Source organism: Streptomyces neyagawaensis (genome assembly GCF_023516595.1).
Lineage (GTDB): Bacteria > Actinomycetota > Actinomycetes > Streptomycetales > Streptomycetaceae > Streptomyces > Streptomyces neyagawaensis.
On the sequence record NZ_JAMGBG010000048.1, the window covers coordinates 1 to 114,960 of the forward strand.

Consider the following 114,960-nt stretch of genomic DNA (forward strand, 5'->3'; position numbering starts at 1 on the left):
GGCGGCCGGCGCCGGTGGGAAGGCCGTCCCAGTGCGTTTCATCCACGATGCGGGCGCCTCGGCCAACGGCCCGCGGGTGGACGGCCAGCAAGGTCTGGCCACTTGTGTCGGGGACGGTCGAGTGCACGCTGACCTGCGACATCGTGGCCCGGATCTCGACCAGCTGACGGGGTCGGACCTTGCGGGCGGGAACGGAGTAGAGCTTCGCGTCGAAGGCGACCAGGCAGTCCTTGCCGATGTGCCGCAGATGCCGCTGAGTGACCACATACAGGGTCGCCGGCAGCAGACGCAGGGCCATGTGGTCGCGCACTGCCCGGTGTCCGATGACTTCGCCGTGGGTGCCGTGGACCTTCGCCCGCCGCAGTGGGACCCAGGCGGCGAAGGCGGCGTTCAGCTCCTCGATGGAGGAGAAGGCCCGGCCGGCCAGCACATGGTCGCGGACGATGTTCACCTGCCGCTCGACCCGGCCCTTGCCCTGCGGCCGGTAGGCGGCCAGCACGTCGATGTCGAAGTCGTAGTGTCCGGCGAAGGCGACTGCCTCCGGGTGCAGCGGGACTGCCTCGCCGGGGGCGACGTGCCGGCGCACGACCGTCTTGGTGCGATCGCAGACGATGCTCATCGGCACCCCGCCGAAGTGCGCGAACGCGGCCCGGTGGCAGTCGAAGAACGTGGCCAGGTCCTGGCTGGTGGTGAAGCAGCAGAACGGATCGCGCGAGTACGACAGCGTCATGTGGAAGGAGTAGACCTTCGGGATGCCGACATGGGCGAGGCTCTTGCCCTCGTCTCCCCAGTCGACCTGGGCCTGAGCACCCGGGACGACCTCGAACCGTGCAGGCCCGCCAGCTCACCCGGGCTGATGCCCAGTTCATCCGCGATCCGGGGCCGCGCTTCCTGCAGATAGAGCTTCACCCGCTGGTAGTTGATGGTGACTCCGTACTCCTGGGCCAGACGCTCGTGGATCACCTTTCCCTTGAGCAGGATCTCGGACTAAGCATCGCGTCGATCAGCGGCGCGACCTCGTCCACCACTCGTCGGGGCCGCTGATCTGCTGCCTCCCTCCTCGGCGGCGCGAGCGAGGCCGGGTCCTTGAGTGCTCGGCTACATGGAACTCGACCGGCACGGCGCCGAACTCCTCTTCCAGGTCTTGACCGAACGGAGAAGAGAACAACAGCGTCGCCATCGCCTCGAACGAGTCCCTCGGCGGCTGGACCAAGACCTTCACCGACCCCCGCCTCTGCACGGCCATCGTCGACCGCCTCACCTTCAACGGCACCATCATCGAAACCGGCACCGACTCCTACCGCCTCGCGACCACTCGAGCCCGAGCGGAAGAGCCCACCAAAGCCGGGTGAACCTCCCCAGGAGGCAGTTGCACGATGACGTCAGGACACCAGTACTGTCTGACATGACCTATGTGATCACTGCCGCTCATCCTGACGACGCCGCAACGTTGGGGCCCTTGCACCTGCGGAACTGGCTGCAGAACTACCCAAACACAGAAGCAGGGATCGACGAGTCCTGGATCCGTGAGCACCGCGGGTCGTCCGCCACGGCGGAAGGCATCACGCAGTGGCGGGAGTTCATCGAGGTGGCAAACCAGCACCCTGCCCCACACTTCTGCCGTGTCGTCCGGTCCGAGACGGAGATCGTCGGCTATCTCTGCGGCCACTGGGACGAATCGGAATCGGTCACCCTCGGACCGATGTATCTGCTGGACCACGCCCAGGGGCACGGCCTCGGTGGCCGAATGATGACCGAGTTCCTCACCTGGGCAGGGCCTGCACGCATCCACTTGGGGGTTGCCGACTACAACGAACGTGCGATCCGGTTCTACCAGCGCCACGGCTTTGCGATCACAGGCGAGTGCTACCTCTGGCGAGGGAGACTCCCAACCCTGCCCATGACCCGCGAGGCCCCATCAGACGCCGACCGCAGCTGAGCACAGACAGCGAGACGCGCCCGGTCACGGCACCGCCATCATTTCTCGTGAACACCTCGAGCGGGATTGGTCAACAACTGCCGCCGAAACTCGTCAAGAAACGCTGTCCCTTGGGATGGACGAAGCCAACCAGTTCCCGCGCGGTGAGCGGGTATTCGAACGTCAGGTGCGTCGTGGTGACGGCGGCGGGGGCGAGAAACACGCGGGCGACGGCCGGGAGAGCGGCGCTCTCCCGCAGCTGGTCCGGGCTTTCGGGCTCCTTGGGAGGCCTGGACGATGCGGTGGAGCTGGTCGAGGGCGAGCTGCTGGCCTTCGGTGAGTCGCAGGGTGGTGCTGTCCTTCACCGGCACCGAATCCGATCTGTACCGCCGGCTCGGCCTTGTCACCCCTGGCCTGCTGCACGCCGGCGCGGGCGGCGTCCGTGCCGCACTGGTGCGGCAGGCCGGCTGCGGCAGTGAAGGCGGCGGCCGGGAAGCGAGTGGTGCCCATCGCGGCCAGCAGCCGCCGGCCACCCCTGGCGGCCTCCAGCACCTGGGCCTTGTTCTCCAGGTCGGTGACGTCGACGACCGCGCTGGAGCAGGCCCGCTCCGCGGGCCGCTTCACCTCTGCCCACGACAAGTGGTGGGCGGCGGCCAAGGCCGCCCACGGCGAGGCCGCGGGCACCAGCGCGCTGATCGAGGTCCCGCTGCTCGCCCGGCACATGGACCACGAACAGGTCGTCGCCGGCCTTGCCGCCGCTTACCGGGCCGACGCCCTGACCGCGGACGCCGTCGCCCTGGAGGCCCGCAAGCTCGCCGAAGCCGACGGCGAGACGGTCCCGGCCCTCTCCCCAGCACCGGGGCCGGGACCGGTGACCGGGGAGGAGGCGCAGGGGCCGACGGTGTCGGTGACCTTCCTTGCCGACTGGAAGCTGTCCCACCTTCCGCCCGATGACCGGCCGCTGCCCTCGGTGGCCCACTACGACCAGCTCCTGAAACGACCTGGCCGCACCGCCGGCGAGACAGAAGGATCATGAGTCCTCGCAAGCGCGGGCTGACTGAAGAAGCCGCCACCGCATCCATCGACCAGGCATGCCGCATGCTGCGGCTGCCCTCCATCCGCCAGCAATTCAAGGAACTGGCCGACGGAGCCGCCCGTGACCGGATGTCGTATCGGGCTTTCCTGGCGGAGCTGCTGATGGCCGAGTGCGACGACCGGGCACGGCGCCGGTCCGAACGCCGTATCAGCACGGCGGCCTTCCCCCGGGAGAGGAGCCTGCGGGCCTTCGACTTCTATGCCAACCCCAGCGTCGACCCGGCCACCGTCAACACGCTCGCGACCTGCGAGTGGGTCAAGAAGGGCGAGCCGCTCTGCCTGATCGGCGACTCCGGCACCGGCAAGTCCCACCTGTTGATCGCCCTGGGCACCGAAGCCGCCATGCAGGGCTTCCGAGTCCGCTACGTGCTGGCCACCAAGCCGGTCAACGAGTTGGTCGAGGCCGCGGACGAGAAGCAGCTGTCAAAGATGATCGCCCGCCACGGCCGCGTCGATCTTTTGCGCATCGATGAGCTGGGCTACATGGAGCTGGACCGCAGGGGCGCTGAGCTGCTGTTTCAGGTACTGACCGAGCGGGAGGAGAAGTACAGCGTCGCCATCGCCTCCAACGAGTCGTTTTCCGGGTGGACGAAGACCTTCACCGATCCGCGGCTGTGCGCGGCCATCGTCGACCGCCTCACCTTCCTTGCGGCCCGGACCAGAGCACATTCCGGCCCGTTGACCCGTCACGAGGCGTCGTGTCGCCTGATCAGCGCACCCAGCCGGGCCAGGACAGGCAGGACGTCCATATGACGGATGCGGTCGCACCGGTTGGCGCGGCCGGTCATCTGCACACTCCTGAAGAATGGCCCAGATCGGTGAACTCCGGGTGCGATTGGGGGAGACGGTGTACTGAGCCGCGTCCGTCTTCGATCTTCGGTGGTAGTTCTTCCGGCAGTGATTGAGCGGCTAATCGGGAGATCAGATGAGAATTCCATCTGCGGTGGTTGTGGGGGCTGTGTGTATGGTCGCGGTTGCTGGGGCGAGCCCGGCCGGGGCTGCGGACACCGTGGTGACATTCACGGTGCAGGGAGCGCAGCTGACGGTGGCTGCTCCGTCCAATGCGGTTTTGCCGTCGACGTCCATCGGTGGCAGGTCGACGGGGCAGCTGGGGACCGTGACGGTCAGCGATCAGCGTGGTGTGGTGCCCGCGCCGTGGACAGCGACGGTGGCTTCGTCGGACTTCACCACCGGAGGCGGCTCGTCCAACGAGACCATCGCTGCCGGCAATGCGAGCTACTGGTCAGGGCCTGCCGCTGCCACCAGCGGCAGCGGCGTCTTCACTCCCGGCCAGCCGGCCGCATCGGACGCGGTGACGTTGGCCACCCCCCCGCACGGCTTTCACGCACACCGGCGGCGGCGGTGCCAACTCGGCATCGTGGAATCCGACGCTGTCCGTCGACGTGCCGAGCACGGCCGCGGCCGGCCTGTACACCGGCACCATCACCCATTCAGTGGCCTGACCCTATGCGGCGACTGCTGAGCTGCCTGCTGGTAGCAGCATGCTGCGCCTTTGGTGCCGACACCGCTGTGGCCCTGCCGTCTCCTCCGGACCCCCGGGAGGGCAGGCCGGTCCGGCTGGGCATCAAGCTGCTGGAAGCCCCGGTCGACCGGCGGCAGGACCCGCGCGCATCCAGCTACATCATCGACCACCTCCCGCCCGGCGCGGTGATCCACCGCGACATCCAGGTCGTCAACGACAACCCACACCCGCTGCAGGTGACGCTGTACCCCGGAGCCGCCACCATCCGCGGTGGCACGTTCACCTTCACACCCGTCGGCAAACGCAACGAACTCGCCGGCTGGATCTCCCTCGCGCGCACCCGGCTCACTCTGGATCCCTGGCAGAAAGCCGCCGTCCCGGCCACCGTCCGCGTCCCGCGCACCGCAAGCGCCGGAGAACGCTATGCCGTCATCTGGGCCCAGCACCACTCCAAGCCCGGGCCCGGAGGAAACATCGGCATGGTCACCCGCGCCGGCGTACGCGTCTACCTCGACATCGGCCCCGGCGGAGAACTCCCCTCCTCCTTCCGCATCACCCGGCTCACCCCGGCCCGCACCCAAAAGGGCCAGCCGCAGCTGCGAGTACGGATCCACAACACCGGGGCCCGCGCGGTCGACATCAGCGGCAGTCTTCGCCTCCGTAACGGGCCGGACGGGCTGACCGCCGGTCCTTTCACCAACGACCGGGTGCTCACCCTGGCCCCGCGCCACAAGGGCATCCTGACATTCACGCTGGGCAAGAGCGTGCCGAAAGGACCTTGGAAAGCGGTCGTCACCCTGCAGTCCGGAATGCTGAAACAAACCGCCAGCGGCCGCATCAGGTTCCCGGACGCCGGCACCGGCTACCCCGTCCTCGCCGTGCTGACCTCCACCAAGTCCTCACCGCTGCTGTGGATCACCATCGCTCTCCTTGCCGCAGCACCACTGGCCTACGCCGTCCGCAGACGGCTGATCAGAAAGCGCTGAATGGAGGCCGAGTGCAGCTCGTGGCCCTCCTGAGCGCAGCCCTCCTCACCACTGCCGCCCACCCGGCCAACCCTGCAGCCGTTCCAGCACAACAAGCCGCCACGCTGACCATCACCGCCCCCACCACCGCCAACCTCGGTACCGCCGCCATCGGCGGCACCCGCACCACCCAGCTGGGCACCATCACCGTCAACGCCCAGCAGGCCCCCAGCTGGACCGCCACCGTCACCGCCACCCACCTGACCACCAACGGCGGCACCATCTCCAACGGCAACATCCGCTACTGGTCCGGCCTCGCCACGGCCACCTCCGGCGCGGGGACCTGTACCCCCGGCCAGCCCACGGCAGCCCAAGCCGTCCCACTCAACGCGACCCGCAGCGCCTTCACCAGAACCGGCGGCAACAACACGCACAGCTGCAGCTGGAACCCCACCCTGACCATCACCGTGCCCAGCACCGCTGTCGCCGGCACCTACCAAGCCACCATCACCCACTCGGTCGCCTGAATGGCATCGGCACTGGATCGAACCGCCTGCCCGCACCAGGCGGGCTCATGCGACCCCACGCCGCGACCACACAGTCCACGCGCGGGAGTGTTCCGTCATTCCACGACACTGCCGAGCTGATGACCAAGGTCGTGCAGAAGGTGAAGGAGCTGGAGTCAGGCACGTCCCCGCTGTCCTTCGCGCCGTTGACACAACCCGCTCCACTGCGCTGGAGCCTGGACGAGGTCAGTGTCGAAGCGGGCGCCAACGTCCCCCTCTTGGAACTACACGTTCTTCCCATGGATTTCGCGGGCTGCTCCGCCCGAGAACTCGAGGGGTTCGGCACATCGTTGACGGACCGGATCCGCCAGACCGGGACGGTCAGAAGCGACGTTGCCATGACGCCTTCCAGCTTTCAGACACACGCGACCGTCAGCATCCCCGTCAGCCGGCCCCGCACGTGGGATACCGCCCGGCCCGGGGAACTGGTGGAGGTACGCCTGCACAAGAGCTGCCAAGTCTCCCTGCGAGCCACGCTCCCCCGAGACTCCATGGGTTCCATTCTCGATCAAGAGGCGCTGCCCCAGCAGACAGCCTCCCTGCTCAGGTTCGTGCTCGCTCTCGGCACCCTCCGTCTGGACGGCTGGACCAACATCGCCCAAGGCCTCCGCCATCACAGCCGCCGCCCCGGCCGGCCCCTCGAAGCCCTGGGCATCTCCTGACACCGAGGTCGGGGACGAACAGACCGTCTCGCACCGATCTGCTCGTCCCGACCTCTCCTTGTCAGGCGGTGAAGCCGCCGTCCACGTAAAACGAGGCTCCGGTGATGTACCTGCTGTCCACGCTTGCCAGGTGGGCGACGGTGGCCGCGATCTCGGCCGCCTCCGCATAACGGCGCACAGCGGTGAAGCCAGCGATCGTCTCGGCGTTTGGGCCATCCGCCGGGTTGGCGTCTGTGTCGGTGGGGCCGGGGTGGACCACATTGACCGTGATGCCGCGCGGGCCGAGTTCTCGGGCCAGGCCCTTGGCCATGCCGACGAGGGCCGTCTTGCTCATCGAGTACAGCGCCAGGCCCGGGAAAGGCGTGCGTTCGGCGACATTGCTGCCGATGCTGATGATGCGGCCGCCGTCGCCCATGTGACGCGCCGCCGCCTGTGACGCCACGAACGGTGCCCGGACATTCACGGCCAGGGTGCGGTCGATGTCCGCCGGCCCCAGGTCATCGAGCGGGCCGACGAGAAAGACGCCGGCGTTGTTGACCAGGATGTCCAGCCTGCCGAATGTCGCGGCAGCCTCGTCCACCGCGGCGGTCAGTGCCTGCGGGACCGCGCTGTCGGCCTGGATGGCCAGACCTCGACGCCCTCGGGCCTTGACCTGCTCCACGACCTCGGCGGCGCGCTTGGAGCTGTTCTCATAGGTGACGACGATGTCGGCGCCTTCCTCCGCCAGCCGGAGCGCCGTGGCGGCGCCGATGCCCCGGCTTCCGCCCGTGATCAAGGCGACGTTTCCTTCGAGTCGGTTCATGCCGTCGAGCATCGCGGGCCCCACCAACGAAAGCTGGCGGGAATCCGACCTGGCGTTCGGCGACATCAGCAGCATCGCCTGACACAGGCTCGTCAGCCGGGCAGGACCGGCATCACGCCGCAACCGGACCGATCACGAGAACGACGGGACCCTGGGGCGGGGGCAGCCAGCCGGGGCGGTGCGTGAGGTCGTCGACTGTCCGCAGCCGGTAAAGCGGAGAGTGCCAACCAGCCGACCTGAGGAGCTCCTGGCGGGTCACCCAAACCTGCAGCAGACTCAAGAGCATGCGATCCCCCGTTGCATGAAGACCCGCGTGACGCGGCAGCCGCCCTTCGCATGCTTTGGCTGTAGTCTCGCCTTACAGCCAAAGCGTTCTCCACTTCTGCCGACGCCGGCGCGTCACTTCACGTGCACTTTCATTCCGAACAGTTTTTCCGCATTTCGGAACGAAATTTTCTCCTTGGCTTCGCGTGGCATATCGACTCCGCGGAACCAGTCGGTTTGAGCTTTCGTATTTGCAAACGGATAGTCGGTTGCAAACATCACTCGATCCACGCTTATGAACTTCAGCAGGAGATCGAGCAGTTCAGTCTGGGGGAATGCGCTGGTTGTGAACCAGAAATTGTCATGGAAGTACTGCTCGAACGGCTTGTCCAGGCTTTCCTCAGTCACTTCGCTCATCTTCTCCACGATGCGCTTGTAGAAGAACGGAAGGCCCTCCCCCATGTGGCCGATGATAATCTGGAGCTTGGGATGTGTGTCGAATACTCCTGAGGTGATCATTCGAAGGCACTGAGTAACGACTTCCTGGTGCCATCCGTATGCAGAGATGCTGAGAACCTGGTCCTGGAACTCCTTCTGATATTCCGGCCGCATATTGCTGTAGTAGATTTCGAAAACCTCGTCAGGCGGCAGGCCCGGATGGATGTATATCGGCACATCAAGGGCTTCGGCGCGCGCCAGCAGGGGCTCAAAATCGGGATGGTCGAGGAATTTCTTCCCGATGATTCCATTGGTCAAGCATCCCAGGAAGCCATCTTCCCGAACTGTGCGTTCCAGTTCGTCTGCCGAGGCCTCCGGATTCTGCAGAGGCAAGGTTGCAAATGCCTTGAACCGCCCCGGATAGGTGGCCATCGGTCCATCGACGAGCATCTTGTTGAGGCGATACGCAAAATCGATGCCCTTCTGACCCTTGACATTCTGCACACCTGGCGTATGTGCGGAGAGGATTTGAACGTTGATCCCCGCCTCATCCATTGCACCGATGCGGCGCGGGCCGAGCTCGGCAAGACCAGTATCCTCGAGGAACAGCCTGTCGTTCAGCACCATCAACTCACGGGTGGAAAAGGTCTCTTCCGTGCCGATGAAGGGCAGGTCCTGGTCCCGCAGTGAAATGTCCGACGTCTTGTCCGAAGTCTCGTCCTCGTTCGCTGCCGAGACAATGGCATGCGTGGACAAGCCGGCACCAATGCCAAGTGCCGTGGCGGCGGTCAGAAGGCCGCGGCGTCCCATGGGCTTCATGTCAGTCTCTCTTCCTTTGTTTGTGTGGTGCGGTATCCGTGCGGCATCCGCCTGCGAGATGCTTCAGATCGACCCTTCGTCGTTACCGGGCGCGCCCAGGTGTCCACCACGTCGCGTCCCCCTCGTCGACCTCGGCGCCGGCCACGCCGGTCCCGCCGAAACTCTGCCGGCCGAGACCAGGGGTCTTCGCGTCCTGCTCGCTCTCCGGTGCGAATTGGGCCCCGGTCAGGAACGCCGTCTTGGTCAGGCCCGGATCGATCATCTGGCACCGGTACCCGTCCGAGCCGCCGCCCTCGGCGGCGCGGGCGTACTCCGGCCATCCTCAGGTCGAGGAACCGCTCGCCGGCGCGCAGCGGCTGTGGTGGAGCTGACGACCCGCCCGCGTGCGCGCTGTGCGGGCCGACCGCGGCGGGCCCGCACTGTTGTCGGCGTGCTGCCCGCGGGCGGCGACAGGGAACGCCGTCGCCAGCGCCCTGGTGGCCGCCGCGAACCTCAACCGCCCGGGCGGCGCTTTCCCTGACGGCGCTGCGTCGACTGCCATCACCGGCCTCCTGCATACGGGTTGCATCGCTTATCCGGATGCCTACTTCCTACAGAGCGAACCTGAGACGAACGTTAGAACCCGCCTTAAACCGTCGCGGTGCAGAGGCCGGACGGATTCTCGACGGCCGACGCTGTCGCATATGGCTCTCGTCGCCCCGTGGATCCATGCTGTGTACCGGTGTGAGAATCCCTGAATGCGCTCGACCGATGACACGATGCCGGTCATTCTCTGGCCGGCGGCCAGCGATCTGCGTCCCTTTATCGAACAGTTGGCACCGTTCTACCGTGTCGCCTCGAAATCCGGGTCAGCTCAGTTCACGTCGGCACGATGGATGATCGGTGAGGCGCTCACGTCGCCCTGTTCCATGCCCACTACCCGCTGATCGCCTTCGTTGGAGAGCGGCTCTTCGTCTACCGGATCGAGTTCGTCGACCCGCCCTCCCGGGCCGCCGCCCTCGGCAGTTTCGGTTTCACTCTCTTGACTGCGGCGGACCTCCTGTCCTCGCTGGAGGATGAAGACACTTCGGCTCTGTCGAAGGCGGAGTGGCGCCAGATCAAGCACTGGCAGGCCGCGATTCTTGGCGCGGCGATCTTCAACTCGTGGGACTGACGGGTCACTCAACCAGCCTTGGCAGGCGCTCAAGGTCCGTTGGCGCAGAACAACACAACCCTTCCACTCGTCGGCACGTACACCAAGGCCCGGTGCTCCAACAAAGACGTCATGCCAAGTGCTGTTGCGGAGCCTGCCGTTCGCCTGCCAGGCGGGCGATACGTCCCCTCGTGATCGGGTGTCTGCACCGCCTGCGCCCCTGCCGCCGACAGGGCCTCCGCCCTGCGAACCGATGGCAACGGGCGCGGGCGCGACGGGCCGACCGGCACGCTCTGCCATGCCTCGGGTGGACCCGGTCCCACGCCTGGCCTCGGCCTTGCCGTGCTTCGGTGGTCGCCCGCCCCGGGGGTAGGCCAGGGCGTACTCCGTGATCGAGGGCTTCGGCAGCCGCATCACCCGGTCGCTGCGGATCCGCCCGACCTGCCCGGCAGGAGCCCTGAGGCGACCCCGCCCGCAGACGGCTGTGGGAGATGTTCTCCGACCTGACGTCCGGCAAGACCTGGGCGACGCCCACCGGTACGTCGTCGGCATGGACGTCCGGTAAGACCTGGGCGAAGACCACCGGTTCGACGGCGCCCTGTGCCCGGACACGGAGTTGACGCCGGCGCGGCCCAACCCGGACGTCGTCACCGCGGTGACCCGGTCGGCGGACCTGCTGCGTAAGGGTCGTGGGCTCCTGCTCGACCTCGTCGACCGCGCGGAGGCCCGCGACACCGCGGCCGCGTGGAGCACGCGGGTCAACGCCGTCACCGCCCGCACGGGCCGGGCGGACGTCGACGCGTTCCTCATCCGGCCCGACGGCCTCGTCGCCTGGGCCCTGCCCACCGGGCGGGACCTCGACGCCGTCACGCTGGTGCGTGCGCTGAACACATGGTTCGGCCAACCGGCCTGAGCACCGCATTAACAGTCGTCTCAGCTTCGCTCAGTAGGAAGTCGGCATCCGGATAAGCAATGCAACCCGTATGCAGGAGGCTAGTGATGGCAGTCAGCGCAGCACCGTCGAGGGAAGCGCCGGCCAGCCGGTTGGCAGGCCGGTGGGTGCCGTGGTTGGTGATTGGCTTGTGGCTGGTGCTGGCGGCGGGCATGGTGCCGCTGAGCGGAAAGTTGAGCTCGGTCACCACCGACAGCGCCGTGGACACCCTGCCGGCCAGTGCCGAGTCCACCAAGGTGGCGGTGCTGGACGACCGTCTCCCCGGTGGTGACAGCAACACCTTCGTCTTCGTGTACCACCGCGCCGGCGGCATGACCGACGCCGACCGCGCGACGGTCGAGCGCCATTACAACACCCTTGCCAAGCGGTACCCGCCGAAGACGACGGCGGCGGCCGGCGAGGACGACGAGGGCTCACCGCTGAGCCCCTCCACCGACCGCAAGGCGATGATGTTCACCCTCGAGGTGAGCACGGCCTACGGCGCACCGGAGGAGATCGTCGGCCCGTTGCGTGACGCCGCCAAGGACCGCCCCTCCGGCCTGGAACTGGACGTGACCGGCCCGGGCGCGATCGACGGCGACATGGATGCCGTCTTCGACGGCATCGACGTGCAGGTCCTCCTCACCACCATCGTCGTCGTCACGCTCCTGCTCATCCTCACCTACCGCAGCCCGGTGTTGTGGATCATCCCGTTGGTGGCCGTGGGAGCGGCCGCACTGACCGCGATGGGGACCGTCTACCTGCTCGTCAAGGGCTTCGGCATCGTGGTCAACGACCAGAACTCGGCGCTGCTGACGATCCTGGTGTTCGGCGTCGGCACGGACTACGCGCTGTTGCTCATCGCTCGATACCGGGAGGCACTGCACCACCAGGAGAACGTCCGGGTCGCGATGGTCCACGCGCTACGTGGCGCGGCGCCGGCCATCGTCGCGTCCGCGGCCACCGTGGTCGCCGGCCTGCTCTGCCTGCTCGTCGCGGACCTGAACAGCACCAGCGGGTTGGGCCCGATCGGTGCGGCCGGAATCCTGTGTGCGCTGGTGGCCATGCTGACGCTGTTCCCGGCGGTGCTCGTGGTGCTCGGCAGGCGGATCTTCTGGCCGGCCATCCCGCGGTTCAGCACGGCCGTGGAGGAGAAGCCGGGGCTGTGGGGACGGCTCGGCGCCGCCATCAGCCGCCGCCGGTGGGTGGCGACGCTCGGCTCGCTCGGAGTCCTCGGCGTGCTCGCCCTCGGGCTGGCGGGCAACACCGGCGCGCTGCGGGAGCAGGACCAGTTCCTGTCCGCGCCGGAGTCGGTCACCGGCTTCACCGTTCTGCGCCAGCACTTCCCGGAGCTCGGCGGCCAGCCGATGACGGTCTTCACGCGGCCGGCGCACCAGGAGCGGGTGCTCGACGCCGTCAAGGACACCCGCGGGGTGGCCCTGGCCGTCCCGGAGCAGACCAGCGGTGGCTGGGCCAACATCTCCGTGTTCCCGAAGGACGCGCCGGACACCGCCGCGGAGTACGACACGATTCTGCGGGTGCGCACGGCCGTGCACGCGGTGAGCGGGGCGGAGGCGATCGTCGGCGGGCCGAGTGCGGAGAACCTCGACACCGAGGTGACCACCGCGCGCGACGAGAAGCAGGTGATCCCGCTGGTGCTCGCCGTCGTCCTGATCGTCCTCGGGCTGCTGTTGCGCGCGATCCTGGCCCCGCTGGTCCTGATGGCCACCGTGATCGTCTCATTCGCCGCAGCCTTCGGCGGCAGCGTGTTCGTCTTCGACACGATCCTCGGGTTCAAGGGGGTCGACTATTCGGTGCCGCTGCTGGCGTTCCTGTTCCTGGTGGCGCTCGGCGTCGACTACAACATCTTCCTGGCCAGCCGGGCCCGGGAGGAGACCGTGCGTCTGGGCACCAGAGAGGGCCTGCTCAAAGCCCTCTCGGCCACCGGTGGCGTCATCACCTCGGCAGGGCTGGTCCTGGCGGCCACGTTCGCGGTCCTCGTCACACTTCCGCTGGTGATGCTGATCGAGGTCGGGTTCCTGGTGGCCTTCGGCGTGCTGCTCGACGCCCTGCTGGTGCGGTCGGTCCTGGTGCCCGCCCTCACCTTGCTGATCGGCCGGCGGATGTGGTGGCCGAGCCGGCTGTCCCGGCCGGCGGCGGAGCTGCCGGCCGGTCAACAGCCGCTCGCCGACGACGTGGAGCCCGTGCTGCAACGGTGAGGGCGGTGGCACGGACGAGATCCGGGACGGGCCTGAGGCCCGTCCCGGATTTTTCATGGGTCCGGCGGTCGCCGCCCTTTGGTCCTGCGCCGCGCGCCGGGGCTGGGGCCGGCGCGTCGCGGTGTCCTGGCCCGGCGGTGAGCCGCGCGGGGCCATGCCCGAGGGCCGCGGTCCCTTGTTCTGCGCGTGCCGCCGGGGCGGGTCAGCACGCCGCGGTGTCCTCCCCGGCGGTGAGCCGCGCGATCGGGGCTGGCGGGGCCGCGGCCGGAAGGTCGACCCGAAGCAGCGCGCCACCGCGTGCGGAGCGGGCGACGGTGGCCCGGCCGCCGTGGGCGTCGACGACCCGCTGCACGATCGACAGCCCCAGACCGGATCCCGGCAACGCCCGGGCGCTGTCGGCACGGTAGAACCGGTCGAACACCCGCGGTACGTCGGCGGGGTCGATGCCCGGCCCGGCGTCGTCGACCTCGAGCACCACCGACGCGTCCTCGGCACGCAGCCGCACCTGGACCGGCTGGTCCGCGGGGGACCACTTGCCGGCGTTGTCGATGAGGTTGAGCACCGCCCGCTCCAGCGCAGCGGGACGCCCGCTCACCCACACAGAGGTCACGTCGAGCGCGACCTCGATGTCGGGCACGCGGGAACGTGCCCGGGTCGCGGCGGCCGCCACCACGTCGGCGAGGTCGAGCACCTCGGTGCTCTCGTCGCTGACGTCACCGCGCGCCAGGTCGGTCAGTTCGGCGACAAGGGTGCTCAACTCGGCCACCTGGGCGCCGACATCGTTGAGCAGCCGGGTCCGGCTCTCCGCCGGCAGTGCGGTGTCCAGGGTGCCGCGCCGATCCAGCCGGATCAGCAGCTCGACGTTGAGGCGCAGGCTGGTGAGCGGGGTCTTGAGCTCGTGGGCGGCGTCCTCGGCGAGCAGTCGCTGGGCCCGCCGGGAGTCCCGGAGTGCGGCGAGCATGTCGTTGATCGACTGGATCAGCCGCCGGATCTCCCCACCGCCCTCATCCGGGATGTCGGCGTCGAGATCCCGGGTGTGCGCGACACGTACCGCGGCGGCGGTCAGCCGGTCGATCGGTGCCAGCCCGGTCCGTGCCACGGTCCGCCCGACAAGGGCGCCGCCGACCACGCAGAGCAGCCCGATCAGCAACATGCCGAACCCGAACCGGTTGATCGGGCCGTCGTCGGCGAACTGGGCCACCTGGACCGCGCCGTCGCCCGCCCTCAGCGTGTAGACGAGGTAGCCGTCCTCGTCGCTGTCGTCGGACTCCATCAGGTCGGCCGACGCGCCCCGCGCCACGCGCCCGGCGTGCTCGCTGACGGGGGGCAGCGCGGGTTGGCCGGCCGGCGTCCGGGTCGAGCCGTCGGGCAGGATGACCCGCACCAGCCGACCGGATCCGGGATACGGCGGTAGCGGGACCTGCCCCAGACCGGCGCGCTGCGCGGTCGTCGCCAGGACGCGGGAGTCGGCGCGCAGCTGATTCTCGGCGGTGTCCCGCAGCTCCCAGCCCAGCAGTTCGCTGGCCACCTGGAAGGCCACGAACACACTGACCGCGATGGCCGTCGCCGCGATCACCGTCAGCCTGGCCCGCAGGGACCGCCCGCGCCACCACCGGGTCAGCCGACGCGGTCCCCGGCCGGCGGGCCCGCTCACGGAGGGGTCTCCCGCAGCACGTAACCCAGGCCGCGCAGCGTGTAGATCAATCGCGGCTCACCCCCGGCCTCCAACTTGCGGCGCAGGTAGCTCACGTACACCTGGAGATTGTTGGCGGTGGCGCTCATGTCGAAGCCCCAGATCGCCTCGAACAGCGCGTCGCGGGTCAGGACCCGGGTCGCGTTGCCCACGAGCACCTGCAGGAGGGAGAACTCGGTCCGGGTCAGGCGCAGCGGCCGCCCGCCGCGCCACGCCTCGAACCTGTCGGGATCGAGCCGGACGTCGGCGAACGACAGGATCTGCGACTCCTCGTCGGTCGGCGTGCGCCGCCGTAGCAGGGCCCGCACCCGGGCCAGTAACTCCTCGGTGGCGAACGGCTTGGGCAGGTAGTCGTCGGCGCCCGCGTCCAGCCCCGTGACCCGGTCGGAGACCTGGTCACGGGCGGTCAGCATCAGCACCGGCAGATCCCGACCCGCGGCCCGCAACCGCCGACAGGTCTCCAACCCGCCGAGGCGGGGCATCATCACGTCGAGGATCAGCAGATCCAGCGTGTCGCCGTCGGCCCCAACGACCCCGTCGAGCACGGCGAAACCGTTGGCGACGGTGCTGGTGTCGTAACCCTCGACCTGGAGCACCCGCTCCAGCGACTCACGGATGGCCGCTTCATCATCCGCGATCATGATCCGCACGCCGGCCCGCCCCCTTCCAGTCGATGTTTTTGCCGCTCATTGTCCCCGATCAACCTGAGACCAGGATTAGAGCGTCGCTCGGGACCGCACCCTCACGGACACCTTGAGGAACGGAACCCACCGTCGACTCACGAGCACAACAGGTCCACATGACCGGCATCCGACCCGGCAACCAGACAAGCAGACCCCCCGCGCCGGTCACAGGCACCCGGCATCCCCAGGCGGCTCCCACACCCAACCCCCAAGGGCGGGCAGGAGTTGAGTCAACGGTCAACCAGCCGTGGACGCGAGGCATCACCCGTGGATTCCGCGTCTGTGTCGTCGGTGCCGACCGGGCCGCGGGGAAGCATCCGGTCCAGCCACTTCGGCAGCCACCAGTTGGTCCGGCCGAGGAGCGTCATGGTCGCCGGTACCAGCACCATGCGTACGACCGTGGCGTCGATGAAGATCGCGGTGGCCAGGCCGAGCCCGAACATTTTGGTGGAGGGGTCCTCGGCGACGGCGAAGGACAGGAAGACCGCCACCATGATGAGGGCGGCCGAGGTGATGATCCGGGCGGTGCCCGATACGCCCTCGACGATCGCCGTGCCGTTGTCGCCGGTGCGCAGGTACTCCTCGCGTACGCGGGAGAGGAGGAACACCTCGTAGTCCATCGACAGGCCGAACAGGATGGCGAAGAGGAACATCGGGATGAACGACACGATCGGAACCGTTGCTTCCAGCCCGATGAGTGCGCCTCCCCAGCCCCACTGGAAGACCGCGACCATGATGCCGTAGGCCGCGCCGATGCTCAGCAGATTCAGCAGTACCGCCTTGAGCGGTACGAGTATCGAGCGGAAGACCAGCGTCAGCAGCAGGAACGACATCGCCAGCACGACGGCGACGAAGACCGGCAGGCGCTCGCTGGTGCGTTGGCCCACATCGGACAGGCTCGCGGCGGCGCCGCCGACGTGGGCCCTCGCCGGGCCGTGCCCGATCGCCGTGGGCAGTACGTCGGTGCGCAGCCGGGCGATGGTGTCGGCCGTGGCCTTGTCCTGAGGGCTGGTGGTCGGGAACACCACGAGGGTCGCGATGCCGGTGGCCCGGTCGATGTGCGTCGGCGCGACGGATGCGATGCCCGGATCCGCCGCGACCGCCACGACGAGTCGGTCCAGCACTCCCGGATCACCGGCGGGGTCCGCGGCGATGACGAGAGGACCGTTGGTGCCCGGGCCGAACCCCTCGGCGACGAGGTCGTAGGCCCGGCGCTCGGTACGGCTGTGGGGCAGTGAGCCGTCGTCGGGCAGGCCGACGCGCAGGCCGAGCACGGGCAGCGTCGCGGTCAGCAGCAGCCCCGCCGCGCCGACCGCGTACGGCACCGGATGCCGGCTGACGTGCCCGATCCAGCGCCGCCACCCGGCGGCGTGGGCGGCGCCCGCCGCCGGGACCCGCCGCCGTACGAGTCGGCCCGGCTTCCTGGTCTGCAGAGCCCGGCCGATCCGGCCGGCCCGGGCCAGGCGCAGGCCCGCCGCGCCGAGGAAAGCCGGCAGCAGCGTCACCGACGCGACGACCATGATAAGGACGACGATCGACACGGCGAGCCCGCCCACCGTCATGAACGGCACGTTCGCGACCGCCAGGCCGAGGATCGACACGACGACGACGCCGCCGGCGAAGACCACCGGCCGCCCTGCCGTGGCCACCGCTCGCCCCGCCGCCGCGCGGGGATCGAGCCCGCGCGCGAGGTACTCCCGGTGCCTGGCAAGCACGAACAGCGCGTAGTCGATGCCCACTCCGAGCCCGACCATGCTGCCCAGGACCGGTGCGAAGGTGGGGACGTCCGTCACCCCCGCCAGTACCGTCATCGTGGCGACCCCTACGGTCAGTCCGAAGACGGCCATGCCGATCGGCAGCGCGGCGGCGACGAGCGAACCGAACGCCAGGAACAGGATCGCGGCCGCGGCGAGGAGGCCGATCAGCTCGCTCGCGCCGCCGTCGGGGTCGGAGAAGGCGTAGAAGAGGTTCCCGCCCATCTCGATGCGCAGGGGCAGCTCGGCGCGCAGCCGGTCGCCGAGGTCGACGAGGGCGTCGAGGTCCTCGGCCGACAGCCGGCTCTGGTCTGGGTACTGCACCCGGACGACCGCGATCCGCCCGTCGGCCGAAACGAGGCCGCCGCGCACGGCGGTGTCCCCGCCCGCGTCGAGTGCCCCCGCCAGGTCGCTCGTGCCGAGCACGTGCGGCAGTCGCTGCACCTCGGTCCGCAGCCGCGCGAGAGCGGTGCGCGCGCTGCCGTGGTCGAAGAAGGTCGCACCGTCGTCGAGGGGGGTGACGACCACTTGGGCGGTCATCCCCTCCTGGCCGGTGCCTGCCTGCTCGATCAGTTGCGCGGCCCGTCGGGAGTCCAGTCCTGGAGCGGTCATCGAGTCCGCGGTCCGCCCGCCGATGGTGATCGCGGCGAGGACGGCGAGCGTGGTGGCGATCAGCCATGCCGCGATCACCCGCCAGGGATGGCGTGCGGCGCTTGCGCCCAGGCGCAACAGGGCTCTCGAGAGCATCGGGTCCTCCAACCACCTCGTCGGCCGTCCTTGTACGGCCGTCGATGCCGAGGCTCGTCGCCACGGCGCTTGGCGGCATCGGCCCGCGGGTCGCGGATCCGTCGGCCCCGGGGCGGAGTGACGAACCGTCCTTTCGGCCGATGCGCGGCACAGCACGGTCCCTAGGCTGAGAACCGTGCTGCGAGACGACCTGCGAACCCTGTGGACCGAACCTCGGCCGCCCGACGCGCCCGCCCGGGTGTGGCGGGACTGGCCTCTGCTCGCTGCGGGCCTGGGCGGTGTGGTGTTGGAAGCCACCCTGCGTGAGAACGTCGTGTGGCGGCCGGTGGCGGTGGTGTTCGCCGTATGGCTGTGCCTGCTACCCCTGTGGCGCCGGACCCGCCCGCTGGCGATGGTGACGCTGGCGTTCGGCTCGGTGATCCTGCTCCAGGTGGCCTGGCTCGTCGCCGCTCCGCGCGAGCCCGTCGGCCTGTACACCGGCGCGGTCGTGCTCGTGCTGGTGTACGCGCTGCCCCGGTGGGGATCGGGAAGAGAGATCGTGCTGGGCGGCGCGGTGATCCTCGCGGCCGGCGCACTGTGTTCCGTCACCGACGAGACGCCGGTCGTCGAGAACGTCGTGGGCTTCGTCTTCCTGCTGCTGCCCGGCGTGTTCGGGGCTGCCGTGCGGTTCTGGGTGACCGCTCGCGAGCGGCAGTTGGAGCAGGTGCGGTCCCGCGAGCGCGAGCAACTCGCCCGGGAACTGCACGACACGGTGGCCCACCACGTGTCGGCCATGGTGATCATCGCCCAGGCGGGCGGGGTGCTCGCGAGCGCCGACCCGTCCGCCGCCGTCAAGGCGCTGGAGGGGGTCGAGGAGGAAGGGGCGCGCACGCTGGAGGAAATGCGCGCCATGGTCGCCGCGCTGCGCGACCGCGGGGTCGGCGCCGAGCTGGCGCCCCCTGCCGGAGTCGCGGATCTGGAGCGCCTGGTGCGCACCCCGGGTGGTCGCCTCACGGTCGACCTGGGGCTCGACGGCGAACTGGACGCGCTGCCCCCGGCCGTGGACGCGGCCGTCTACCGGATCGTGCAGGAGTCGGTGACCAACGCACTGCGCCATGCGGTCGACGCGACCGAGCTCGTCGTTCGGGTCGCCGCGGAACGGCACACGGTACGGGTGAGCGTGCGCGACAACGGCCGGCGCACCGGCCGGGGCCGCGACGGATACGGCCTTACCGGACTGCGCGAGCGCGCGACCCTGCTCGGCGGCACACTACGAGCCGGCCCGGGTACCGACCGGGGCTGGCATGTCGAAGCCGAACTGCCGAGAGCGAGGAGCGAAAGCGGTGTCCATTCGCGTCCTCGTCGCTGACGACCAGACGATCATCCGCACCGGGTTGCGGATCATACTGAACGCCCAACCCGGCATCGAGGTGGTCGGCGAGGCCGCCGACGGACACGAAGCGGTACGCCTGGCCCGCGAACTGCGCCCCGACGTCTGCCTGTTCGACATCCGCATGCCCGTACTCGACGGGCTGGAGGCCACCCGGCTGGTCGCTGGCCCGGGCGTCGCCGACCCGCTGGCCGTGGTCGTCATCACCACGTTCGACCTGGACGAGTACGTCTACGGCTCACTGCGGGCCGGCGCCCGCGGATTCCTCCTCAAGGACACGGGACCGGACCTTCTGGCGCAGGCCGTACGGTCGGCGTCCGACGGTGAGGCGCTCATCGCGCCCAGCGTCACCGTCCGTCTGCTCCAGGCATTCGCGGACCTGCCCGCCGGCCGGCCCGTGGCCCAGCCGGTCTCCCCCGTCACCGCCCGCGAGGAGCAGGTACTCCTCGCCGTCGCTCGCGGGCTGACCAACACCGAGATCGCCGATGCACTGCACATCAGCCTCAGCACCGTGAAGACGCATCTGGCCAGCCTGATGGCCAAACTCGGCGCCCGCAACCGGGTCGAGATCGCGATGTGGGCCTACGAAACGCGCCGTATCCTCCCCCTAACCTGAGCCGGGCGCCGGGCCATCGCCCATGAGTCCCCACCCGGACATCAGTGCACCGGTCGGCACACGTCGACTCCACATGCCTCACCCGCCTCGGAGCGGGACGTTCCAGGAGACCGGAACCGGGAAGTGTGAACCGCTCCGGGATCGGTGGAGGCTCTATGCGTTGACCCCAGCCGCCAGTTGGGGCTGGTGTTGAGCGTAGTAGTCGGTCTCGTGCTCGTGAGGCGGGATGTCTCCGATCGCTGTGTGCAGGCGCTGGTTGTTGAACCAGTCGACCCATTCCGCGGTAGCGAGTTCGACATCGGAGAGGCCGTGCCAGGGCTTGCGGGGCTTGATCAGTTCCGTCTTGTAGAGGCCGATCTGGGACTCCATGAGCGCGTTGTCCAGGGCGTCGCCGACGGTGCCGATCGAGGCGTCGATGCCGGCGTCGAGGAGGTGCGCGGTGAACGCGAACGACGTGTATTGGCTCCCCGCATCCGAATGGTGAACCAAGCCCGGTCCAGCGGGAGTTCCGGAGCGATCGCGACGCCACAACGCCATGTCGAGGGCGTCGAGGACGAGCTTGGCCCGTTTGCTGGTGGCGGCGGACCAGCCCACGATCGCCCGGGAGAACACGTCCACGACGAACGCGACGTAGACGATCCCGGACCAGGTGGCGACGTAGGTGAAGTCGGCGACCCATCGCTCGTTCGGCCGGGGTGCGGTGAATTCACGTCTGATCAGGTCAGCGGCCCGCTCCTGGCCGTCGTCCCGGATGGTGGTGCGGATCTTCTTCCCGCGTCGGGCGCCCTCCAGGCCGAGGTCGCGCATCAGCCGGGCGGCCGTGCAGCGGGCCGCCGGTATGCCTTCGCGGTGCAGCTGCCGCCAGGCCTTCCGCACTCCGTAGACACTGAAGTTGTCCGAGTGGATGCGGCTGATCTGGGCTTTCAGCTCCGCATCTCGCACCGCCCGAGTGCTCGGGGTGCGGTTCTTGGCGGCGTAGTAGGTGCTCGTTGCGATCTTCAGTCCATGGCTGGTCAGGACTCGGCAGATCGGCTCGACTCCGAACACCTCGCGGTGAGCGTCGATGAACGCTACGAGCGTTTCGACGGCCGGTCGAGCTCGGCGGTCTCGGTGGCGGACGTCAACGGTGACGGCTTCGGCGACATCGCGCTCGGCATCCCGGGCGAGGACATCGGCGACATCACCGACGCCGGGTCCGTCGCCCTGGTCCCCGGCAGCGCCTCCGGTGTCACGGGCGCCGGTACGCAGACCTTCCACCAGGACACCGCCGGGGTACCCGGAGTCGCCGAGAACGGCGACCAGTTCGGCGCGAGCAGCGCGCTACTGGACCTCGACGGTGACGGCCACACCGACCTCGCGGCCGGTTCCCCGGCCGAGAACAGTTGGAACGGGGCGGTCTGGGTGCTGCGCGGCACGGCGACCGGTCTCACGGCCACGTCGTCCCTCGCGTTCGGCGCTGGCGGCCCCTCGGCGCCCGCCACGGGCGCCCGCTTCGGTGCGCTCCTGCGCTGAGCGAGCCGATCGGGCAACGGGGGTTCGGTGGGGCGGCCTGGTGCCGCCCCACCGTCATGTCCGGCCGGGGCGAGCCGGCTTCGGCCGAGGTGCGCGGGCCGCTTCACCGCCTCGGTCCAGGTGCGTCGGCGCGAACATCCGCAGCACCGCAGGCAGCAACCACCGAAGGGCCGGGCGTGCCAACGACCGCATACGTGCCGTACGTGGCTGTGAGTCACTCGTGCGAAGGCGGGTGATCGTTCTGCGGTCAGGGTGTCGTGACGGCCAGGGCGTGATCACGGCGCTCTGACTGCGTCCGCAGCGGAATTTCGCGCCCCGTTCCCGGAGATTGCCGCTCGTGTGGCTCGTCATCGTGGTCGTCCTCGTCGCCCTGCTTGCGGGGCTCGCCGCCAACCGCTACCGAGGCTCTCGGTTCGGAGTGACGTCAAGCGGAAGGGTGATCAGCGTGGTCGCGGCTGTGAGTGGACACCTTCTCCTGTATGCGTCGGCTGATCTGGTGCCGGTAGTCGGTGTATCGGCCAGCAGCTTGTCAGTCTGCGAAGACGGCACGACGCAGAGAGGGTACTGCGCCGCACAGCCGGAAGAACGTGCGTGCGGCCGCTCGGAGGGTACGGCTGCGCAGGGTGGCCAGGCGTAGGTACAGAGTCGCTGCTCGTACCGCGGCGAAGCCGTTCTTCAGCATCGCGCGCTCGTAGCAGGCGAGTTCGGGAAGCAGTTCCTGCCCACTGGTGACCGTGATCAGCGCGCGGCGCAGTGCGTTGGCGTCGAACAGTGCGGCGTTGCCGCCGAGTCCGCCGACCGGTGGCATGGGATGGATGGCGTCGCCCAGCAGGGTCACGTTCGTGGTGGGCCAGGGTTTCACCCGGGCTGCGGCTGTGAAGTCGAACTTTTCGATGCTGTCCGCAGGCGTGCGGGTGATGAGTTGGCGCAGGTCGGGGTGCCAGCCGGCCAGGCGGGAGGCGACCAGATCGCGCAACTGCTGCCCGCGTCGGCCGGTCACATCGACGGGCAGGGTGTGCGGGTGGGCGACGTAGGCCCACATGATGTAGTCGTCATCCTGGATGTCCTGGATGATGAGTGCCGGGTTCAGACCGACGGCCCGCAGCGGGTCGCCCACGCGCTCGGCGATGGTGGCGCTGCTCTCCTGTCGCCGGAACACGGCAGTGAACAGGAAATCCCGCTTGGGCAGCACCATGTTCTTGGTGCTGGTCATCTTTTGAGGCAGCCAGGCCGCCTCGTCACCGAGGGGGAACTTGCCGCCGATGCCGACGCCGAGGGCCTGGTGGTGCTTGGCACGTGGTAGGAGCTGGCGTCGCACGCGTGAGCGGGCGCCGTCCGCGCCGACCAGCAGGTCGCCAGTGGCCGTGGTGCCGTCGGTGAAGAAGGCGGTGACCGTGCCGTTGGGATTCTGCTTGTAGCCGGTGAACTCCTTGCCGAAGTGGACGACGTCGTCCAGCCCGGCGAGTAGCAGTCGACGCAGGGTGATCCGGCTGACCGCGTATGTGCGTTCGAATGAATCGAGCTCTGCGGGTGGGGCGTCCTCCCGCATCAGCAGCCGCAGCCGTTCGGTGAGTACCCCCATACCGGGCCCGGGATCCCCGGCAGTGGCCACGAGGACCTCCCACAGGTGCGGGGGCAGGCAGTCGTGCAGTGCCCGGCTGCCCACCGGCTCGATGTTGAGCCGGTAACCCTGCAGCCGCGTGTCGGGCGCGATATCACGCTCGTAGACCGCGACGCTGATTCCGGCGGCGTGCAGGCCCTGCGCCAGGCACAACCCGCCGATACCGCCCCCCACGATGATGACCCGCAACGGATGCGTGGACATGGTGCGTTCCTCCCCGAGGACAGGTGTGGATCTGGTCAGACTTGGATCAGGAGCCGCTCGAGGAGACCGAGGACGTCATCGGCCCGGTCGCCAGCCAGACTCGCACCCTTGACCGCTGCAATGATCAGCTCGGCGCCGGCGGCCGGATCGACACCGGCTGTCAGCGCGCCGTGCGCGGCGGCCTCGGCCAACAGCGTGCACAGCGAGGCCCTCCAGCCCTCCTCGCGACTGGCGATGATCTCCCGCAGCTCGGGGTCACGGCGAGCCCGCAGGTCCAGTTCGCGCAGCACCACGTGCAGCTCTGGCTGGTCATGGATCTTCTGACGAAGGGCGGTGAGGTGGCCGCGCAGGCGGTCAGCCGCGCTGCCGTCGGGCGGTGTAGTGGACCCGAACTGCCCGGTGGCGTGATCCACGACCGCCACGATCAAGGCCTGCTTCGTGGGGAAGTGGTGATGGATCGTCGAGTGGTCGATGCCCGCCCGGCCGGCCACGTCCCGCATCCGCAGCTCCTCGAACCCGCCTTCAGCCAGGCAGCGAAACGCCGCATTCACCAGGGCTTCCCGACGCTCGGGTCCAGCCGACGGTCTGCCTCGTCGTGCCGTTGGCATACACACCCCTTAGCCCACCAACCGGTTGGTGGATTAATACCGTGGATTCCGGCCCGGCGTCAACCCGGGTTCCGGAACGGCGACGGCTGAGGGTCTCGATCCGAGCGCAGTCATGGCGGTGACGGAGATCGTCACCTCCTCTCTGGTGCGGTCCGCACCCATCGGGACCGACGCGGCCGGGGCCAGGAGGACGCCGTGCACACCGGCGACTGCTGGGCAGCGGCCAAGAGCAGCCGGTGCCACCCGCCAGCAGGCCATCGACGCCCTGCGCCAGCAGGTACCACCCTGCATCCGCTGTCGCCCCGACACCGCCCTCGGCATCCTCGACTAGCTGCACGCACGGCGCCTCGGGCTACCTGCCGGATGGCCCCGTGCCCGGCAGCGCGCAGCGTGGAAGGCATCCACATGACGTGGCCCCTGCCCGCCGATGCTCACTGCGGCCGTCGACAGCCCCGCCCTGCCCGTCGGGTTCGCCGCAGAGCCGAAGTGGGATGGCTTCCGCGCGCAGCTGGTCGTGCACGCCTGCGGGCGGGTGCTGCTGCGCTCTCGGCAGGGCACGGACATGATCGGCTCGTTCCCGGAGATCCGGGCCGCAGCCCTCGCGCAGCCGGCCGACGATGTCGGCCTCGATGGCGAGCTGGTGGTGTGGGAGTCCGGCCGGCTGGCGTTCGAGCGGCGGCAGCAGCGCCTGGTCCGCCGCGGCAAGGGCGCGGGCGAGGCAGCGCGGCAGTGGCCGGCGCACTACGTCCCGTTCGATCTGCTCCACCAGGGCGGCACCGACGTGACCGGCTGGAGCTACCGGCGGCGCCGCGCAGCCCTGGAGGTGCTGTTCGCCGAGCGCGGCCTGAGGGCACTGTTCACGCTGTGCCCGTCGACCACCGACCCGGCCGTGGCCGGCCAGTGGCTGGGGTGGGCGTCGGCCGGGATGGAGGGCTTGTGCTTCAAGCGGCTCGATGAGCCGTACCGGCCGCTGCGCTCGTGGAGGAAGTACAAGGTGCGGGTCACCACCGAGGCCATCGTGGGTGCCATCACCGGCTCGCCGGCCGCTCCGCGGACGGTCCTACTGGGCCGGTACGACCGCGCCGGGCGCCTGCAGTACATCGGCCACCGCAGCACCACCCTGTCCCAGGCCGCTGGCCGCGCGCTCGCCGAGCTGCTCACCCCAGCCGTGTCCGTGCACCCCTGGGAAGGGTGGACGTTCAGCGCAGGGTGGGGCACGCAGCGGACCCTGGACGTGCACCTGGTGCAGCCCGACATCGTGATGGAAGTGGCTGTCGATGTCGCCCGCGATGCGGCCGGGCGATGGCGGCACCCCGCTCGGGCACACCGCGTCCGCACAGACATCGCGGTAGCTCAGGTGCCACACTTCGGCGAGTAGCCCCCAGGAAGCGGCCTCCGCTCACAGGGGGCTTCTCGGTTCCGGTAGCCGGTCGGCAGAACCGGGTCAGCGGCGCCGGAGGAGAAGCGCGCACGTGCTGATCAGTCCGCTGAGGAAGGTGCCGCCGACACTGAAGTACCCACCGGGCCGCGCACCTCACGAGGTGGCGGTCCGCTACCACCGGTGCGGCGTGCCGGCGCCGGAGCCGGCGAGCCTCAGGCCCTGTTTCCCGGCCGGGTCCGGCGGCTTCACGAGTATGCGCACAGACACGACACGGTAGCTTGAATTTTCAAACAACCCCTGCAACCCTATGTTTGATTCTTCAAACGTTCCTTCCGGAGCGCTTCTCGTAGTTCCCTCCAGGAGTTGCCATGTCTGTCACCCCTGAAGCAGTACCCATCCGCCGTGGTCCGCTCGTCGTGGCAGGGGGTGTGCTCGCCGCGATCGTGGCGGCGTCCCTGGCGGACGCGGTGATCGCCCTTCTCGCCCTCGCCGTCGGCGCGCCCGACGACTTCCAACCGCTGGAGCCGGGTTCGTACATCTTCTTGACGGCGGTCGGGATGGTGGCGGGCGTCATCGGCTGGGCCATCGTCCGCAAGGTGTCGAAGGACCCCGAGGCCCTGATGCGATGGCTGGTGCCGACTGTCGTCGTGGTGTCCTTCGTTCCCGACTTCCTGCTCTTCGGTGAAGGTGGCGTGACCGGCGTCGTGGCGCTGCTCCTGATGCATGTCGTGGTCGCGGTGGTCGCGGTGTTCGCCTACCGCAAGGTCATGCCGCTGTCGTAAGGGCGGTGGGAGCAGGATGCGGAAGGCCGGGCGGGCAGGGATCGTGATCCCTGCCCGCCCGGCCTTCCGCATCGACGGCTCATGGCTTCTGGACAAGAGGCGCGTCGGTGCGGGCGGCAATGTCCTCGGCGGTTACACCCGGCCCGCGTTCCACGAGCGTCAGGCCCTCGGGTGTGACGTCGAGGACGGCGAGGTCGGTGATGATGCGGTGGACGCACTGTTCGCCGGTGAGCGGGAGGGTGCACTCCTTCACGATCTTGGGGCTGCCGTCCTTGGCGGTGTGCTCCATGAGCACGATGACCCGGCGGGCGCCGTGGACGAGGTCCATCGCGCCACCCATGCCCTTGACCATCTTTCCGGGGATCATCCAGTTGGCGAGGTCGCCGACGGCGGATACCTGCATGGCGCCGAGGACGGCGATGTCGATGTGGCCGCCGCGGATCATGCCGAAGGACAGGGCGGAGTCGAAGAAGGAGGCTCCGGGCAGGACGGTGACGGTTTCCTTGCCCGCGTTGATGAGGTCCGGGTCGACCTCGTGCTCGTACGGGTAGGGGCCGGTGCCGAGGATGCCGTTCTCGGAGTGCAGGACCACGTGGACGTCCGGCGGGAGGTGGCCGGGGATGAGGGTGGGCAGGCCGATGCCGAGGTTGACGTAGGAGCCGTCGGTGAGTTCGGCGGCGGCGCGGGCGGCCATCTGGTCCCGGGTCCAGCCCAACTGCGTACCAAGGGTGGTGCTCATGCGCGTACGGTCCTCTTCTCTATCTGCTTGTCGGCGGCCTGGGCCGGGGTGAGCACCACGAGGCGCTGGACGAAAATGCCCGGCAGGTGGATCTCGTCCGGGCTCAGCTCACCCGGCTCGACGACTTCCTCCACCTCGGCGACGGTGATCCGGCCGGCCATCGCCGCGAGGGGGTTGAAGTTGGCGGAGGACTTGCGGAAGACGAGGTTCCCGTGGCGGTCGCCGCGCCAGGCCCGTACGAGGGCGAAGTCGGTGGTGATGCCGTGTTCCAGGACGTAGGTGCGGTCGTCGAAGTCGCGGGTCTCCTTCGGCGGGGAGGCGAGGGCGACCGCGCCGTCCGCCGTGTGACGCCAGGGCAGTCCGCCGCGGGCGACCTGGGTGCCCACACCGGCCGGGGTGTAGAAGGCGGGTATGCCCGCGCCGCCGGCGCGCAGCCGTTCGGCGAGCGTGCCCTGCGGGACCAGCTCCACCTCCAGTTCGCCCGACAGGTACTGACGGGCGAACTCCTTGTTCTCGCCCACGTAACTGCCCGTGACGCGGGCGATCCGGCCGTCGGCCAGCAGGACGCCCAGTCCACGCCCGTCCACGCCGCAGTTGTTCGACACGACCTCCAGACCCGTGGCGCCCTGGGCGTGGAGGGCCTGGATGAGCACGTCGGGGATGCCACTGAGGCCGAAGCCCCCGACGGCCAGGGACGCACCGTCGGGAATGTCCGCGACCGCCTCGTCGGCGCTCGCCCAGACCTTGTTCATGAGAAGAAGTGCCTTTCTTTCGCTGCGGGTTCAGGCGTGCTCGCGCAGGGCGTCCGAGATCGGTTTCGCACCGCCGTGGGCGGTGAGGCCACCGTCGACGGGGATCTCTGCGCCCGTGATGAAGGACGCCTCGTCGGAGAGAAGGAAGGTGACGAGAGGGGTGATGTCGTCGACGGTTCCGGTGCGGCCGAGCGGTGTCCCGTGGAGGTTCGCCTCGCGGAACCCGGGCGCCGCGGAGACGGTCATGTCGGTCTCGATGAAGCCGGGGTGGATGATGTTCACGCGGATGCCGCGGGGCCCCAGTTCCATGGCGGCGGTCCTCGACAGGCCGCGCAGCGCCCACTTGCTCGCCGTGTAGGCGACCGGATAGTGGGCGGTCAGCGCCGCCGACGAACCGACGTTCACGATCGACGCGCCCGGACGCATCAGTGGCACCAGGTGCTGGATGCCCAGGAGCGGCCCGGTGACGTTGACCGCGTGGACACGGGCCATGTCCTCGGAGCGTACGTCGTCGATCCGGGCGCGCCAGGTGACGCCCGCGTTGTTGACCAGGCCGTGCACCTGCCCGTACGCCTCGCGCAGGTCGGCGGCGAGTTCCGCCCAGTCCTTCTCGCTGGTGACGTCGAGGCGGCGGCAGCCGGCTGCCTCGGTCACGTCGGTGGCGATCACCCGGGCGCCCTCGCGGGTCAGGGCCTCGGCCTCCGCGGCACCCTGTCCGCCGGCCGCGCCGGTGACCACGACGACCCTGCCGAGGAGCCTCTTGGGGTGCGGGTCGGTCACGGCCGCTCCCGGGGGCGGCGCCGGGCGACCGGAACCGGTAGGGGATCAAGGCCGGGCACCACGGTGTTGGAGACGGAGCCGATACCCTCGACGGTGAGTGTGACCGTGTCGCCGGGCTTGAGCGGCGGCGGGTCCTGTCTGCCGCGTACGCCCCACAGCTCGGCGAGGCAGCCGCCGTTGCCGCAGGTACCGGACCCGAGTACGTCGCCGGGGCGGACGAAGGTGCCCCGGGAGGCGTAAGCGACCATCTCCTCGAAGGTCCAGCTCATGTTGGACAGCAGGTCCTTGCCGACGACCTCGCCGTTCACCGAGGCGGTCAGCGCCAGGCGCAGGAAGCCGTCCGCGTCGCGGTACTCCTCCAACTCGTCGGCGGTGACCAGGTAGGGGCCCAGCGTGGTGGCGGTGTCCTTGCCCTTGCAGGGGCCGAGGCCGACCTTCATCTCGGCGGACTGAAGGTCGCGGGCGGACCAGTCGTTGAAGATCGTGTAGCCGATGATGTGGTCGCGGGCCTGCTCGGGGGTGAGGTCGCGGCCCTCCTTGCCGATCACGGCGGCGACCTCGAGCTCGAAGTCGAGCACGCTCGATCCCGGGGGCATGGGGATGTCGTCGTGCGGGCCGTACACGGCGTAGGGGTTGGTGAAGTAGAACGTCGGGGCCGCGTACCACCGCTCGGGTACGCCGGCAGTGCCGTCCACGGACCGCCGTACGCCCTCGACGTGTTCCTCGAAGGTGACGAAGTCCCGCACGGTGGGCGGCTGGAGGGGCGGCAGCAGCCGTACCTCGGAGACATGTGGACCGGTCGGCACGTCGAGCGTCGCGGAGCCCGCTTCGAGCAGTTGCGGCAGGCCGCCCTCCTCGGCGAGTAGTCCGGTCAGGGAGTGGACACCGGGCAGGGGGCGGAGCATCCCGTCCTCGGCGACGACGGCCACATGGCGTCGGTTCTGGTACTCGTACGCGGCGAAACGCATGCGGAGGTTCCTGTCGGCGTGAGGGGCGAGCATGGAGACCGGGGGTGCGGCGTCGGGAGTCAGGGCAGTTGACAGGGCCACCGCGCCCCCGGGGACTGAGGGACTCGCCGGTCAGACCGGCGGGGCGACGAAGCAGCCGCGGTCGACGTCGTTGAACGACTCCTTGGCGATCAGCTCGTTCATCGGGTTCGCCGTGCCCCACTGGTCGGTGACCTCGGGCTGGGAGAAGTCATAGACGTGCGGGTGCCAGGTGTCCTCGTCCAGCAGCTCCAACTCCGTCGTGTACTCGACGGTGTTGCCGTGCGGGTCCAGGAAGTACGTGAACGTGTTGTCGCCCGCCATGTGCCGGCCCGGGCCCCAGACCTTCTTGAAGCCGGCGCGGATCACGCGGCCGGAGCCGCGCATGTACTCGTCGATGCCGCGCATCTCGAAGGAGACGTGGTGCAGGGAGGTGTGCGGGCCCTTGGCGATGGCCATGGAGTGGTGCTGGTTGGAGATCCGCATGAAGTGCATGACGTCACCGACGTGCGGCGAGCTGAGCGTGTCGGAGTGGCGGAAGCCGAGGTGGGTCTCGTACCACTCACGGGTCCTGTCCAGGTCCGGCGAGTTCAGCACGACATGCGACAGCTTGACCGGGATCGACTCCTTCTCCTCGATCTTGCGGTGCTGCCGTACGTCCACATCGGCGGAGACTTCGATGGTGCGGCCGTCGACGTCGAAGAAGCGGAAGCCGTAGCCGCCACCGGGTGTGTCGATCTTGCCCGGCTGGGAAATCAACTGCACGCCGCCCGCGAGGAGTTGCTCGGCGAGGGCGTCCACGTCCGCCGCGCTCGCGGCGCCGTAGGAGACGAGGTCGAGGCGCTTCTCCTCGGCCTTGCGCAGCCGCACCACGTACTGTTCGGGGCTGCCCTCGGCGGCGAGGAAAGAGATGCCGGAGTCCTCGGCGACCTTGGTCAGGCCCCAGACACCGGCGTAGAAGTCGAGCTGCTTGTCGTAGTCGGGCACGGCGAGGTCGACGTGCCGCAGATGGGTGAGCAGGCGTGCGCTCATGGTGGGTTCTCCTCCTGTGGGGGGTCAGGTCAGGCGCAGCAGCGTTGTCGCGTTGCCGCCGCGCACGGCGTGGAAGTCGTCGTCGGGCAGGCGCGCGGCGCGCAGTGCGCCGACGGGGTCCTCGGTGCCCATGTCGAAGGGGAAGTCGGAGCCGAGCAGGACCCGGTCGGCGCCGGCCGCGCCGATCAGTGCCCGCAGTACGTGCGGGTCGTGGACGAGGGAGTCGAAGTACAGGCGCTTCAGGTAGCTGCTCGGTTCCCGGGTGCAGGCCTGGGCGTCGGGGCGGGCCCGCCAGGCGTGGTCGGAGCGGCCGATGTGGGTGGGAAGATAGCCACCCCCGTGCGCGGCTATCAGCTTCAGCTCCGGGTGCCGGTCCAGGACACCGGAGAAGATCAGGTGCGAGAGCGCGACGGCGTTCTCGGTGGGCTGGCCGACGGTGTTGGACAGGTACCACTGGTCGAGGCGCTCGTCGAGGGTGCAGCCGAAGGGGTGCAGGAACAGCAGCGCCCCGGTCTCCTCGGCGCGGGCCCAGAAGGGTGCGAGCCGCGGGTCGGAGAGCTCCACCTCCCGTGTCCCGCCGGGGCCCGGGGCGTGCGAGGAGATCTCGACGCCCTTCAGCCCCTGGTCCAGTGCGTGGTCGAGCAGCGCCACCGCGAGGTCGGGGTGCTGGAGCGGGATGAGGCCGAGGCCGTGCAGCCGGTCGGGGGCCTTGGCGCAGTGCGCGGCGGTCCCCTCGTTCGCCAACTGGCAGACGCGGGCGGCCAGTCCGGGGTCGGCCCAGTAGTGGTAGTGGCCGGGTGAGGGGCTCACCAGCTGCACGTCGACGCCGGCCACGTCCATGGCCGCCAGGCGCACGGCGACATCTGTCAGCCGTGGCACCCGCTCGCCGACCATGGGACCGTTCACGGCGAGGGCCGCAGGGCCGTTGCGTCGGGCGTCGAGGTTACGTGCCTCGGCCAGGCCTGAGTGTCCGGCGACGGCCTCCTCGATCTCCGGCAGCAGCAGGTGGGCGTGGACGTCGATGGTCGGCGTGGAGGACGCGGTGGCGGTCACGGGCGCTCCTTGAGGAAGTCCATGGTGCGGGCGACCAGCCCGGCCATGTCGGCGTCGCGCACGCCGTCCAACTGCCACTGGCCGATCTGCACGGACGCCTCGACGACGGTGCGCACCCGGGGGATGCGGCGCTCGTAGTAGCCCTGGAACAGCTCGTCGTCCCAGTCCCGGCCGCTGGTGAGCAGTTCGGCGAGGACGGAGGCATCCTCCAGGGACATGGCCGCGCCCTGGGCGAGAGTCGGCGGGCAGCAGTGGGCGGCGTCGCCGATGAGCACCACCCTGCCCCGGTGCCAGGAGCCCTCGATCAGGAGACGGTCGAACCAGGTGTAGTTGACCTTCTTCGGGTCGGTGATGTGCTCGGTGATCTCCGGCCAGACCCCGCCGTAGGCCTGCGCCAGGTGGCGCATCTCGTCGGCGTAGGTGGCCGGGTCGATGGAGGCCCGGTCGCGGCACGCTTCGACGACGTACGCGTAGATGGTGTTCTCGCTGGTGGGGCAGTAGCCGGCGATGTAGGCGGGGCCGCCGTAGGCGAGGTCGGTGCGCGTGACGCTCTCGGGCCGCGGGGCGGCGATGCGCCAGATCGCCATGCCGGTCGGCTCGGGTTTGTCGGTGATGCCGATCGCGGCACGCGTGGCGGAGTTGAGGCCGTCGGCGGCGATCACCAGGTCGTACCGCCCCTCTCTGCCGTCACTGAAGCGCACCGAGACGCCGTCGGCGTCCTGCTCCAGCACCTCGGCGGTGGTGCCGAGGAGAACGCGGGCGCCGGAGGCGTGGACCGCGTCGATGAGGATCTGCTGCAGCTGGGGGCGCTGCATGCCGAGGGTGGCGGGCAGGTCCTCCCCGCCGGTCTGGATGTCCTCGGCGACGAACAGCACGGTGCCGTCGGGGGCGGTCACGCCCAACGAGCCGAAGGCGAACCCGGAGGCTTCCACCTTTTCCCACACGCCCAGTTCGCGCAGGACGCGCAGGGCGTTGCCCTGGAGGGTGATGCCGGAGCCGGTGGTGGCGTTCCAGTCGGGCTTCGCCTCGACCAGGTCGACGGCGATGCCGGCGCGGCGCAGCAGGACGGTGACGGCGTTGCCGGAGGCACCCCCGCCGATGACCAGGACGCTGGGGGTGCCCCCAGCCGGCGGCTGGGGGCGGGTGAGGCTGTCAGCCATGTCGGGGATACCTCCCGGGGTTGGGCCGCGCGGCTTCGCGCGGCGAGGTGCGGCTCGCCCGCTGGGAGTGCGGGGCTGGGGTGGGGACGGGGTGCGGCAGAACGGGTGGAGCGGTCCGGGCCGGATGCGCCCGTTGCTGTCCGGGGAGGAGGCGCATCCGGCGGCTGAGCGGGCTACTTGATCTACTTGACGGCGATGGGGTTGACCGGGGAGCCGACGGCTCCGGTGATGGGCAGCGGTGCGGCGGTGAGCCAGAACTCGTACACGCCGTCCGCCGCGCAGTCGGCGGCGAGAACGTCGAGGTCCCACATCTCGCCGATCAGCAGGCCCATGTTGGGGATCACGATCTGGTGCAGGGGCTGGAAGGCGTTCTCGAACTCGTTCGGCCGTACCTCGAAGCCCCAGGTGTCGGTGGCGATCGCGGCGATCTCGGTGCCGTGCAGCCAGCCGGCGGTGGTGAACGACAGGCCGGGCGCCGGCCCGCCCGCGTAGTCGCCCCAGCCGTCGCGCCGGGCACGGGCGAGGTGTCCGGTGCGGACGAGGACGATGTCGCCGCGTCCGACGCTCACGCCGTGGGCCTCGGCGGTAGCGGTCAGGTGCTCCTCGGTGATCGCGAAACCGTCCGGCAGCTCCGGCCCGCCGTCGTCGTCACCGATGACCCGGGCCACGTCCAGCAGGACGCCACGACCGGCCACGTACGGGGCCATGTGCTCGATGCCGGTGACCAGGTCGCCGTCGGAGGTGACGACCTTCTCCGCGTCGCGTCCGTTCCAGGCCTTGCCGTGGTCGAAGATGTGCCCGAGGCCGTCCCACTGCGTGGAGCACTGCAGAGGCATCGCGATCACGTCGTCCGCGCCGCCGATGCCGTGCGGGAAGCCCTGGTTGCCGAGGGCCGCGTCCGTGCCCGTGTCGAGCATGGTGTGCACGGGGTTGGTCCGCCGGCGCCAGCCCTTCTGCGGCCCGTTCATGTCGAAGCGCTGCGACAGCGAGAAGCTGACGCCCCGGCGCACGAGCCCCGCCCCTTCGCGGCGCTTGGCCTCGTCGAGGAAGTTCAGTGTGCCGAGCACGTCGTCCTCGCCCCAGCGCCCCCAGTTGGAGTACGCCTTGGCGGCCTCGGCGATCGCGCCCTCCGGGTCGTGGCGGTCCAGGCTCATGGCTTCTCCTCCACACAGCGGGTGCGCTGCACACCCAGACCGGTGATCGAACCCTCCATCACGTCGCCCTCGCGCAGCAGCCGCCCCCAGTGGATGCCGTTGCCGGCCGGGCTGCCGGTCAGCACCAGGTCGCCGGGCAGGAGCCGGGAGGTCCGGGAGATGTACGACACCAGCCGCGCGATGCCGAAGAGCATGTCCTTGGTGGACTCGTCCTGCATGGTCTTGCCGTTCAGCTTCAGCGTGACCCGCAGATCACCCGGGTCGGCGATGGACCCGGCGGGGACGATCCAGGGCCCGAGCGGGGTGAAGCCCGGGGCGTTCTTGCAGCGCAGCCAGTCGGTGCCGATGGCGGGCATGTCCCGGCGGAAGACGGTGGCACGGTCGGTGAGGTCGTTGGCGATGGTGTAGCCGGCGACGTACTCCAGGGCCTCCTCGACGGAGACCCGGTAGGCGGGTTTGGCGATGACGGCCGCCAATTCCAGCTCCCAGTCGGGCTTCTCGGCCCATACGGGGAGTACGACATCGTCGTACGGGCCGGCGATGGTGCTGGGCAGGCCGATGAAAACGTACGGCAGGTCCTCGGCGGCCCGGCGGTCCATGATCGCGGCGATCTCGGCCCGCGCCTCCTCGACGGTGCGGGGGTCGTCGGGGGAGCGGTGGGCGACCTCGAGGTCGATCACGTGCTGGCGGTAGTTGGCGCCGGACTGGAAGATCTGGCGGGGCTCCAGCGGGGCGTGCACCCTCAGGCCATCCAACGGCCGCCAGTCGAGGGCGTCCTCGTGCGCGAGGGTGTGCAGGACGGGGAGGGCCTCCTCCCACTGTTCCAGTACGGCACGTATGTCGGACGGCTCCCAGGCCAGGACCCGGCTCAGATCCAGCACCCGCTCCCGGGCGACGAGACCGGGGAACGCGTCCTTGTCCGCGGCCGAGAACGTGCCGAGCGCGAAAGGGCCGACAGGTTGCGCGAGCGTTGCCATCAGATTTCCTCCTGCTGGTGTGCGGTCTACTCTGACCCCGATCAACGAATCAAGGAAATCAATCCTGTGGATGCAGCAAATCCACGAGATGGATACCTTTATAGGCTGCTAGGTGGTGCCCGGTGAACCTCTCCCGACTCGACCTCAATTTGGTCGTCGCCCTGCGCGCGCTGCTGGAGGAGCGCAACGTCACCAGAGCCGGCGAGCGCATCGGACTGAGCCAGCCGGCGATGAGCGCGGCACTGTCCCGGCTGCGCCGCCATTTCGACGACGAACTGCTCGCCCGGACCGGCAACTCCTACGAGCTGACCCCGCTCGGCGCCGCCCTGCGGGACCGAAGCGCGACCGCCTGCGACCTGCTGGAGCGTGTGTTCTCCAGCCAGGCCGACTTCGACCCGGCCGCTGAGACGCGCGAGTTCACCCTGCTCGCCTCCGACTACGGCGTGGCCGTGTTCGGCGCCGCGCTGGCCCGCGCCGTGCACCGGGAGGCGCCCGGGATCCGGTTCACCTTCCAGCACCCGGCGCCGTCGGTCGTGGACAACACCGCGACCGTGCTGAGTACCGTCGACGGACTGCTGATGCCGCACGGTGTCATCAACGGCCTGCCCGCCGTCGAGCTCTTCAGCGACCGCTGGCTGTGCCTGGTCGCCGACGATCACCCCGAGATCGGCGACGAACTCACCCTCGACCAGCTGGCCCGCCTGCCCTGGGCCGTCTACCAGCGCCCCTACGACGCCCCGGCCGCCCGTCAGCTGAGCATGCTCGGCATCAGCCCCCAGGTGGAGGTCTCCGTGCAGACCTTCCAGCTCCTCCCCCACATGGTCGAGGGCACCCGCCGCGTCGCGATGATCCAGGCACGCCTGGCCCGCCGCGCGGTCCGCTCCGCCGCGGTGCGCGTCCTGCCCTGCCCCTTCGAGGCCGTACCGGTCCAGGAAGCGCTGTGGTGGCACCCCGTGCACGCCCAGGACGCGGCCCACATCTGGCTGCGGCAGAAGGCCGCGGAGGTGGGCGCGACGCTGACGGACGGCGGGGCGGGCGCGGCCGTACCTCCTGCAGAGGGCGCATAGCCGGCACCGGAGCGGCCCTGTTGCCGACCGGGCAGTAGTCGGCAACCAGCGGCACTCCCGGCCCACACAACCGGCCGTGTCGGCGCACGGAGAGACAGGGGAGTCCGGCCCTCGCGCCGCGAGCCGGGGCACCGTCTCCGGCACTCCCCGGCTCATCGGCGTCCCCACCGTCAGGCCAACTGCTCCGGCAACGGCCGGGGGTCCGCGGCGCCCGCGCGGCGGCGGGCCGCCAGCAGCCCCGCCGCGACCAGGGCGGCGGCCAGCCCCAGGATGCCCACCGCACCGGCGAGAGACCCGACCACCGACTCCACGACAAGCAGCACCAGTGGGCAGACGAACTCACCACCGAAGAAGGCCGCCGTCCACAGCCCTGTGCCGCGGCCGCGGTCCTTGAACGCCAGCCGGGACATGGCACTCGTGAGAAGGGCCGGCAGCAGCATGCCGGTACCCAGACAGTTGATGACTGCTCCGACGACCAGCAGCGGGGCGCTGCCCGCCAGGAACATTACGCCGAAGCCGGCAGCGCAGACCGCGAAGACGGCGGGCAGCATCGGGTCCGGGGAGCGCTCCAACCGGGCGAAGACGACAGCTCCGCCCACGGTGGCGGCACTCGCGAGCGCGGTGGCCAGACCGATCACACCGGTGTTCTCCACCCCGAGGTCGTCGAGCAGGTACGCCATCTCCACCGGCACGGTGTAGAAGACCATCGCGCCGAAGAAGGTGAGCGCGCAGATGCCCGCCAGCTGCCGGAAGGGGAACGGACGGCGGGTCTCCTCCTCGACCCGGGCTTCCTCGATGGCCGTGCGGGACGCCGGGTTGGGCAGGGCGATGGCCATCAGCGGGGCGATCAGCAGGCTCACGGCGTAGACCCAGAACGGCAGGCGCCAGCCCGCCGCGCCCACGGCGCCACCCAGCACGAAGAAGGCGGTGGCCGACGCGGAGGCGCACATGGTCTGCAGTGCGAGGTACTTCACCCGCTGCCGGCCGCTGTAGTAGTCGCCGATCAGGGTGGTGCAGCAGGTCATGATGGCGGCCTCGGTGACACCGACCAGGGCGCGGCTGGCGATGATCGCACCCAGTGAGTCCAGCCAGAGCGGTGCCGTACCGAACACGGCGTAGAGGACGGTCGCCACCAGCAGCAGGCGCTTGCGGCCGAGCCGGTCCACGATCACCCCGGCGAACGGGGCCAGCAACGCCAGCGCCAGCGCCGGAACGGTCAGTGCCAGGGGAACCAGCGCCTTGGCCCCCGCGGTCGACGCGAAGTGGTCCTGCATCTTCGGCAGCACCGGAGCGATCAGCACCGCTCCCAGGATCGGCAGACAGCTGCCCGCCATCAGCAGGGTCACGCGCAGCAGATGGGGCGGACCCGAGACGGCAACGGGTGACGGAGCAGCGTCGTCGGCCACGGTGGGGGACGGTGGCGGAACGGAACCGGGCATGGCGACTCCAGGGACGGTGGACGGGAGCGGGCATGCCTTTCAAGAGCGCCGACGGCGCACGGCATGCTGGGGACGGCCGCACACCGGCGGCTGATCCGGACAGCGGCGTGCGGGTAGGGACGACTATGAGCGGTTCGGGGTCTTGTCGCCATCCTCTGCGCGATCCGAATTCCGTATCCGGCCCATCCACACGGTGGATGGGGCCAGGCGCTCTCCCAAGCCGAGACTCAGTGACGGTTTGAGAAGTCGTTTGAAACTTCAACCGCGAGCCGGTTAGGCTTGCGATCATGACCACGTCGCCACGTTGGCTCAACAGCGAGGAGCAGCGGGCCTGGCTGGCCTACATCGACTTCTCCACGCTGCTGGCCGACCATCTCAACCGGCAGCTCCGCCGGGACGCGGGGGTGACGCACTCGGACTACAGCCTGCTTGCCCGCCTGTCCGCGGCCCCCGACCGCGCACTGACCATGTCCGAGCTGGCCGAGCGCCTGAAAGTCACGCGCAGTCGGCTCACCCATGCTGTGACCCGCCTCCAGCAGGCCGGTTACGTCAGCCGCCGCGACGACCCCAGCAACCGCCGCAATCAGCTCGCCGTCCTCACGGCGCAGGGGCAGACCCTTCTGGAACGGGCAGCCCCCGGCCACGTCGAGGCTGTACGCCGCGTCGTCTTCGACGCGCTCACCCCGGAGCAGGTGCGCCATTTCGCGGAGATCGGCGAGACGATCAACTCCGCTCTGCAGTTCGCGGACACCACCGAGGACGACCACGAGCCGCTGCCCTGGCGCCGGCGGTAGGACTGCCGCGAACGTCGCTTCCAGGTGGGATGATCGCCCGCGTCCCGTGACTTCGCGCGACGCCACGGTCGTCCCGATCGGCGCCCCCTGCCCGAGCAGCGCGAACTGGGCAGGCCTTCGACGCGGTCGTGGTCCACGAGTCCGTCGGCTCGGCCGTCCAGGATCTCGCGGTTGCGCGATGTGCGTCCGGCGGGCCGGCGAACCATCCCTCGGCACCAGCCTGCCGATCACCAAGTGATACGGAACCCCTCCACCGGTGAGGTCCTCGCCGAACTCCCCCTGCTCGACGACGCGCAACCGTCATGGCGGGGCTGGCGGCCATCACCCCGTGGAACTCCCGGCCGCGATGATCACCGCAAGGCAGGGCCCGCGCTGGCTGCCTGACCGACGCCGGACTGGAACCGAGTATGCCGTTCCGCAAGTTCTTCGTCAGGCGCAAACCTGCTTGACGTGGGTGGACGGCACGGTGGGGTCAGCGCGTGAGCGGTGCCTGTCGGAGTTGGCCGACAAGTTGTGGGGTGAGGAGCGCGCCGACGCGGTCGGCCCGGTCGCCAACCGGCCCGTCTACGTGGCCTTGGCCGTCACCACCGAGGGCCGGCGGGAGATCCTGGGGCTGCGGGCCGGCGACGGTGGCGAGGGCGCCAAGCACTGGCTGCACATCCTCACCGAGATCAAGAACCGCGGCGTCGGCGACGTGCTCATGCCGGTCTGCGACGGACTCTAAGGCCTGCCCGAAGCGGTGGAGACGGTCTGGCCCAGGACGATCGTGCAAACCTGCGTCGTGCATCTGCTGCGGAACTCCTTCCGCTATGCCGCCCGCCAGGACTGGGACAAGATCGCCCGTCTCCTCAAGCCCGTCTACACGGCGCCGACCCAAGAAGCCGCCCTGGACCGGTTCGCGGAGTTCGCCGACGTATGGGGCAGGAAGTATCCGGCGATCGTGAAACTGTGGGAGAACGCCTGGGAGCTACAGGGCGATCATGTCGCTGGATCCCACCGGCAACGGCCAGGCCCGCTGGACCATGCGCTGGAAGACCGCGCTGAACGCTATCGACATCACCTTCGACGGCCGCCTGTCGGCGGCCCGTCAGTAACCCCAACCACCCCAGTTACACCACTCGTTTGACAGTCCCGGGCTCCCCCGGCAGGCCGGACTTGGATACAGCGTGACTGCCCGATCGATGAGGTTGCGGGCACAGCCGTTGTTCGTTGTCGCGACGCGCGTGCCGCGGGGCGGGTTACTGAGGATGACCTGCAGTTTCGTGTAGGCGTGCGTGTATAGGAACGTGCCGGTCGAGGCCTGGGCGCTGGTGGGTGTCAGGACCAGCGGCAGAGCACCTGCCACTGCGGTGAGGAGAGCGCTCAGCCGCTTCACCGCCGGCTCCCGCTGCTGCGGCATGGCTGTCGGCGGCTCACGGCGCTGTGAAAATGACGCTGGCGAAGGTCAGTGCGCTCGCAGTGCCCTTCGGGGGCAGTGTGCCCAGCGGTTCCCCCTGGCAGGCCGGGCTGGGGTAGAGCGTGACATTGCGGTTGGTGCTGTTTGTCACCGTGCCGCTCGCGGTGGTCTGAAGGCATGTCCCGTCGGCCCGCAGCCCTCCGAGGCACTCCGTTCGAGCTTGATGACGGGCCATCGTTCCATGGCAGGAGCGGGTCACGGGGCGACGGTGTGCGTGTCCGTGGCGGTGGAGCCGGCGAAGTCGGCGCTGCCGGGGTAGCTGGCGGTGATGGGATGCGTGCCGATATGCAGCGGGACGTTGACGGTGGTGGTGGCGCTGCCGTTGACGAGAGGCGCGGTGACGGGGGTGCGGTTGTGGAGGGTGAAGGTGACGCTGCCGGTGGGGGTGCCCGCTCCGGGTGCGACAGGTGTGACGGTCGCTGTGAGGGTGAAGGACTGTCCTGGCCACGATGGGTCTGGGGAGGAGACCAGGGTGGTGGTCGTCAGTGCCTGGTTGACGGTGTGCGGGTCGGTGCCGCTGGAGCCGGCGAAGCTGGTGCTGCCGGTGTAGGTGGCGGTGACCGTGTACAGGCCGCTGGACCGGCTGGTGTAGGGGCGGGTGACAGTGGCGCTGCCGGAGGCGAGGGTGGCGGTGACGAGGCTGCTGCCGTCGCCGAAGTTGAAGACGACGGTGCCGGTGGGGGTGCCCGCTCCGGGGGCGACGGGCACGACGGTGGCGCTGAAGGTCACCGATTGGCCCACCACCGACGGGTCCGGCGCAGACGTCACGGTCGTGGTGGTCGATGCCCGGTTCACGGTGTGGGGGTCGATGCCGCTGGAGCCGTTGAAGTCGGTGTCACCGTTGTAGGTGGCGGTGACGGTGTAGGGGCTGCCGGTCCTGCTGGTGTAGGGGCGTGTGGTGGTGGCGGTGCCGGATGTGAGGGTGGCGGTGAGAGGGCTGGTGCCGTCGCCGAAGTCGAAGACGACGGTGCCGGTGGGGGTGCCCGCTCCGGGCGAGGCGGGGGCGACGGTGGCGCTGAAGGTCACCGGTTGGCCCACCACCGACGGGTCCGGCGCCGAGGACACGGTCGTGGTGGTCGACGCCCGGTTCACGGTGTGGGTGTCCGTCCCGCTGGAGCCGGCGAACGCCGTGTTCCCCTCGTAGGTCGCGGTGACCGTGTACGGGCTGGTGCCTCTGGTGCCGTAGGAGTGGGGGATGGTCGCAGTGCCGGATGTGAGGGTGGTGGTGAGAGGGCTGGTGCCGTCGCCGAAGTCGAAGACGACGGTGCCGGTGGGGGTGCCCGCTCCGGGGGCGACGGGCACGACGGTGGCGCTGAAGGTCACCGATTGGCCCACCACCGAGGGGTCCGTCGCTGAGGTGACAAAGGTGGTGGTCGATGCCCGGTTCAGAGTGTGCGAGTGGGTGCCGCTGGAGCCGGTGAAGTCGGTGTCACCGTTGTAGGTGGCGGTGACCGTGTCGGGGCCGTCTCTCCTGCTGGTGTAGGGGCGGGTGACAGTGGTGGTGCCGCCTGCCAGGGCGGCGGTGGCGGGGGTGGTGCCGTCGCCGAAGTTGAAGGTGACGGTGCCGGTGGGCGTGCCTGTTCCGGGGGCGACGGGTGCGACGGTGGCGGTGAACGTCACCGGTTGGCCCACCACCGACGGGTCCGGAGCCGCGGCCACGGTTGTGGTGGTCGACGCCCGGTTCACGGTGTGCAGTGCGGCGCCTCCGGAGGAGACGAAGTCCAGGTCGCCGCTGTAGGTGACGATGACCGCGTCGGGGCCGCCGGAGCGGCTGGTGTAGGAGTGGCTCACGGTGGCGGTGCCGTCGGTCAGGGGGACGGTGGCGGGGGTGGCTCCGTCGCCGAAGTCGAAGGTGACCGTGCCGGTCGGGGTGCCCGCACCGGGGACGAGGGGCACGACGGTGGCGGTGACGGTCACCGCTTCGCCGACCACCGACGGGTCCGGCGCCGACGTCACGGTCGTGGTGGTCAGAGCCCGGCGCACCCTGTGGGTGTCCGTGCCGGTGGAGCCGGTGAAATCCGCGTCGCCGTCGTAGGCGATGGTGACCATGTACGGACTGCCCGCGGCACTCGTATAGGTGTGGTCGGTGGTGGCGACCGCCTCGGTGAGGGGCAGGGTCACGGGCGCGGTCCCGTCGCCGAAGTCGAGCGTGACGGTGCCGGTCGGGGTGCCCGCACCAGGGGCGACGGGCACGACGGTGGCGGTGAAGGTCACCGGCTCGCCCACGACGGACGGGTTCGGTACGGACGCCAGCGCCGTGGTGGTCGATGCCTGGCCCACGATGTGGGTGTGGGTTGCGGCGGAGCCGGCGAAGTCCGCGTCGTCGTCGTAGGTGGCGGTGACCGTGTACGGGTTGCCGCTGGTGGTGGCATAGGCATGGATGATCACCGCTGTGCCGTCCAGGACCGGGGCGGCGGCCGGTGTCGTACCGTCGCCGAAGTCGAAGACGACCGTGCCGGTGGGGGTGCCCGCTCCGGGTGTGACGGGCTCGACGTTGGCGGTGAAGGTGACCGGCTCGCCTACCACGGCCGGCTCGGGTGAGGAGGTGACCGAGGTGGTCGTGGGGGCCGGGTTCACGATCTGGACGTCGTACCCCGCGGAGGAGCTCAGCTCTTCGTTGTCGCTGGTGTAGACGGCGATGACCGGGTAGGGGCTGCCGGTGCCGGAGGTGTAGGTGTGGCTGATGGTGGCGGTCCCGCCCGACAAGGTGGCGGGGGCCTGTGGTGTGCCGTCGCCGAAGTCGAAGGTGACCGTGCCGGTGGGAGTGCCCGCGCCGGGGTCGGCGGGGGTGACGGTGGCGGTGAAGGTGACGGACTGCCAGACAGTCGACGGATCGGGCGCGGAGGTCACCGTTGTGGTGGTGGCCAGGACGTCGGCCAGCACCCGGTGGGTGCGGACGTCGGTGGAGGAGGCGTAGTCGGTGTCTCCGCTGTAGAAGGCGGTGATCGTGTAGGTGGCGTCGCCGGCCGGGTAGGTGTGGGTGGCTGTGGCCGCACCGTCCACGAGGGGCTGCTCGACAGCTGGTGTGCTGTCGCCGAAGTCGACGGTCACGGTGCCCGTCGGCCGCCCGCTGCCGGGGGCTGCCACGATGACCCGCACCGTGACGGACACCGGCCCGTCGGGATTCGACGGCTCCGGGCTGGACACGACCGTCGTCGAGGTGGGCGCCGGTGCCACCGCCTGCTCCGCGGAGTCCGACGACGGCGCGAAGTGCAGGTCCCCGCTGTAGGCGGCTGTGACCGTGTACGGGCTGCCGCCTGTGTTGAGGTAGGTGTGCGTCGCTGTCGCCACCCCGTCCGCCACCACGGCGGTGACAGGAATGGATCCGTCTCCGAAGTCGAACCAGACCGTACCCGTGGGCGTTCCCGTCCCGGCAGCGGCAGGGGCCACCTCCGCGGTGAAGGTGACCCGCTCGCCCACCACGGGCAGTACAGGTGAGGAGGTCAGCGTGGTGGTCGTCGGCGGATCGACATAGGTGTAGGAGGGGCCGCTGGCGACGCCGCCCAGCGTGGCCACCACGACAGGGACCTTGGTGACGGTTCCGGGAGGAGCGGGGGGTGCGGGTGGCACGGTGAGGGTGAGCCGGCCGTCGGAGACCACGGTCGGATACACGCTGGTGGTGCCCAGGCGTACTTCCTGCGTGGTGTACAGGCCGATGCCGGTGATGGTCAGGGTGTTGCCTCCCGCCGTGTGACCGGAGACCGGCGCCACGGTCCGGATCCGCGGGGGCTGCAGGTAGAAGAACGTGCCGATCGTGCGGGTGACGCCGGCGGCGGTGACCGTGACCGGGACCGCGCCGGTGCCCGCAGGAGTGACGACGGTGATGGTGGCGTCGTCCACCACCGTGAAGGAGGCGGCCGGGCGGTCGCCGAACCGGACCTGGGTGGTGCCGAGGAAACCTCGCCCGGAGAGGATGACCGCACTGCCACCGCCGGTGGGCCCCTGGTCGGGAGAGACCGGCACCGGGATGTTCAGCACGCTCACCGCGTCAGCCCCGGCATCGGCCACGTAGATATGACGACTGTCGCGGGTGACAGCGAGGCCTCTCAAGGCGCCCAGCCCGGTGACCGTCGCGGTGCGGGCGTTGGTGGCCAGGTTGATCACCGCGAGCGCACCGGAGCCGCTCTCGGTGACGTAGGCCAGGGCGCCGCGGGGACCCATGGCCAGCGAGACGGGGGCGTCGAAGCCGCCGATCACGGTGGCGACGGTGTACGTGGTGGTGTCCACCACGCTGACCGTGCCGGCTCCCTGGTCGGCGACGTACAAGCGCTGGCCGTCCGGGGTGACGGCCAGGCCTCGGGGCCGGGTGAACCCGCCGATCGTGGCCACGACCGTCAGCGCGTCGGTGCCGATGACCGTGACCGTGCCGACGCCGCTGACGTACGCGTACGGCGCGTCCGGGGAGAGCACTACCTCATACGGGGTGCTGCCCACCGTCACGCTCGTCACGACGGTGCGCGTGGCGGTGTCCAGCACGACGAGGCGGCCTGTGTCCTCGCTGACCACGTAGGCGCGGCTGCCGTCGAGGGAGAACGCGATGCCGGCCGGGGAGGAAATGCCCCCGATCGTCGCCGTGACGGTGTTCGTCGCGGTGTCGATCACACTGACCGTCCCGGAAGAGGAGTTGCCCACGTAGGCCTCGGCCCCGGCGGGGTCGACGGCGACTCCCCACGGACCGGATCCCACCGGGATGGTGGCGGTGGCGGAACGGGTCCCGGTGTCCAAGGCGGTCACCGTGTCCGAGCCGAAGTTCGTCACATAGCCCGCGCGACCGAGACGGCCCACGGCGACTCGGGCGGGGCTGTCACCCACCGGGATGACGGCGATCGGGGCGGCGGAAAGCGCGGCGGCCACGGCACGCGCGCGCGGAAGCAGATCGACGGACAAGAGCAGCTCCCTCTCCTCGGGACGGCCCTTGCCGGGGAGGACCCGCCCATGAGGCCCGGTCAGGCCGTCGTGGGCGGGAAGGTGACGAAGCGCCGTGCCAGGGCCGGCGGCACGGCGCGCCGTCGCGGGAGGAGGGATCAGATGCCGGGGCCGGCGACGTACGTGAACGCGCCGACTGCCGTGTCCGATCCCGCGGGATTGGACACCACGACGTCGACCGCCCCCGCGGTGCCGGGCGGAGTGACCGCCGACAGCGTGGTCGCGTTGATCACCGAGAACGGTGCCGGGGCGCCGTCGAAGGTGACCGAGTCGGTGGTGTCGAGGTTGGTGCCGGTGATGGTCACCGCCGTGCCGCCCGAGGTCGGGCCCGAGGTCGGGGTGAGGGAGGTGACCGTCGGGGCGTCGACGTAGGTGTAGGTCAGACCGTTGTTGGTGCCGCCGGCCGTGGTCACGCTGACCGAGACGGGGCCCGCGGCAGCGCCGGCAGGGACGGTGACGCTGAGGGAGCTGTCGGAGTTCACCGTCGGGGTGGCGGTGACGCCACCGAAGGACACGCTGGTGGCCGTCGACAGGCCGGTGCCGGTCAGGGTGATGGTGTTGCCGCCGGCCAGCGGGCCGGAAGTGGTGCCCAGGGACGACTTGAACGGGGCGCCGACATAGAAGAACGACACCGGGTTGCTGGTGCCGCCAGGAGTCGTCACGGTGACACCAACGGTGCCGGTGCCGGACGGGGAGACGGCGGTGACCTGAGTCGGGGAGACCTGCGTGATGTTGGTGGCCGACTTGCTGCCGAACTTCACCGCGCTGGTGTTGGACAGGTTCGTGCCCGTGATGGTCACCAGCGTGCCACCACCGGTGGAACCCTGATTCGGAGAGATAGGCATGGCGGAACTCCTCGCATGGATCTCAAGGAACTGACGAGGAACCAGCAGGACCAGCCAGCCCGCCGCCGCGGCGCGTCACAGGGACGGGGACGCCAAGCGGTCAACGCCGACAGGGCCAGGGAAGACGAACAGCCGTACTGCCACGAACGCAGCCACACCTACAACATCCGGCGTCTGCTGTGGGCACAGAGAAAACCGGCAACAGCTGCCTGTTCGAAGGCTCCCCCGGCACAGGGATGGGCAGCCCGCCGGTTCACACTCTTAGTGACCCACACGGCCAACCGAGTGACAAGAGGCCACCCACCCCAATCACCCGAACGAGGTAGCCCCTCGCTTTGGGCGTGACTCAAGACCAGCCTGAAGGACAACGCTAGTACCTGGAAAGCACCACTGTGACCTGGGAAGAAACGCTCAGGGCGAGGATGACTCACTCGCCTCCCCCCAACGGGCCATCGGTTAACGATCGTCAGGGCCGACAGTCACAACGGTTAACGATCGTCAGGGCACGACAGTCACAACGGACGCCAAGGCACAGAGCCGCCAGAAAGCCGAGCCAAGACCACAGTGCTCGGATCGCATGGTCGGCAACAGTGCTCCCGATCCCCTCCAGCAGCTCCTGCACTCAGTGGGCGAACGCTCGAAAACCGGCTCGTCTGCCGAGCGCAGCACTCCCTTCACAGAAGCTCACTGGCGGACCTGCCCAGTGCTGCTTGCCTGAGAGCCGAATAGCGCACGATCCGAGTACTGCCTCTCCACCAGTTCAAACGCACGCTCGGTCGCCTGACCCGGGTTCTTCAAAGGACAGCCGAGCACCGTGATCGGCGGCCGGAGCGGGAGATCAGGACACCGCTCAGGCGACCATGACGGTAACCACCACCGAGACGATGGCTACAAGCAGGCCCAGGATGCCGACGATGGCTCCGATGGCTCCGGACAGGCCGGGGCTCGTTGTCAGGTGTTGCCACCACATCATGGGTCTGCCGCACGATCGGGTGACATCTGAACTGGCTTGCCCTGTGGGGCGGGTGGGAAGGATGTCGCTGTGCAGATCCCCGGGCTTGCCGCGGTCGGTCGGATTCGGTCTCGTCAGAGGCCCCCCTTTACAGCCCGCATGCTGACGGAGTCGATCGCGCAGCGCGACCAGTCCAGTTCCCCGCGGGCGCCGAGTTCGTCGAGGATGACGCGGTGGAGCCTGGCCCAGACCCGGGCCCGGCTCCACTGGGCGAAACGTCGGCAGACCGTCTGCCGGCTCGGGCCGGACACAGGCGGGAGCTGCCGCCAGGTGCGACCCGAGGTCGCCACGAAGATGATCGCGGCCAAGGCTTCACGAGCACCCGCTCGACGCCGGCCGCCGCCCTGCGGGCGTATGACCTCGGCGGTACCACCCGCCGGAACAGCACCCACAACTCGTCCGACACCAGCCGCTCAACCAGATCCGTCATGCACGTTTCAACGAACGAGCACACCAAAGAACGACGTCTAAAACAAGCTCAGTGCCACGGAGAGGTGTGTCCTGCGCAGCCGCAGCCTTCGCTCAGCGTGCGGCGGCGGCAGTGGGCCTCGGGGCAGCCGTCGAGGCCCGGGCGTCGGCGCGGAGCATGGACGCACCGGCCGGGGTGAGGGTGTGCAGTACGTGCCCGCCGTGTCGGCTGCTGATCAGCAGACCCGCGCCGCGCAGTACCCCGGCGTGTTTGCTGACGGAGGACGGGGAGATTCCCGCCGCGCGGGCAATCTCCCCGGTGGTGGCGCCCGCTCCCGACGCCGTGATCCGCAGCACGGTCGCCCGGGTGCGCCCGAGCAGTGCGGTCAGCGGGGTGGCGAGAGTCGCTGCGGCCGGTTCGTGCAACAAGGGGTGGAACAGCACGGGCGGCAGACGGGGGTCGGCCAGGCTGACGGGATTGTCCCAGCAGAAGTAGGACGGTACGAGCCGTATGCCCCGGCCGTCCAGGTGCAGGTCCCGATCTGCCGGATAGCGGACGTTGAGGACCGGCGGCTCCCAGCGCATGGCGGGCCCGAGTCCGGCCAGCATCCCCTGGACACCGCCGTCGAGCAGGTGGCGGCAGGACGCCGACCGCTTGGCCTCCAGGTGAGCGTGGATCCTGTCGGCGAACGGGCGCACGGCGACGTCATGGTAGGCGCGGATCGCGGCCGCGAGATCCCGGCGCTCCTGCGTGCCGGTCAGCCGTCGCACCCACGTCGGCGCTCCGACTTTCCCTTCCAGCAGGGCCAGTTCGTGGCTCACACGGTCGGCCGGCGTGGACACGATGGCGTCGAGTCCGGCGTCCAGCCCCCCGTCGGCACAGCTCGGCCGGCTGGGTGTCAGGAAGTCAGGGAAGTACCGAGCTCTGGGAAACAGCGGCAGCAGCACCTCGCGCACGGTGCGGTCGAGTTGCCGCTCACGTAGTCGGGTGTGGGTAGTCCGATACCACTCGGCATACGCCCAACGGCCCGCGCGGGTCTGGAAGCGGTGCAGGCTCGCGGCCACCTCCCAGAGCGCGTCAGGTGCCTTGGCCACCCGGGTCGTCGCCAGGTCGGCGTCCGTGAAGTGGATCCGGAGCATGCCGTTCCCCCCTGCAGCCAGGGCTTTTTCCTTCTGGCGACACAGCATGGCCAGGTGGGGCTGGTGCTGGCAATAGTGAAGGCGACCAACTCGAACAGTTAGGGGGAATGATGAGGCGTATATTGGCCATGATCGCAGGAGTGGTACTGCTGCTGGGTGGCATGGCCGGTACCTCGGTGGCCAGTTCGGCGAACAGTGCCGGAAGTCAGAATTCGGTGTCTGCGACGGTGGCACTCAAATCGGTGAAGATTGCCGCAGCGCCGGCCGGATGCAGTCCGGGAAACTTCTGCTTCTGGCCGAATGCCAATTACTCGCCGTCGGGAAATCCGGGCGAGCTATCCGGTAGGAACGCCGACTGGTCCGTCTTCCGTCGCGGCGACTGTCCCAACAACAACTGGGACAACTGCGCGTCCTCGGACTACAACAACGGAAACAGCTGCGAAGCCATCGTCTGGACCGGAAGGTCGTACACAGGAACCGCGGGCATGGTCTTGCGCGGTACAGGCGGAAACTTCAACTCCACGTTCAACAACGCCGTCTCTTCGAACAGCTGGGCAACCGCTTCCGGCGGTACGAGCTCGGCATGCGGCGGCCCCGTGCCGTAACCGGTACCCAGAAGAACCCTGCCGTTCCAAGGTGTCCGCGGGCAACCGCCTGCGGACACCGAGCTTCTTGCGCCACCTTCCCACCCGACGACCGAGAGGGGTCCGGGCACCATGCGACTTGCCCCGCTCGCCTGCTCGGTGGCGGGCGTTCTCGCGCTGACCGCATGCGGGACATCCACCACCGGCAGCGATGTGACCAGCACTCAACTCACCAGCACTGAACTCGACCTCCTCACCCGTTCCGGGACTTTCGCCCGGATCAGCGTCGATCTCGCGAACGCGGAATCAAAGCTCATATCGATTTGCATGGCAGCGAAGGGATTCCGCTACCGCGCCGAGTCAGCGGACCCGGCGGCCGAATCCGATGAGGAACGCTCCCTGAACATGAATGAGCGACGCACCAGGGGATACGGCCTCGCCTCCCAGTACGCCTCAGAAAAGGAATCGGTCGGCACCGCGCCAAACGACGCCTATCTGGCCGGGCTGTCGAAGAAGAAGGCCGACGCGTACATGAAAACCCTGCGGGGCGGCGCCACGGACTTTCGCGAGATGAGGTTCGGCGGCGGTCGGAACATCACCTTCTCGGCGCGTGGTTGCGAGGCAGAAAGCCGTACATCCCTTTACGGAAGCCTCGACGACTGGGTGTCCATCGCATACTTCCCGCAGAATCTCAACAGTGAGCTCAGTTCCCGCGTGGAGAAATCCCCGAAGTACCGCAGCGCCATGAACGACTGGCGCACATGCATGCGCGGCAAGGGATACACCTACACATCCCCCGACACGGCCTACGAGCAGCTCAAGGACGACTACCGCACGCAGGGCGCCAATTCCGCCCTGCGTGAACGAGAGATCGCCGTCGCCGTGGCGGACGGTAACTGCGGGGCGGAACTCCACATCCCCACCACCGTCCTGACTCTGCGACGTTCCCACGCCCAGTCACTGCCGATCAGTGACAAGCTCCAGCTGCGGCGGCTGACGGCGATCTGGATGGCGGCCGCCGACAGGGCCCAGTGACCCCAGCAGGGCTCGGCAGCCTTCCAAAGTTGCTGCCTCATCTGAACGAGCGGCACCGACGTCTGGCGGTTGTGACCAAGCGAGGCTGCTCGGCCAGGGCGGAGTGCGGGCATCACTTCCGGAGGGCCGTGGGTTTGCCGTCCGGGTCCAAGCCGCAGGGCCATCGCCTTTCGAAAGCCGCAGCCGACAGGCTGACTGGGGGGCGGCGTCGGCGGCCTCCCCGTAGAGGCTTTCGGCACCTTCCCTGTCCGCCGTTTTTCCCGCGTCCGGGCCAGCCGGACCAAGGGCGTAGGTGTCGCCTACAACGGCGGCGGCACGCGCGAGTTGTTCGGCTACTTTCCGGTCCTCGGCCCCCTCCCGTGCCCTGACGAGATGGGCCAAAGCGAAGGTGTCTCCGGCGTCGGCGGCCTGTTGGGCCAAGGCCTCGGCGCCGACCCGGTCGCCCGCCTCTTCCCGGATCGCAGCAAGGCACAGCTCTTCCCGCATCGCGGCAAGGCAAAGGCGGGCGAACGTGCCTCCAGCGTCGGCAGCCTGCCGGTAGAAAGTCTCGGCGCCGTCCCGGTCCCCGGGGGCGCCGTGGCCGGTAGCTTGCCAGGCCAGGGCTTCAGCGCCCTCCCGACGCCGGCCGTGCCGGGCGAGCAATCGCGCATAAGACTCCAGTGCCAGACGATGCCCGACCTTCATACGAGCGCGGATCAGCACGATTGCCTCCCGTTGGCCCGCCCCCAGCTCTCCAGCAATTCCGCCATGGTCTCGGTGGCCGTCCACCAGCCCGTAGCCAGATACGGGGCGAGCATCTCCAGCGCCTCAGCCCGTCGTCCCTGTTCACCGAGCAGCCGCGCCCACTCCCGCGCGCAGAACCACTCCCCTCGGCCGGCCCACAACTCCACCGTTCCGGGATTGCCGAGTTCGAGAAGCCGGGAGACGAGGTGCCGCGGGACGCAGCCAGTCTGCGTCCGGGTCCGACAGTCCAGATCAGCAGCGTCCACGGCAACGTACCGTAGCCCCTCCCCCGGACATCACCTCCGGCTCCGCAGCCGACCCGAGCACTGGAGCGCGGCATCCCAGGGCGCGGTCGTGCATGTGGGCTTCGAAGTGCTGGGGCAGAAGTTCGTCGTCGCGAGCGTTCAAGCACGGGCAGCGCACGGTGACCACGCAGGGATGTGGGCCCTGAGGCAGCAGCGGAGTGCACTTTCCACGCGTCGAAGCCCAACCAGAGCGGCTCACGGATGACGGGTAACGGGGGTATCAATACGTGGTCGGGCGGGCCCGTGGCCTGTACCAGCGAGGTGAATCAGCAACCACAGCCCCGCCCCCACCCATGACCAGGGCATCCACACCACGATCCGCTGACACTCAGCCACTGCCACCCCACCGCCCAATCACATGCGCAAACCCTCGAGGAGGGCGGCGAGGTAGCGGTGTGCGGTGTCGGACCGGTCGGCGGGGGTGCCTCCGTGGACGTCCACGGCGTGGGCGATGCCGCACATGAGCGGGACGAGGTCGGCGGCGGCGAGGTCGGGGCGGACCACTCCGGCATCGCGGGCCCGGGCGAGGAGTGCTGCGCCGGCCGACGTGAGTGACTTCTTGAGTTCCGTGGTGCGCGGCAGGGCGTCCGTGGTCGCGGCGGCGACGGGGGGCAGGGCGGCGTCGGTGACCTGCGCCTCGACGGTGTGGAAGAGGAAGCCCGTCAGGCTGCGCCAGGGGTCGGCATCGGTCAGCGCCTGCTGGCCATGGGCGGCCAGGGCCTCCAGGCATGGGGCGGCGACGGTCTCCAGCAGCGCCTCGGGCGTGGCGAAGTGCCGGTAGACGGTGCCGACCCCGAGTCCTGCCCGGCGTGCGACGTCGTTGAGCTGCAGTGGTGTGCCCTCGTCGACCAGGTCGCGGGCGACGGAGACGATCCGCTTCCAGTTGCGGGCCGCGTCCTTGCGTAGGGGCGTCGTCATGAGGCCATGCTAATCGGATGATTCATCCGGATGGTTCCGTCGCCCGCCCGGTGCCCGCGCCGCCGCGCGTGCGAGGCTCAGGCGAGGGCGAGCGGTGCGTGCCGTTCGCTGAGTCGGCGTACGGCCTCGGCGACGCGGGGGTCGGTCGCCGCGCGGTACGGGGCGACCGGGTGCGCCTGGGCGCCGATGACGATGCCGGTTCGGCCCGTCAGTGTGTCGTCGGTGGCGGCCATGATGGAGGGCCTGGCTGCCGCGGACGCCGGACCCGAGGTCGAGCGTTCGAATGTGCGACGCACCAGCGGCCACAGCAGCCGCAGGGCAGGCGAGACGATCTTCGGGTCGGTCATGGTGCCGTTGGTCATGTCGGTCGCAGCCCCTCCGGGATCGGCGGCGAAGACCGAGACGCCCGTGCCGTCCAGCCGGGCTGCCAGGTCCAACGTATAGGCCAGGTTGGCCAGTTTGGCGCGGCCGTACCAGTGGAAGCCGTAGTAGCCGCCCGGCGGCTCGACCGCGTCGAACACTCGCTTGGCGACGGCGACAGCACCCGACGTCACGTTCACGATCCTGCTCGGCGCACCGGCCGCGAGTGTGGGCAGCAGCAGTTCGGTCAGCAGGTACGGCGAGAGGTGGTTGACGACGAACGACGCCTCGACACCTGCCCGGGTCTGGCGCTCGGCGAACATCGCCCCGACGTTGTTGACCAGCACCGTCAGCGGCTCCCCCGAGGCGGCGTGGTCGGCCGCGATCCTGCGGGCGAGCGCACGCACCTGGTCGAGCGAGGCGAGGTCCGCGGACAGGAACCGGGCCGGGTGCGCCGGGCCCGTCGCGTTGATCAACTCGACGGCCTTGGCTCCCCGTTCGGCGTCGCGCCCGATCACTGTGACGGCGAACCCCGCGACGGCCAGTCCCAGCGACGTCTCCAGGCCGATGCCCCCTGTTCCGGCCGTGACCACTGCTGTCTTCTTCATGTAGGCCTCCACCCCGCCAACCAAACGGATAACTCATCCACTTAGCTCCGGACGGTAGCACACATACGGATGAACTATCCGGTTGTGGTTTCGGCGCCGCGGCGGTCCGCCCGACAGGGGACAGGCGGATGACTGGGGAACCGCGTAGCCGTGGACAAGCGGCCGCCTGTCCGTCGGGCAGCGGCCGCTGCGGAGGTCGAGGTGGGCGATGCCGTCGAGCCGGAAGGTGCAGCCGGGGATGACGAGGGCCGCGCGGCCGGCCGGATGGGTGTTGCGGGGGTCGGCGTCGCGGAGGCGAGCCAGGTCTGGGTGTGGGGCCCGAGGCGCAGCAGGGTGTAGCCGCTGCCGTCGGGACGGCGGGCTTCGACGTGGACGTCGTAGTAGGTGGTGGCCATGCGGAGGTCGTCGCCGAAGGGGAGGTTCGCGGCGGCGTGGGTGAGCATCGCGTAGACCGGCTGGTGTCGGAGCTCGGATCCAGCTCGGCATGACGGGGGTGCAGCAGGTCGGCCGCCGGCCCCGCGACCGGCTCGGCCGGAACGGTGGCCGGCGAACGTGCTGTGCGGTGGTGCGCCGCCCGCACAGCACTGACAGGAGATGTCAGTCGCGGTAGCCGGTCGCCCGGGCGGCCGAACGGGCGGGTGGGTCAGGCCGACGCCGGGGAGCCGGAAGGCGCCGTCCAGCCGGGGTGCCTTCGTTGCGGCGCGGTCCAGCCGAACTCGGCGTCGACTCGGGGTCGTTCCGTGTTCATGGCGCGCTGGGCGCTTCCTGCGGTCGGTAGGGCGAGTCGGGGAGGTCGGTCAGGCGTCGCGCCCAGAAGGGGCGGTCGGCCCAGCGGGCCTCCTGGGTGTGGATGACTCGGTGGCCGCGCAGATACGCGCTCCGTGCGGCCGCGACCTTGTCCGCGTATGCGGCGAGGGCCGAGTCCGTGCCGTAGGGGGCGCGACCCAGACGGGTGTCGACGGCCAGGCCCGCGCCCAGCCCGGTGTAGAGAGCGGTCAGCACGCCCTGGGAGGAGAGCGGGTCGAACGCGACCGCCGCGTCCCCGGCGGCGGTCCAGCCGTCTCCGTACACCGTGTCCAGGTGCGCCGTGTGCGCGGCGGCCCGGCGGGGCGCGGCAGGTGACGTGGGCGGGGGCCCGTCCCGGTGGACCCATCGGGACACGTGGCGGGTGGCCGTCATCCGTCGGCGGAAGTGGCGTGCGGTGTGGGAAGCGGCGGGCAGGTCGGCGTCGGTGAAATAGGCGACCAGTCGCCCGCCGGAGGGCTGCGGAGCGGTGTACCACCAGCCGTCCTCGTCGGACTCGACGAGGGAACGGCGGTCGGTGTCCAGCGGGTCCGCCTCCAGGGGCACGTACAGAGCTGTGAGCCGGTCCCCGACCCGCCGCCGGGCCCCGCACCGGACGGCGATCGCGGCAGCGCGGCCGGTGGCGTCGATCACCCAGCGGCAGCGCACCGTACGCTCGCCACCGGACCGGGTACCGGCAGGGCCGGTGCCGCCGCGCAGGACCAGGATCCAGCCGCCGCCCGGCGTCCGCGCGGTGTCGCGTACGGCCGAGCCCTCGGCGACCTCGGCCCCCGCCGCGCGCGAGGCGTCGCGCAGACGCCGGTCGAACAACCGCCGGTCGAGGTGCCAGCCGTGGCCGTGCGGGTCGTTGATGAAGTCCACGGCGTGCAGGTCGGCCGATCCCCACGCCGAGAGGCTGCCGTAGCAGGGCAGATGCCCGGAGTCGAGAACGCGGTCGGCGACGCCGAGGTCGCCGAGCAGTACCCGTCCGGCGGGCACGAGCGTCTCGCCGACCTTGGGCGGCCCGGTGCCGGCGTCCGCCAGCAGAACCGTACGGCCGGCACGGGCGAGCACGAGCGCGGCGGCGCAGCCGGCCGGGCCGCCGCCCGCCACCACGACGTCGTAGGTGTCCGTGCCGGGAGCGTGTGCGGCGCTCACCGCGCGTCGCGGAAGGGGTCGAGTAGCTCGAGATATCCGGCGGTGATCTCCTCCTCGCGGTAGCCGGTGGCGCGGGCGGCCTCGCCGACCACCTGTGCCGCGGACTCGGCCTCGGCGGTTTCGGGGGTGGGCCTGTCCTCGGGCCGGATGCCCGCCGCCGCGGACAACACGTGCGGGCCCGCCTCGGGCATGTGCAGGTTGACGAGGTTCGCCGTGTCCGGTGCCTGATCGAGCGGTTGTCCGGGGCGCGACTCCACCAGGATCCGTTCCGGGAACTTCCCGTCGCCCACGGTGTAGTCGCGCACCTCGACGATGCCGAGCTTGGGCCAGTCCTTGATCATCTGTGTGCGCTGCTGGTTCATGGTGCCGTTGAGGCCGCGCAGCCAGGTCGCCCGTCGCTCGAACGCCTCTTCCCGGACGCTGTCGTCGCTCCCGGTCGACGGCTTGTTGACCTTCTCGAAGTCCTCCAGCTTGAGGACATGGTTGGGTACCTGGGCAGGCCAGAAGGTCGGCAGGTAAGGGGTGTACCGGGGCCCCAGGTTGGCCAGCACCTCATAGCCGGAGCGGCAGCTCGCGGTGTCCGCCTGCCAGGGGGCGGCCATCCAGCGAGTGAGGTCTCCGGGCCCCTGTGCGTGCAGGGGGCCGTTGGCGGCGAGCGCCTCCTGCGGAGTGAGGGTGGGCCCGTAGTCGGGTTCCGAGGTGCCGGTGGCGCGGTGCCGGATGCGGAAGGGTTCACTGAACATGGTCGCGTGCCTGATCGGCCAGGTGACCTCGCACCCCGGGTGGAACGCGTCGGCGGCGCAGTTCTCCAGGGCCGCCCGGTCCAGCAGCCCCGGCTGCTCGCCGACAGGGGCGTCGTCGACCGTGGGCCGCGGCTGCCACAGGGACCCGGCCCGGAAAGCCCCGTCCGCCCAGCGCTGCAGCATCCAGTCCTGGGTCGGCGTCAGCACCAGGTGCTGACGCACGGACTTGGGCTTGCTGGCCATGGCGTCACCGTAGATCCACGGCCACGGCAGCGGGGACATTCCGTCCCGGTCGTAGTCGCGCAGGGCGGCGTACGTCTGGCGGCGCAGTTCCCGGTTCCGGTCGGACGGATCGGCGAGCCTCTTCCGCATGGCAGGCGAGAGGAAGAAGTGGGGGCCGTTCCAGCCGAACTGTGCCGCGAATCCCTGGTTGACCCACTGCAGATCGCAGAACCGGCGGAGGATCGGCTCGATGTGATCGGTGAACGAGATCTTCTCCGGGCGGGTCAGCGAACCGGCCTGGACGAAGACGTCGAAGAGCAGGTCGTGGAGGGTACGGATGGACTTCACGCCGGGGGCGTAGTGCGGAGGCCCGACCACGACCCAGGCCGGGGCGGCGGTCAGATCCTTGCCGTCGATACGGACCTTCGCCGTCACCGGGCCGTCGGACACGTCGTCGTACCAGGTGTTGTTGTTGGCGACCCCGGTGATCGGCTGGTTCTTGTAGGAGGCGGAGTTTCCCCGGCCACCGAGCACCACCAGGCGGCCGTCGGAACGGGTGGAGATCTCGCCGAGGTACACCGCCTTGCCCATGATCTTGCCGGTGTCGAACTTCTGCGTCTCGGTCTTCGAGCCGCGGACGGTGCGGCTTCCGGGGTCGTTGACCAGCTTCTTCCTCTCGGCGCCCACGACGTCGGCGTTGCGCAGAGCGTATTGCTCTGCCGCGAGCGTCTTGCCCTCGGGAATGTCCAGCGCCAGATGGAACTGGTACCAGGCGGCCTTCTTGTTGGCCAGATGCACCGTCCACTCGATCTCGGAGACACCCTCGGCGCCCGGCTTCAGCTCCCTCACCACCTCCCCCGCGGCGTTGTAGCCGTACACACGGAACCGTGCGGCCTGTCTGCGGAGCGCCCCGGAAGCGTCCTTGTAGGAGCCGGGGTCGGCTGGTTTCTGGTCCGGTGATTCGGGGCCGATGAAGGGTGCTTCGACACTGTTGCCGACCCGGGCGACACCGATGGCGGGGTGAATCTTCACCTTCACGATCTGACTGTCCATCGAAGAACCTTCCGTTGGGGGCCGCCGGGATGCGGTCTCGAATGTAAGACGTGCAATTCCGCCCGGGGGTCACACCGCGCAGGAGCTGATCGACGTCCGATCATCACGGACCTTCTACCAACTGCTGCCGTGGACGTGCGAGTTCGCCCCGGTCGGAGGTGTGTGGCCGCACCTGAGATCGCCGGCGGAGCCCACCCGCCTCATCGACGGCCTCCTCGCCAAGACCCGCCTCGGGCTACCGGCCGGCGTGCCCTCGGCCATGGAGGTGCGCCTGGTCGAGGAGAGCGCCCTCGCGCGTCAGGGCGAAAGCCGACACCGGTGCGGCGGCGCGCGTACCGGAGGCTCTTCCTCCGCGACAAGTCTGAGCTCACCCGTGGCGTCCCGCAACAACAACCGCGGGCGAGGCCACGGCCTCGAACACGACGAAGGTCTGCGGGGAGGCTCGGGGTCAGGGCTCCCCCGGCGCCGGTCCGTCACCGGTCCGGGGTCGGTGTGGTCCGCAGGGGTGCCCCAGACGGCCGGTCAGGCGCCCAGCCCAGCGCTGAGCCGGGCGCCTGACCGGCCGTCCCCCGAGGGGCGGCCGGTGAGGCGGCGGACGATGCCCTCCGGGCAGGGGAACTTGCTGACCGTCGCCTCATGACAGTCGGCTTGTGAACCATCCTCCCCTCCCCCGGTCCCCCTGGAGGGCCGCCGAGCCCGGCCCTCCAGGGGGCACCGCGTGCTACACGCCCAGGCCGGAGCCGTGCCCGGTGCCGCGCCGGGCGAGGTGCAGGGTGATCTGGAACCGGCGGACCTTGTCCCAGTAGACCTCGTGTTTCAACCGCGGTCGGCGTACAGGTGCTTGGGGCGCCGTAGTGGCTGGCCGCGCTTGCCGCGGATCGGCGGGACGGCCTGAAGCAGCGGGATCGGTCAGGTGACGTCGTTGCGGTTACGGACGGTGGTGATTGCCGCACGCGGGATGCCGTGCGCCTCGACGAGCAGGTGGTGCTTGCTGCCGACCTTCCCCGGTCCACGGGGGACGGACCAGTGGCCGATCCGCCCTTCATCGCGCGGATGTGGCCGGAGTCGACCGCGGCGCGGGAGAAGTCGAGCAGGTCTGCGGCCCGCAGCTCGGAGAGCAGCAGCTCGTGCAGGTACTGCCAGACCCCGGTCTCGTTCCAGTCCCGCAGCCCTCGCCAGCCACGTCCCCGACTCGAAGGCCAGCTCCTGAGGCAGATACTCCCTGCGGATCCCGGTGTACAGCACGAACAGGATCCCGCACAGCACCTGGCGACTATCCAGACGCTTACGACCTGGACGCCGCAGATTACGCGGAATGACCGGCAGCAGCGGCTCGATACGCGCCCACAATCCGTCGTCGATCTCCCACGGTCTGGCAGTGGTCTTCCTCGTCTCGACCGGCCCCACCCCCTTCGGCAAGCGTCAAAGAGAACTGACACACTGTCATTCCCGAAGGTTCGGAAACCTCCTTTGTCAGGAGTCGTTACACGACCTGGGCAGCCGCCGGGAATCCCGCGCCCGGTTCTCCACCGCAGCCCGGGCCGCCGCCGAATCCGGCGACGACCAGCCGCGCGCACGGGGCCTCGACCGCGGAGGCGATGGTCCCGCTCAACTACGGCGCCCCGAAAACCGCGGCCGGCCTTGTCGAACGGGCCCGGCGCGTCGCCGGGCACCGGCCAACGGGTTGCAGGGCAGTAGTCGCCGGAGCCGCCCTCCGCTAACGTACCGACCAGATGGTACGACTGGGCGTTTCCCGCGTACCCTCGCGTGCTTGATGAACCGCAACGTTTCATCCCCCCACAGGACAGAGAGTCCCTCATGACGCAGAACGCGGACCGCGACAGCCTGGCCCTCGCACGCCAGACCTGGAGAACTCTCGAGCCTTACCACGGGGCTGTCTACTTCTCACCCGAAGCCGCAGGGCAGTACGCCGAGTTGGGCGTGGACGCCAGGACGGGGTACTTCGCGTCCCGCTCCGCCGCGCTCGGCGCCGCTCCGGCGGATCTGGTCATCGCCACGTTCTACAACTTCAATCCCCAACTGGTACGCCAAGCCATACCCGCGGCATGGGAAGCCGCCACGCCGCAGCGGTTCGCAGCCGCCCGGCTCACCGGGATCGACGCCACGCTCCGCCGCGTCCTCGGCACGGACGTCTCCTCACCGGCCATGGCCCGCGCGGCGGAATTGGCCCGTACCGCGGCTGAAGTGACCGTGCGCCATCCACAAGGCCGCCCCCTCTTCGCCGCGCACGCCGCACTGCCGTGGCCGAGTGCACCCCACCTCGTGCTCTGGCACGCGCAGACTCTGCTGCGGGAGTTCCGTGGCGACGGACATGTGGCGGCACTGCTGACTGCCGGGCTGAGCGGGCTCGAGGCTCTCGTCGCGCACGCCGCCACAGGCGACATCGACGCAAGGGTGCTGCGTGACTCGCGGGCATGGACGCCGGAGCAGTGGGAACAGGCCGTGCGGGACCTGCGTGAGCGCGGATGGCTCGACGACGGCCCCCACCTGGCCTTGACCGAGGACGGTATGCGACGCAGGGCGGAGGTCGAGCACACCACCGACAGGCTGGCCGCCCTCCCTTACCTCACGATCGGTCCTGCCGCCTGCGCCGAACTCCGTTCGCTGGTCCGGCCGTTCAGCCTTGCGCTGGCCAAGGATCTCATGCCGTGGGCAGTCGACCGCCTCAGCGAAGAGAACACTTGAGAATGCGGGCGCCCGGCAGCACGTGATGGCAGCGACGCGGCTGATGGCGCCCCGCCAGGCGGGTGTACGGGCACATCTTCGATGTCAACTGCCCCCGGTCGGCGGCCGAGAGCCAGCAACCGGCAGCTCCAGGCGAACCGGTCCGGGCACCTCTCCGACATCATCGGGGCAACCCACGGAATGACCCCAACTCTCTCTGTTTACAGTCAAGTTGGGAGGGGACGAAGCCTTCGGCGGGGCGGGCCCGGGGAGGTCGGATGAAGTGGCGTCGACATGTCAGCTCCTTGTTCCATTGCGCTTCACTCACGCGAGTGCACGCCGGCGGCTGCGAGTCCCTGGGGAACCGGTCACGCCGCTGATCTGCCTCTGGAGACTGTGGCCCGTCGATGGCTTGGTGGAGGTCGCGGATGGGCTGGTGGAGGGTCAGCGGCGTTGTCGGTGTGTGTCTGTGAGGTAGCCGAGCCGGGGGTACGTACTGCGGCTGCCGGCGGCCGAGCTGACCGGCGGGCCGGTGGAGGTCGCCGAGCCGGGTGGCTGGGGGCCGTGGGTGGACGGTGGCGGCTGGTTGAGCATCGACGGCCATCGCGTATCGCGTCGACTGGATCTACGGCCGGGCCCCCACGTCGATCCGCGGTGGTGCGGGCCACTCCTCCGACAGGCCCAGATCGACGATGCTCTGGAGTGGTTCGCCGAACGTCCGCCCGGCCTCCTCACTCGTGAGGAACCAGCATTCGAAGTGGTCGTCGAGGATGCCCCGGGTCGACGGCAGGAAGCAGGTGAACAGGGGCTGTTCGGCGATCCCGAGGCCGCGCAGTGCGGCGACCCCCGGGGCGTCGCCGAGGACGAGGCGGGCGTGGGCCCGCCTGCCCAGGGCGATGTCGGCGGCGCCCTCGAAGTAGATGGACGATTTCATCAGCATGCCCCGGAAAGCGCAGTAGTTGACCGCGGCCACCCGCAGCGGTAGCCGCGTCTCGGGCGGGCGTTCGATCTCGATGAGCATGCCCAGCCGGCCGTCGTCCTCGTACTGGCTCGAGACGGCCCGGTCGCCCACCTTGAAGTCGAGGCTGGCCCGGTGTTTCGGCATGCCCCAGATGCCCTTGCCGCCCTTGACCGAGATCTCGCTGCTCACCGGAAGGTCCACGACGTACTGGCCGGTGCCGAAGGTGCCGCGCAGCAGCCCAGGCAGCAGCGGCGGCGCGGGCCTGGGGCCGTGGGTGCAGGCGATGGCCACGGAGAACTCGATGTAGCGGCCGATGTCGGTGCGGGCGTAGTCGACGACGGTGACGACGAGCAGACCGCGGCCGCCGGGGATCGCGAGCGGGTGCAGTTCGCCGCCGGGCAGCAGCCGGGCAGCCGCCGCGCGGTCGACGGGGAACGCGGCCATCAGCGCGGGCGTGTCGGCGGAATCCACCGGCAGCACGAACGGGATGCCGTCGACGAGAGCGTGCCGTCCGGCAAGTCGTCGCTGCCGGCACGGGACCGGTGACCGGGTCGCCGACATGACCATCCGAGCCAGGCCCAGTGCGGGATTCATCGCGCCAACTCCTCCAGGATCAGCGGATAGGTGTCGGCCGCCGCGCGGCGGCCCAGGAAGACGTCCAGGTGGCCGTATCCGGGCAGGATGTGCATGCTGTCGCGGCCTGGGCGGTGGCGGTGCAGGAAGTCGAAGGTGCGGCGCTGACTCTCGGCGAGGAAGCAGCGGTTGTCCTCGCCCGCGAACAGCGCGAAGCGGGCGTCGGTCTGCGGTGCCCGGTCGGTGAAGGACAGTGGCAGACCCTCGACCTCGCCGGTGGCCACGAGATGGCCGGCCCGCACACACGCGTCCATCTGCGCGAAGAAGGTCATGGGGACCTCGGCGAACTCGCCGCGGATCCAGTCGTGGGTGGGCTCGTCGAGGTTCGCGTGGGACCACAGGGCCGGCCGTCCGGACCCATAAGTGAAGCTGACCATGCGGCAGACGCCGTTGCGGCACTCCCGGTGGGTGGCGCGGACGAAGCCGGCGACGCAGCGGGCCGCGAAGCCCTCGGGCCGGTCGCCCCAGGCCGGTGAGACGTGCGGCAGGACACGGCCGACGACCGGCGCCACCTTGCCGATCTTGAACCGGGACACGGCGGGCACGACGGGATGCAGCGAGACGGCGTTGCTGACCACGGTGTCCACCTGGGGCAGCAGCCCGGCCACGGCGGCCATCACGAACGACGTCGAGCCCTGGCAGTGCACGACCGCCTTGAGCCGGTCCGCCCCGGTGGCGGCGAGGACGTGGTCGACAGCGGCCGGATGGTCGTGGGCGGCGGCCTGGTCGAGGGTCCAGGGCATCGGGTCCAGGTCGATGGAGGCCCGCCAGTTGAGCAGCCACACGTCCCAGCCGGCGTCGATGAGGACGTCGACGAAGGTTCGGGGCAGCGGCGGCCGGAAGAGTTCGGCCCGTACGCCCGCGCCGTGCACGACCAGGACCGGACCACGGGTCGGCGGATGCCGGCCCTGCACATGGACGACGGTCAGCGGCCGGCCGTCGCGGGCGGCGAAGGGCCGCACCTCGGTGATGTGGTCACGGCGGGTCGTGGGGCGCGTGGGCGTGCGCCGGACGGAGCCGGTCCGGGTCCGGGGCCCAGGACTCCCGTGGCCTCGCGGATTCGGTTCGGGGCGTGAGGTCATGGCGTTTCGCCTCCCGGGCGATCACGACGGGGTCCTCGACCAGCCGTACGGTGAGGGGCTCGGCGGGCACCGCACGTTTGCGGCCGCCCGGCGCGTCGGTCAGGTTCCACCGATGGCAGATCCCGTCGAGCACCAGGGCGTGCAGGGTGAGGTCGCCGTTCGGCTCGATGTGCAGACGCAGGAAGCCCTTGTGGTCCTCGACGGCCTGCCCGGACATCTGCCAGTCGGCGACGGCGCCGCCGCGTGCCGACAGCACCCACAGGGCGAAGGCCTGCGAGCCGGCCACCGCGCCCAGCACCGCGGCGACCGCGAGACAGACCAGCAGCACCCCCCAGCCGGGCCAGTCGGCGGGAAACGGCAGCGCGACGGTGACGGCGAGGACACCCAGCGCCACCACGGCCTGAAGGAGTACGGCGTCGGCTGCCCGGGGTCTGGCCGGGCGTGGGCGCCAGGTCCGGCGCAGGAGACCCCACAGCACCACCAGGACCCCGCCGGTCACCGCGGTGAACAGGCCCAGGTCCGCGGCGCTCCCCTGCCGTACCGCGTCGACGGGCTGCAACCTTTCCTGCGCCACCGCGAACAGGAAGCCGAGAACGACGAAGGCGGCGGTGTGCAGGGCCGCGGTGAGCCGGCAGAAGCCGGGGTTGCGCCGGGCCAGCCAGTACGGGGACCACGGCGTCGCGATCCGGCGGGCGAGCCGGCGGGAGTCCGGCACCCGGGGGTAGGTGCTCTCCTCGGCGCGCGTGAAGGTCACCGGGGGGTCGTCCTTCTCCCACAGCCGGGTCCCCGAGGGCGGCAGCGACAGGGCGCGGGGCAGGGTGTGGGTCGACGACAGGAAGGCGCCGCCGAGTCCACACGTCACCATCTGCCGGCGCCGGGGGTCGGGCGGCGGGTAGGCGCACTCGGGCGGATCCGTGGGCAGGCGTTCGGCGTAGCGGGCGTAGTGGTGCTTGTCGCCGGTCAGCCACAGCCGGATCGAGGCGCCGGTGGGCACCTGCTCGCCAGTGCGCTGGTCGGTGCGGGTACGGACCACGGTGCGGTCGAACCAGTGCAGCGTGTCGAAGGCGTCGGCGTCGTCGACAGCCTTGACCCAGGTGGGTTCGGCGCAGCAGACGATCACCCCGTCGCCCGGTTGCAGCCGGGCCGACAGATGGTTCTGGAAGTAGCGGATCTGGGGGTCGTCCAGATACGCCCCGAGCTGGCTGTCGAGGCCGACCAGCCACCACTTGCAGGGCAGCCGTACGGCGAAGTAGCTGCGGGTCTGCCGGGTCCGCCAGCCGCCGACGGGCTGTTGGAGGGCGAAGGTCCGCAGGAACGCGGTGAGGCCGTCGTACCAGTCGTGGTTGCCCGGCAGGGCCAGCATCAGCGGCGGGACGCCGTCGGTGGACGGCAGGGCGGAGGCGTAGGGGCCGGTCATGCCGTCGCGGTAGGCGGCCGCCGAGGCCACCGGGTAGACCTGGTCCCCGCCGAGCACGAGCAGTGAGCCGCGCGGCAGCCGCTCGCGGTGGACGGTGAGCTCGTCGGCGGCGAGAGCCGAGGCCACCGACGCCGTGGGCTCGAAGCCGTCACCGAGGTCGGCGACGTAGTCGATCCACAGCTCGCGCGGATCGGGGTCCTCGAGCGGGGCCCGCAGGGGCGCGGCCCTGAGCGTGCCCTGGATCTCCCGCTTGTCGGCGTACGCGGCGAATACGTCTGCCAGTGCGACCTTGACGCCGGTCCGCACGAGGCAGGCCGGGTCCAGCCAGCGCACCGGCTCGCACGGGGTGAAATCGAGTTCCTTGGCGTGCGCGCGCAGCTGCTTGAGGTTCATGGCCTGTCTTTCGCAGGTACGACGCGCGCCAGGCTCCGGCCGTAGACGGCCCACAATTCGCCCAGGAACAGTTTGCCGAAGAGCTCCATCGCCCGCGCCGGATGCGGGCCGGTGGTGCGGAACGTGGTCAGCTGCTGGACGAAGTCACCGAGCCGGATGATGACGATCCCGGCACCGATGGCGGGCGCGGTGGTGTCGTGGTCGGGGTGGGTGTGCCCGGCGAGCAGGCGGACGTAGAGGGTAGAGGTGTCGGGCCAGACGTCGGCGCCGGGGTCGTCGTGGACGTCCTTGTGCCCGGTGAGGGTGAGCGGGGTGCCCTCCTGGGTGCGCAGGTGGAGCAGGTACCGCATGCGCCGTCGGCTCGCCTCGCCGTCCTGGACGAAGAGGTTGAACCATCCGCGCTCCACCTCCAGGCGCCCACCGAGGACGTCGCAGTCGACGTGGCCGACGGCGTCCGCCGCGTGGGTCGGCTCGGCGACGAAGCGCTCGACGTCGGCGGCGGTGATGGTGAGCCGGAAGCTCAGCCGCTGCCCGAGCGAACGTCCGAGCGCGTGCCCCTGCTCGGGGGCGTCGACATCGAGGGCGATGTGCCCCTTCATCTCCTCGGTGAAGCTGAGGCTGGTGGGTGGGTCGGTGGGTGAGGCGGCTCCGATGGGCGAGGCGGCTTTCGCGGGCGAGGCGTGGGCGCCCGGTGTCGCGGAGCCCGGCATCGCGGAGCCCGACGTCGCGAACCCCGACGTCGCGAACCCCGACGTCGCGAAGCCCGGCATCACGGAGCCCGGCATCGCGGCTTCGGTCGGAGGGCGCGGCGCGGACCCGTCGGCCGCCGGTCCCTCGGGTGCCGTCCGTGCCGCCGACGCCCTGGCGGCCGCGCGCGGCGCCGATTCCCCGTCCAGGATCTGGTCGCAGGCCCGGTCCGCGACGGCGGCGATCGTCAGGGAGGGGTTCGCGCCCACCGCGCCCGGCAGCAGCGCGCCGTCCAGCACGTGCAGGCCCGGGAAGCCGAAGACCTCGCCGAGGTCGTCGCACACGCCCTCCCCCGGATGGCGGCCCATGGGGGAACCACCGAGCGGGTGCACGGTGATCACGCGGTTGCCCCACCACCACAGCGGGTTGTCGAGGAAGTCGCCGCCCAGCGCGCCCGCGATGTCCCGCATGGTCGAACGGACCCGCTCGAAGTACGCGCGCGAGGTGCGCGTCGTCCAGTCGACGTCGAGTTGGCCGCGGCGCAGCCGCATCCGGCCGTCCGGCACATCGCGCCCCATGCCCAGCAGGGGCAGGGAGGTCGCGGAGAGCATGGCGGGCCCGAGCAGCAACGCCAGCTGCCCGCCGACGCGCCCGGCCGGATCCACACCGAGGCGGGTCAGCAGCCGGTGCAGCCCGAATCGGAGGAGGCGGCGGGTGCCGCCCGGCAGCTGGGTGGACTCGGCGAGCCACGCGACGAAGTCCGGGTATCCGGCGTCCTCGATGTAGAAGCCGCGCCCCGCCGAGCCGTCCTCGTCGAGTGCGTCGCCGCCGCGCACGGCACTCGTGATGACCGGTCCTCTGCTGCCGTCCAGCCGCAGGGGCCGGCCCCCGTCGGCTTCGGCCGTGGCGCGCAGCACCATGGCGAGCAGGTCGCCGTTGCCGCTGAACCGGGTGCCCAGCGCGCTGCTGAGGCCGGGCAGCGCAGCGCGGTTGCGCAGCAGCAGATAGGTCGAGCCGAAGGTGCCGGCCGCCAGCACCAGTCGGCGGCAACGGATGCGGTGCAGGGGCAGCCGGTCGGTGGCGGTGCGGCGGCCTTCGCGGGCGGGATCGTGGACGACGTACGAGACGTTGTAGCCACCGCCGGGACGGGGTGCGAAGCCCCGCACCTCGCATCGGGTGCGCACGTCGGCGCCGTGGTGCTGGGCCGCCGACAGGTACGTGTGGTCCAGGGTGTTCTTCGCGCCGTAGTTGCAGCCGACGTCGCACTCACCGCACAGCCGGCAGGTGCTGCGGGGCAGACCGTGCAGATTGCCGTAGTCGGGATCGGTGATCTGCGCGCCCGGCACGGGCGGCGCACCGGGCCGGGGCGCGAAGGAGACGGCGAGGGGCGGCCGGAACACGGGCAGGCCGAGCCGACGGGCCGCCTGGTGCAGGGCGAGTGTCTTCGGGGTGTCCTGGTACGGGTACGTCGTGGCGCCGAGCATGCGCTCCACCCGGTCGTAGTGCGGGTCGAGGTCGGCGCGGCTGATCGGCCAGTTCTCGTAACCGCCGCCGGGCAGCGGCGACTCATGCACGAACCACCGTTCGTCCTTGCGCAGCAGGACGTTGGCGTAGATGAGGGATCCGCCGCCCAGGCCACTGGAGACGACGCCTTCCAGGCCGCGGAAGGACCAGAGGTCGAACATGCCGTGCAGGCCGTTGCTCGGGTCCCAGAAGTTGCGGGCCATGTCGGCGGGGCTGCGGGGGAAGCCGCCCGGCGGGTATGGCTTGCCCCTCTCCAACACCACGACCGACTGACCGGCCTCCGCGAGGCGGTACGCGGTGACCGCCCCGCCGAAGCCCGAGCCGACGACCACGGTGTCCACGTGGGCTGTGTCCTGGCTGTCGTGCGGTGCGTCGGCCATGGGTACTCCCTGCCCTGGCCCCCCACAACGTGCTCAAACCCCTTAAATATGCTCACACCAGGAGCAGATGCCAGCAAACGGGAAATTCAAGGAGTACTGCCACCCGGGAACGAATCGCGACGTTACTCGTACGAGCCCCACTCCGAACCCAGGCCCCCTACAGCGTCGCTGACGAGCACGTAGCGGGCGACAATGTGCAAACGCATCCTCCGGTAAGCGGCCTCGATACGCTCACATACTTCTTCGACGGACGCCGCTTGCCCGCCTGTCAGGCTTTCAGCGTACGGTCCGCGCCTGTCCGTCTCTCGGGCTGCCGTACAAGCGTGCTGCGTAAGCGTAAGCGTGAGGTAGTGCAGTCGAGCCGGCAGCCCACGACGGACCGTCACCGGCGCGAAGCCACCCGCCGCGGCGTCCAACTGCCGGGCCACGGCCTCGCTGCCCTTGATCGCCGTGGGCGCCGCACTTTTGTGGGACCCGGCCCACCGAGAGTGCGTCGGCAACCCTCGCCGGCCACCGGGCGCGGTCGTGCGGTGGCGCTCTCCCCCGACGGCAACCTCCTTGCCACCGCCAGCGGCGACCGCACGGTCCGGCTGTGAGTCACACCTACCCAGTGGCCTCCCACAAGCACCGCCGGCACGAAGTGAATGTACAGGTGGTCACAAGTCCCGATGCAGTCCGGACCGCATGACGTCAATCGCCGAAGACGTCCTCACCCTACAGCGTCAAGACTGAAGAAACTCCATTGACCGATCCACTTTGGATGGCATTCATCATTGAATCGTGCGCGAAATGCAAAATCCTGCCGACTTGCGATCAGGATTGCGGAGTGCTGCTCTGAAAGAGACAGGGGGTGAAGGGCTAAATGAGGCCCGAATGGGTGGCGTTCAGCCGGGGGAGGGCGACGACGCGTCGTGTGACGACGGGATGCCCCGCGCTGCGACCCGCTATCGGAGGTTCACGATGACACAGGTCTCTTCTGCCCGCATTCCACTACGCCAGATCATGGCCGCGCTCTTGACGGCCGCCCTGACGCTCTCCCTCTCGGTGGTACTCACCGTCACCTCGACGAAAGAAGCAGCCGCCTCGTGCTCCGCCAACCGGTTCAACGGAACGTGGCGCTCGTCCGACGCGAGGCTGAAGCGTATCGACGTATGGCAGGGACAGGACTGCCACCTGTACGCCAGGGCCTGGTCCGTCTGCGAGAACGACTCGTCGCATATCTGCAGCTGGGGAAACAGGAGAATGGGAGACAGCCCCGAGCCGAACTTCCAGTTCGTCGGATACAACTGGAACAACGCTGATGAGGTGCTGCACTTGCGAATGCAGGACAGGTCTCACATCTCGGTGTGGGACAGCACCACCTACCACAACGGTAGGAAGGTCAGCTTCACGGTCGCGATGTACAAGAGCCGTTGAGCCCGCGAAGGTCAGCAACTCCGCCCGCGCCGCTACTGGACGAGGCCCCCACCAAGACTGGTGGGGGCCTCGCCGCCGCTCGTCCGCCGCCCCCGACAGGATGCGAACCGCGCAGTGGTGGGGCCCTGTTCGCGGATACCGTGCTGACTCCACGAGTCAACGGAAGCACTGAGCGTTTTCAGCGTGGCCACTGATCGGGTGTTGCCCATCGGGTCGAGGTGAGGGCCGCAACGCACAAGGCGCCTGTGCCAGACACCAGGGAACTCTGCTCCCTGAGAACAACCCGGTGCATGCGGCTACCGAGGTGTTTCAACGCCTTGACAGCGACGGAAGCGGAAGTTGGTGGCAGTCGCGGCTGGCCCTGGACTGCGCCTGGTCTTCGCCGACCATCCCCGCGGGTGCAGGGAGTACCTAATCCGGGACCGGCTTAGACGTCGTCTCATTTGGCGAGCCTGCGGTAGCAGATGAGGCTGCAGGCGATGGCGGTGAAGGCCAGGAAGTGCTGAGCCTTGCGTTCGTACCGGCGGTGCAAACGGCGGCAGCCGCCCAGCCAGGACATCGTGCGCTCGATCGTCCAGCGGTGCCGGCCCAGCCGGGTGGAGGACTCGATGCCCTTGCGGGCGATGCGGTGCCGGATACCTCGCTTGCGGAGCCAGCGGCGCAGGTGGTCGTAGTCGTAGCCCTTGTCCGCGTGCAGCTTGGCAGGCCGGCGTCTGCGCGGGCCGCGGCGTGAGCGGATCGGCGGGATGCCGCGCACGAGCGGCTCGAGTGCCTGGCACAGCTTGCCGGCCGCGGGGTCCTCAGAGAGTTCCGTGGCCGGCCGAGGCTCCGGTGCCCGTCGGCTCCGTAGATCAGGTCGACCCAGGGGCCCCAGTACACGGATGCGGGGTCGGTCTCCCGCCGGCCGCTACGACGCCATGTGTCCCGGTCGGAGCACTAGCTGACGGGGTCCGGCTCCCCGCGGTCCTGCTGAGGGGGTGGCGGGCGGGCGTCCCCGGGGCAGGAGAGGTCACAGCAGGCGTCGGATGTCGCCGCGCACCCGGTAGAAGCCGCCTGCCGCGGTGTGCAGCGAGTCCACGACGTAGCGTGCTCCAGGCTCGCGTATCGCGCGCGGGAACTGGACGTTCAGCGCCCGGTCGTAGCCTTCGGACACCACGTGCACCCGGATGCGTCCCCCCTCGTTGACGCACTCCACGACGACTGCTCCCGCCGGGGCCTGGGCGACGGTGGTCACCGCGGCCACGGCCGTGGCCGGTTCGTAGGTCGGCAGGGCTGCGGCGAGCTTGACGTCCCGCACCACTGGCACCGTGCCCTGCTGCGCCGCGGAGACGGCAGTCTCGCTCGCGTCCACGCACACCAGCGAACCGTCCGTCGTCACCAGGTACAGCCGCTCGTCGTGGTACTGCATCGACAGCGCGGAACCGCCGCCGGTGCCGAGCTTCCACAGGCGTGTGCCGTCCTGGTCGAAGCAGTAGACGGACGAGGCCGCGTCGCCCGCGAAGACGAACTGTCCGCCGGGTGAGGTGGCGCATGAGTAGACCGCGCTGTCGCACGCGTACGTGGCCTCGATCGTACCGGTCCGCTTCGACAGCCGCTGGACCACCTTGTGGGCGGTACCCACGTACACTGCGTCGTCCTCCTGCCAGCCGAAGAGGACGCCTCCCCGGGTGGACGTGTGCCACAGTTCCCCGCCGCCGTCCGGCGCGTAGGCAGTGACGCCCCGGTGGTGGCCGTGGTAGACGGCTCGGTCGTCCGCTCGGACCATCCAGGCGTGTTCACCCTGGCTGCGCCGGGACCACTGGTGCTCGTCCTCGTGGTCGATGACGGTGAGTCGGCCTTCGCGGTCGGAGACGTCCAGGACGCCCTCGTGGATGTCGAGCCAGAAGATGTCGACGTCCGCTGCGATGTCGTAGGCAGCGAAAGGAAGCTTGGAGGACAGGTCGTACACCTTGCCGTCGTCACAGCCGGCGTAGATCCAGAAGTCGTCGGCCACCAGGCACTTCACGCCGTCCGGCAGACTGAAGCGCGCCAGCGTGACCCCGTCGTGGTCCAGGGTGTACACGTCCCCTGCCTGGTTGCCGACCCAGCAGCGCTCGCTGTCGACGTGGATACCGAACGCCGAAGAGCCGGTGGCGAACCGCCACAGCACGGGGGCGACGGCACGCGCGGTGGACGGTGCCGAAGCCACCTGACGCCGGGTCACCGCACGCGGCGCACGCTGTCCCTGAACGGCCGGGGAGTATCCCTTGCGGACCTTCTCGCCGACCTTCTTCGCGGCCGCGGCCTGCGCTTTCTCAGCCGTGGGGAACGTCGTCGTCTGGGTCTGTCCGCCAGCCCCGATCCGCCCGTAGCGCACAGTCACCACCTGCCCGTCGACGGTCACTTCGTAGAACTTGTGCGCACCGTCGCCCTCCTGTGACAACTCCAGGTACGTCGTCGACCCCGCGGCACCGGCAGACATGACACATCCCTCCCCACAGTGGGCCCGTGGCCTTTCCAGCGGATCCCACTGCTCACACCGTAGGGGGAGCCACTGACAATCACTCCGCGCCCATGGCATGGCAGCGGTCTACAAGCAGCGGTCCTGCACGGGGTACGCGGTGCAGACGTTGACCGTGGCGACGAAGCGGGGCATCACCGCCCGCTCGCAGGGCCTGCCCCTCTACCCCGGCCAGGCGCCGGAGTCACCCAACCGTGGTGTTGGCCGCCTTGTTGGCGACCGGCGCCACCGCCCATCGCGCTCGCCGACAGTAACTGGTCCAACGCGGACCCGGATTGGTGGAGCGGTTCCATCCAGTGCTCGTGGTCCGATACCCAGAACGTCAGGTCCGGTATCAACCGCGGTACGTCGAGCGCGTACACAGCGGTGGCCTTCTACTCCGGAGCCAACTACACAGGCAACCTTGTCGGCTGCCTTCACCAGAACGGTGAACGGGACGGCGACGCCAACGTCAGGGTCCGCTCGCACAAGTGGGTGACCGCCTGCTGATCCGCAGCCGGTGGTGGCGCGCTGGCGGTCCTGGAACGACAGGGCCGCCGGCGCGCGCTGTCGTGCAGGAGGGCGGTGAGGGGCAGCGGCGTTGCCGTGATGCAGTGGCGTGCGCGGATGAGCAGCCGCCAGGCTGTTGCCGAGCCGCGAAGGGCTGCGCCGCGTAGTACCGCACGTCCGTCGGCACATGCGCGCAAGTGGCCATCCCCTGTATCTGTGATGCGGCGAACAACTGCAGTGCGTGCTGCTTCAGTTGGGGGCTGGCGTCTGAGGCGTTGCCGGAGTCGAAGGGGGTTGGGGCCCCTACCCTGGTCTCGCCCGGTTCGAGCGGGGACCTGCACCTCTCTTTCGGTCGCGACCGGATGCTGCCCGAACTGGGGCAGCTGCGGAGTACCGGCGAGGCGGCCGCCCGCTCCCGCACGCGCCTGGTCTCTGCTTCCACGCCCACACCGGGACCGAAGGCGAGGCCGACAGGACCGGGACCCCGCGCTCTCTGATCGCGCCTTCCCCTCCCGCGCCTGCTCGTCCCGGATCAGGAGCCGGCGCATCCGATGTGGAGAAGACGTTTGTTCGGGCGCGATCGGTGCACACGATGAGCTGACACAGTCTTTACACGACGAAGCGGAGAGGCACCATGGGCATCATCGCGTGGATCATCATCGGCCTGCTCGCCGGCGCCATCGCCAAGGCTCTGATGCCGGGCAAGGACCCCGGCGGCATCATCATCACCATGCTCATCGGCATCGTCGGCGGTCTTTTGGGCGGCTGGCTCGGCAAGGTCATCTTCGGCGTCGACTCCATTGACGGGTTCTTCGACCTCTCCACCTGGATCGCCGCGATCGCCGGCTCCGTCATCCTGCTCGCCCTCTACCGCCTCGTCACCGGCAACCGGCATTCGCACCGTCACGCATGACCCGCTGAAGGCATCACGCCTCCGGACACACCTGGACGGCTCCCCTCCCTGTTCACAGGACGGGAGCCGTCAGCATGCACGGTCAGACCACCCAGCGACCAGCCTGCCGGTTGGCGTCGCCCAGGTTCTGCGCTTCCTGCCCGCAGCGCTGGGAGCGATCGGCGAGGCGGCCGCGGCCCCGCGACGCCGCCGTGCCGAACAGGCACCTGTGCAGCTCGGTGGCATCATCAGGCTTCTCGTAGGCAGACGCCCGGCGCGTCGTGCACCCGGCTGAACTCGTTTCCCGAGTGAGTTCTAGAAGCGTCCCCGGGGCGGGTCCGCCGGCACCGATCCGGTCGTCCGGGACGTGGTCCGCATGCAGCGCCCACCGGCCCAGGATCCGGGCCACCGCGCTCACCCTGCCTGTCATGGCGTATTCCTCGCTGTACGTCACACGCACGATCTTGTGCCCGGCCCGCACGGCGGCCACGGCCTCCGGCACGCCGTACGGCTTCGTGGACGGGGACAACCCAGAGCAGGGCATCGTGGGCGGGGAGAGTTCCGCCGCCGCGGTGTCTTCACCCGACCGAGTGGCGCGCCGTCAAGGGCTGTCGCCGCCTTGGTCCCAGCGGGCCGGGTCGCCGGGACGCGGGTCGTACAGCCGAGGACGGTATACGGAACCCCAGAAGCGGCCTCGAACCGGTGAAGAACAGGCGCATGCCGCCGGGCAGACCAGCACACCGCCCAGCAGCGCCATGCAGCGGGCCATGCAGCGGGGGGCAACACGTCATGCGGATCGGCAGAGCACCAGGGTCAGCGCCTCCCGCAGCTGACGGGTCGCCTCGGTGATGTCGGCGGCGCCGCCCGGCCGGCGCCAGGCCACGTACCCGTCGGGGCGGACGAGCAGCACACCCTCCTCGTCGATCTCCGTGCGGCGGCTGTACTCGCCGTACGCGTCGTGTGCGTCGCGGTCGATGACGACAGCGCGCAGGTCGAGACCGAGTTCCCGGGCCAGGGTGTCGGCGGCGTCGGCCCACAGGGCTCCGGCCAGGCCGGTGACGACGGAGAACATGCCCCTGCCGACCAGGTCGAGCGTCGAGATGCGCCCGCCCTTGTCATCCACGAGCCAGGCGTGCGGCAGCTTCGCGCCGGGGCGGGAGGTCGGGCGTGCGAAGAGTTCGTCGTCGCGGGAGATCGTTTCGACGGTGCCGTCGGGGATGACGGCGGCCGACGTGTAGCGCTGGTTGTGTTCGACGCCATGGGCGTTGAACTCGTAGTGCTTCAACTCGATCGCCTCGCGGATGGCCCGCCGCTTCTTGGCCCCGGCGGCGTCCGGCTGCCGGGCCGCGTGCAGCGCCTTGGAGATGCCTTCCTCGTCCCCACCCACGACGCCGAGAGCCTCGAAGAGCGGAAGGAACTGGTCCCGGGAGAGGTTCGCGCGTTCGACGATCTGCTGGGCGACGGGGGCGCGTTCGTCGGAGTAGGTGTCCAACAGCTCCGGCCCGGCGTGTCCCTTCAGGACGGCCGCCAGCTTCCACGCCAGGTTGTAGGAGTCCTGGACGGAGGTGTTGGATCCGAGGCCGTTGGACGGCGGGTGCCGGTGGACGGCGTCTCCGGCGCAGAAGACGCGGCCGACGGAAAGGCGTGTCGCGTAGGCGTGGTTGACCGTCCACAGGGAGGCGCTGTCGATCTGCACGTCGAGTTCGTCGTCGCCGACGAGGTCGCGGACGATCGCTGCCGCGGCTTCGTCGGTGAGCGCGGGCGGCGGGTTGTCGATGTCGTAGCCCCAGACGATGAGCCACTCGTTCCAGGGCCGGACCATGCGCAGCAGGCCCATGCCGATGCCGCCGACGTCGGCGCCCGGGCGCATGATCCAGTACAGGACGCTGGGACGGTGTTCGACGTACTGTGTGAGGTCGGCCCTGAAGACGATGTTCATGCTGCCGGCCTTGCCCATCTGCCCCTCCATGGGCAGCCCCAGCTTCTCCGCGACGATGCTTCGACCGCCGTCGGCTCCGATCATGTAGCGGGCGCGGACAGTGTGCTCGTTCCCGCTGGGCCGGTCGCGCAGGCGCGCGGTCACGCCGTCCGCGTCCTGCTCGAAGTCGACGAGTTCCGTGTTCAGCCGGACCACGGCGCCGCGCTTGGCGGCGTTGGCCAGGAGGATGGGCTCCAGATAGGTCTGCGGGAGGTCGATCATCCCGCAGGGGCTCTGGGAGGCGTACTCGGTCAGGCTCTCGTCGCCGGTGCCCCAGGTGCGGATGCGGCCGATCTCGTCGCCGAGGAGTGAGGTGGCGAACACGGTGTCGCCCATCAGATGGCTCGGCGTGCCCTTGTCCAGCGCCTCCTGCTCGATGCCGAGGTCGCGGAAGACCTCCATGGCGCGCTGGTTGGTGATGTGGGCGCGCGGGGTGTCGGCGAGCCATCCGTATTTGGTGACCAGGTGGGTGCGCACACCGTAGGTGGCCAGCAGCAGGGCGGCGGTTCCGCCGGCGGGTCCGCTGCCGATGACGAGGACGTCGGTGTCGTAGCTTTCAGGCGTGCTCATGCTGTCTCCATGAAGCTCTGTGGAAATCCGTAGGGGAACGGGGCGCTCAATGCCCGAGACGCGCGATGCGGAAGGTGAAGTCGAGTCGGCGCCACTCGCCGTCGACAGGCCGGCCGTCGGGCGTGGGGCCGGTGCGCCGGACGAAGTCCGTGACCAGGTCGTCCTTGACGCCGAAGACCGCGTCGCGCCGGCCCGGGGCTCCGTCGAGGTAGGCCCCGCCCCGGACGAACAGCTGGGTGATCAGCGGCTGGTGTCCGGGGGCGCTGATCAGGAAGTGCACGTGCGGTGCACGGTAGGGGTGGCGTCCGACGGTGTAGAGCATCTTGCCGACCGGACCGTCGTCCGGGATCGGGTATTCGGACGGCAGGATCGACCAGAACGTGAACCGCCCGTCGGCGCCGGTGGTGAACCGGGCGCGCAGCACCGGACCGTCCAGATCAGGGAGTTGGACGTCGTAGAAGCCGTCCTCGTTGGACTGCCAGACGTCCACGACGGCACCGGCGACCGGTTCCCCCTCCTGGTCGGTCACCGTGATGTCCGCCCACATCGGCGTGCCCGTGAAGTCTCCCGCGATGTCGCTGCCGTGTTCGGCGGCGGGCGGCCCGGCGACGTAGAAGGGGCCGAGGATCGCGGAGGAAGTGGTGTCGGGCGTACGGGAGTTGGCGAGGGCATCGACGACGCTGGACACACCGAGGGTGTCGGAGAGGAGGATGAACTCCTGCCGCGTGTCGGTGGTGATGTGGCCGGCCTCGGTGAGGAAGTCGATGGCCCGCTGCCACTCCTTGGGGGTCAGGTCGTTGCGGATCGTGTAGGCGTGCAGGGTGCGGGCGAGATCCGTCAGCAGCTGCCTGAGGCGCGGGTTCGTGCAGCCGTCGAAGCTGGCCGCGACCTCGTCGGTCAGCGCGCGCAGGTCGGGAACGGACCCGGCCGCCGCCTGCGGGCGGTGGCCGTGCCAGGCGTCCCCCAGCAGGTCGGCGAGGCCGGTGCGGGTCAGTTCGCGCGGGTTCGGATAGGGCTGCGCCGTGGCCAGTTCCGCCGCGCGGTCCAGGTCGGCCTCGGCCATGCCGAGATCCCGCAGTGACGTCGGTCCGCCGACCCGGCGGATCAGGTCGAAGACGCCGGTGGGGGCGTCGGGCACGCCCAGGGCGCGCGCGACGCGTTCCATCGTCTGTTCGGCGGCGGGGGCGTTGTACGCCATGGCGTGCGGGAGGATCACGGTGTGGGTCTCGGCGTGCGGCAGGCCGAAGGTGCCGCCCAGCGTGTGACAGAGCTTGTGGTGGAGTCCCATGCCGACGGCACCGAGGCAGCTGCCGGACAGCCATGCCGCCTGCAGCAGCTCCGCCCGTGCCGTCACGTCCGAGGGATCGTCGTGGAGGGCGGGGAGGGCTCGGCCGATGGAGGCGACCGCTTCCAGGGCCATGGCGTCGGTGACGGGATCGGCGTCCGGCGAGTAGAGGGCTTCCACGGCGTGGGCCAGCGCGTTGATGCCACTGGTCACGGACATGGCGATGGGGAGAGCGAAAGTGAGCTCGACGTCGTAGACGACCGTTTCCGGCAGGATCGCGGGAGAGGACCGGGTCACCTTGCGGCCGTCCACCGTCTCGCCCAGCACGGGGGTGACCTCGGAACCGGCGTAGGTGGTCGGCACGATGATCTGGGGCAGGTCCGTGCGGACCGCCAGCGCCTTCGCGAGGCCGGTCGTCGAGCCGCCGCCGATGGCCACCAGGCAGTCCACCCGCCGGTCGCGCAGGAGACCCAGGGCCTGCTCGGTCACCTCGACGGGGGTGTGCATGGCCGCGCCGTCGAACTCGGCCACCACCAGGTCGCCCAGGGCTTCACGGAGCCGCTCGGTGTCCTTGCGCAGCACCGGTGATCCGTCGGAGAGGAGCAGGACCCGGGACCCGCCGAGCCGTTCGGCCTCATCGCGGACCTGCGGGAGCGTTCCCGCGCCGAAGACCACCCGGCTCGGGCTGGCCGTGTGCACAAAACTCCTCATGAAGCTGCTCTCCGTGCTGCGGGGGTCAGGGGTCTTTCGCAGTATTCGAGGCCGTGCACCGGCGTTCCTGCACAATCTCGGCATCGTCTTGCACAGAAACGGCCTCGGCCGCCGCATGGTCCGTGCTTGCCCACCCGTGCGGAAGGCAGCGAGACTGTGCCGCGAAGGAGGGCGCATGAGCGAGATGGGACTCGGTGACACCCACGGAATCCTGGTTCGGCCAGGGGTGCGTCCCGTCCGCACGAGTGCGGGTCTCGGCTGGGAGAGGCTGTATGTGTCGACGCAGCGGGAGCTGCCGTACCGGGATGCGTTTCAGGGAGCCGGCAGCCACCTGGTGATCCTGCATCTGGACGGGCCCGTCACCGTCCGCAGGGGACGCCGCGGGTTGACGGCCGCGCGGCAGGTGCCGCCCGGCGGTCTGTTCCTGCATCCGGCAGAGACGGAGCTGGACGTGGAACTCGGCGGCTACCTGAACACCGTGCATGTCTACCTGTCGGACGCGGCCCTCCAGTCGACCGCGGACGGTGGCCGGCCGGTACGGCTGGAGGAGGAGTTCGGCACCACGGATCCGCTCCTGGAGCAGCTGGTTCTGGCCCTCGACGGTGTCGTACGGCGCTGGGAGCCCAGTGCCGGCACCTACGCGGATCAGCTCGCGCTCATGACTGCGGCCCAGCTGGCCCGTCGCCACAGCGTGCGGCAACGGGTCGACGAACGTGCGGGGCGGCAGGCAGGGCTCACCGACCGGCAGTTCGCGGCCGTTCGGGAACTCATCGACGCCCGGCTCTCCGAGCCGCTGGCGTTGGAGGACCTGGCCTCGGCCGCGGGCCTCGGCGTCAGCCAGTTCGCCCGGCGTTTCAAGGCCCGCGTCGGGTGCCCTCCCCACCGGTACCTCGTGCGCCTGCGCGTGGAGCAGGCCGCCCGCCTGCTGCGCGCGGGCTCCCTGCCCATCGCGCAGGTGGCGGCGGCATGCGGCTTCTCCCACCAGGAGCACCTGACCCGAGTGATCCGCGCCCATCTCGGCACGACGCCGGCCGCCCTGCGCCGCGAGGGCTGACGGAATCGCTGCGTGAGGCGCGCGGGACGCAGCGGGCTATAGTTCCCCGTCGTCGAACGAAGGGAGCGACGATGGTCGCGCGCCTTGCAGGTTTCCTCCCCGGCGATCTGACCGAGGAACAAGCCGCGGTCCACCAGGCCATCTCCGGAGGCCCGCGCGCCACCGGTCCCCAGCTCTTCGCCCTCACCGACAGCGAAGGACGGCTTCGCGGACCGTTCAACGCGATGCTTCTCAGCCCTCCGGTCGGAGCCGCGCTACAGAGCGTGGGTGCGGCGGTGCGCTATCGGTCCTCTCTCAGCGACCGCGTCCGGGAGATGGCCGTGCTCCTCGTCGCCGCACACTGGGGCAGCGCATTCGAACGAGAGGCGCACGAGGCCGTGGGGCGTGCCTGCGGTCTGACCGAGGAGGAACTCGGCTCCCTGCGCTCCGGTGCGCTGCCGGCCCTCACCGATCCCGACGAGACCGTCGCGCTGCGGACCACGGCCGCCCTGCTGCGCTGCGGCAACCTGGGCGACGACGAGTACGGCGCGGCCGTGTCGGCGATCGGCGAGCGCGGCCTGTTCGAGCTGACGACCCTGGTGGGCTACTACTCCACGCTGGCCCTGCAGCTCCGCGTTTTCGCAGGTGAGGAAGGCGAGCCGCGGCCGTCGGCGCCCTGAGGGCAGCTCGGTCACCCTTCCGGTGAGTGCTCTGCCATCCGTTTCGCGACCCGCGCGACGGTCTCGCGAAGCCACGTGTGCGCCGCGTCGTGGGTGTGGACGGGGTGCCACCAGAGAGCTTCGTGGAGGGGCATCGTCCCGTACGGCGGCTCCATGATCCGAATGCCTGCGGCGTCCCGCAGCCGCTCGGCGAGCCGGGCCTGGACCAGGGCGATCCTGCGGGTGCCGGCGACGAGGAAGCACAGTGCCTGGAAGGTGTCGGCGGAGACCTCCGAGCGGGGCTCGATGCCGAGCATGCTCAGCTGCCGCGTGGACGGTGTGTCGTACAGCCGCCGGTACGTCACCCAGGGCAGCCGGCTCAGGTCGTCCGGCGTGAGCTCGTCGCCCACCTCCGCATTGTCCCGTGAGACCACGAAGACCCAGCGGTCCTGGAAGACCTCGACCGCCGGGTAACCGCTGATGAAGCCGTGCGGCAGCAACATCCCGTCGGTGGTGCTCAGCAGCGCGGCCGTCTCCTCGGTGACCGTGGCGGGAGTCAGCTCGAAATGGAGCCGGACCCCGGGCGCCTCCGCGTGAACGGTGCGGGTCAGTTCGGTGCCGAAGACTGTCACCGCGTAGTCCGAAATGATGATCTTGAACTCGTGGCGGTCCTCGGCCGGGTCGAATTCGGCCTGGCTGCTGAAGACCCGTTCCGCCATGTCGCAGGCCCTGGCCGTCCGCTCCAGCAGCGCCTGGCCGAGGGCGGTCAGCTCGTAGCTGTTGCCTGTCCTGAACAGGAGGTCGTCGTCGAAATGCCGGCGCAGTCGCGCGAGGGCGCCGCTCATCGCGGGCTGGCTGAGCCCGATGCGCTGCCCGGCCTTGGTGACGTTGCGTTCCTCCAGCAGAGCGCGCAGAGCCACCAGGAGATTCAGGTCAAGGCTGGCCAGATGCATGACGCTCCCGAGGGCTGGTCGCCCGTCGGGAGACGAGAGACGAGACAAGAAGCTCATCGGTGCGGCCGATGAGCTTCATCCGGCGAATCGATTTCCCCAATCGGATGCGGGGCGGCCAGATTAGTCGCACCGCCACCGAGAGGACACATCCGTGAAACGTGATGTTGATTCACCGACCTTCTCCGGCCCCTTCGCCCTCGGCACCGTCAGCGCACCGGGCCGGGATCCGTTCCCCGCTCTGGCCGTGCCGGGCCGCCGCGTGCTTGACCTGCGGGCCGCTCTGGGCGCGCCGGCGCTCACCGTGCGCACGCTGCTGGAGGGCTGGGACGAGGTGCTGCCCCGTCTGCGCACTCTGGCCGCGGGCACGGCCGGCGACTGGCTGCCGCTGGACGGCCTGCGGGTACATGCCCCGGTGGAGCCACGGCAAGTGTTCCAGTCCGGCGCCAACTACCGGCAGCACGTGATCGACCTGGCCGTCGCCCACCGCGCCCCCGACGATCCCCGCACGGTCGAGGAGGCGCGGGCGGAGTTCGCGGAGGTCATGGACCGGCGGGCGCGCGAGGACCTGCCGTACGTGTTCATCGGTCTGCCGAGCGCGATCACGGGCCCGTACGACGATGTCGTCCTGCCCGCATGGGCCACGCAGCCGGACTGGGAACTGGAGCTGGCGGCCGTGATCGCCAAACCCGCCCACCGGGTCTCCGTGGAAGAGTCGCTGGAGTACGTCGCCGGGTACACGATCGCCAACGACCTCACCGACCGCGCCACCGTCTTCCGCCCGGACATGCCCGGCATCGGCACCGACTGGCTGCACAGCAAGAACGCGCCCGGCTTCACCCCGCTCGGCCCGTGGATCGTCCCCGCCGAGTCGATCGCGGACCCCGGTGACCTGCGGGTCACGCTGAGGCTCAACGGGGACACCATGCAGGACGAGTCCACCAAGGACATGCTGTTCGGGGTCGCGCGGCTGGTGTCGTACATCTCGCAGACCGCCCAACTCCTGCCCGGTGACCTGGTGTTGACGGGCAGCCCGGCCGGCAACGGCATGCACTGGGGACGGCTGCTGCGCGACGGCGACGTCATGGAGGGGTCCATCACCGGGCTCGGTGTGCAGCGCACCCGTTGTGTGGCGGAGACATCGGCATGAGCCTGGACCGGCGCGACCCCGAGGGCGCCATCGCCGTGGCCGCGAAGGCGTACTCGAACTGGGGACGCTGGGGAGAGGACGACGTTCTCGGCACCCTGAACTTCCTCGACGAGGCCAAGCGCCGCGAGGGCATGGCGCTGGGCCGACGCGGGGTGAGTTTCTCGCTCGCACAGCGCTTCGACATGAACGGCCCGCAGAAGGGCTGGCTCAGGCGCACCAACCCCATCCACACCATGCTGATGACCGGCACCGACGCGGCGCTCGGCAACCAGGGCTCCCCGCACGGCATCGGCGGCGCCGACGACCTCATCACGATGCCGTTGCAGTGTTCCACCCAGTGGGACGGACTCGGCCACGTCTTCGACCACGGCTTCGCCTGGAACGGCCGGCGGGCCGACAAGGTCGTCACCTCCGACGGCGACCTCGTCACCGGCATCGAACACATGGCCCCGCACATCGCCGGGCGCGGCGTCCTCCTCGACGTGGGACGGGTCATCGGCCTCGGTGGGGGCATCTCCCGCTCGAGCGGAGCCGAGAGTGGGGGAGAGCTGCCCGACGGCTTCGCCATCACCGAGGAGCACCTGACCGCCACGGCCGAGGCACACGGCGTCAGCGTCGGCCGGGGTGACATCGTCCTCGTGCGCACCGGGCAGCTGACCCGGGTCCGGCGCGAGGGCTGGGGCGACTACGCGGGCGGTGACGCACCCGGCCTGTCCTTCACCACCGCCGGGTGGCTGCACCGCACCGAGATCGCCGCGATCGCCACCGACACCTGGGGTTTCGAGGTCCGGCCCAACGAGTTCGAGAACGCCTTCCAGCCGCTGCACCAGGTCGTCATCCCCAACATGGGCCTGCTGGTCGGCGAGATGTGGGACCTCGACGCGCTCGCCGAGGACTGCGCCGACGACGGCGTCTACGAGTTCTGGCTCACCGCCGCACCCCTGCCCATCACCGGAGCCGTCGGCTCACCCGTCAACCCGATCGCCGTCAAGTAGCACATCGGCCCGATCGCGGTGAAGCAGCTGGATCGCACAGCCAGAGGAACAAGGGAGTTCCCCATGACCGACACCCGCCCCCAGCCTTCTGCCGGGGGTACCCCCATCGTCCTCGTCGTCGGCGGCGGCACCGCAGGAAACGGCCTGACCGTCCTGCTCCGCAAAGCCGGCATCGACGTCGACCTCGTCGAAGCCAAGGCCGACTGGAACGTCCACGGCTCCGGAATCACCACTCAAGGCAACGCCCTGCGCGTCCTGCGCCAGATCGGCGTGTGGGAGGAGGTCGAGAAGCACGGCTTCGGGTTCGACGCGCTCGGCATCACCGCTCCCGACGGGACGGTGCTGCACGTCGACGCACATCACCGCACCGGCGGACCGGACCTGCCCGCGGTTGTCGGCATGCAGCGGGCGGACCTCCAGCGCATTCTCATCGACGCGGTCCGGAGATCCGGTGCCCGTGTCCGGCTCGGCACCACCGTCCAGCAGCTGGAACAGGACGCCGCGGGTGTCGACGTCACCTTCAGCGACGGCACGTCGGGCCGGTACGACCTGGTCGTCGCCGCCGACGGACTGCACTCCGCGACCCGCGCCATGATCGGCATGAGTGAGCGGCCCGAACCCGTCGGCATGGGGATCTGGCGCGTCTGCGCACCTCGTCCCACGAGTGTCGAGCGCACCGACCTCGCTTACGGCGGGCCCTGTTACATCGCCGGTTACTGTCCCACCGGCCCGGACTCCCTCTACGCGTACCTGGTGGAACCCCAGCGGGACCGCGCCAGCCTCGTCCCCGACGCCTACGCCGAGGAGATGCGCCGTCTCGCCGAGCCGTACGGCGGTGCCTGGGACGAGATCCGCGCGTCCATCACCGACCCGAAGAAGGTCAACTACACAGTATTCACCCGGCATCTGGTCGAGGGCTCCTGGCACCGCGGCCGCGTCGTGCTCGTCGGCGACACCGCTCACAGCTGCCCACCTACTCTCGCCCAGGGCGCGGCGATGTCCTTGGAGGACGCGCTGGTCCTGGCGGAGCTGCTCGCCGGCCAGGACGACTGGAACGACGAACTGCTCACGGCCTACTACGAGCGGCGCGTCCCCCGAGTCCGGCTGGTCGTGGACGGCGCCGTGCAGATCTGCCGGTGGCAGCTGGACGGGGTACGCGACGCCGACGTGCCCGGTCTGATCGGCCGCACGATGACCGTGCTGACGGAACTGCCGTGACCACGCCGACCGTCGACGTCCACGCCCACGTCGTACTCCCCCAGTTGGAGGAAGCCGTCGCCGGGTGGCCGGAACGTGCCGCCGCCCGCGCTCTGGAGGCCCGCCGCACCGGCCCGGAGGCCCAGGCCGTCAGTGGGCCCATGATCCGTGAACGCATCCCGATGCTGACCGACGTCAAAGCCCGCCTGGCCGCGATGGACGCTAGTGGTGTCGACATACAGCTCGTCTCTCCCGTCCCCGACTACCACTACTGGGCGGACGAGGAGCTGGCCCGCACCGTGTGGGAGCTGGCCAACACCGGTGTCGCGGCACACTGCGCGCAGGCACCGGAGCGGCTGCGCGGCCTCGGACTGGTCCCGCTCCAGCACCCGCACCTGGCCGTCGAAGCCCTCGAACACGCCTTGGAACAGGGCCTGTCGGGTGTCGAGATCTCCTCGCACGCACCCGGCCGCGAACTGTCGGCCCCCGCATACGAACCCTTCTGGAGCCACGCCGAGGAGACCGGGGCGCTGCTGTTCCTGCACCCCTACGGCTGCACCCTCGACGAACGCCTCGACCAGTGGTACCTGTCCAACACCGTCGGCCAGCCCACCGAGAACGCCGTCGCCCTCTCGCACCTGATCTTCTCCGGGGTCCTGGACCGGCACCCGGAGCTGAAGCTGATAGCCGCGCACGGGGGTGGCTATCTTCCCACCCACATCGGCCGCTCCGACCACGCCTGGCGGGCCCGCCCCGACGCCCGGGGCTGCGCCCACCCGCCCAGCAGCTACCTCAAGCGGCTGTACTTCGACTCGCTCGTCCACGACCCGTCCGTCCTGCGCGAGCTGGTCCGGATCGCGGGCGCCGACCGGGTGCTGCTCGGTTCCGACTTCCCCTTCGACATGGGGGCCGCCGACCCGCTGGCCGCCCTGAGCGCCGCTCACCTGCCCGACCCCGACTTCCACGCCATTCGCGGTGCCAACGCGGCATCGCTGCTGCGCCTCGTCTGAGGCCACCCGAACAGGAGCCCCACTCATGACCGAGCGTCTGCTCACCCACCTGAGGCATGTCGACCTCGCCGTGCCCGACTACGACAAGCAACTCGGCTTCTACGCCGGCATCTGGGGCCTGACCAAGGTCGCCGAGGACTCCGGCATCTCCTTCCTCGCCGCCGAGGGCAGCCCCGAGCAGTACATCGTGCGCCTGCGCAAGGCCGAGGAGAAGCGCCTCGACCTCATCTCCTACGGCGCCGCCGCCCCGGCCGACGTCGACTCGCTGGCCGAGCAACTCCTCGCCGATGGCGTGCAGTTGATCTCCCAGCCGGACAAGGTCGACACCCCCGGCGGCGGCTACGGCTTCCGCTTCTTCGACATCGACGGCCGCACCATCGAGGTCTCCGCCGATGTCGTCGTACGCCGGCACCGCAAGATCGAGGAGAAGGAATCGATCCCGGTCAAGCTGTCGCACGTCGTCATCAACTCCCCCGATCTCAACGCCACCAAGGAGTGGTACGAGCGTCACCTCGGCTTCCGGCTCTCCGACACCCTCTGGCACCCGAGGATGGGTGAGGCGATGCACTTCATGCGGATCAGCTCCCAGCACCACTCCATGGCCATCGCCCAGGGCCCGCACACCGCCCTGCACCACATCTCCTTCGAGATGCGCGGCATCGACGAGTACATGCGGGGCACCGGCCGACTGCTGCGCGCCGGGGTGCACAAGGTATGGGGCCCCGGCCGCCACCTCGCGGGCGACAACACCTTCTCCTACTTCCACGACCCGCACGGCAACACCCTCGAATACACCACCGAGTTGGAGCAGTTGGACGAGGACACCTGGCACCCGCACGTCTACGACTTCTCCACCGACGAGGTCTCCGACCAGTGGGGCACCGCCAACCCCGTGAACGAACTGGTCGCCAAGGAGTCCTTCAACGACCCCGACCGCGGCTGCTTCATCGCCCCGCCGGTCTGATCCTCCCTGCTCCGGGGCGCGGCGATGCCCCCCGCTCATGGCCCTGAGTGCCCGCCGCGCCCCGGCCCAGCCCCTTGGAGCCCCCATGCGCTTCGCCACGTACGCATATCAGGGTCGCCGCCACTGCGGCGTGATGGACGGTGCCGCCCTACGTCCCTTCCCCGACGGCACCACACTGCTCGACCTGATCCGCTCCGGCCTTCCGCGAGCGGCAACGGACCTCCCACCCACCTCGGACCCGGTCCCGCTGGACGCCGTAAGGCTGCTTCCGCCCCTGGAACCGCCGTCCGTGCGGGACTTCTACACCTTCGAGGAGCACATCGAGGGCGTACGACGCTCCGGGGGCCACGGCGTACCCAAGGCGTGGTACGACGCACCCACCTTCTACTTCACCAACCCCCAAGCCCTGATCGGCGCGCACGACGACGTCCCGTATCCGCCCGGCAGCAAGGTGCTGGACTTCGAACTCGAGGTCGCGGTCGTCATCGGCCGCGACGGCCGCGACCTGACGCCCGAGCAGGCGCGCGACCACATCGCCGGATACGCCCTGTTCAATGACTGGTCGGCCCGTGACCTCCAGATCCGTGAGATGCAGGTGGGCCTCGGCCCCTGCAAGGGCAAGGACACCGCCACCACCCTCGGGCCCTACCTCGTGACCCCGGACGAGTTGGAGCCGTACCGGGACGCCGACGGATTCCTGCGCCTCGCCCTGACCTCGGAGATCAACGGCGAGGCAGTCGGCACGGACCTGCTGTCCAACATGAGTTGGACCTTCGAGGAGATGATCGCCTACGCCTCACGCGGAACTGTCGTGCGAGCCGGCGACGTGCTCGGCTCGGGAACCAGCGGCAACGGCGGCTGCCTGGCCGAACTGTGGGGCATCCGCGGCGAGCGTGTCCCGCCCCCGCTGAAGCCCGGCGACACCGTCACCCTCACGGCGGACGTCCTCGGCTCCGTCCGCAACACCGTCATCCCCGGCGCTGAGCCGGTACCCCTCCCGACCGGACGCCGACGCCCCCGGGCCCGCCCATGAAGCGGCTCCCACGCCGCTGACGCGTCACAGCCCGCCCTGCTCAGGCCCTGGGACACCCCATTGGTTGAACGGATGCGCCGGATCCGGGATACCGATTGTGCGGAGGGTGGGCGGCGGGTCCCCGAGGCCGCACAGTCGTCCCACCTGACGCCACGCCCGGAACAGCCACCGGCGTGAGCTCCCCGCAGCATGCCGAGCGCCGCCGGCGCCTGTGGGGCATGCCCACTCCCCCACCTCGTCCCCCTGGAGTCCACCATGCCCGCTTCCGTGCCCTTGCCCTTGCCCTCCACCTCGACCGATGACTCCACCCCGTCGCCCGTGAGCGTGTCGGGCCCGGCCCACCGCCTGCGGGTCACCGCGCTGATGGCGGGCAGCTGTCTGCCCGTGCTGGGGGCGGTGCTGATCGCTCCGGTGCTGCCGAAGATGCAGGACCACTTCGCCTCGACGCCCGGTGCCAGGGCGCTGATTCCCCTCGCGCTGACCGTTCCGGCGCTCGCGCTCGCCCTGCTGGCCCCGTTCGCCGGGTTGATCGTGGACCGACTGGGCCGCAAGCGTCTGCTGCTGGTGGCAACGGTTCTGTACGCGCTGTTCGGCACGGCGCCGCTCTGGCTGGACTCGCTGGGCGCGATCATCGCCAGCCGTGCCCTGGTCGGCGTCACCGAGGCCGCCATCATGACCTGCTGCACCACCCTGATCGGCGACTACTACTCCGGTCACCGGCGGGTGAGATACCTCGCCCTGCAGACCATGTGCGCCTCCGCGTCCGCCACGGCGTTCTTCGTACTCGGCGGCGCCACCGGCACGGCGGGCTGGCGGATTCCGTTCTGGGTCTACGCGGTGAGCCTCCTGCTCGCCCCGGTGCTGGCCCTCGCACTGCCCAGCCCTGTGGTGAGCGAGGCCACGGAGACCGCCCCGACCGTACGTCGCCCCTTCCCCTGGCGGCAGATGTCGGGCATCTGCGCCCTCACCTTCTTCGGGGCGATGGTCTTCTACACCGTCCCGGTGGAGATGTCCTACCTGCTCGACGACCTCGGGGTGGAGAACACCGGTGTCATCGGTCTGGCCACCGCGGCCGCGAGCGCCGCAACGGTGGCCGGAGCGATCACCTTCGCCCGGCTGAAGCGCTCGCCCGACCCGATGATGCCCGTCGTCTTCGCGTTCTGCGCGGTCGGCTTCGGGGTGATGTTCCTCGCCGGCGGCGTCCCGCTGCTGCTGGTCGGCGCGGTGATCAACTGCCTGGGTACGGGGATGATGCTGCCGGCGCTGCTCACCAGTGCCATGTCCAGGCTGGAGTACGAGGACCGCGGCCGGGGCACGGGCCTGTGGACGGCGGCCTACTTCGGCGGCTGTTTCGTCTGCCCGTTGGTGCTGCTCGCCCTGGAGTCGACGGTCGGCACGCTGGCCGACGCCGTGGGCCTGCTGGGGCTGGCCGCCGCCCTCCTCGCGGCAGGGCTGCTGGTGGCCCGGCGACGGGCCTGGAAGTCGGCCGACGCGGCATCCGCCTGACCCATATCCACTCCGGCCACGGTGAGATGTGCCTGTGCTGCCGAGGCTCCCGGTCGACGGCGGCCTCACCGCACGGGTCGGCCCCCATGCGGGCGCGGGCGTTCTTCGCCCAAGGAACAGCCCGCATCGGCTGGGGCCAAGCAGGCGTCGATGCCTCTGCCGTGCGGGCGATCACTCCGGGAAACGCGGTCCCCTGCCTGTACTCGTTCGTCTCCATGTGTCTGCTCCTCCGACTGCGCCAGTCGTCACGGTGCCGACGACTGGTACGTCGTATCGCTGTCTGCGGAGAGAGATGTCCGAGGTTCTGCGGTTGTCCGTTGGGCCGGTCACCGCATGGGGTGGGCGTATCCAACGCGCCTGGGGGAGAACGGCTGAGCAGATCGTCCGGAGGTCGAGCGGCTGGGTCCGGGCAGGTAGCGCCGGGTCCGCCGGTACGAGTGATGTGATGTCAGACCGCTCCGCTCCTCATGCCGGCCAGTGAGCTGTGCGTGGGCCATTGGGGGAATTCCGGGCGTGGTCGCCGACCTCCCAGGGGGCGGCTGCCGAGGCCACCCTTTCGGCGGGCCACCGAGATCGAGCGGGCGTCGTTGTGGACGGTATGACACCGCGGCACGGTGGTCGGCGTCGGAGGCGGAGCGGGCACGCCATGTCAGCCCCTCCCCTGTCTCCGGGGCGAACACCTCCGCTGTGATGGCGGGTTGTGCGGGTGTGGAACCGGCTGGTGGTGAGGCCGTGCTGGTCGCGGACGGGTCGGCGCATCCGGTGGACGACGTTCAGGGCGGGTCGCCCGGCGGAGGTGTGTATGAGTGGTTCAAGCGGACCGGCCTGGGCTCCTGAGGGGCGGGCCGGGCTCTGCCGGTTGCTGCGGGAGCAACTCGTCGAGACGATCGATGTCATCCGCCGACAGGCGGCTGTCGTGCTGTCGGCCCCGGACGTCGAACCGGAGACCGAGAGGGAGAGGCCGGCCCCGGCCCAGGTTTCCCGGAGCTGAGGGTGTCAGGGACGGCGGCACATGCCCTCCAGCCGCTTCATCACGTCCTGGAAGATCTTGTCCGGACGAGCTGCGTCTCGCGAGCCCGGACCAGTCGGTACACCCGCAGGTGGCGGACCGTTCCCACGCCGTAGGGGGAGCCTCCTTCATAGAGGCATTCGCTGGCCGGTCCGAACCAGCGGCACACCCCGATCTCCGGGCCCGACGGCGAAGCGAAATGGATCGTCCAGCAGGCCGAGGACGTCACCGCCTTCATCCGCTCACGCCGGGTCGGCGAACTCATCGAGGAGTTCACCGAGCGGGAGAAGGGCATGGCAGCCGAGCTGTACGTGAGGGCCCTGGAGTTGCACCGGCTGAACCAGGAGCTGCGCCAGGCACACGCCCGCGAACAGCAGGTCGCCATCACCCTGCAGGAAGCCATGCTCTCCGTCCCCGACCCGCGCCGGCACAACCAGGGATGGCACCCAGCCCGAGCTGACCGCCGCCCGGCAGAGGCGCGCCTGGTCCACCGGGCCCCCGACCACACCACCACCAGCCGCACGCCGGAAGCAAAGGCGTGGCAGCGCTTGCTGCACGTGCGGGTCATCGTCGACGCCCACACCTGCCTGGTCGTCGCCACCGACCGGCCCGGCGAGCCCAGGACGGACTCAGTCCCCGGCGGTCCTGGCGGGCTCAGTCCCCGGCGGTCCTGGGCCGGCGCGGGACTTGGGGTGACTTCGCGGCCTCGGCCTCCGCCTTGGCGTCGCTCACCGCCGCGGCGGCCTGCTTCTCCGCCTCGTCCGCGGCCGCGGCGGCATCGAGGGACACGATCGAGCCCGCCTCCAACTGGGGAACCCTGCCGTCGTCGGGGCTGTCGCGACCGTCTGCGGCGGCTGCCTGCTCGGGCCGCCCGGAGGCGGCGGAACCTGCCGCCGACTCGTCGCCGAAAGCCCGGGTGACGGTTCGTACCGCCTCGGTCAGCTCCCCGGGGATCACCCAGAAGGTGTTGTTGTCGCTGCTTGCCAGGTGCGGGAGTGTTTCGAGGTACTTGTAGGCCAGGACCTTGGGGTCGGCGTTGTTGCGGTGGACGGCCTGGAAGACGAGTTCCACCGCCTTGGCCTCGCCGTCCGCCCTAAGGATCATGGCTTGCTGCGCGCCCTGGGCTTCCAGGATGTCCTTCTGCTTCGTGCCTTCCGCGGTGAGGATCTTGGCCTGCCGCTCCCCTTCGGCGTGCAGGATGGCCGCCCGCTTGTCACGCTCGGCCCGCATCTGCTTCTCCATCGCCTCCTTGATGGTGGCCGGCGGATCGATGGCCTTGATCTCGACGCGGTTGACCCGGATGCCCCACTTGCCGGTGGCGTCGTCGAGGACGGCGCGGAGCCGGGAGTTGATCTCCTCACGAGAGGTGAGGGTCTCCTCCAGGTCCATGCTGCCGATGACGTTGCGCAGCGTGGTCACGGTGAGCTGGTCGATCGCCTGGAGGTAGTCGGCGACCTCATAGGCCGCCGCCCGTGGATCGGTGATCTGGTAGTAGAGGACGGTGTCGATGTTCACCACGAGGTTGTCCTCGGTGATCACCGGCCTGGGGTCGGACGAATAGACCTGCTCCCGCACGTCGAGCTTGGTGTTGATGCGGTCCGCGACCGGCACGACCAGGTTCAGTCCGGGTTGCAGCGTCCGGCGGTACCGGCCGAACCGCTCGACGTTGTAGCGGCGCGCCTGGGGCACGATCCGCACACTGGAGGCCACGAGGAGGACGACGACGAGGATCGCCACGAGGAGGGGGACGACGAGCGGATCCACAGTGCCTCCGTTGAGGTGTGTTCAGCCGTTCACGGAAGGAGTTCGCGGGGGTAGACGACGGCCGTGGCGCCCTCGATCTCCATGACGTCCACCCACGCGCCCGCCGGGATGACCAGGGTTTCGTCGAAGGCGCGGGCGGACCACTCCTCACCGGAGAGTTTGATCAGGCCACGGGTCGCGGTGACCTCCTGCATGACCTGGGCCCGTTTGCCGATCAGGGCGTCACTGCCGTCTCGTACGAGAGGTTGCTGTGCCATGTGCCGCAGTACCACGGGACGGATGAGGAAGAGGCCCGCCGCGGCCGCCGCCGTGAGGGCCACGAGCTGGCCGAAGAGCCCGATGCCCACACCGGCGACCAGGGCGGCGACCAACGCGGCACCCGCCATCAACCCGAGAACCAGCGTCAGGGTGAAGGCCTCCGCGGCGCCCAGCGCCGCGGCGACGAGCAGCCACACGAACCACGGCATCGCATCGCCCTCCTCAAAGGGGCCTTCTCCACCAAGCTACCTCCCGGGGACGCCTGGCAGACAGAGGCGGTGACTGCCCTTCTCGGGTACGAGGGGCATGCCCTGCCACCACGGTCACACCCCGCGACCGTTGGGGGGTTCCCGGCCGTCGCCGCGTCACCGGAACCCACGGCCGCTCAAGGACTTCGGCACCACCTTCCAGCGCTTCCTGGTGCGGCTCGACCGGCCGGTCCGGTGGCGGGGAGTTCCACCGGCGGTCCGGGCGGCGTCGAGGTGGAGGGCCAGGACGGGACAGGCCGCGGCGGCCCGGCGGGCGTGGGTGAGCAGGTGGTCGGGCACCTCCCGATCCTTGATGACGGGGTAGCCCCATTCGTCGAGGTCGATCAGCTCGGGGAGCAGTTCCCCGCACAAGCCGTGCCCGGTACAGGCGATGCGGTCCACGCGTAGAGCCTTGGTGGGGATCATCTCCAGGTCTCCGGGGGCAGGGCGGGCGGAACGGGAATCAGCGGTGACCGGCAGTCGGCGGCGGAACAGACGCCGTGACGCAGGTGGTCGTCGATGTCGTCGGCGAAGACGCGCAGCGCGGACGCGGCGAGGCGAGCGGCGCCGTCGGGGTGTCGGCAGGCGCCGCGGCCCGGCAGCAGACCCGTCCGCCGTAGCAGCCGGGGCAGCAGGCCGGGGTCCGCCCGACCGGTGACCAGCGCGGCGAAGTCGTCGGCCACGGCCGGCAGGCCGAAGCTGCAGGGGCCGCACTGGCCGGCCCCTTGGGCGGCCAGGTAGGCGAGCATGCGCGCCGTTTCGCTCAACCCGCACCCGGAGTGCGGAAGCGCGACGAGGACGCCCGCGCCGGGGGCGGCACCCAGCGGGGCCAGGTCGCGTCGGGCGAGGGGGGTGCGGAGGTGTTCGGCCGGGAGCCAGGTGCCCGCGAAGCCGCCGAGCAGGACTGCTCGTACGGGCTGCCTGGGGCCCCCGGCGCGGTCGAGGACCTCGGTGATCGGGGTGCCTAGCGCGACCTCCTGGACGCCCGGCGCGGCGACGGCGCCGGAGACGGTGACGAGCGTTGTGCCGGGCTCGTACGGAACGCCCGACCGCCGGAACCAGTCAGGGCCGTGGCGGGCGATGAGCGCGAGGTGGGCGAAGGTCTCGACGTTGTTCACGAGGGTGGGGCGGCGGGCGACGCCGCGCTCGTGGGTGCGGGGCGGAGTGCCCCGGGGGCGGGCCGGTCCCCCGTCGAGCCAGCGCACCAGCGACGTCGACTCGCTGGAGACGTAGGCGTGCGGCAGGGCGTGCAGGTGCAGCCGCACCGGATCGACGCCCGCGTGGCTCCGTTCGTCCAAGGCGGCGCTGAGCCGACGGTACTGGGCGGTGCGGGTGCGGGGCAGGCACACGTGGACGGTGTCGGCGCCCACCGCGAGCGCGGCCAGAACTGCGCCGTCGAGGACGAGGTGCGGTGCGACGGCGAGCAGGAACTGGTCCTTGTGGCTGGCGGGTTCGCTCTCCATGGCGTTGGCGACGACCACCGCGCGGCGTCGGCGTTCGGCGACGGCACGCAGCTTGCGGGCGGTGGGGAATCCGGCTCCGCCGCGTCCGGTGAGTCCGGCCGACTCGACGGCGTCCACGAGCGGCATCGTCGTCCGGCTACCGGGAACGTGGGCGACGGGGGACGGCCCGTGGCGCCGTAGGTGATCGGTGAGGTCGGCCGGTCGCGCGGTGGCGTGCCATCCCGCCAGCAGGCGGGCGACTGTGGAGTCACCCGGTTCGGCCGTACCTTCGAGGGGTGCGGAGGTGTCCGCGGTCGAGAAGGTCACCGTCCACCTCCGAGCAGGATCGTCCCGGTGGCGGCACGCTGGGACCAGCCGGGCTGGAGCGGGCCGGCGGCCAGGAACGCCGTCAGTACCACGGGTACGGCGACGACGGCCACGGAGGCCACCAGTCGGCCGACGACGCGTCCCGGACCGGCCTTCGCCAGTCGCCACCACACCGCACCGACCACCCCGGTGAGACAGCCGGCGTACAGCCACAGCTGGAGAGGGAGCCGGGTGTCGGTACCGGTCCCGGCGCTGTGGAAGAGGGCGAGTGGCCAGGCGGCGTAGGCAAACCAGTGCACGGCCTTCCAGCGGCGTACCCCGAGCCGACGCCGCAGGGCGCTGGTGACCAGCACCGCGAGCAGCAGATCGAGCGCGACCGTGCCCAGTGCGAGCCAGAGTGGCCGGTAGGGCGCTCCGAACGGCACGACGGCCACCGTCCATCCCAGGTGCACGAACGGGTCGAGGACCGCGGTCACCACGTGGCCGGCGAGGAACACCACGGCGAGCAGGGACAGGTTGCGGTGCAGCAGCGCGATCTCGAAGCGGCCGATCCGCCGTGGCGCGGTCCGCCCGCCGGAGGCTATGCCCAGCACCACCGTGGCGGTGAGCAGCATCAGGGCGATGGTGCCGCCCGCGCGGCTCGCGTACCACAGGGGGCTGCCCGCCAGGCCGAGTGTCGTCATCGTGGGCCTCCGGGGGCGGTGGTTCCGAGGCCTGCGGGAGCGGGGGCGTGGACATCGGGGGGCCAGCCGCCGAGGCGGACGACGGTGCCGTCGACGCCTGCCAGCCGGATGGGCAGGCCGGTGCCCCTCAGCCAGTCCACTGCCCGGTCGCCGAGCACGATCGCCGCCGTGCTGACGGCATTGGCGTCCACGCAGGTGGCGGCCGCGACGGTGACCGTGCGCCACACGGATGCGGCGGGCTCGCCCGACACCGGGTCGACGATGTGATGCAGGATCCGTCCACCGCGCCGCCAGGTGCGTACCCGGATGCCCGAGGTTGCCAGCGCACCACCGGTCACCGCCACAGCGGCACCGCCTTCGGGGGCGGGTCGGGCATGGTCGTCGGCGACGGCGATGCGCCAGCCGCCCTCGGGTGCCGGACCGGCTGTCGCCAGGTCACCGCCGAGGCCGACCAGAACTCCGCAGCCGGTCACGGCGGCGGCCTGCCGGGCCGCACGGTCAGCGGAAAGGGCCTTGGCCGTGGCCCCCAGGTCGAGGCGGGTCCCGGGGGGCAGACGCAGCATGCGGGTGTGCGGGTCGAAGGCGATCCGCCGCCAGCCGGGCGCCGGTCGGGCCACCGGCACGGGGCGGGCGTCCTCGGGCAGGAGGGAGACGAAGGTGCGGTCGTAGCCGAGCGCTGTCAGCGCACCGCCCACGGTCGGGTCCACGGCCCCGTCGGTGAGGCGTGCCGCATGCAGGGCGGCCTGCAAGGCATCGGCGAAGTACTCCCCGACCGCCGTCGTGACACCTGCACTCGCGTTCACACGGGTGAGTTCGGAGTCGGCCCGGAAGCGGCTGCAGGCGCGGTCGACGGCGGCCAGCTCGGCGCGCAGGGTCGCTTCCGCGGCGGGCAGGGCGGCCGGGTCGGTGACCAGAAGGGCGGCGGTCGTGCCGAGGGCCGGGAAGACGGTCCGGGAGGGCGAGGGAGCCGGGGTGCGTGTGGTCATGACGCCCCCGTGGTGGTGTGCGGTTGCTGCCGGGTCGCGGCGGGCGGCTGGGCAGGGGGCTGCGGAGCCGGTTGCGTGGCGGGAGCCTCGCCCTCCTCGTCGTCATCCTCGTCGCTCTCGTGGCCGTTCGACCCCTCGCGTCCCTCGTCGTCCTTTCCCGATCCCGATGTCCCGGCTGTCGACGCCGAGGGACTGTGTATCGGAGCGTTCGACGGCGCGGGAGTGGCCTGACCGCCCGGCAGCAGATGCGTGTAGGCCCCGCCGAGTGCCGCCGCGCCGGCCGCGGCCGTGGCCGCGATCCACAGCGTGGTGCGGCGGCTGCGGCGCAGACCGCGGTCGCGTGCGCGGGCGGAGGGCACGGGGGCGGGTGTCTGCGGGGAGTCACCGGGCGAGGGGGCCATGGCAGCACTCCTGGAGAATCGGCGGCCCGAATCGGCTGCGTGCACTTCCAGGCTGATCGCACGGCCCCCTGAAACTCCCTCAGGTCTCCTTCAGAACTGGTAAAGATCCCGGCGTCCTGCCGCGACGCCCGCTCTCCGGCCGCAGGGGCAGATCGAGTACGACGGTCAGTCCGCCTCCGGGCGTGTCCTCCAGTCGTACCGTGCCGCCGTTGACGGTGACGAGCCGGTGCACGATGGCCAGCCCCAGGCCCGCGCCCCGGGCCCGGGTGTTGCCGAACCGGCGGAAGGCGACGGCCTTCGCCTCGTCCGTCATCCCCGGCCCGTCGTCCCTGACGACAACTCGGGCGGAGCCGCCCGCCACTCGGTGGTCGAGCGTCACGCTCCCGCCGGTGGGCACGGCGTCCACGGCGTTGGCGATCAGGTTGTCGAGGATCTGCTCCAGATGCCCCGAACCCAGCGCGACGGTCAGTGCCGGTCTTCCGGTGACGGCGATCAGCCGGACGTCGCGTTCCTCGGCGACGGGCGACCATGCGGCCACCCGTTCGGTGACCACCTCGTCGACCCGCACCGCGGTGGGACGCGCCGTGGCCTGCTCGGCGCGCGCGACCGCCAGCAGCCCGTCGACCAGCCGGGACAACCGGGCGATCTCCTCCTGCGCGGCGGCGAGTTCCGCAGCGGTCTCGCCCTTGGCGTCGGCGGCCAGGACGTCGAGCCGCAGCCGCAGCGCGGCCAACGGCGTACGCAGCTGGTGCGACACGTCGGCGATCACGGCCCGGTGGCCGTGGACCAGGGTCTCCATCCGGGCCGCCATGGTGTTGAAGGTGGCAGCCAGTCGACGCACCTCCGGCGGACCCGCGCCGACGTCGGCCCGTTCGTCGAGGGCGCCCTCGCCCAGTCGCCGAGCGCTGGTGTCCAGCGTCGACAAGGGACGGCTGACCCAGCGGGCCAGGCGCACGGACAGCAGCGCGGACGCGGCCAACCCTGCGACGCCGATCGCGGAGGACCAGCCCCAGATCGCCGCGACGCGGGCGTCCAACGGACCGGAGGAGCGGGCGAGGACGACCGCTCCGGCGGGCCGGCGCACCTCACCGGCCGGTTCCGCGGCCAGCAGCCACCCCTCGTTCTCCGGCGGCTCCGGCTGACGCCCGTCCAGCACGTCCTCCACCTGCTCGTCCGCCTCCTCGCCTTGGGCCGCCTTGCAGCGCGTACTGGCCACCACGCGTCCGGAAGCGTCGTACACGGCGGCGCAGTCGCCGGCCCGGGCGGCCCTGTCCAGCTCCTGACGCATGACGGTCGGCGGCTTGTCATCGGAGAGATGCTCCTCGGCGGCCGCGGCGATCACCCTGGTGGCCGCCCGTTGGCTCTCGCGGTAGGCGACTCGCTCGCGCGCGGTCAGCGCCACCGCGAGCGGTACCACGGCCAGCACCAGCAGCACGGAGGTCAGGACGAGGAGGGTCCAGGTGATCCGGCGTGTCACGGCCGCTCCCGCGGCTCCTGGACCGTCCCGAGCCGGAAGCCCTGCCCGTAGACCGTCTCGATCAGGCCGGGCACGCCGAGCTTGCGGCGAAGTGCCGCCAGATGTACGTCCAGCACCTTCGTCGGTCCGTACCAGTGGGCGTCCCAGGCCCGCTCCAGGATCTGCTGTCGGCTCACCACCCGACCAGGATCGGCGACCAGGCACTCCAGAATGCCGAACTCCTTCGGGGTCAGAGCGACCCCATGGCCGTTCACCGAGACCTGGCGGGTGCGCAGGTCGAGCGCCAGCGGACCGTGCCGCAGGATCTCCGGCCCGGCCGGACGCCGGCGACGCAGCACGGCGCGGATCCGCGCCAGCAGCTCGGCCAGCCCGAACGGCTTCACCAGATAGTCGTCGGCGCCCTCGTCCAGGGCCAGTACGCGGTCCGCCTCCTCGCCTCGGGCGGTCACCGCGATGATCGCTGCGTCCGACCGGGCACGCAGCCTCCGGCACACCTCGACGCCGTCGAGGTCGGGTAGCCCCAGATCGAGCAGGACGACGTCGGGTGTGGGTGCGGACAGGGCTGCCCGTCCGGTCCCGACCCTCTCGGCCCCGTACCCCGCCTGCCGCAGGCCGCGCACCAGGGACTCGGCGATGCCGCGGTCGTCCTCGACCACCAGCACCCGCGTCTCCTCCGCATCGTCCCTGGCCCGGGCGTTCATGCTCGTCGCGCACCTCTCGGGTGAGGGGAAGCCTCCACGTCTGACTGTCTCAGGCTGCGCCAGTGCCCCGCACCATCGGTAGGGGCCAACCGTCCCCTGTGAACGCCGACGGCCGCGCGGACCGGCTCGCTGACGACGGCGCCGTCGAGACGCAGCAGTCGACCATGCTCGGGGCATCCGCGGGACGCTCTCAGGCGACGCTCGTGCGTGCCGATCCCCCGGCTGCGGTCCCGCACGTCTGCCTTCACGATGAATACATGGCGCTCGTCCACTCCGCTCACTCGTTCGACGCCTTCCGGGCGCTGGCGGACCGGCACGGGAGGCCCGGGGAAAGGCTGGTCGAGTCGCTGGCCGAGGCCAGGGCCACGACGGGGGACGGTCCCGAGTCCTGGGCGCCGGCTGTCGCCGCCCGCGCCGGTCTGCCCGCCGCCGCCGCGCTGGGACCTGCGGGCTACTACGCGGACCTCGCCGCCCCGCACGGCAACCGTCATGTCCGGGTGTGCGCCGCGACGGCGTGCTTCGCCGCGGCAGGCGGAGGGCACCTCGCCGAGGTGGAGCGTGAGCTGGGGGTCGCCGCCCACACCGCGTCACCGCAGGGTGAAGTGTCGCTTCAGGCCGTCCGCTGTGTGGGTTACTGCTACGCGGGGCCCGCCGCCCTCGACGGCACCACACCCTGCACCGGGGCGTCCCTGACCGCTCAGCTCACCGGTCGGGAGGCACCGCGGGCGCCGGTGATCCCGGTGGCCGACGACACCGGTGACCCGGTTCTGCTGAGTGGCCTGCTCTCCGGTGAGTCGGCGTGGCGGGTGTGGTCGAGGACGCTGTCGTCAGGCACTCCGGAGGAGGTCCACCGGGAGGTGGCGGCGTCCGGGCTGCGGGGGCGTGGCGGCGCCGGATTCCGCGTGGCGGCGAAGTGGGAAGCGGCCGGCCGCGCGCCCGGGACCGTCGTCGTCGCCAACGGGGACGAAGGCGATCCGGGTTCCTACGCCGACAGACTGCTGATGGAGGCCGATCCGGGACACGTGCTGGAGGGGCTGGCTCTCGCCTGCTTCGCCTGCGGGGCTCGTCAGGGCACGGTGCTGGTGCGCTCCGAGTATCCGGCCGCGCTGGCACGGATGAGGGAAGCGGTGCGTCAGGCGTACGCCGAAGGGCATCTCGGACCGTCGGTCCATGGGACGGCCACCTCCCTGGACATCCACATCGCCGAAGGCGCCGGCTCCTATGTCGCCGGTGAGGAGACGGCACTCATCGCCGGGCTGGAGGGTGGGCGCGGATGCGCCAGGCCCCGGCCGCCGTACCCGACCGAGCGTGGTCTGTGGAACGCGCCGACCGTCGTCAACAACGTGGAGACCCTGGCGGCCGTCCCTTGGATCGTGGAGCACGGCGGCCGGTCGTACGCACGGCGGGGCACGCCCGACGAGACGGGGACCAAGTTGGTGTGTCTGTCGGAGCGGTTCGTGCGGCCGGGTTGCTACGAGGTCGAGCTCGGCACACCGGTGCGGCGGATCGTCACCGAGCTGGGAGGCGGGCTGAAGGACGGAGCGGAGCTGATGGCCCTCCAGGTGGGCGGTCCGCTGGGCGGCTTCCTCGCTCCCGACGCGCTGGACGTGCCGCTGTCGGAGGCAGGACTGTCGGGCCGGGGCGCCGCTCTCGGCCACGCCGGTCTCGTCGCCTTCGACGAACGGGTGACACCTGAGGAAGTGCTGCGTCACGTTTGGGAGTTCGCGGCGGCCGAGAGTTGCGGCGCGTGCTCGCCCTGCCGTGTCGGCTCGCGCCGCGGCCTGGAGTGGGCGTCCTCCGGCACGCCACCGGGCCGGGAGTGGGAGCGGCTGTCGCGTGTCCTGGCCGAGGCGAGCCTGTGTGCCTTCGGACGACGGATCCCGCCCGCCGTACGCAGCCTTGCCCGCGCCTACGGGGACCGGCCGGCGGGCTGGGACCCCCAATGAACGGAGTATCGATCGAGGTCGACGGCACCGTTGTCGAGGTGCCCGAGGAGTGGTCGCTGCTCATGGCGGTGCGGGCGGCCGGCATCGAGTTGCCCGCGCTGTGCTCCGACGACCGGCTCAGTCCCGCGGGTTCGTGTCGCACGTGCCTCGTGCGGGTCGGGGGTCGCGTGGCGGCGGCCTGTGTCACTCCGGCCTCCCCCGCCATGCGTGTGGACACCAGTGGTGACGAGATCGTGCGGCTGCGCCGGGAAGCGGTGGAGATCATCGTCTCCGCGTTGCCGCCCCGGGCCCTCGCCGACGGCAGCCCCAGCGAACTGGCCCAGGTCTGCCGGTCGATGGGCATCGGACCCGAGCTGGCGCAGGGCGCCGGAGGCCGGGGCGGGGACGAGTCCCACCCGTACGTCCACCTGGACCGGGACCTGTGCATCGCCTGTGGTCGGTGCGTGCGCATGTGCTCCGAGTTGCAGGGCACCTTCGCCCTCACCCTGGTCGGCAGAGGCGGTGACACCGTCGTGGCGCCGGGTACCGGCGGGCCCTGGGCCGAGTCGGACTGCGTGGCCTGCGGCGGCTGTGTGGACACATGCCCCACCGGCGCGATCACGCAGCCGGGACCGGCGCGGGGACTCACCTCGGCGCTCCCTCCCACGCAGGCCCGGACCCGTACCACATGCGGCTACTGCGGCGTGGGATGCACCCTCGACGTGATCGCACAGGACGGTGACGTCACGGCGGTGCTGCCCGCCCGGGACGGCCCGGTCAACCGCGGCCACGCGTGTGTGAAGGGCCGCTTCTCCCACGGATTCCGCACGTCACCGGAACGGCTCACCCAGCCCCTGCTGCGACGCGACGGCGTGCTGGAGCCGGTCGGCTGGGACGAGGCCCTGGCTCACATCGCACGAGGGCTGCGGACCGCCGTCGACATCGGCGGCCCGGACTCCGTGGCGGCGATCTCCTCGGCCCGCGCCACGAACGAAGAGAACTATCTCGTACAGAAGTTCCTGCGGGTCGTCATCGGCTCCAACAACGTCGACAACTGCTCCCGCCTGTGCCACTCCCCCTCCGCCGCCGGTCTGACGGCGTCCTTCGGGCTCTCCGGCGGCACCGACACCTTCGACGACGTGGAGCGGGCCGACTGCCTGCTGGTGGTCGGGGCCAATCCCGTGGAGGCCCACCCGGTGGTCGGGGCCCGGCTGCTGAGGCGGGTCCTCCACGGGGCGAGGCTGGTCGTCGCCGACCCGCGTGCCGTGGGCCTCGCCCCGCACGCCGACGTACACCTGCGGCCGCGTCCCGGCACGAACGTGGCGCTCTTCCACGGGCTCGCCCATGTCCTGCTCGCCGAAGGGCTGATCGACGAGGCGTTCCTGCGTGAACGGTCCACCGGACTGTCTCCGCTCACCGAACTGCTGGCCGACTACCCGCCGGACCGGGTCACGGACCTCACCGGTGTGCCGCCCCGGGACCTGGTCGCCGCCGCCCGTCTGTACGGCGAAGCCGAGCGGCCTGCCATCGTCTACGGGCTCGGTGTGACCGAGCACCTCCACGGCACCGACGGGGTGCGGTCCCTGGCCAACCTGGCGATCCTGCGCGGCGCCGTCGGCACCGACCGGGGGTACGGGGTCAACCCGCTGCGCGGCCAGAACAACGTCCAGGGTGCCTCCGACATGGGCGCCCTGCCCGACCTCCTGCCCGGGTACGGAAAGGTGACCGACCCGGCCGCCCGCGCGCGGGCCGAGAACGTCTGGGGCGTCCCGGTACCCGGGCGGCCCGGGCTGCGGATCCCGGACATGTTCGCCGCCGCACGAGCCGGTGATCTGTGGGCGCTGTGGGTCATCGGTGAAGACGTCTGCGCCACCGATCCCGACGCGAACCAGGTCGTCCGCGCCCTGGACACCTGCCCGCTCGTCGTCTGCAACGAACTGTTCCTGTCCGAGACGGCCCGGCACGCCGACGTCGTACTGCCGGTGGCCTCCTGGCTGGAGAAGGACGGGACCTTCGTCAACTTCGACCGCCGGTTCCAGCGCGTGCGCCCCGCCGTGCCCCCGCCAGGACAGGCCCGCACCGACTTCGACATCCTGCGGGCCGTCGCCGACACCATGGGAGCCGACCTGGGCTGCGCGACTCCCGCCGATGCCCTGGCCGAATGCGGCCGGCTCGCACCCGTTTTCGCCGGCATCTCCCACGACCGACTGGACCGCGAGGGAGCCGTGCCGTGGCCCTGCACCGCCCCCGACCGGCCGGGAGAAGCCAAGCTCTACACCGACCGCTTCGCGACGGCGGACGGCCGGGCCCACCTGGCCGCCGCCCCCTATCTCCCTCCGGGCGAACGGCCCGACGACGACTATCCGCTGGTTCTGGTCACCGGGCGTCGCTGGGCCCACTACAACTCCGGAAGCATGACGCGGCGGGGCGGCAACCTGGCGCTCGACCCTGTCGACTTCCTGGACATCCACCCCGACGACGCCGACCGCCACGATGTCGGTGACGGCGACGAGGTGACGGTGGAGAGTCGACACGGCCGGGCCCGGCTCATCGCTCGTGTCAGTGACCAGATGGCCGCCGGCCAGGTCTTCTGCTCGTTCCACTTCCCCACGAGCGGGGTGAACCGCCTCACCTCCGATGTCGCGGACACCGTCACCTCCTGCCCCGAGTACAAGGTCACAGCGGTCCGCGTGGCGGTGGCGTGACAGCGGCGGACGGTGCCCCCGCACGAGGCCCATCAAGAAGCGGAGTCCGGAGAAAGGAAGAGCCGGTGAGCCGGTTCCCGCAGCCGACGCGCATGCTGGCCCTGGCCACAGCCGGGTTCATGGCGGGCTTCTGGGCGTGGGCCCTGCTGGGGCCGCTCGGCCCGACGCTCCGCGACGACCTGGGTCTCAGTTCGTTCCAGCAGTCCCTTGTGGTGGCTGTGCCGGTCCTCGTGGGCTCACTCGGCCGGATCCCCGTCGGAGCACTGACCGACCGTGTCGGGGCTCGCCGGATGTTCCCCCTGATCACCGCGCTGACCATCCTGCCCGTGCTCTACCTGGGCCATCTGGCCGACTCACTTGCCGAGTTCCTCGTCGGGGGCTTCTTCCTCGGGCTGGGCGGTACCACGTTCGCGGTGGGGGTGCCGTTCGTCAACGCCTGGTACCCGCCGGAACGACGCGGCCTGGCACTCGGCATCTTCGGCATCGGCACAGGTGGGACGGCCGTCTCGGCGGTCACCACCGTCCAGCTCGCCGATGCCGTCGACTGGAGTTTTCCCTTCACCCTTGTCGCCGTCGTGCTGGCCGTGTACGCCGTCACCGCGCACCTCCTGCTGCGCGATCACCCCGATCGCGCCGTCCCGCCCGGCTCCCTGCTCGCGCGCACCACGGCCACCCTGCGGATGCCCACCGCCTGGCAGTTGGCCTTCCTCTACGCCGTGGCCTTCGGCGGGTTCGTCGCTTTCAGCGTCTACCTGCCCACGTACCTCACCACCGCCTACGATGTCGGGCGCTCCGACGCGGCGCTGCGCACCGCCGGCTTCGTCGTCCTCGCGGTCGCAGCCCGCCCGATCGGCGGCTGGCTCTCCGACCGGTTCCACCCCGTCCCGGTGCTCATCGCGGCGTACACCGCCATCGCCGCGCTCGCCTTCCTGACCTCCCTCGAACTCGCCCTGGTCCCGATCGCCACGCTGACCTTCCTCGGTCTGGCCGCGGCCCTGGGCACCGCATCGGGCGCCGTGTTCGCTCTCGTCGCCCGTCTCGTACCCGCCGACCGGGTCGGATCGGTCACCGGTGTCGTCGGCGCCGCGGGCGGGCTCGGAGGCTTCTTCCCGCCTCTGGTGATGGGCGCCGTCCACAGCGTCACCGACGACTACACCTGGGGGTTTCTGCTCCTCGCCCTCACCGCCGCCGCCACCTGCGCTTTCACCGCGACCGTGGTCCGACACCATGCCCCACGCCCGGGTGGACGCGGGCGAGGCGCATGACGCCGTGCGACGGCACCCGGAACCGGAGAGTCGTGTGCACGATCACCGCCTTGTGTCGAGGCCCGTGCGGGGCTGCCGCTCCGGCCACAGCCGTGCCTGCAGACGCATGACCACGTGGCCGAGGCCCGACAGCGCGCAGGCGATCACGAGGTCCCCGAGCGAGAGCTGCTCCGTGCCCAGCAGGTCCCGGAGAGGGGGCAGGTAGACGCCGGCTGCCTGGAGGCACAGGGCCGCACCCACGGCGACGAGCAGGAACGGGTTGTCCAGGCTCCCCGGACGGGCGCGCGAGCCCAGGGCGACGCCCAGCTGGGTCGCACCGAGCACCAGGAAGATCATGGACTGCCAGGGGCGGCCCGTCTCCCGGGCCCACACGCCGACGACAGCCCCACCGTGGCAGACGCGGCACGGGGTGCGTCGGTGTCGGCGCCGGAGCCCGGGTGGTCCTGCTGCTCGCTCACGGATCCGGTGAGGTTCTCTGCGCGGGCGCCCCACGGAGTGCCCGGAGATCCCCGCGGCGCGCCAGGAGGACGCGAAGGCGTGCCGGAGCGGCGGCGACCGGACCGGTTCGTTCGCTCTCTGCCATGCACCGAACTCCCGTCATGGAGGGGAGACCCTGCCACCGCGTACCGGTGTCTGCTTGCCAGGGTGCCATCGCTGATGCCGACCGGCATGAGCGGATACTCGCCGATGTGGGGCGGCCCCTGCCCCGTGCGGCCCGGATGCGGGCCCGTTGCTCAGGGCTGTGCGAGGCTGCGCCCGTGGTCTGCGGCGTACGCCGCGAAAACCTCCGTTGCCGTGCCACCAGTATGGAGAAAACGCTGGTCAAGGACGGCTGCCAGGTCCTTCAGCGCACCGGCGAGAACGTCACCGGCCAGGCGGACCTCCGGCCGCCGTGCTTCCCCTCCTCGCTGGGCCATGGTAGCGGCGTAGCCGACCGTGGCCGCCAGCGACGCATGGTCCTCCCCGTCGTGGAAGTAGTACGCCTCGGCGTACTGGGTGAAGTCGATGCGCACGCGTACGACTTCGGTCGCCAGGCCGTCCAGCAGCAGCGCCCCGGCGGTGCAGTCGATCTGCTGCGGCGTCGGCGCCGAGTCGCGCAGGAGGGCGAGCCGGACGGCCAGGACCCTTCTCCGGGTCAGCGCCGGATAGATCTCCAGCACCCAGGAGACGGTGGCTGTCAGCAGGGCGAAGCCGACAAGGGCTTCCAACGGGGAGACAAGGCGGAGCCAGCCCTCGCCGGGCGCGATGTCCCCCAGTCCCAGGGTGGCCACCGTGACGAGCGACAGGTACACGGAGTCCAGCAGCGCGGGCTCCTGCGCCGCCTCGGAACCGGGTGAGAAGGCGAACGCCCCGGGCATGTGGGGCCAGTAGACGATGGCCCAGCCGAGGACGACGGTGGCGGCCCACATCCCCACCACCGTGACCATGGCGAGCGGTCCGACGAGCCCGACCACACGCCTGCGCGCTCGGAAGCGCCGGGCAAGACGCCACAGCGCCGTCATGACGAGGCGGCTCAGGCCGCCGTGGCGGGTGGGGTGCCAGAGGGTGTGGAAGAGGTCCCGGAGGGTGAGCATGACGAGCCCGGCGCCGACCAGCGAGACCAACCACTTCATCCACGTCTCCCACGGCAGTGTCACCCCAGGCGGAACCCTGCTTTCGGAGCCTATGGCCTGTCCGGCGGATTCCGCCGCTGACGCCGGGGTCGGCACGCCCCGTCTGCGCGGATCAGCTTTCCGGCACGGCCCCGGAACGACACGGCTCGGGGAGGGGCACCGTGGAGCCGTGGCTGGTGAGTCCCGGAACCGCAATGTGTGTCATGCGTGCGCAGTGGCTCGCGCGGCTGTTGCTCGCCATCGGGGTCGTACCCACGCGCGTCGGGTCAGGCCCGTTGGGGTACGACGGCCACCGGGCACTCGGCGTGATGCAGCAGGGCGTGGGCGACCCTGCCGAGTTGCAGGCCGACATGGCCGTGGCGCCTGCGCGCACCGACGACGACCAGGTCGGCGTCGGAGGAGGCGTCCAGCAGGACCTTGTGGGCGGGGCCTTCGACAGTCCGACTATGCACTTCCACCCGCGGGTGGTTCCGTACGGCGTCGCGCAGCGCGTCGGTGAGGAGGGCGGAGGCGCGCTCTTCGTAGGCACTGGCGGCGTCGCCCGCAACCAGGGGATGGTCCAACTGTTCGTGGGCGGGGCGGCGCCAAGCCCGTACAGCGCGCAGGGCGCTGCCGCGCGCCTCGGCCTCGCGGAGGGCGAACCGCGCGGCGTCCGAGCCCTCCGGGGAGCCGCCGAGACCGACCACCACCCGGCCGAAGGCGCCCTGCCGGTTCTGCTCCCCGCCGCGGATCACGATCACCGGGCAGACGGCACGGGCGGCCACCGCGAGGCTGACCGACCCCAGCAGCATCCCGGCGATCCCACCGCGGCCGCGGGAACCCGTGACCAGGGCGAAGGATTCATGAGCCGCGCGCAGGAGGGCGGACACGGCGTCGTCGGGCAGGACGTCGCTTAAGACCTCCACCTCCGAGTTGCGCAGCCGGGCTCGTTCCGCGCAGGACGCGGCGATGTGCTGGGCCATGGCTTCTGCGGTCGGACGGTCGGTGCTGAAGGACGGGCGGACGCCCTCGTACCGCTCCCACCAGGAGGCGTGGACGAGCCGCAGGGGCAGGCCGAGGCGCGCCGCCTCGTCCACCGCCCAGTCCACGGCATCCAGGCTGGAATCCGATCCGTCGACTCCCACGACCAGCGGAAGCTCCATGATCACCACCACCTTTCCTGCCCGGCCGCCGCCGGAAGTCCCTGTCCACACCGTCGCACCGCGTGGGTTGCGTCGCGACACGTGGCCCTGCCATCGAAGGGGGCCTCGGCCCGGGTTGCACTGCGGCGATTTACGACGATCGTGGAGTCATGCGGCCGGAGAATGAACGGAGAACCGTTCCTTGTACATCCGCCGCGCCCGTCGCGTCCTGTCGCATGGCCTGAGACGGGCCCGCCTCGGCTTCGGGGGCATGGTGAAGGGAAGGCGATCGTGGTTGCCAGGACCGGCGTCTTCGGCGCCCTGACCAGGGAGCACCGCGAGCGGCTCATCCCTCTGGCTCGTGAGGTGTCGTTCGCGACCGACGAGCGCATCTTCAACGAAGGCGGAAAGGCCGACCGCTTCTGGATCATCCGCACGGGCACCGTCGCCCTCGACATACACGTGCCCGGCCGCCGCGCGGCGGTCATCGAGACCCTCGGTGCCGGGGAGCTGCTGGGCTGGTCCTGGCTGATCCCTCCCCATCACTGGCACCTGGGGGCCCAGGCGAGCAGCCCGGTACGCGCCTACGAGTTGGACGCGCCGGAAGTCCGGGAGCTGTGCGGCAAGGACCCGGAGCTGGATCACGCGCTGTTGACCTACGTCGCCGGCGTCATCGCGGGTCGGCTCAGGTCCTCCCGGGTGCGGCTGCTCGACCTGTACGCACCCCACGGCGCCGGCGAGGTGCCCTGACGAGGCGAGACGAGGAGGATTGCGGTGCCTGAGACCCCGCACATCGTCAGCGATGTGATGACTCAGACGGTCGTGGCCGTCGGACGCGACGCGCCCTTCAAGGAGATCGTGAAGACCATGGAGCAGTGGAAGGTCAGTGCCCTGCCGGTCCTGGAGGGCGAAGGGCGTGTCATCGGCGTCGTCTCCGAGGCGGACCTGCTGCCCAAGGAGGAGTTCCGTGGCGGCGACACGAGTCTCTCCGAGCAACGCCGACGCCTGTCCGACGTCGCCAAGGCCGGGGCGGTGACGGCGGGGGAGCTCATGAGCACCCCCGCGATCACCGTCCACTCCGACGCCACCCTGGCAGAGGTGGCCAGGATCATGGCCGTACGTCACGTCAAGCGACTGCCCGTCGTCGACGGTGTCGGCATGCTCCAGGGCATCGTCAGCCGCGCTGATCTGCTGAAGGTCTTCCTGCGGTCGGACGAGGAGATCGAGGAGGAGGTCCGCCGCACCGTGGTGTCCTACCTCTTCCCCGCCTTCAGCCACGCCATCCATGTGAACGTGCACGAGGGAGTCGTCACCCTCCGTGGGCACATCCATGACACCTCGCTCATCTCGGTCGCCGTGCGCCTCGTGCGCGCCGTGGAAGGCGTCGTGGACGTCGAGCCCCAGCTCACCGGCGAGTCAGCCGGTCGGGACGAGCCCAGGACCGCTGACTGACCGTGCGCGAGACCGGCCGCGGGCCGGTCCGCCGGGACCGCACCCCGGGCGCAGGAGCATCTGCCTCCCCGTTGTGGGTCGGCGACCCGCTGGGCCCCGCGCGAGTCGGCGACCCGCCGGACCCGGCCGCTGCGCGGCGGCCCGTGGGCACCTACTGATCCGCGGGAGTGATGCGCCGGCCCGTGAGGCGCGTGGGCCGGATCGACACCCACATCTCGCGTGCACCGCCCGGCCATGGCTCCGTGTGTGCGCCCTGGGCGAGCCCACGCACGGTGTCGGGCTCCGTGACGACGTTCGCGGGGCCTGTCGCGAGCACGCTCCAGCCCTGGCTCATCGCTTCGTCGACGTGGTCGACCTCGAAGGCGACCTCCGCTCCGGCAGCCGCCGCGGGCACGGAGCCGGGCGCTGTCCGGAAGACGATCGCGTCGTCAACGACCTCGTAGTTGACCGGGACGACCGCCGGGCGACCGTCCGGCGTCGACACGGCGATGCGCCCCACGCCGTGCGTGGACAGCAGGCGGTGGCATTCCTCCGGGCCGAGGTCCCGCAGCTGCGGATGCAGCAGTGCGTGCCCCTGACCGGGTGGCAGGTCGACGCCTGCCCCGCGCAGGGCCGTGGCGGTGGTGCCGAGAGCGGCGGCCAGACTGAGGAGAGTGGCCATGGTCGGGTCGGCCGGCTGTTCCTCCAGGTACGCCAGATAGCCCGGTGAGATGCGGGCCAGGCGAGCCGTTTCCTCCCGGCTGAGCCCGTGCCTCAGGCGTTCGACGGCCACCCGCCTCCCGATGTCGCCTGGGTTGGGTGTCCCGGTCGGCGCAGCGACTGCGGACATGGCCTCCGCCTCGCCGCCCATGTCCGGTCGAAAAGACCCGCGGGTGGTTCCGGGCTGCCTGTGCTCCACAGGCTTGATGTGTGCGTCGGGCCCGGGGAACACGAGCGTCACTTCGTCCGTGTCCGACCAGCGCACGTCGTAGGGGGGTGTTCCGTCCTTGTGGTGGAGTCCGACGATCTCGCCGTCGCGCCTGGTCGCGCCGGTCTTCTGGCTTTCGATGACGAGTTGGTCGCCGAGGTGAGCTCGCATGCTCGCCGCCCTCTCCTCAGAATGGTGCTGTATCCAACGTGCCACGCGGGACACGCCGCCGCATGGGTCAACCGGCCCCTATCCGCGGTGGCGGGCTGAGCCGACTGGATGTCAGGTGGTCACGGACCCGGACGGGAGAGGCGACATGCAGCACCGAACGGTCGCGGAACTCATGACCCGAGACGTCGTCAGGGCGCGGCGCGACCTACCGTTCAAGGAGATCGTCAGGCTGCTGGCGGACAACGACGTCACCGCTGTGCCCGTGGTGGACGACCTGGACCGTCCCATGGGTGTGGTGTCCGAGGCGGACCTGCTGCGCAAGAGTGCCGACCAGGCCGACCCGTCGGGCAGGGTCCCTGTTCCCCACCTGGAGGCATGGGAGCGGGCCAAGGCCGAGGGCTCCCGCGCCGAGGAACTGATGTCGGCTCCCGCCGTGTGCGCACGCCCGGAGTGGAGCGTGGTGGAGGCCGCCCGCCTGATGGAGGCCCAGCACGTCAAGCGGCTGCCCGTCGTGGACGAGACGGACCGGCTGTTGGGCATCGTCAGCCGTGGCGACCTGCTGCGGATCTTTCTGCGCCATGACGACGCCATCCGCGACGAGATCACCGAGGAGGTGCTGCGACGCACGATGAGGCTTGCTCCCTCGGAGGTGACGGTCGAGGTGCGCGACGGGCGGGTCGATCTCAGGGGCTCGGTCGAGTTCAGGAGTCTGATCCCCGTCATCGAGCGGCTCTGCCGGAGCGTCGACGGCGTGGTCTCGGTCGCCGAGCACCTCGTATACCGGACCGACGACGCCCGGCGGCCCCCGGCCTGAGGGGCCGTCGCCGTCGGCGGCTGGGAGACGCGCGTGCCCGTTCCCGGGCCGCGGTCCGGCGGGCGCTCCCCCGCTCAGCCGGTTATCTCGACGCGGTGCGCTTTCCCCGTCTCGGTTTTCGGGACGCGCACCGTGAGGAGCCCGTTGGTCAGATCCGCGCTGACGTGCTCCGTGTCGGAGTTCGGCGGCAGAGTCGTGCGGTAGTCGAACTGTCCCGTGCGGCGGGTGTGCCTGCGGACCACCCCGGCGTGTTCCTTCTCCTTGATCTCACCGTGGATGTCCAGCTCGCCCTCGGTGACCTCCACGGTGATCTGTTCCTTGTCCGCGCCGGGAAGCTCCATCTCCACCACGTAGGCGTCCTCGGTGTCCACGACGTCGGCCAGCGGTGCCCATGGCACGGCCGTGCCGAGCTCGGGGTGGCCGCCGAGAGGGAAGAGCTCGTGCATGAGCTGGTCCATCCGGGTACGCAGATCGTCCAGCTCATGCAGGGCGGCCGAGAGCCCACCTCTGCTGTGTCGTACGGGATGTGTCATGGCCGATCCTCCTTGACCTGCTGTGTCCACCGTCGGTCACGCGGGCCATCCACTGTCGAGTGCTGGGCAGTCGAGTGCCGGGCCGCAACACCCCCATGCCCTCGATGCACGTGGGCCTTGAGGTATCACTTGCCTCCTCACCCCGATACGGACCCGCGCGGTCCGGACGCGGTTCGTTCCGGGCCCGAGGACCGTGCGGAAGCCGTCGCCGTCTGTTCCTCGATACGCCGACGGACGCGGGCGGCGAGTGTGCTCAGCCGCTCGGAGGGCGTCACCCGGGGCGCGACCGGCGCCCGGATCCGTCGAGCTGCCGACGGAAGCCCGCCCAAATCCGCCGTGAACCTCTCCTGGCACTCGTCGAGCGTGGGCCTGGCGCCGACGCGCTGCCCGCCCCGCATCACCGTCTCCAACAACGCCCGGCCGGCGTCAGGGGGCCGCTCGTCGGCCAGACCGATCACGTCGGTGTATCCGGGGCAACGGAACACCTGCTTGGGGCCGGGTGCCGTCACTTTCGCCGAGGACAGCTTCATCACGGGCCGTCCGTCGTACTCGACCATCTTGTACGCCGAGTCCAGATACGGTGCGTCGGCCGAGACCCCGACGCGGGTGCCGACGGCGTAGGTGTCGATCGGTGCTCCCGAGCGGACCAGGTCGTCCAGCGCGTACTCGTCGAGGCCGCCGCTGGCGACGATCCGCACCTCCGGCAGGCCCGCCTCGTCGAGGATCGACCGTGCCCGTACCGCAAGGGCCCCGAGGTCGCCGCTGTCCAGCCGTACGGCCGAGCCGGGCCCGCGATCCAGGTCCCGCAGCACGCGCGCGGCGACGCGGACACCCTCCTCGGTGTCGTAGGTGTCCACCAGCAAGGTCACAGGCCCCGGGTGCGACCGCGCGAAAGCACGGAAGGCGTCCGTCTCCGCCTCGAACGCCTCCACGAAGGAGTGAGCCATGGTGCCGATGGCGGGGATGCCCAGGGCGGTGGCCGCGGCCACGTTGCTGGTTCCGGCGAAGCCGACCATAGCGCCGAGGCGGGCGGCCTGGAATCCGGCCTGTGGGCCGTGGGTCCGCCGTAGGGAGAAGTCCACGAGCGGATGCCCCTCCGCCGCGAGGACGCATCGTGCGGCCTTCGAGGCGACGGCGGTCTGGTGGCTGAGCTGGTTGAGCACGTACGTCTCCACCAGCTGCGCCTGTGGGAGAGGCGCGGTGACCTCCAGCAGCGGCTCTCCGGCCAGCACGAGCCGTCCCTCCGGCACCGCCCGCACATCGCCGGTGAATTCCAGGCCGAGCAGGGGCTGAAGATCCCGTCGCGGCCGGTGCAGCGCGGACGCGAAGGCGTCGACGTCGTCCGGGCCGACATGAAGGCCGGACAGGTACTCCAGAACCGGCTCCAGTCCCGCGGCGACCAGGAAGCCGCGCTCGGGAGGCAGGTCGCGGACGAAGAGGCTGAACGTCGCGGGGCCGGTCATCCCCTCCCTGAGGTAGGACATGACCATCGTCACTTCATACAGGTCGGTCGTGGTCGCATCAGACACCGGCGTCGCCTCCTCGGCTCGGCTCCCGTCCGGGTTCTGTGCCCATCAGCGGCGGAAGCGCGCGGACCACAGGGGCTCGACCGCATCCCACTCGGCGTCCCACTGCGCGTACCTTCTCCGGTCCAGCACATGGCGCATGCCTGCCCGCGCCGCGTGGCACGCGGCGCCCACGCCGATCGCGGCCATACCGCCCACGAACCAGCCCGTGGTCGTCGCGTTGAGTTCGTTCATCGGCGGAGTGGTGAGGCCGCCGTCCCGGTCCACCCACACCCGCACGGTGGCGCCCTTCGGGGTTCCCGACTTCACGAGGGTCGTCCCGGTCCGCACCGTGCCGTTGTCGTCGGTCCAGCGGACCTGCGCCTGCTGCTTCCCGCCCGTGGTGCCGTCCTTGACGGTCGACGTCAGTCGGGCGGTGACCTCGTGCCGTTGCGCCGACTGGGCCTGCACGGTACGCATCGACGACTCGTACGCCGTGCGCCCCGCGCTGAGCGCGGCCACCGGCAGGCCGAGGACGAGGACCAGCATCAGCAAGCCCCGGAACCAGGACTCGAACCTGTCGGACGGACGTCGCAGCGGGTTCGCCCCCTTTGACGCACGCTCCTGGCGCGGCGGGAGCGGCTCGGACGCGTGCGGCGAATTCTGTGCGCTCATGACTCGGCCTCCAGCAGTCGCTGGTCCGTCCTGCACCACCTTGTCCCACCGTGGGACAGCACAGGCCTCCGGTCACGGGGCCGAAAGTCCCTGCGGGGACGACTTCCGGCCCCGCAAGAGCCGACCGTCGACGTGGTCCGTCTCCGCCCGTCCGGTCAGAGGCGGGGAACGACCGCGACCGGACAGGGCACGTGATGCGGTACCGCATGGTTGATCAACCCCAGTCGCAGGCCGAGGTGCCCCTGTCGTCCGCGACCTCCGACGACCAGCAGGTCCGCCTCGGAGGCCCCCACGGAACGTGAGCCGCACGGCCGTGCCGGGCGGCCTCGTCGGCGGCCCGACCGACCGCCGCCAAGGTCCGCCTTGGACCCGGCGATGCCGACCACCAGGGGAATCGTCACCGTCCCGCCCTCCTCTCGGACGGCCGTCGAGCAGGATTCCGCGTTTCCGTCCCTCTCCGTCCACATGCGCCGGGGAGGGGATTGGGGTACTCCTCGAACGAGGGAAACCCGTGCGCCGCACCCGGCATACCGACGACGTCCGGACCGTCCACACCGTCGGACTCGTTCACCGTCATCCCCCGTCATTTCCAGCTTCGTACGAGACGGAGGCCGCCGCCATGCAGCCAGTCGTCCCCGTGGGCCTGGACCACCACGTCACGGAAGAGACCACTCAGTACACGCGCCAGGAGCCGGGCACGGCGCCCCGCCCCTGGCGCGAGAAGTACCGGCAGCCGGACGAGGCGGCCGACGGCATCCGTCTCGAAAGCCCTGCCAAGGCCGAGGTACTGGCTGCCGTGGACGCCGCGTTGCTCGTCGTCGGCCGACGCGAACACCGTCCGGGTCCGGCGCCCCATCCGGGTCCCGTGGCGCAGACGGCCTCTCGTCACGGGCGCTGCCCCGTCGCCGTCGTCCCTCATGACTGAGCCCGGCCCCAGCGGGAGGCCAGTGGGATCGCCGTCTCGGGCCGACGCGTCCGTGCTCCGGTCCAGTGACCGACACGACGGCGAGCCACTGCCGCGCGCGGAGGTGTGCGAGACCCACACCGCCATCGTCTTCTTCGCCGGCGACCGCGCCTACAAGGTCAAGAAGCCGGTGGATCTGGGATTCCTGGACTACACGACGGTGACGGCCCGCCGGGCCGCGTGCGAGCGCGAAATCGCCCTCAACCGCCGCTTCGCCCCCGACGTCTATCTGGGTCCGGGTGAAGTCCACAGTCCCGGCGCGCAGGCACCCGAACCGCTCGTGGTGATGCGCCGGATGCCTGCGGACCGCCGCCTTTCCCGTCTGGTGCGGGAAGGGGCCACCGTCGACGATGCCCTGCGTGCCGTCGCCCGGCATCTTGCAGCGTGGCACGCGGACGCTCCCCGGAGCCGGGAAGTGGACGAGCAAGGCACACGGGACGCCCTGTCCTCGCGCTGGGAGGCCAGCTTCCAGCAGGTCCGCGCGTTGGCCGACGACGGGGTCGTGCCGGACGGGGTGGCGGAGGTGGAGCGGCTGGTACGCCGCTACCTCGCCGGCCGCAAGCGTTTGTTCGACTCCCGTATCGAGCAGGGACGGGTGGTCGACGGCCACGGCGATCTGCTCGCCGAGGACATCTTCTGCCTCGACGACGGCCCCCGCGTCCTGGACTGCCTGGAGTTCGACGACCGTCTGCGCTACGTCGACGGCCTCGACGACGCCGCGTTCCTCGCCATGGACCTGGAACAGCTCGGCGCCCCTCAGGCCGCGGCGTACTTCCTGGCCCGGTACGGCGAGTACTCCGGCGACCCCGCACCCCCTTCCCTGTGGCACCACTACGTCGCCTACCGCGCGTTCGTCCGCGCCAAGGTCTCCTTGATCCAGGCCCGCCAGGGCGCGCTGGGCGCGGAGGTGGCGTCACGGCGGCTGATCGCGACGGCGCTGCGCCACCTGCGTACCTCCGCCGTCGGCCTGACGCTCGTCGGCGGGCTGCCGGGCAGCGGCAAGTCCACCCTCTCCGGAGCGCTGGCCGACCGGCTGGGGGTCACGCTGCTCAGCAGCGACCGCCTCCGCAAAGAGCTGGCGGGGATCCCGGCTGAGCAGTCGGCGGCGGCCGGCTACGGCAGGGGCCTGTACACGCCGGAGTGGACGGCCAAGACCTACGCCGCTCTGCTCGACCGCGCGTCCACCCTGCTGTCCTCCGGCGAGTCCGTCGTCCTGGACGCCACTTGGTCCGACGTGTCACAGCGCGAAGCGGCTCTGCGCATGGCCGACCGCACCAGCGCCGACCTGGTGGCCCTGCACTGCCATGTGCCGGGCGACGTGTCAGCGGCCCGCCTGAGCACGCGGGCTCCCGGAGCCTCGGACGCCGACCTCGGCATCGCCACCGCCATGGCGGCCAGGGAACAGCCGTGGCCCGAGGCCGTCCCAGTCGACACCAGTGGCCCGCTGGAGTCTGCGGTGGCCCAGGCACTGGCTGCCGTACGACCATGGGGGACCGGCCAGGCACCGGTCTTCCGCCGCCCTTACATGGAGCCGGACTAGACGAGCGGGTAACCCCGCCGGTGTTCGGGGTCGGCTCACTGGTCTCCAGGTCGCGCCACCAGGTTTCGCGGGACGTGGCGCGCTGCCTCATGGCGGGCGTCCGGCGCGCTCAAGGTCGTACTGCACCGTGCGTGAGGGGTCACGCTGACGGGAGCTCGAAAAGGCCGTCCGGTCCCCTTTCCAGGGCCGTCCGGCCCTGGAACTCGCAGGCGAGCGGCAGTGCCATGGAGATCAGCCGAGGGCACCAGGAGACACGGCGAAGCGGAGTGACACCGCGCACCGTGCGATTCAGGCCCGCAAGAAGCGGGTGGCCCTCGGCTCCATGAATGCCGGCAACGACCACCGCCGGCCGCCTCGGGCCGTGCCCGTCCGGCGGAAATGCGGCCGGAGCCGGGCTCGGCGACCCTGGAGATCAGGGAACAGTGCCGGGAGGAGCGCCCATGCACTGGGAAACCATCCACAAGGACACCGCACCGGTCGTCCCGCCACGTCTCAGCGACTACGAGGGGGCCCGCTCCGCCTTCACCTGGTCGCAGGCGCGGGGTGCGCTGGCCGGGCTCCCGGGCGGCGGTCTCAACATGGCCCACGAGGCGGTCGACCGGCACGCCGCCCTGGACCACGGGGAGAAGGTCGCGCTGAGCTGCGTCGCACGGGACGACTCCGTATCGACCGTCACGTACGCGGAACTGGCCCGCCGCACGGCCCGCTTCGCGAACGTCCTGCGGTCGCTCGGCGTGGGCCGCGGGGACCGGGTGTTCACACTGCTGGGCCGTTGCCCCGAGCTGTACACGACGGTACTGGGCACGCTGAAGAACACGAGCGTGCTGTGCCCGCTCTTCTCCGCCTTCGGCCCCGACCCGGTCGAGCAGCGGCTGCGCCTGGGCGACGCGCAGGTCCTGGTCACCACCGCGGCCCTGTACCGGCGCAAGGTCGCCGAGCGTCGGACATCGGTTCCCGGACTGAAGCACGTCCTGATCGTCGGGCCCGGAGCGGAGGGTCTGCCCGACACAGCCTCGTTCGACGACCTGATGTCCGCCGCCCCCGACACGTTCACCATCCCGCCGACGTCCCCCGAGGACATGGCGCTGCTGCACTTCACCAGCGGCACCACCGGCACCCCCAAGGGCGCTGTCCATGTCCATGAGGCCGTCGTCGCCCACCACGCCACGGCCGCGTCCGCGCTCGATCTGCGTCCCGAGGACGTGTACTGGTGCACCGCCGACCCCGGCTGGGTCACCGGCATGTCGTACGGGATCATCGCGCCGCTCGTCCACGGCGTGACGCTGGTCGTCGACGAGGGCGACTACGACGCCCGGCGCTGGTACCGGATTCTCGGCGAGCAGCGGGTCACCGTCTGGTACACCGCCCCCACGGCCTTGCGCATGCTCATGCGCGCCACCCCGCGAGAGGGCCCGTACGACCTGCCGCGTGCCTTCGACCTCTCCGCCCTGCGCTTTGTCGCCTCCGTCGGTGAGCCTCTCAACCCGGAGGCCGTCGTTTGGGGCCGGGACGTGCTGGGTCTGCCGGTGCACGACAACTGGTGGCAGACGGAGACCGGCTGCATCATGATCGCGAACTTCGCGGCCTGCGACATCCGCCCCGGCTCGATGGGACGTCCGCTGCCCGGCGTCGACGCGACCGTGCTGGAGCGGGGCGAGGACGGCAGGGCGCGGGTCGTCGACGGCAAGGTCACGGAGGTGGAGAGCCCCGGTGTCGAGGGCGAGTTGGCGCTGCGGACGGGCTGGCCGTCGATGTTCCGCGGCTACCTGCACGACAAGGAACGCTACGACGCCGCGTTCGCGGACGGCTGGTACCTGACCGGTGACCTCGTCCGCCGGGACGGCGACGGCTGGTACTGGTTCGTGGGGCGCGCCGACGACGTCATCAAGTCCGCGGGC

Annotated in this window: 97 protein-coding genes and 6 pseudogenes (1 of these 103 only partly in view); 43 read left to right on the forward strand and 60 right to left on the reverse strand. The window is 70.5% G+C overall.

Annotated elements, in window-relative coordinates; genetic code table 11:
* Both M8J73_RS45765 and M8J73_RS45770 read right to left on the reverse strand, forming a co-directional pair.
* The coding region (locus tag M8J73_RS45765; protein ID WP_443739683.1) for a Mu transposase domain-containing protein at positions 1-298 on the reverse strand (298 nt) is incomplete at its 3' end.
* Positions 299-334: 36 nt separating this feature from the next.
* Positions 335-772, reverse strand: a pseudogene (locus tag M8J73_RS45770) (DDE-type integrase/transposase/recombinase); the annotation flags it as partial.
* 56 nt (positions 773-828) lie between these two features.
* On the opposite strand from M8J73_RS45770, the gene M8J73_RS45775 reads away from it, so the two are divergent.
* The 8 genes and pseudogenes from M8J73_RS45775 to M8J73_RS21205 all read left to right on the forward strand — a co-directional run bounded on the left by M8J73_RS45775 (position 829) and on the right by M8J73_RS21205 (position 6,689).
* Positions 829-1,044 (forward strand): hypothetical protein, encoded by a 216-nt coding sequence (locus M8J73_RS45775; RefSeq protein WP_435025122.1) that lies wholly within the window; start codon positions 829-831, stop codon positions 1,042-1,044.
* Positions 1,045-1,093: 49 nt separating this feature from the next.
* Positions 1,094-1,352, forward strand: a pseudogene (locus M8J73_RS21175) (ATP-binding protein); the annotation flags it as partial.
* Positions 1,353-1,405: 53 nt separating this feature from the next.
* Positions 1,406-1,939, forward strand: coding sequence for a GNAT family N-acetyltransferase (locus M8J73_RS21180; protein ID WP_055539016.1), 534 nt, complete (start codon positions 1,406-1,408; stop codon positions 1,937-1,939).
* A gap of 481 nt (positions 1,940-2,420) precedes the next feature.
* Positions 2,421-2,954, forward strand: a complete 534-nt coding sequence (locus M8J73_RS21185) for a hypothetical protein (protein ID WP_157873146.1) — start codon at positions 2,421-2,423, stop codon at positions 2,952-2,954.
* Complete coding sequence (gene istB / locus M8J73_RS21190; protein WP_107423976.1) at positions 2,948-3,766, forward strand: IS21-like element helper ATPase IstB; 819 nt, start codon at positions 2,948-2,950, stop codon at positions 3,764-3,766. The genes M8J73_RS21185 and istB overlap by 7 nt, the downstream gene beginning before the upstream one ends.
* Before the next feature lie 714 nt (positions 3,767-4,480).
* Positions 4,481-5,482, forward strand: coding sequence for a hypothetical protein (locus tag M8J73_RS21195; protein WP_055539013.1), 1,002 nt, complete (start codon positions 4,481-4,483; stop codon positions 5,480-5,482).
* An 11-nt stretch (positions 5,483-5,493) separates the two neighbouring features.
* Positions 5,494-5,988 (forward strand): hypothetical protein, encoded by a 495-nt coding sequence (locus M8J73_RS21200; protein WP_055539012.1) that lies wholly within the window; start codon positions 5,494-5,496, stop codon positions 5,986-5,988.
* A gap of 119 nt (positions 5,989-6,107) precedes the next feature.
* Positions 6,108-6,689 carry a hypothetical protein gene (locus M8J73_RS21205; RefSeq protein WP_055539011.1) on the forward strand — a complete coding sequence of 194 codons (582 nt, stop codon included), beginning with the start codon at positions 6,108-6,110 and terminating at the stop codon, positions 6,687-6,689.
* A gap of 61 nt (positions 6,690-6,750) precedes the next feature.
* Here M8J73_RS21205 and M8J73_RS21210 read toward each other — a convergent pair whose 3' ends face one another.
* The 3 genes from M8J73_RS21210 to M8J73_RS21220 form a co-directional block, all read right to left on the reverse strand.
* On the reverse strand, positions 6,751-7,491 hold the full coding sequence (locus tag M8J73_RS21210) for an SDR family NAD(P)-dependent oxidoreductase (RefSeq protein ID WP_206187847.1): 741 nt from the start codon (positions 7,489-7,491) through the stop codon (positions 6,751-6,753).
* Between the two features lie 399 nt (positions 7,492-7,890).
* Positions 7,891-9,012, reverse strand: coding sequence for an amidohydrolase family protein (locus M8J73_RS21215; protein WP_055539010.1), 1,122 nt, complete (start codon positions 9,010-9,012; stop codon positions 7,891-7,893).
* 82 nt (positions 9,013-9,094) lie between these two features.
* Positions 9,095-9,274 carry a hypothetical protein gene (locus M8J73_RS21220; protein WP_055539009.1) on the reverse strand — a complete coding sequence of 60 codons (180 nt, stop codon included), beginning with the start codon at positions 9,272-9,274 and terminating at the stop codon, positions 9,095-9,097.
* Positions 9,275-9,749: 475 nt separating this feature from the next.
* Here M8J73_RS21220 and M8J73_RS21225 point away from each other — a divergent pair, with 475 nt between their 5' ends.
* Positions 9,750-9,938, forward strand: a complete 189-nt coding sequence (locus M8J73_RS21225) for a hypothetical protein (RefSeq protein WP_157873145.1) — start codon at positions 9,750-9,752, stop codon at positions 9,936-9,938.
* Positions 9,939-10,445: 507 nt separating this feature from the next.
* Here the strand turns inward: M8J73_RS21225 and M8J73_RS45530 are convergent.
* Positions 10,446-10,597: pseudogene (locus M8J73_RS45530) on the reverse strand (NF041680 family putative transposase); the annotation flags it as partial.
* A 115-nt stretch (positions 10,598-10,712) separates the two neighbouring features.
* On the opposite strand from M8J73_RS45530, the gene M8J73_RS21235 reads away from it, so the two are divergent.
* Both M8J73_RS21235 and M8J73_RS21240 read left to right on the forward strand, forming a co-directional pair.
* Complete coding sequence (locus M8J73_RS21235; RefSeq protein WP_338060045.1) at positions 10,713-11,057, forward strand: aromatic-ring hydroxylase C-terminal domain-containing protein; 345 nt, start codon at positions 10,713-10,715, stop codon at positions 11,055-11,057.
* Between the two features lie 86 nt (positions 11,058-11,143).
* Positions 11,144-13,294: an MMPL family transporter gene (locus tag M8J73_RS21240; RefSeq protein ID WP_055539007.1), complete on the forward strand. Its 2,151-nt coding sequence runs from the start codon at positions 11,144-11,146 to the stop codon at positions 13,292-13,294.
* A gap of 202 nt (positions 13,295-13,496) precedes the next feature.
* Here the strand turns inward: M8J73_RS21240 and M8J73_RS21245 are convergent, their stop codons facing one another.
* From M8J73_RS21245 to M8J73_RS21255, 3 genes are all read right to left on the reverse strand, one after another.
* Positions 13,497-14,948 (reverse strand): HAMP domain-containing sensor histidine kinase, encoded by a 1,452-nt coding sequence (locus M8J73_RS21245; protein ID WP_055539006.1) that lies wholly within the window; start codon positions 14,946-14,948, stop codon positions 13,497-13,499.
* Positions 14,945-15,637 carry a response regulator transcription factor gene (locus M8J73_RS21250; RefSeq protein ID WP_274757692.1) on the reverse strand — a complete coding sequence of 231 codons (693 nt, stop codon included), beginning with the start codon at positions 15,635-15,637 and terminating at the stop codon, positions 14,945-14,947. The genes M8J73_RS21245 and M8J73_RS21250 overlap by 4 nt, the downstream gene beginning before the upstream one ends.
* Positions 15,638-15,900: 263 nt before the next feature.
* Positions 15,901-18,171: an MMPL family transporter gene (locus tag M8J73_RS21255; protein WP_055540597.1), complete on the reverse strand. Its 2,271-nt coding sequence runs from the start codon at positions 18,169-18,171 to the stop codon at positions 15,901-15,903.
* Between the two features lie 175 nt (positions 18,172-18,346).
* Here M8J73_RS21255 and M8J73_RS21260 point away from each other — a divergent pair, with 175 nt between their 5' ends.
* Together M8J73_RS21260 and M8J73_RS21265 are read left to right on the forward strand one after the other, a co-directional pair.
* Positions 18,347-19,519 (forward strand): sensor histidine kinase, encoded by a 1,173-nt coding sequence (locus M8J73_RS21260; RefSeq protein ID WP_055540596.1) that lies wholly within the window; start codon positions 18,347-18,349, stop codon positions 19,517-19,519.
* Positions 19,494-20,156, forward strand: a complete 663-nt coding sequence (locus M8J73_RS21265) for a response regulator (RefSeq protein ID WP_055540595.1) — start codon at positions 19,494-19,496, stop codon at positions 20,154-20,156. The genes M8J73_RS21260 and M8J73_RS21265 overlap by 26 nt, the downstream gene beginning before the upstream one ends.
* 153 nt (positions 20,157-20,309) lie before the next feature.
* On the opposite strand, the gene M8J73_RS21270 is transcribed toward M8J73_RS21265, so the two are convergent.
* A complete protein-coding gene (locus M8J73_RS21270; RefSeq protein ID WP_055540594.1) occupies positions 20,310-21,203 on the reverse strand; it encodes an IS3 family transposase in 894 nt (297 codons plus the stop codon).
* Between the two features lie 6 nt (positions 21,204-21,209).
* On the opposite strand from M8J73_RS21270, the gene M8J73_RS21275 reads away from it, so the two are divergent.
* Entirely contained in the window at positions 21,210-21,668 is a 459-nt protein-coding gene (locus M8J73_RS21275; RefSeq protein ID WP_055540593.1) for an FG-GAP repeat protein, read from the forward strand.
* Positions 21,669-22,197: 529 nt separating this feature from the next.
* On the opposite strand, the gene M8J73_RS21280 is transcribed toward M8J73_RS21275, so the two are convergent.
* Entirely contained in the window at positions 22,198-23,493 is a 1,296-nt protein-coding gene (locus tag M8J73_RS21280; RefSeq protein WP_055540592.1) for an FAD-dependent oxidoreductase, read from the reverse strand.
* 35 nt (positions 23,494-23,528) lie between these two features.
* Positions 23,529-24,044, reverse strand: coding sequence for a TetR/AcrR family transcriptional regulator (locus tag M8J73_RS21285; protein ID WP_055540591.1), 516 nt, complete (start codon positions 24,042-24,044; stop codon positions 23,529-23,531).
* Positions 24,045-24,213: 169 nt separating this feature from the next.
* Here M8J73_RS21285 and M8J73_RS21290 point away from each other — a divergent pair, with 169 nt between their 5' ends.
* From M8J73_RS21290 to M8J73_RS21300, 3 genes are all read left to right on the forward strand, one after another.
* A complete protein-coding gene (locus M8J73_RS21290; RefSeq protein ID WP_055540590.1) occupies positions 24,214-24,432 on the forward strand; it encodes a DUF6233 domain-containing protein in 219 nt (72 codons plus the stop codon).
* Between the two features lie 96 nt (positions 24,433-24,528).
* Positions 24,529-25,479, forward strand: a complete 951-nt coding sequence (locus tag M8J73_RS21295; RefSeq protein ID WP_055540589.1) for an ATP-dependent DNA ligase — start codon at positions 24,529-24,531, stop codon at positions 25,477-25,479.
* 371 nt (positions 25,480-25,850) lie between these two features.
* Positions 25,851-26,264 (forward strand): DUF6069 family protein, encoded by a 414-nt coding sequence (locus tag M8J73_RS21300; RefSeq protein WP_055540588.1) that lies wholly within the window; start codon positions 25,851-25,853, stop codon positions 26,262-26,264.
* Between the two features lie 79 nt (positions 26,265-26,343).
* On the opposite strand, the gene M8J73_RS21305 is transcribed toward M8J73_RS21300, so the two are convergent.
* The 9 genes from M8J73_RS21305 to M8J73_RS21345 form a co-directional block, all read right to left on the reverse strand.
* Entirely contained in the window at positions 26,344-26,979 is a 636-nt protein-coding gene (locus M8J73_RS21305) for a CoA transferase subunit B (RefSeq protein ID WP_274757693.1), read from the reverse strand.
* A 20-nt stretch (positions 26,980-26,999) separates the two neighbouring features.
* Positions 27,000-27,755, reverse strand: a complete 756-nt coding sequence (locus M8J73_RS21310; RefSeq protein ID WP_055541270.1) for a CoA transferase subunit A — start codon at positions 27,753-27,755, stop codon at positions 27,000-27,002.
* Between the two features lie 30 nt (positions 27,756-27,785).
* Positions 27,786-28,535: an SDR family NAD(P)-dependent oxidoreductase gene (locus M8J73_RS21315; protein ID WP_249828946.1), complete on the reverse strand. Its 750-nt coding sequence runs from the start codon at positions 28,533-28,535 to the stop codon at positions 27,786-27,788.
* Positions 28,532-29,503 (reverse strand): fumarylacetoacetate hydrolase family protein, encoded by a 972-nt coding sequence (locus M8J73_RS21320; protein WP_055543058.1) that lies wholly within the window; start codon positions 29,501-29,503, stop codon positions 28,532-28,534. The genes M8J73_RS21315 and M8J73_RS21320 overlap by 4 nt, the downstream gene beginning before the upstream one ends.
* A 111-nt stretch (positions 29,504-29,614) precedes the next feature.
* Positions 29,615-30,553, reverse strand: a complete 939-nt coding sequence (locus M8J73_RS21325) for a VOC family protein (protein ID WP_055543059.1) — start codon at positions 30,551-30,553, stop codon at positions 29,615-29,617.
* Between the two features lie 24 nt (positions 30,554-30,577).
* On the reverse strand, positions 30,578-31,606 hold the full coding sequence (locus M8J73_RS21330) for an amidohydrolase family protein (protein ID WP_055543060.1): 1,029 nt from the start codon (positions 31,604-31,606) through the stop codon (positions 30,578-30,580).
* Complete coding sequence (locus tag M8J73_RS21335) at positions 31,603-32,766, reverse strand: FAD-dependent oxidoreductase (RefSeq protein ID WP_249828947.1); 1,164 nt, start codon at positions 32,764-32,766, stop codon at positions 31,603-31,605. Before M8J73_RS21335 ends, M8J73_RS21330 begins: the two co-directional genes overlap by 4 nt.
* A 182-nt stretch (positions 32,767-32,948) precedes the next feature.
* A complete protein-coding gene (locus M8J73_RS21340) occupies positions 32,949-33,920 on the reverse strand; it encodes a cyclase family protein (RefSeq protein ID WP_249828948.1) in 972 nt (323 codons plus the stop codon).
* Positions 33,917-34,897 (reverse strand): fumarylacetoacetate hydrolase family protein, encoded by a 981-nt coding sequence (locus M8J73_RS21345; protein ID WP_055537665.1) that lies wholly within the window; start codon positions 34,895-34,897, stop codon positions 33,917-33,919. The genes M8J73_RS21340 and M8J73_RS21345 overlap by 4 nt, the downstream gene beginning before the upstream one ends.
* Positions 34,898-35,019: 122 nt before the next feature.
* Between M8J73_RS21345 and M8J73_RS21350 the strand changes: the two genes are divergently transcribed.
* Complete coding sequence (locus M8J73_RS21350; RefSeq protein WP_055537666.1) at positions 35,020-35,964, forward strand: LysR family transcriptional regulator; 945 nt, start codon at positions 35,020-35,022, stop codon at positions 35,962-35,964.
* A gap of 170 nt (positions 35,965-36,134) precedes the next feature.
* On the opposite strand, the gene M8J73_RS21355 is transcribed toward M8J73_RS21350, so the two are convergent.
* The gene (locus tag M8J73_RS21355; RefSeq protein ID WP_055537667.1) at positions 36,135-37,403 is read right to left on the reverse strand and encodes an MFS transporter; all 1,269 of its coding nucleotides are present in this window, start codon (positions 37,401-37,403) and stop codon (positions 36,135-36,137) included.
* A 287-nt stretch (positions 37,404-37,690) separates the two neighbouring features.
* Between M8J73_RS21355 and M8J73_RS21360 the strand changes: the two genes are divergently transcribed.
* Together M8J73_RS21360 and M8J73_RS21365 are read left to right on the forward strand one after the other, a co-directional pair.
* Positions 37,691-38,197, forward strand: coding sequence for a MarR family winged helix-turn-helix transcriptional regulator (locus tag M8J73_RS21360; RefSeq protein WP_055537668.1), 507 nt, complete (start codon positions 37,691-37,693; stop codon positions 38,195-38,197).
* A gap of 541 nt (positions 38,198-38,738) precedes the next feature.
* A pseudogene (locus M8J73_RS21365) lies at positions 38,739-39,291 on the forward strand (IS256 family transposase); the annotation flags it as partial.
* Between the two features lie 557 nt (positions 39,292-39,848).
* Here M8J73_RS21365 and M8J73_RS21370 read toward each other — a convergent pair.
* From M8J73_RS21370 to M8J73_RS21385, 4 genes and pseudogenes are all read right to left on the reverse strand, one after another.
* A complete protein-coding gene (locus tag M8J73_RS21370) occupies positions 39,849-44,540 on the reverse strand; it encodes an Ig-like domain repeat protein (protein WP_055537669.1) in 4,692 nt (1,563 codons plus the stop codon).
* 137 nt (positions 44,541-44,677) lie between these two features.
* Positions 44,678-45,424, reverse strand: a complete 747-nt coding sequence (locus M8J73_RS21375) for an IPT/TIG domain-containing protein (RefSeq protein WP_055537670.1) — start codon at positions 45,422-45,424, stop codon at positions 44,678-44,680.
* 1,051 nt (positions 45,425-46,475) lie between these two features.
* Positions 46,476-46,866: pseudogene (locus tag M8J73_RS21380) on the reverse strand (transposase); the annotation flags it as partial.
* 92 nt (positions 46,867-46,958) lie between these two features.
* The gene (locus tag M8J73_RS21385; protein ID WP_055537671.1) at positions 46,959-47,984 is read right to left on the reverse strand and encodes an ArsR/SmtB family transcription factor; all 1,026 of its coding nucleotides are present in this window, start codon (positions 47,982-47,984) and stop codon (positions 46,959-46,961) included.
* A 140-nt stretch (positions 47,985-48,124) separates the two neighbouring features.
* Here M8J73_RS21385 and M8J73_RS21390 point away from each other — a divergent pair, with 140 nt between their 5' ends.
* The gene (locus M8J73_RS21390; RefSeq protein WP_157873074.1) at positions 48,125-48,589 is read left to right on the forward strand and encodes a peptidase inhibitor family I36 protein; all 465 of its coding nucleotides are present in this window, start codon (positions 48,125-48,127) and stop codon (positions 48,587-48,589) included.
* 111 nt (positions 48,590-48,700) lie between these two features.
* Positions 48,701-49,603, forward strand: coding sequence for a hypothetical protein (locus M8J73_RS21395; protein WP_157873075.1), 903 nt, complete (start codon positions 48,701-48,703; stop codon positions 49,601-49,603).
* A gap of 695 nt (positions 49,604-50,298) precedes the next feature.
* Here the strand turns inward: M8J73_RS21395 and M8J73_RS21400 are convergent.
* The 6 genes from M8J73_RS21400 to M8J73_RS45535 all read right to left on the reverse strand — a co-directional run bounded on the left by M8J73_RS21400 (position 50,299) and on the right by M8J73_RS45535 (position 57,883).
* On the reverse strand, positions 50,299-50,592 hold the full coding sequence (locus M8J73_RS21400; RefSeq protein ID WP_055537673.1) for a hypothetical protein: 294 nt from the start codon (positions 50,590-50,592) through the stop codon (positions 50,299-50,301).
* Between the two features lie 393 nt (positions 50,593-50,985).
* Entirely contained in the window at positions 50,986-51,549 is a 564-nt protein-coding gene (locus M8J73_RS21405) for a TetR/AcrR family transcriptional regulator (RefSeq protein WP_055537674.1), read from the reverse strand.
* 77 nt (positions 51,550-51,626) lie between these two features.
* Positions 51,627-52,517, reverse strand: coding sequence for an SDR family NAD(P)-dependent oxidoreductase (locus M8J73_RS21410; protein WP_055537676.1), 891 nt, complete (start codon positions 52,515-52,517; stop codon positions 51,627-51,629).
* A 744-nt stretch (positions 52,518-53,261) separates the two neighbouring features.
* Positions 53,262-54,458: an NAD(P)/FAD-dependent oxidoreductase gene (locus tag M8J73_RS21415; RefSeq protein ID WP_055543327.1), complete on the reverse strand. Its 1,197-nt coding sequence runs from the start codon at positions 54,456-54,458 to the stop codon at positions 53,262-53,264.
* Positions 54,455-56,476, reverse strand: coding sequence for a LodA/GoxA family CTQ-dependent oxidase (locus tag M8J73_RS21420; RefSeq protein WP_055543328.1), 2,022 nt, complete (start codon positions 56,474-56,476; stop codon positions 54,455-54,457). Before M8J73_RS21420 ends, M8J73_RS21415 begins: the two co-directional genes overlap by 4 nt.
* Positions 56,477-57,385: 909 nt before the next feature.
* A complete protein-coding gene (locus M8J73_RS45535) occupies positions 57,386-57,883 on the reverse strand; it encodes a transposase (protein WP_372503991.1) in 498 nt (165 codons plus the stop codon).
* A gap of 411 nt (positions 57,884-58,294) precedes the next feature.
* Here M8J73_RS45535 and M8J73_RS21425 point away from each other — a divergent pair, with 411 nt between their 5' ends.
* Entirely contained in the window at positions 58,295-59,182 is an 888-nt protein-coding gene (locus M8J73_RS21425; RefSeq protein ID WP_055541368.1) for an SCO6745 family protein, read from the forward strand.
* Positions 59,183-59,786: 604 nt separating this feature from the next.
* Here M8J73_RS21425 and M8J73_RS21435 read toward each other — a convergent pair.
* Genes M8J73_RS21435 through M8J73_RS21450 form a run of 4 tightly spaced genes read right to left on the reverse strand, consistent with a single transcriptional unit; the run spans position 59,787 to position 66,238 of the window.
* The gene (locus M8J73_RS21435) at positions 59,787-60,716 is read right to left on the reverse strand and encodes an acetoacetate decarboxylase family protein (RefSeq protein WP_079055107.1); all 930 of its coding nucleotides are present in this window, start codon (positions 60,714-60,716) and stop codon (positions 59,787-59,789) included.
* Complete coding sequence (locus tag M8J73_RS21440) at positions 60,713-61,717, reverse strand: esterase/lipase family protein (RefSeq protein ID WP_206187976.1); 1,005 nt, start codon at positions 61,715-61,717, stop codon at positions 60,713-60,715. The genes M8J73_RS21435 and M8J73_RS21440 overlap by 4 nt, the downstream gene beginning before the upstream one ends.
* Before the next feature lie 13 nt (positions 61,718-61,730).
* Positions 61,731-63,647: a hypothetical protein gene (locus M8J73_RS21445; RefSeq protein ID WP_055541367.1), complete on the reverse strand. Its 1,917-nt coding sequence runs from the start codon at positions 63,645-63,647 to the stop codon at positions 61,731-61,733.
* Positions 63,644-66,238, reverse strand: coding sequence for a GMC oxidoreductase (locus M8J73_RS21450; RefSeq protein WP_249828949.1), 2,595 nt, complete (start codon positions 66,236-66,238; stop codon positions 63,644-63,646). The genes M8J73_RS21445 and M8J73_RS21450 overlap by 4 nt, the downstream gene beginning before the upstream one ends.
* Before the next feature lie 780 nt (positions 66,239-67,018).
* Here M8J73_RS21450 and M8J73_RS21455 point away from each other — a divergent pair.
* Positions 67,019-67,654: a hypothetical protein gene (locus M8J73_RS21455; RefSeq protein WP_157873034.1), complete on the forward strand. Its 636-nt coding sequence runs from the start codon at positions 67,019-67,021 to the stop codon at positions 67,652-67,654.
* A gap of 439 nt (positions 67,655-68,093) precedes the next feature.
* Here the strand turns inward: M8J73_RS21455 and M8J73_RS21460 are convergent.
* Together M8J73_RS21460 and M8J73_RS21465 are read right to left on the reverse strand one after the other, a co-directional pair.
* Positions 68,094-68,429 (reverse strand): annotated as a pseudogene (locus M8J73_RS21460) (transposase); the annotation flags it as partial.
* Between the two features lie 234 nt (positions 68,430-68,663).
* Positions 68,664-70,115 (reverse strand): WGR domain-containing protein, encoded by a 1,452-nt coding sequence (locus M8J73_RS21465; protein WP_055536879.1) that lies wholly within the window; start codon positions 70,113-70,115, stop codon positions 68,664-68,666.
* Between the two features lie 1,162 nt (positions 70,116-71,277).
* On the opposite strand from M8J73_RS21465, the gene M8J73_RS21475 reads away from it, so the two are divergent.
* Entirely contained in the window at positions 71,278-71,556 is a 279-nt protein-coding gene (locus tag M8J73_RS21475) for a GlsB/YeaQ/YmgE family stress response membrane protein (protein WP_033532118.1), read from the forward strand.
* Between the two features lie 82 nt (positions 71,557-71,638).
* Here the strand turns inward: M8J73_RS21475 and M8J73_RS21480 are convergent, their stop codons facing one another.
* From M8J73_RS21480 to M8J73_RS21490, 3 genes are all read right to left on the reverse strand, one after another.
* Positions 71,639-72,037 carry a hypothetical protein gene (locus M8J73_RS21480; RefSeq protein ID WP_157873035.1) on the reverse strand — a complete coding sequence of 133 codons (399 nt, stop codon included), beginning with the start codon at positions 72,035-72,037 and terminating at the stop codon, positions 71,639-71,641.
* 285 nt (positions 72,038-72,322) lie between these two features.
* A complete protein-coding gene (locus M8J73_RS21485; protein ID WP_249828950.1) occupies positions 72,323-74,083 on the reverse strand; it encodes an FAD-dependent oxidoreductase in 1,761 nt (586 codons plus the stop codon).
* Between the two features lie 46 nt (positions 74,084-74,129).
* A complete protein-coding gene (locus M8J73_RS21490; protein ID WP_055539041.1) occupies positions 74,130-76,079 on the reverse strand; it encodes a maleylacetate reductase and hydroxyquinol 1,2-dioxygenase domain-containing protein in 1,950 nt (649 codons plus the stop codon).
* A gap of 175 nt (positions 76,080-76,254) precedes the next feature.
* Between M8J73_RS21490 and M8J73_RS21495 the strand changes: the two genes are divergently transcribed.
* Positions 76,255-77,133, forward strand: coding sequence for a helix-turn-helix domain-containing protein (locus M8J73_RS21495; RefSeq protein WP_055539042.1), 879 nt, complete (start codon positions 76,255-76,257; stop codon positions 77,131-77,133).
* A gap of 71 nt (positions 77,134-77,204) precedes the next feature.
* Complete coding sequence (locus M8J73_RS21500; RefSeq protein WP_055539043.1) at positions 77,205-77,792, forward strand: carboxymuconolactone decarboxylase family protein; 588 nt, start codon at positions 77,205-77,207, stop codon at positions 77,790-77,792.
* An 11-nt stretch (positions 77,793-77,803) separates the two neighbouring features.
* Here M8J73_RS21500 and M8J73_RS21505 read toward each other — a convergent pair whose 3' ends face one another.
* The gene (locus tag M8J73_RS21505; RefSeq protein ID WP_055539044.1) at positions 77,804-78,724 is read right to left on the reverse strand and encodes a LysR family transcriptional regulator; all 921 of its coding nucleotides are present in this window, start codon (positions 78,722-78,724) and stop codon (positions 77,804-77,806) included.
* A 151-nt stretch (positions 78,725-78,875) separates the two neighbouring features.
* Here M8J73_RS21505 and M8J73_RS21510 point away from each other — a divergent pair, with 151 nt between their 5' ends.
* From M8J73_RS21510 to M8J73_RS21540, 7 genes are all read left to right on the forward strand, one after another.
* Entirely contained in the window at positions 78,876-79,871 is a 996-nt protein-coding gene (locus M8J73_RS21510; protein WP_055539045.1) for a fumarylacetoacetate hydrolase family protein, read from the forward strand.
* The gene (locus M8J73_RS21515) at positions 79,868-80,866 is read left to right on the forward strand and encodes a cyclase family protein (protein WP_055539046.1); all 999 of its coding nucleotides are present in this window, start codon (positions 79,868-79,870) and stop codon (positions 80,864-80,866) included. The genes M8J73_RS21510 and M8J73_RS21515 overlap by 4 nt, the downstream gene beginning before the upstream one ends.
* Positions 80,867-80,929: 63 nt before the next feature.
* A complete protein-coding gene (locus M8J73_RS21520; RefSeq protein ID WP_055539047.1) occupies positions 80,930-82,084 on the forward strand; it encodes an FAD-dependent oxidoreductase in 1,155 nt (384 codons plus the stop codon).
* Positions 82,081-83,073 (forward strand): amidohydrolase family protein, encoded by a 993-nt coding sequence (locus M8J73_RS21525; RefSeq protein ID WP_055539048.1) that lies wholly within the window; start codon positions 82,081-82,083, stop codon positions 83,071-83,073. The genes M8J73_RS21520 and M8J73_RS21525 overlap by 4 nt, the downstream gene beginning before the upstream one ends.
* Before the next feature lie 25 nt (positions 83,074-83,098).
* Positions 83,099-84,037: a VOC family protein gene (locus M8J73_RS21530; RefSeq protein WP_055539049.1), complete on the forward strand. Its 939-nt coding sequence runs from the start codon at positions 83,099-83,101 to the stop codon at positions 84,035-84,037.
* An 85-nt stretch (positions 84,038-84,122) separates the two neighbouring features.
* Positions 84,123-85,070 (forward strand): fumarylacetoacetate hydrolase family protein, encoded by a 948-nt coding sequence (locus tag M8J73_RS21535; RefSeq protein ID WP_055539050.1) that lies wholly within the window; start codon positions 84,123-84,125, stop codon positions 85,068-85,070.
* Positions 85,071-85,325: 255 nt separating this feature from the next.
* Positions 85,326-86,576, forward strand: coding sequence for an MFS transporter (locus tag M8J73_RS21540; protein WP_055539051.1), 1,251 nt, complete (start codon positions 85,326-85,328; stop codon positions 86,574-86,576).
* 1,251 nt (positions 86,577-87,827) lie between these two features.
* Here M8J73_RS21540 and M8J73_RS21545 read toward each other — a convergent pair.
* The 10 genes from M8J73_RS21545 to M8J73_RS21590 form a co-directional block, all read right to left on the reverse strand.
* Complete coding sequence (locus M8J73_RS21545; RefSeq protein ID WP_157873149.1) at positions 87,828-88,166, reverse strand: hypothetical protein; 339 nt, start codon at positions 88,164-88,166, stop codon at positions 87,828-87,830.
* 73 nt (positions 88,167-88,239) lie between these two features.
* Entirely contained in the window at positions 88,240-89,349 is a 1,110-nt protein-coding gene (locus tag M8J73_RS21550) for an SPFH domain-containing protein (RefSeq protein WP_055539053.1), read from the reverse strand.
* Between the two features lie 29 nt (positions 89,350-89,378).
* Positions 89,379-89,816, reverse strand: a complete 438-nt coding sequence (locus M8J73_RS21555; protein WP_055539054.1) for an NfeD family protein — start codon at positions 89,814-89,816, stop codon at positions 89,379-89,381.
* A 156-nt stretch (positions 89,817-89,972) separates the two neighbouring features.
* Positions 89,973-90,281, reverse strand: a complete 309-nt coding sequence (locus M8J73_RS21560; RefSeq protein WP_079054868.1) for a ferredoxin — start codon at positions 90,279-90,281, stop codon at positions 89,973-89,975.
* The gene (locus M8J73_RS21565; RefSeq protein ID WP_249828951.1) at positions 90,278-91,624 is read right to left on the reverse strand and encodes an NADH-ubiquinone oxidoreductase-F iron-sulfur binding region domain-containing protein; all 1,347 of its coding nucleotides are present in this window, start codon (positions 91,622-91,624) and stop codon (positions 90,278-90,280) included. The genes M8J73_RS21560 and M8J73_RS21565 overlap by 4 nt, the downstream gene beginning before the upstream one ends.
* Positions 91,621-92,307, reverse strand: a complete 687-nt coding sequence (locus M8J73_RS21570; RefSeq protein WP_249828952.1) for a ferric reductase-like transmembrane domain-containing protein — start codon at positions 92,305-92,307, stop codon at positions 91,621-91,623. The genes M8J73_RS21565 and M8J73_RS21570 overlap by 4 nt, the downstream gene beginning before the upstream one ends.
* Positions 92,304-93,293 (reverse strand): FAD:protein FMN transferase, encoded by a 990-nt coding sequence (locus M8J73_RS21575; RefSeq protein ID WP_249828953.1) that lies wholly within the window; start codon positions 93,291-93,293, stop codon positions 92,304-92,306. The genes M8J73_RS21570 and M8J73_RS21575 overlap by 4 nt, the downstream gene beginning before the upstream one ends.
* Positions 93,290-93,694, reverse strand: a complete 405-nt coding sequence (locus M8J73_RS21580) for a hypothetical protein (protein WP_249828954.1) — start codon at positions 93,692-93,694, stop codon at positions 93,290-93,292. The genes M8J73_RS21575 and M8J73_RS21580 overlap by 4 nt, the downstream gene beginning before the upstream one ends.
* A gap of 79 nt (positions 93,695-93,773) precedes the next feature.
* A complete protein-coding gene (locus M8J73_RS21585; protein WP_249828955.1) occupies positions 93,774-95,171 on the reverse strand; it encodes a sensor histidine kinase in 1,398 nt (465 codons plus the stop codon).
* Positions 95,168-95,872, reverse strand: coding sequence for a response regulator transcription factor (locus M8J73_RS21590; protein ID WP_055542007.1), 705 nt, complete (start codon positions 95,870-95,872; stop codon positions 95,168-95,170). The genes M8J73_RS21585 and M8J73_RS21590 overlap by 4 nt, the downstream gene beginning before the upstream one ends.
* A 257-nt stretch (positions 95,873-96,129) precedes the next feature.
* On the opposite strand from M8J73_RS21590, the gene M8J73_RS21595 reads away from it, so the two are divergent.
* From M8J73_RS21595 to M8J73_RS21605, 3 genes are all read left to right on the forward strand, one after another.
* Positions 96,130-97,818 carry an NAD(P)H-dependent oxidoreductase subunit E gene (locus M8J73_RS21595; RefSeq protein ID WP_249828956.1) on the forward strand — a complete coding sequence of 563 codons (1,689 nt, stop codon included), beginning with the start codon at positions 96,130-96,132 and terminating at the stop codon, positions 97,816-97,818.
* Positions 97,815-100,502, forward strand: coding sequence for a formate dehydrogenase subunit alpha (gene fdhF / locus M8J73_RS21600; protein WP_055541344.1), 2,688 nt, complete (start codon positions 97,815-97,817; stop codon positions 100,500-100,502). Before M8J73_RS21595 ends, fdhF begins: the two co-directional genes overlap by 4 nt.
* A 92-nt stretch (positions 100,503-100,594) precedes the next feature.
* A complete protein-coding gene (locus M8J73_RS21605; protein ID WP_055541346.1) occupies positions 100,595-101,767 on the forward strand; it encodes an MFS transporter in 1,173 nt (390 codons plus the stop codon).
* Positions 101,768-101,809: 42 nt separating this feature from the next.
* On the opposite strand, the gene M8J73_RS21610 is transcribed toward M8J73_RS21605, so the two are convergent.
* The 3 genes from M8J73_RS21610 to M8J73_RS21620 form a co-directional block, all read right to left on the reverse strand.
* On the reverse strand, positions 101,810-102,139 hold the full coding sequence (locus M8J73_RS21610) for a cation transporting ATPase C-terminal domain-containing protein (protein WP_240501598.1): 330 nt from the start codon (positions 102,137-102,139) through the stop codon (positions 101,810-101,812).
* Positions 102,140-102,501: 362 nt separating this feature from the next.
* A complete protein-coding gene (locus M8J73_RS21615) occupies positions 102,502-103,380 on the reverse strand; it encodes a potassium channel family protein (RefSeq protein ID WP_055541342.1) in 879 nt (292 codons plus the stop codon).
* A gap of 266 nt (positions 103,381-103,646) precedes the next feature.
* On the reverse strand, positions 103,647-104,522 hold the full coding sequence (locus M8J73_RS21620) for a universal stress protein (RefSeq protein ID WP_055541345.1): 876 nt from the start codon (positions 104,520-104,522) through the stop codon (positions 103,647-103,649).
* A 270-nt stretch (positions 104,523-104,792) separates the two neighbouring features.
* On the opposite strand from M8J73_RS21620, the gene M8J73_RS21625 reads away from it, so the two are divergent.
* Positions 104,793-105,251, forward strand: coding sequence for a cyclic nucleotide-binding domain-containing protein (locus M8J73_RS21625; RefSeq protein WP_055541341.1), 459 nt, complete (start codon positions 104,793-104,795; stop codon positions 105,249-105,251).
* Between the two features lie 24 nt (positions 105,252-105,275).
* A complete protein-coding gene (locus tag M8J73_RS21630; RefSeq protein WP_055541340.1) occupies positions 105,276-105,953 on the forward strand; it encodes a CBS domain-containing protein in 678 nt (225 codons plus the stop codon).
* Positions 105,954-106,104: 151 nt separating this feature from the next.
* Here the strand turns inward: M8J73_RS21630 and M8J73_RS21635 are convergent, their stop codons facing one another.
* Positions 106,105-107,031 (reverse strand): pyridoxamine 5'-phosphate oxidase family protein, encoded by a 927-nt coding sequence (locus M8J73_RS21635; RefSeq protein WP_055541339.1) that lies wholly within the window; start codon positions 107,029-107,031, stop codon positions 106,105-106,107.
* 145 nt (positions 107,032-107,176) lie between these two features.
* Between M8J73_RS21635 and M8J73_RS21640 the strand changes: the two genes are divergently transcribed.
* Complete coding sequence (locus M8J73_RS21640; protein ID WP_055541338.1) at positions 107,177-107,845, forward strand: CBS domain-containing protein; 669 nt, start codon at positions 107,177-107,179, stop codon at positions 107,843-107,845.
* 74 nt (positions 107,846-107,919) lie between these two features.
* On the opposite strand, the gene M8J73_RS21645 is transcribed toward M8J73_RS21640, so the two are convergent.
* The 4 genes from M8J73_RS21645 to M8J73_RS45540 all read right to left on the reverse strand — a co-directional run bounded on the left by M8J73_RS21645 (position 107,920) and on the right by M8J73_RS45540 (position 111,145).
* Complete coding sequence (locus M8J73_RS21645) at positions 107,920-108,378, reverse strand: Hsp20/alpha crystallin family protein (RefSeq protein WP_055541337.1); 459 nt, start codon at positions 108,376-108,378, stop codon at positions 107,920-107,922.
* A gap of 137 nt (positions 108,379-108,515) precedes the next feature.
* Positions 108,516-109,907, reverse strand: coding sequence for a nicotinate phosphoribosyltransferase (locus M8J73_RS21650; protein ID WP_249828957.1), 1,392 nt, complete (start codon positions 109,905-109,907; stop codon positions 108,516-108,518).
* Positions 109,908-109,952: 45 nt separating this feature from the next.
* Positions 109,953-110,558: an Rv1733c family protein gene (locus M8J73_RS21655; RefSeq protein WP_055541735.1), complete on the reverse strand. Its 606-nt coding sequence runs from the start codon at positions 110,556-110,558 to the stop codon at positions 109,953-109,955.
* Between the two features lie 155 nt (positions 110,559-110,713).
* Positions 110,714-111,145 carry a universal stress protein gene (locus M8J73_RS45540; RefSeq protein ID WP_372503990.1) on the reverse strand — a complete coding sequence of 144 codons (432 nt, stop codon included), beginning with the start codon at positions 111,143-111,145 and terminating at the stop codon, positions 110,714-110,716.
* Between the two features lie 32 nt (positions 111,146-111,177).
* On the opposite strand from M8J73_RS45540, the gene M8J73_RS21665 reads away from it, so the two are divergent.
* The 3 genes from M8J73_RS21665 to acsA form a co-directional block, all read left to right on the forward strand.
* A complete protein-coding gene (locus M8J73_RS21665; protein ID WP_055541736.1) occupies positions 111,178-111,483 on the forward strand; it encodes an adenine nucleotide alpha hydrolase family protein in 306 nt (101 codons plus the stop codon).
* Positions 111,484-111,586: 103 nt separating this feature from the next.
* Positions 111,587-113,062, forward strand: a complete 1,476-nt coding sequence (locus tag M8J73_RS21670) for a bifunctional aminoglycoside phosphotransferase/ATP-binding protein (RefSeq protein ID WP_055541739.1) — start codon at positions 111,587-111,589, stop codon at positions 113,060-113,062.
* A gap of 440 nt (positions 113,063-113,502) precedes the next feature.
* Positions 113,503-114,960: the 5' portion of an acetate--CoA ligase gene (gene acsA / locus M8J73_RS21675; protein ID WP_055541737.1), read on the forward strand. The gene runs 333 nt beyond the window's last position; only the first 1,458 of its 1,791 coding nucleotides appear in the window; the start codon lies at positions 113,503-113,505; the stop codon falls past the right edge of the window.

Excerpts from the sequence above, each read along its gene's own strand:
- M8J73_RS21640 (WP_055541338.1), top strand. The coding sequence starts at position 107,177 with ATGCAGCACCGAACGGTCGCGGAACTCATGACCCGAGACGTCGTCAGG.
- M8J73_RS21225 (WP_157873145.1), top strand. The coding sequence starts at position 9,750 with ATGCGCTCGACCGATGACACGATGCCGGTCATTCTCTGGCCGGCGGCC.
- M8J73_RS21355 (WP_055537667.1), bottom strand. The coding sequence starts at position 37,403 with ATGCCCGGTTCCGTTCCGCCACCGTCCCCCACCGTGGCCGACGACGCT.
- M8J73_RS45540 (WP_372503990.1), bottom strand. The coding sequence starts at position 111,145 with ATGACGGGGGATGACGGTGAACGAGTCCGACGGTGTGGACGGTCCGGA.
- fdhF (WP_055541344.1), top strand. The coding sequence starts at position 97,815 with ATGAACGGAGTATCGATCGAGGTCGACGGCACCGTTGTCGAGGTGCCC.
- M8J73_RS21345 (WP_055537665.1), bottom strand. The coding sequence starts at position 34,897 with ATGGCAACGCTCGCGCAACCTGTCGGCCCTTTCGCGCTCGGCACGTTC.
- M8J73_RS21320 (WP_055543058.1), bottom strand. The coding sequence starts at position 29,503 with ATGCGTTTCGCCGCGTACGAGTACCAGAACCGACGCCATGTGGCCGTC.
- M8J73_RS21555 (WP_055539054.1), bottom strand. The coding sequence starts at position 89,816 with ATGCCGTGGTTCGTGTGGCTGCTCGTCGCCGCGGCGCTGGGCGCCGCG.
- M8J73_RS21645 (WP_055541337.1), bottom strand. The coding sequence starts at position 108,378 with ATGACACATCCCGTACGACACAGCAGAGGTGGGCTCTCGGCCGCCCTG.
- M8J73_RS21325 (WP_055543059.1), bottom strand. The coding sequence starts at position 30,553 with ATGAGCGCACGCCTGCTCACCCATCTGCGGCACGTCGACCTCGCCGTG.
- M8J73_RS21580 (WP_249828954.1), bottom strand. The coding sequence starts at position 93,694 with ATGGCCCCCTCGCCCGGTGACTCCCCGCAGACACCCGCCCCCGTGCCC.
- M8J73_RS21210 (WP_206187847.1), bottom strand. The coding sequence starts at position 7,491 with ATGAACCGACTCGAAGGAAACGTCGCCTTGATCACGGGCGGAAGCCGG.
- M8J73_RS21490 (WP_055539041.1), bottom strand. The coding sequence starts at position 76,079 with ATGAGGAGTTTTGTGCACACGGCCAGCCCGAGCCGGGTGGTCTTCGGC.
- M8J73_RS21665 (WP_055541736.1), top strand. The coding sequence starts at position 111,178 with ATGCAGCCAGTCGTCCCCGTGGGCCTGGACCACCACGTCACGGAAGAG.
- M8J73_RS21495 (WP_055539042.1), top strand. The coding sequence starts at position 76,255 with ATGAGCGAGATGGGACTCGGTGACACCCACGGAATCCTGGTTCGGCCA.
- M8J73_RS21395 (WP_157873075.1), top strand. The coding sequence starts at position 48,701 with ATGCGACTTGCCCCGCTCGCCTGCTCGGTGGCGGGCGTTCTCGCGCTG.
- M8J73_RS21405 (WP_055537674.1), bottom strand. The coding sequence starts at position 51,549 with ATGACGACGCCCCTACGCAAGGACGCGGCCCGCAACTGGAAGCGGATC.
- M8J73_RS21335 (WP_249828947.1), bottom strand. The coding sequence starts at position 32,766 with ATGGCTGACAGCCTCACCCGCCCCCAGCCGCCGGCTGGGGGCACCCCC.
- M8J73_RS21465 (WP_055536879.1), bottom strand. The coding sequence starts at position 70,115 with ATGTCTGCCGGTGCCGCGGGGTCGACGACGTACCTGGAGTTGTCACAG.
- M8J73_RS21520 (WP_055539047.1), top strand. The coding sequence starts at position 80,930 with ATGACCGACACCCGCCCCCAGCCTTCTGCCGGGGGTACCCCCATCGTC.
- M8J73_RS21240 (WP_055539007.1), top strand. The coding sequence starts at position 11,144 with ATGGCAGTCAGCGCAGCACCGTCGAGGGAAGCGCCGGCCAGCCGGTTG.
- M8J73_RS21590 (WP_055542007.1), bottom strand. The coding sequence starts at position 95,872 with ATGAACGCCCGGGCCAGGGACGATGCGGAGGAGACGCGGGTGCTGGTG.
- M8J73_RS21195 (WP_055539013.1), top strand. The coding sequence starts at position 4,481 with ATGCGGCGACTGCTGAGCTGCCTGCTGGTAGCAGCATGCTGCGCCTTT.
- M8J73_RS21605 (WP_055541346.1), top strand. The coding sequence starts at position 100,595 with ATGCTGGCCCTGGCCACAGCCGGGTTCATGGCGGGCTTCTGGGCGTGG.
- M8J73_RS21595 (WP_249828956.1), top strand. The coding sequence starts at position 96,130 with ATGGCGCTCGTCCACTCCGCTCACTCGTTCGACGCCTTCCGGGCGCTG.
- M8J73_RS21620 (WP_055541345.1), bottom strand. The coding sequence starts at position 104,522 with ATGGAGCTTCCGCTGGTCGTGGGAGTCGACGGATCGGATTCCAGCCTG.
- M8J73_RS21475 (WP_033532118.1), top strand. The coding sequence starts at position 71,278 with ATGGGCATCATCGCGTGGATCATCATCGGCCTGCTCGCCGGCGCCATC.
- M8J73_RS21515 (WP_055539046.1), top strand. The coding sequence starts at position 79,868 with ATGAGCCTGGACCGGCGCGACCCCGAGGGCGCCATCGCCGTGGCCGCG.
- M8J73_RS21420 (WP_055543328.1), bottom strand. The coding sequence starts at position 56,476 with ATGGACAGTCAGATCGTGAAGGTGAAGATTCACCCCGCCATCGGTGTC.
- M8J73_RS21340 (WP_249828948.1), bottom strand. The coding sequence starts at position 33,920 with ATGAGCCTGGACCGCCACGACCCGGAGGGCGCGATCGCCGAGGCCGCC.
- M8J73_RS21205 (WP_055539011.1), top strand. The coding sequence starts at position 6,108 with ATGACCAAGGTCGTGCAGAAGGTGAAGGAGCTGGAGTCAGGCACGTCC.
- M8J73_RS21435 (WP_079055107.1), bottom strand. The coding sequence starts at position 60,716 with ATGAATCCCGCACTGGGCCTGGCTCGGATGGTCATGTCGGCGACCCGG.
- M8J73_RS21410 (WP_055537676.1), bottom strand. The coding sequence starts at position 52,517 with ATGAAGAAGACAGCAGTGGTCACGGCCGGAACAGGGGGCATCGGCCTG.
- M8J73_RS21425 (WP_055541368.1), top strand. The coding sequence starts at position 58,295 with ATGACGCAGAACGCGGACCGCGACAGCCTGGCCCTCGCACGCCAGACC.
- M8J73_RS21530 (WP_055539049.1), top strand. The coding sequence starts at position 83,099 with ATGACCGAGCGTCTGCTCACCCACCTGAGGCATGTCGACCTCGCCGTG.
- M8J73_RS21540 (WP_055539051.1), top strand. The coding sequence starts at position 85,326 with ATGCCCGCTTCCGTGCCCTTGCCCTTGCCCTCCACCTCGACCGATGAC.
- M8J73_RS21535 (WP_055539050.1), top strand. The coding sequence starts at position 84,123 with ATGCGCTTCGCCACGTACGCATATCAGGGTCGCCGCCACTGCGGCGTG.
- M8J73_RS21385 (WP_055537671.1), bottom strand. The coding sequence starts at position 47,984 with ATGCTCCGGATCCACTTCACGGACGCCGACCTGGCGACGACCCGGGTG.
- M8J73_RS21575 (WP_249828953.1), bottom strand. The coding sequence starts at position 93,293 with ATGACCACACGCACCCCGGCTCCCTCGCCCTCCCGGACCGTCTTCCCG.
- M8J73_RS21180 (WP_055539016.1), top strand. The coding sequence starts at position 1,406 with ATGACCTATGTGATCACTGCCGCTCATCCTGACGACGCCGCAACGTTG.
- M8J73_RS21310 (WP_055541270.1), bottom strand. The coding sequence starts at position 27,755 with ATGAACAAGGTCTGGGCGAGCGCCGACGAGGCGGTCGCGGACATTCCC.
- M8J73_RS21560 (WP_079054868.1), bottom strand. The coding sequence starts at position 90,281 with ATGATCCCCACCAAGGCTCTACGCGTGGACCGCATCGCCTGTACCGGG.
- M8J73_RS21500 (WP_055539043.1), top strand. The coding sequence starts at position 77,205 with ATGGTCGCGCGCCTTGCAGGTTTCCTCCCCGGCGATCTGACCGAGGAA.
- M8J73_RS21445 (WP_055541367.1), bottom strand. The coding sequence starts at position 63,647 with ATGAACCTCAAGCAGCTGCGCGCGCACGCCAAGGAACTCGATTTCACC.
- M8J73_RS21375 (WP_055537670.1), bottom strand. The coding sequence starts at position 45,424 with ATGCCTATCTCTCCGAATCAGGGTTCCACCGGTGGTGGCACGCTGGTG.
- M8J73_RS21485 (WP_249828950.1), bottom strand. The coding sequence starts at position 74,083 with ATGAGCACGCCTGAAAGCTACGACACCGACGTCCTCGTCATCGGCAGC.
- M8J73_RS21215 (WP_055539010.1), bottom strand. The coding sequence starts at position 9,012 with ATGAAGCCCATGGGACGCCGCGGCCTTCTGACCGCCGCCACGGCACTT.
- M8J73_RS21635 (WP_055541339.1), bottom strand. The coding sequence starts at position 107,031 with ATGCGAGCTCACCTCGGCGACCAACTCGTCATCGAAAGCCAGAAGACC.
- M8J73_RS21615 (WP_055541342.1), bottom strand. The coding sequence starts at position 103,380 with ATGAAGTGGTTGGTCTCGCTGGTCGGCGCCGGGCTCGTCATGCTCACC.
- M8J73_RS21505 (WP_055539044.1), bottom strand. The coding sequence starts at position 78,724 with ATGCATCTGGCCAGCCTTGACCTGAATCTCCTGGTGGCTCTGCGCGCT.
- M8J73_RS21300 (WP_055540588.1), top strand. The coding sequence starts at position 25,851 with ATGTCTGTCACCCCTGAAGCAGTACCCATCCGCCGTGGTCCGCTCGTC.
- M8J73_RS21450 (WP_249828949.1), bottom strand. The coding sequence starts at position 66,238 with ATGGCCGACGCACCGCACGACAGCCAGGACACAGCCCACGTGGACACC.
- M8J73_RS21255 (WP_055540597.1), bottom strand. The coding sequence starts at position 18,171 with ATGCTCTCGAGAGCCCTGTTGCGCCTGGGCGCAAGCGCCGCACGCCAT.
- M8J73_RS21570 (WP_249828952.1), bottom strand. The coding sequence starts at position 92,307 with ATGACGACACTCGGCCTGGCGGGCAGCCCCCTGTGGTACGCGAGCCGC.
- M8J73_RS21295 (WP_055540589.1), top strand. The coding sequence starts at position 24,529 with ATGCTCACTGCGGCCGTCGACAGCCCCGCCCTGCCCGTCGGGTTCGCC.
- M8J73_RS21220 (WP_055539009.1), bottom strand. The coding sequence starts at position 9,274 with ATGATCGATCCGGGCCTGACCAAGACGGCGTTCCTGACCGGGGCCCAA.
- M8J73_RS21290 (WP_055540590.1), top strand. The coding sequence starts at position 24,214 with ATGGCGGTGACGGAGATCGTCACCTCCTCTCTGGTGCGGTCCGCACCC.
- M8J73_RS21655 (WP_055541735.1), bottom strand. The coding sequence starts at position 110,558 with ATGAGCGCACAGAATTCGCCGCACGCGTCCGAGCCGCTCCCGCCGCGC.
- M8J73_RS21360 (WP_055537668.1), top strand. The coding sequence starts at position 37,691 with ATGACCACGTCGCCACGTTGGCTCAACAGCGAGGAGCAGCGGGCCTGG.
- M8J73_RS21280 (WP_055540592.1), bottom strand. The coding sequence starts at position 23,493 with ATGTCCACGCATCCGTTGCGGGTCATCATCGTGGGGGGCGGTATCGGC.